This is a genomic window from Ruegeria sp. P8 (assembly GCF_056534665.1).
This window is the reverse complement of the sequence record NZ_JBQERC010000014.1, coordinates 1-93,305: the sequence shown is the minus strand read 5'-3', so window position 1 is coordinate 93,305 and position 93,305 is coordinate 1. Positions and strand designations below refer to the sequence as shown.

Annotated in this window: 93 protein-coding genes; 46 read left to right on the top strand and 47 right to left on the bottom strand. The window is 59.7% G+C overall.

What is annotated here, in order from left to right:
- The first annotated feature begins 498 nt into the window (after positions 1-498).
- Positions 499-1,050, top strand: a complete 552-nt coding sequence (locus ACR0BZ_RS15445) for a LytTR family DNA-binding domain-containing protein (RefSeq protein ID WP_480920664.1) — start codon at positions 499-501, stop codon at positions 1,048-1,050.
- Between the two features lie 2 nt (positions 1,051-1,052).
- On the opposite strand, the gene pdeM is transcribed toward ACR0BZ_RS15445, so the two are convergent.
- The 15 genes from pdeM to ACR0BZ_RS15370 form a co-directional block, all read right to left on the bottom strand.
- Positions 1,053-1,715, bottom strand: coding sequence for a ligase-associated DNA damage response endonuclease PdeM (gene pdeM, locus ACR0BZ_RS15440; protein ID WP_480920663.1), 663 nt, complete (start codon positions 1,713-1,715; stop codon positions 1,053-1,055).
- Positions 1,716-1,755: 40 nt separating this feature from the next.
- A complete protein-coding gene (locus tag ACR0BZ_RS15435) occupies positions 1,756-4,167 on the bottom strand; it encodes a ligase-associated DNA damage response DEXH box helicase (protein WP_480507734.1) in 2,412 nt (803 codons plus the stop codon).
- A 40-nt stretch (positions 4,168-4,207) separates the two neighbouring features.
- Positions 4,208-5,515 (bottom strand): ATPase, encoded by a 1,308-nt coding sequence (locus ACR0BZ_RS15430; protein ID WP_209505546.1) that lies wholly within the window; start codon positions 5,513-5,515, stop codon positions 4,208-4,210.
- A 117-nt stretch (positions 5,516-5,632) separates the two neighbouring features.
- Positions 5,633-6,178, bottom strand: a complete 546-nt coding sequence (locus tag ACR0BZ_RS15425; RefSeq protein WP_480833061.1) for a prepilin peptidase — start codon at positions 6,176-6,178, stop codon at positions 5,633-5,635.
- Positions 6,179-6,181: 3 nt separating this feature from the next.
- On the bottom strand, positions 6,182-7,033 hold the full coding sequence (locus ACR0BZ_RS15420; protein ID WP_267363020.1) for a tetratricopeptide repeat protein: 852 nt from the start codon (positions 7,031-7,033) through the stop codon (positions 6,182-6,184).
- A gap of 30 nt (positions 7,034-7,063) precedes the next feature.
- Entirely contained in the window at positions 7,064-7,648 is a 585-nt protein-coding gene (locus tag ACR0BZ_RS15415) for a tetratricopeptide repeat protein (protein ID WP_480586136.1), read from the bottom strand.
- A 9-nt stretch (positions 7,649-7,657) separates the two neighbouring features.
- The gene (locus ACR0BZ_RS15410; RefSeq protein ID WP_480604995.1) at positions 7,658-8,638 is read right to left on the bottom strand and encodes a type II secretion system F family protein; all 981 of its coding nucleotides are present in this window, start codon (positions 8,636-8,638) and stop codon (positions 7,658-7,660) included.
- A 10-nt stretch (positions 8,639-8,648) separates the two neighbouring features.
- Complete coding sequence (locus ACR0BZ_RS15405) at positions 8,649-9,617, bottom strand: type II secretion system F family protein (protein WP_267363023.1); 969 nt, start codon at positions 9,615-9,617, stop codon at positions 8,649-8,651.
- Positions 9,618-9,628: 11 nt separating this feature from the next.
- Positions 9,629-11,074: a TadA family conjugal transfer-associated ATPase gene (locus ACR0BZ_RS15400; protein WP_267363024.1), complete on the bottom strand. Its 1,446-nt coding sequence runs from the start codon at positions 11,072-11,074 to the stop codon at positions 9,629-9,631.
- 23 nt (positions 11,075-11,097) lie between these two features.
- Positions 11,098-12,333: a CpaE/TadZ family protein gene (locus ACR0BZ_RS15395; protein WP_480773932.1), complete on the bottom strand. Its 1,236-nt coding sequence runs from the start codon at positions 12,331-12,333 to the stop codon at positions 11,098-11,100.
- Positions 12,334-12,554: 221 nt separating this feature from the next.
- A complete protein-coding gene (locus tag ACR0BZ_RS15390; RefSeq protein ID WP_480484368.1) occupies positions 12,555-13,178 on the bottom strand; it encodes an OmpA family protein in 624 nt (207 codons plus the stop codon).
- A 17-nt stretch (positions 13,179-13,195) separates the two neighbouring features.
- A complete protein-coding gene (locus ACR0BZ_RS15385) occupies positions 13,196-14,569 on the bottom strand; it encodes a type II and III secretion system protein family protein (RefSeq protein ID WP_480920662.1) in 1,374 nt (457 codons plus the stop codon).
- A gap of 193 nt (positions 14,570-14,762) precedes the next feature.
- Entirely contained in the window at positions 14,763-15,641 is an 879-nt protein-coding gene (gene cpaB, locus ACR0BZ_RS15380; protein ID WP_171636861.1) for a Flp pilus assembly protein CpaB, read from the bottom strand.
- A 292-nt stretch (positions 15,642-15,933) separates the two neighbouring features.
- Entirely contained in the window at positions 15,934-16,161 is a 228-nt protein-coding gene (locus ACR0BZ_RS15375) for a hypothetical protein (protein WP_480920661.1), read from the bottom strand.
- 308 nt (positions 16,162-16,469) lie between these two features.
- Complete coding sequence (locus tag ACR0BZ_RS15370; protein WP_480920660.1) at positions 16,470-16,697, bottom strand: Flp family type IVb pilin; 228 nt, start codon at positions 16,695-16,697, stop codon at positions 16,470-16,472.
- A 353-nt stretch (positions 16,698-17,050) separates the two neighbouring features.
- Between ACR0BZ_RS15370 and ACR0BZ_RS15365 the strand changes: the two genes are divergently transcribed.
- Positions 17,051-17,917 (top strand): lytic transglycosylase domain-containing protein, encoded by an 867-nt coding sequence (locus tag ACR0BZ_RS15365; protein ID WP_480546441.1) that lies wholly within the window; start codon positions 17,051-17,053, stop codon positions 17,915-17,917.
- Positions 17,918-17,954: 37 nt separating this feature from the next.
- Here the strand turns inward: ACR0BZ_RS15365 and ACR0BZ_RS15360 are convergent, their stop codons facing one another.
- The 6 genes from ACR0BZ_RS15360 to tldD all read right to left on the bottom strand — a co-directional run bounded on the left by ACR0BZ_RS15360 (position 17,955) and on the right by tldD (position 25,646).
- Positions 17,955-18,581, bottom strand: coding sequence for a 3-oxoacid CoA-transferase subunit B (locus tag ACR0BZ_RS15360; protein ID WP_480473704.1), 627 nt, complete (start codon positions 18,579-18,581; stop codon positions 17,955-17,957).
- Positions 18,581-19,285 (bottom strand): CoA transferase subunit A, encoded by a 705-nt coding sequence (locus tag ACR0BZ_RS15355; protein ID WP_267363040.1) that lies wholly within the window; start codon positions 19,283-19,285, stop codon positions 18,581-18,583. Before ACR0BZ_RS15355 ends, ACR0BZ_RS15360 begins: the two co-directional genes overlap by 1 nt.
- Positions 19,286-19,397: 112 nt before the next feature.
- Positions 19,398-19,925: a superoxide dismutase family protein gene (locus ACR0BZ_RS15350; RefSeq protein WP_267363042.1), complete on the bottom strand. Its 528-nt coding sequence runs from the start codon at positions 19,923-19,925 to the stop codon at positions 19,398-19,400.
- 123 nt (positions 19,926-20,048) lie between these two features.
- Positions 20,049-22,676 carry a type I DNA topoisomerase gene (gene topA, locus ACR0BZ_RS15345; RefSeq protein WP_480920659.1) on the bottom strand — a complete coding sequence of 876 codons (2,628 nt, stop codon included), beginning with the start codon at positions 22,674-22,676 and terminating at the stop codon, positions 20,049-20,051.
- Between the two features lie 180 nt (positions 22,677-22,856).
- Complete coding sequence (gene dprA / locus ACR0BZ_RS15340) at positions 22,857-23,984, bottom strand: DNA-processing protein DprA (protein WP_480911738.1); 1,128 nt, start codon at positions 23,982-23,984, stop codon at positions 22,857-22,859.
- A gap of 240 nt (positions 23,985-24,224) precedes the next feature.
- A complete protein-coding gene (tldD, locus tag ACR0BZ_RS15335; protein ID WP_480920658.1) occupies positions 24,225-25,646 on the bottom strand; it encodes a metalloprotease TldD in 1,422 nt (473 codons plus the stop codon).
- A 176-nt stretch (positions 25,647-25,822) separates the two neighbouring features.
- Between tldD and coxB the strand changes: the two genes are divergently transcribed.
- The 11 genes from coxB (at position 25,823) to ACR0BZ_RS15280 (ending at position 35,779) form a co-directional block, all read left to right on the top strand.
- The gene (coxB, locus tag ACR0BZ_RS15330) at positions 25,823-26,734 is read left to right on the top strand and encodes a cytochrome c oxidase subunit II (RefSeq protein WP_209505589.1); all 912 of its coding nucleotides are present in this window, start codon (positions 25,823-25,825) and stop codon (positions 26,732-26,734) included.
- 88 nt (positions 26,735-26,822) lie between these two features.
- Positions 26,823-27,773, top strand: a complete 951-nt coding sequence (cyoE, locus tag ACR0BZ_RS15325; RefSeq protein WP_480920657.1) for a heme o synthase — start codon at positions 26,823-26,825, stop codon at positions 27,771-27,773.
- Positions 27,770-27,931, top strand: a complete 162-nt coding sequence (locus tag ACR0BZ_RS15320) for a hypothetical protein (RefSeq protein WP_267363054.1) — start codon at positions 27,770-27,772, stop codon at positions 27,929-27,931. The genes cyoE and ACR0BZ_RS15320 overlap by 4 nt, the downstream gene beginning before the upstream one ends.
- Entirely contained in the window at positions 27,931-28,506 is a 576-nt protein-coding gene (locus ACR0BZ_RS15315) for a cytochrome c oxidase assembly protein (RefSeq protein ID WP_480586161.1), read from the top strand. The genes ACR0BZ_RS15320 and ACR0BZ_RS15315 overlap by 1 nt, the downstream gene beginning before the upstream one ends.
- Positions 28,507-28,528: 22 nt before the next feature.
- Positions 28,529-29,344, top strand: a complete 816-nt coding sequence (locus ACR0BZ_RS15310) for a cytochrome c oxidase subunit 3 (protein WP_209505605.1) — start codon at positions 28,529-28,531, stop codon at positions 29,342-29,344.
- Between the two features lie 156 nt (positions 29,345-29,500).
- Positions 29,501-30,178, top strand: coding sequence for an SURF1 family protein (locus ACR0BZ_RS15305; protein WP_480920656.1), 678 nt, complete (start codon positions 29,501-29,503; stop codon positions 30,176-30,178).
- Positions 30,175-31,563 carry a threonine synthase gene (gene thrC / locus ACR0BZ_RS15300; RefSeq protein ID WP_480920655.1) on the top strand — a complete coding sequence of 463 codons (1,389 nt, stop codon included), beginning with the start codon at positions 30,175-30,177 and terminating at the stop codon, positions 31,561-31,563. Before ACR0BZ_RS15305 ends, thrC begins: the two co-directional genes overlap by 4 nt.
- Positions 31,560-32,822, top strand: a complete 1,263-nt coding sequence (locus ACR0BZ_RS15295) for a M16 family metallopeptidase (RefSeq protein WP_480473691.1) — start codon at positions 31,560-31,562, stop codon at positions 32,820-32,822. The genes thrC and ACR0BZ_RS15295 overlap by 4 nt, the downstream gene beginning before the upstream one ends.
- Positions 32,822-33,406 carry a GNAT family N-acetyltransferase gene (locus ACR0BZ_RS15290; RefSeq protein ID WP_209505614.1) on the top strand — a complete coding sequence of 195 codons (585 nt, stop codon included), beginning with the start codon at positions 32,822-32,824 and terminating at the stop codon, positions 33,404-33,406. The genes ACR0BZ_RS15295 and ACR0BZ_RS15290 overlap by 1 nt, the downstream gene beginning before the upstream one ends.
- Positions 33,407-33,506: 100 nt before the next feature.
- The gene (locus ACR0BZ_RS15285) at positions 33,507-34,325 is read left to right on the top strand and encodes an MBL fold metallo-hydrolase (RefSeq protein ID WP_480920654.1); all 819 of its coding nucleotides are present in this window, start codon (positions 33,507-33,509) and stop codon (positions 34,323-34,325) included.
- Between the two features lie 38 nt (positions 34,326-34,363).
- Positions 34,364-35,779: an FAD-binding oxidoreductase gene (locus ACR0BZ_RS15280; RefSeq protein ID WP_480920653.1), complete on the top strand. Its 1,416-nt coding sequence runs from the start codon at positions 34,364-34,366 to the stop codon at positions 35,777-35,779.
- Positions 35,780-35,821: 42 nt separating this feature from the next.
- Here the strand turns inward: ACR0BZ_RS15280 and ACR0BZ_RS15275 are convergent, their stop codons facing one another.
- Entirely contained in the window at positions 35,822-36,361 is a 540-nt protein-coding gene (locus tag ACR0BZ_RS15275; protein WP_209505620.1) for an adenine phosphoribosyltransferase, read from the bottom strand.
- A gap of 325 nt (positions 36,362-36,686) precedes the next feature.
- Between ACR0BZ_RS15275 and ACR0BZ_RS15270 the strand changes: the two genes are divergently transcribed.
- The gene (locus tag ACR0BZ_RS15270; protein WP_209505622.1) at positions 36,687-36,860 is read left to right on the top strand and encodes a hypothetical protein; all 174 of its coding nucleotides are present in this window, start codon (positions 36,687-36,689) and stop codon (positions 36,858-36,860) included.
- Positions 36,861-36,868: 8 nt separating this feature from the next.
- On the opposite strand, the gene ACR0BZ_RS15265 is transcribed toward ACR0BZ_RS15270, so the two are convergent.
- The 3 genes from ACR0BZ_RS15265 to ACR0BZ_RS15255 all read right to left on the bottom strand — a co-directional run bounded on the left by ACR0BZ_RS15265 (position 36,869) and on the right by ACR0BZ_RS15255 (position 39,312).
- Positions 36,869-37,498 carry a LysE family translocator gene (locus ACR0BZ_RS15265; protein ID WP_209598172.1) on the bottom strand — a complete coding sequence of 210 codons (630 nt, stop codon included), beginning with the start codon at positions 37,496-37,498 and terminating at the stop codon, positions 36,869-36,871.
- A gap of 314 nt (positions 37,499-37,812) precedes the next feature.
- Positions 37,813-38,685, bottom strand: a complete 873-nt coding sequence (locus ACR0BZ_RS15260; protein ID WP_480920652.1) for an S-methyl-5'-thioadenosine phosphorylase — start codon at positions 38,683-38,685, stop codon at positions 37,813-37,815.
- A 66-nt stretch (positions 38,686-38,751) separates the two neighbouring features.
- Positions 38,752-39,312: an invasion associated locus B family protein gene (locus tag ACR0BZ_RS15255; RefSeq protein ID WP_480920651.1), complete on the bottom strand. Its 561-nt coding sequence runs from the start codon at positions 39,310-39,312 to the stop codon at positions 38,752-38,754.
- A gap of 165 nt (positions 39,313-39,477) precedes the next feature.
- Between ACR0BZ_RS15255 and ACR0BZ_RS15250 the strand changes: the two genes are divergently transcribed.
- Positions 39,478-41,112, top strand: coding sequence for a SulP family inorganic anion transporter (locus tag ACR0BZ_RS15250; protein ID WP_480488476.1), 1,635 nt, complete (start codon positions 39,478-39,480; stop codon positions 41,110-41,112).
- Between the two features lie 135 nt (positions 41,113-41,247).
- Here the strand turns inward: ACR0BZ_RS15250 and ACR0BZ_RS15245 are convergent, their stop codons facing one another.
- On the bottom strand, positions 41,248-41,853 hold the full coding sequence (locus ACR0BZ_RS15245; RefSeq protein ID WP_480920650.1) for a flavin reductase family protein: 606 nt from the start codon (positions 41,851-41,853) through the stop codon (positions 41,248-41,250).
- 72 nt (positions 41,854-41,925) lie between these two features.
- On the opposite strand from ACR0BZ_RS15245, the gene ACR0BZ_RS15240 reads away from it, so the two are divergent.
- The 5 genes from ACR0BZ_RS15240 to ACR0BZ_RS15220 all read left to right on the top strand — a co-directional run bounded on the left by ACR0BZ_RS15240 (position 41,926) and on the right by ACR0BZ_RS15220 (position 44,987).
- Positions 41,926-42,420: a GNAT family N-acetyltransferase gene (locus tag ACR0BZ_RS15240; protein WP_480920649.1), complete on the top strand. Its 495-nt coding sequence runs from the start codon at positions 41,926-41,928 to the stop codon at positions 42,418-42,420.
- A 52-nt stretch (positions 42,421-42,472) separates the two neighbouring features.
- Entirely contained in the window at positions 42,473-43,216 is a 744-nt protein-coding gene (locus ACR0BZ_RS15235) for an EcsC family protein (RefSeq protein WP_480920648.1), read from the top strand.
- Between the two features lie 85 nt (positions 43,217-43,301).
- A complete protein-coding gene (locus ACR0BZ_RS15230) occupies positions 43,302-43,817 on the top strand; it encodes an NUDIX hydrolase (protein WP_480915099.1) in 516 nt (171 codons plus the stop codon).
- Positions 43,818-43,889: 72 nt separating this feature from the next.
- A complete protein-coding gene (locus ACR0BZ_RS15225) occupies positions 43,890-44,345 on the top strand; it encodes a DUF1178 family protein (protein WP_480507785.1) in 456 nt (151 codons plus the stop codon).
- 3 nt (positions 44,346-44,348) lie between these two features.
- Entirely contained in the window at positions 44,349-44,987 is a 639-nt protein-coding gene (locus ACR0BZ_RS15220; RefSeq protein ID WP_480507787.1) for an SDR family oxidoreductase, read from the top strand.
- Here the strand turns inward: ACR0BZ_RS15220 and ACR0BZ_RS15215 are convergent.
- Entirely contained in the window at positions 44,981-45,337 is a 357-nt protein-coding gene (locus tag ACR0BZ_RS15215; RefSeq protein ID WP_480484393.1) for a hypothetical protein, read from the bottom strand. The genes ACR0BZ_RS15220 and ACR0BZ_RS15215 overlap by 7 nt on opposite strands.
- A 165-nt stretch (positions 45,338-45,502) precedes the next feature.
- On the opposite strand from ACR0BZ_RS15215, the gene ACR0BZ_RS15210 reads away from it, so the two are divergent.
- From ACR0BZ_RS15210 to ACR0BZ_RS15185, 6 genes are all read left to right on the top strand, one after another.
- The gene (locus ACR0BZ_RS15210) at positions 45,503-46,741 is read left to right on the top strand and encodes an aspartate kinase (RefSeq protein WP_480920647.1); all 1,239 of its coding nucleotides are present in this window, start codon (positions 45,503-45,505) and stop codon (positions 46,739-46,741) included.
- Positions 46,742-46,787: 46 nt separating this feature from the next.
- Entirely contained in the window at positions 46,788-49,031 is a 2,244-nt protein-coding gene (ptsP, locus tag ACR0BZ_RS15205) for a phosphoenolpyruvate--protein phosphotransferase (protein WP_480920646.1), read from the top strand.
- 148 nt (positions 49,032-49,179) lie between these two features.
- Positions 49,180-50,625: a glucose-6-phosphate dehydrogenase gene (gene zwf, locus ACR0BZ_RS15200; RefSeq protein WP_480920645.1), complete on the top strand. Its 1,446-nt coding sequence runs from the start codon at positions 49,180-49,182 to the stop codon at positions 50,623-50,625.
- Between the two features lie 2 nt (positions 50,626-50,627).
- The gene (gene edd, locus ACR0BZ_RS15195) at positions 50,628-52,433 is read left to right on the top strand and encodes a phosphogluconate dehydratase (RefSeq protein ID WP_480920644.1); all 1,806 of its coding nucleotides are present in this window, start codon (positions 50,628-50,630) and stop codon (positions 52,431-52,433) included.
- A 4-nt stretch (positions 52,434-52,437) separates the two neighbouring features.
- On the top strand, positions 52,438-53,070 hold the full coding sequence (locus ACR0BZ_RS15190) for a bifunctional 4-hydroxy-2-oxoglutarate aldolase/2-dehydro-3-deoxy-phosphogluconate aldolase (RefSeq protein WP_480870663.1): 633 nt from the start codon (positions 52,438-52,440) through the stop codon (positions 53,068-53,070).
- 51 nt (positions 53,071-53,121) lie between these two features.
- Positions 53,122-54,312: a pyridoxal-phosphate-dependent aminotransferase family protein gene (locus ACR0BZ_RS15185; RefSeq protein ID WP_480920643.1), complete on the top strand. Its 1,191-nt coding sequence runs from the start codon at positions 53,122-53,124 to the stop codon at positions 54,310-54,312.
- Between the two features lie 125 nt (positions 54,313-54,437).
- On the opposite strand, the gene ACR0BZ_RS15180 is transcribed toward ACR0BZ_RS15185, so the two are convergent.
- Positions 54,438-55,553, bottom strand: coding sequence for a pyridoxal phosphate-dependent aminotransferase (locus ACR0BZ_RS15180; protein ID WP_480920642.1), 1,116 nt, complete (start codon positions 55,551-55,553; stop codon positions 54,438-54,440).
- A gap of 90 nt (positions 55,554-55,643) precedes the next feature.
- Between ACR0BZ_RS15180 and ACR0BZ_RS15175 the strand changes: the two genes are divergently transcribed.
- Both ACR0BZ_RS15175 and ACR0BZ_RS15170 read left to right on the top strand, forming a co-directional pair.
- A complete protein-coding gene (locus tag ACR0BZ_RS15175) occupies positions 55,644-56,714 on the top strand; it encodes an SMP-30/gluconolactonase/LRE family protein (RefSeq protein WP_480920641.1) in 1,071 nt (356 codons plus the stop codon).
- A gap of 66 nt (positions 56,715-56,780) precedes the next feature.
- Positions 56,781-57,563 (top strand): crotonase/enoyl-CoA hydratase family protein, encoded by a 783-nt coding sequence (locus ACR0BZ_RS15170; RefSeq protein ID WP_209505660.1) that lies wholly within the window; start codon positions 56,781-56,783, stop codon positions 57,561-57,563.
- Here the strand turns inward: ACR0BZ_RS15170 and ACR0BZ_RS15165 are convergent, their stop codons facing one another.
- From ACR0BZ_RS15165 to ACR0BZ_RS15150, 4 genes are all read right to left on the bottom strand, one after another.
- Positions 57,564-57,896, bottom strand: a complete 333-nt coding sequence (locus ACR0BZ_RS15165) for a DnaJ family domain-containing protein (RefSeq protein WP_267363466.1) — start codon at positions 57,894-57,896, stop codon at positions 57,564-57,566.
- 39 nt (positions 57,897-57,935) lie between these two features.
- Positions 57,936-59,099 (bottom strand): benzoate/H(+) symporter BenE family transporter, encoded by a 1,164-nt coding sequence (locus ACR0BZ_RS15160; RefSeq protein WP_480920640.1) that lies wholly within the window; start codon positions 59,097-59,099, stop codon positions 57,936-57,938.
- Between the two features lie 135 nt (positions 59,100-59,234).
- The gene (locus ACR0BZ_RS15155) at positions 59,235-62,429 is read right to left on the bottom strand and encodes a valine--tRNA ligase (RefSeq protein WP_480920639.1); all 3,195 of its coding nucleotides are present in this window, start codon (positions 62,427-62,429) and stop codon (positions 59,235-59,237) included.
- Positions 62,430-62,523: 94 nt separating this feature from the next.
- Positions 62,524-63,423 carry a phytanoyl-CoA dioxygenase family protein gene (locus ACR0BZ_RS15150; RefSeq protein ID WP_480920638.1) on the bottom strand — a complete coding sequence of 300 codons (900 nt, stop codon included), beginning with the start codon at positions 63,421-63,423 and terminating at the stop codon, positions 62,524-62,526.
- Positions 63,424-63,587: 164 nt separating this feature from the next.
- Between ACR0BZ_RS15150 and ACR0BZ_RS15145 the strand changes: the two genes are divergently transcribed.
- On the top strand, positions 63,588-65,879 hold the full coding sequence (locus tag ACR0BZ_RS15145) for a xanthine dehydrogenase family protein molybdopterin-binding subunit (protein ID WP_480920637.1): 2,292 nt from the start codon (positions 63,588-63,590) through the stop codon (positions 65,877-65,879).
- On the top strand, positions 65,857-66,933 hold the full coding sequence (locus tag ACR0BZ_RS15140) for a DUF2235 domain-containing protein (protein WP_480920636.1): 1,077 nt from the start codon (positions 65,857-65,859) through the stop codon (positions 66,931-66,933). Before ACR0BZ_RS15145 ends, ACR0BZ_RS15140 begins: the two co-directional genes overlap by 23 nt.
- A 74-nt stretch (positions 66,934-67,007) precedes the next feature.
- Here ACR0BZ_RS15140 and ACR0BZ_RS15135 read toward each other — a convergent pair whose 3' ends face one another.
- Both ACR0BZ_RS15135 and ACR0BZ_RS15130 read right to left on the bottom strand, forming a co-directional pair.
- Complete coding sequence (locus tag ACR0BZ_RS15135) at positions 67,008-67,406, bottom strand: RidA family protein (protein WP_480920635.1); 399 nt, start codon at positions 67,404-67,406, stop codon at positions 67,008-67,010.
- Between the two features lie 265 nt (positions 67,407-67,671).
- Positions 67,672-68,241, bottom strand: a complete 570-nt coding sequence (locus ACR0BZ_RS15130) for a GcrA family cell cycle regulator (protein WP_267363457.1) — start codon at positions 68,239-68,241, stop codon at positions 67,672-67,674.
- 126 nt (positions 68,242-68,367) lie between these two features.
- Here ACR0BZ_RS15130 and ACR0BZ_RS15125 point away from each other — a divergent pair, with 126 nt between their 5' ends.
- Positions 68,368-69,171, top strand: coding sequence for an ABC transporter permease (locus ACR0BZ_RS15125; protein ID WP_480920634.1), 804 nt, complete (start codon positions 68,368-68,370; stop codon positions 69,169-69,171).
- On the opposite strand, the gene ACR0BZ_RS15120 is transcribed toward ACR0BZ_RS15125, so the two are convergent.
- From ACR0BZ_RS15120 to ACR0BZ_RS15110, 3 genes are all read right to left on the bottom strand, one after another.
- A complete protein-coding gene (locus tag ACR0BZ_RS15120) occupies positions 69,168-70,403 on the bottom strand; it encodes an MFS transporter (protein ID WP_480920666.1) in 1,236 nt (411 codons plus the stop codon). The two genes, ACR0BZ_RS15125 and ACR0BZ_RS15120, sit on opposite strands and share 4 nt — an antisense overlap.
- A 106-nt stretch (positions 70,404-70,509) precedes the next feature.
- Positions 70,510-71,394, bottom strand: coding sequence for a DMT family transporter (locus ACR0BZ_RS15115; RefSeq protein WP_480900261.1), 885 nt, complete (start codon positions 71,392-71,394; stop codon positions 70,510-70,512).
- 52 nt (positions 71,395-71,446) lie between these two features.
- A complete protein-coding gene (locus ACR0BZ_RS15110; protein WP_209505680.1) occupies positions 71,447-71,812 on the bottom strand; it encodes a MerR family transcriptional regulator in 366 nt (121 codons plus the stop codon).
- A gap of 74 nt (positions 71,813-71,886) precedes the next feature.
- On the opposite strand from ACR0BZ_RS15110, the gene ACR0BZ_RS15105 reads away from it, so the two are divergent.
- From ACR0BZ_RS15105 to ACR0BZ_RS15090, 4 genes are all read left to right on the top strand, one after another.
- Complete coding sequence (locus tag ACR0BZ_RS15105; protein WP_209598147.1) at positions 71,887-72,147, top strand: zinc ribbon domain-containing protein; 261 nt, start codon at positions 71,887-71,889, stop codon at positions 72,145-72,147.
- Positions 72,148-72,389: 242 nt separating this feature from the next.
- Positions 72,390-73,577 (top strand): acetylornithine transaminase, encoded by a 1,188-nt coding sequence (locus ACR0BZ_RS15100; protein WP_480920633.1) that lies wholly within the window; start codon positions 72,390-72,392, stop codon positions 73,575-73,577.
- A gap of 75 nt (positions 73,578-73,652) precedes the next feature.
- Positions 73,653-74,579, top strand: a complete 927-nt coding sequence (gene argF, locus ACR0BZ_RS15095; protein ID WP_480484533.1) for an ornithine carbamoyltransferase — start codon at positions 73,653-73,655, stop codon at positions 74,577-74,579.
- 58 nt (positions 74,580-74,637) lie between these two features.
- Positions 74,638-74,982, top strand: coding sequence for a 5-carboxymethyl-2-hydroxymuconate Delta-isomerase (locus tag ACR0BZ_RS15090; protein ID WP_480773903.1), 345 nt, complete (start codon positions 74,638-74,640; stop codon positions 74,980-74,982).
- A gap of 24 nt (positions 74,983-75,006) precedes the next feature.
- Here the strand turns inward: ACR0BZ_RS15090 and ACR0BZ_RS15085 are convergent, their stop codons facing one another.
- Genes ACR0BZ_RS15085 through ACR0BZ_RS15075 form a run of 3 tightly spaced genes read right to left on the bottom strand, consistent with a single transcriptional unit; the run spans position 75,007 to position 76,192 of the window.
- Positions 75,007-75,321, bottom strand: coding sequence for a monooxygenase (locus ACR0BZ_RS15085; RefSeq protein WP_480473648.1), 315 nt, complete (start codon positions 75,319-75,321; stop codon positions 75,007-75,009).
- Positions 75,322-75,359: 38 nt separating this feature from the next.
- On the bottom strand, positions 75,360-75,737 hold the full coding sequence (locus tag ACR0BZ_RS15080) for a hypothetical protein (protein ID WP_480920632.1): 378 nt from the start codon (positions 75,735-75,737) through the stop codon (positions 75,360-75,362).
- Positions 75,734-76,192, bottom strand: coding sequence for a MarR family winged helix-turn-helix transcriptional regulator (locus ACR0BZ_RS15075; RefSeq protein WP_480920631.1), 459 nt, complete (start codon positions 76,190-76,192; stop codon positions 75,734-75,736). Before ACR0BZ_RS15075 ends, ACR0BZ_RS15080 begins: the two co-directional genes overlap by 4 nt.
- 176 nt (positions 76,193-76,368) lie before the next feature.
- Between ACR0BZ_RS15075 and ACR0BZ_RS15070 the strand changes: the two genes are divergently transcribed.
- Positions 76,369-77,361, top strand: coding sequence for a pirin family protein (locus ACR0BZ_RS15070; protein ID WP_480920665.1), 993 nt, complete (start codon positions 76,369-76,371; stop codon positions 77,359-77,361).
- 45 nt (positions 77,362-77,406) lie between these two features.
- A complete protein-coding gene (locus ACR0BZ_RS15065) occupies positions 77,407-78,381 on the top strand; it encodes a 2-dehydropantoate 2-reductase (RefSeq protein WP_480920630.1) in 975 nt (324 codons plus the stop codon).
- 9 nt (positions 78,382-78,390) lie between these two features.
- Here the strand turns inward: ACR0BZ_RS15065 and ACR0BZ_RS15060 are convergent, their stop codons facing one another.
- The 3 genes from ACR0BZ_RS15060 to hrpB all read right to left on the bottom strand — a co-directional run bounded on the left by ACR0BZ_RS15060 (position 78,391) and on the right by hrpB (position 83,062).
- Positions 78,391-79,869: an inorganic phosphate transporter gene (locus ACR0BZ_RS15060; protein ID WP_480920629.1), complete on the bottom strand. Its 1,479-nt coding sequence runs from the start codon at positions 79,867-79,869 to the stop codon at positions 78,391-78,393.
- Positions 79,870-79,958: 89 nt separating this feature from the next.
- The gene (locus ACR0BZ_RS15055) at positions 79,959-80,417 is read right to left on the bottom strand and encodes an NUDIX hydrolase (RefSeq protein WP_480488431.1); all 459 of its coding nucleotides are present in this window, start codon (positions 80,415-80,417) and stop codon (positions 79,959-79,961) included.
- Between the two features lie 191 nt (positions 80,418-80,608).
- Complete coding sequence (hrpB, locus tag ACR0BZ_RS15050) at positions 80,609-83,062, bottom strand: ATP-dependent helicase HrpB (RefSeq protein WP_480920628.1); 2,454 nt, start codon at positions 83,060-83,062, stop codon at positions 80,609-80,611.
- Between the two features lie 173 nt (positions 83,063-83,235).
- On the opposite strand from hrpB, the gene meaB reads away from it, so the two are divergent.
- The 5 genes from meaB to ACR0BZ_RS15025 all read left to right on the top strand — a co-directional run bounded on the left by meaB (position 83,236) and on the right by ACR0BZ_RS15025 (position 85,998).
- Entirely contained in the window at positions 83,236-84,207 is a 972-nt protein-coding gene (gene meaB, locus ACR0BZ_RS15045; protein ID WP_480920627.1) for a methylmalonyl Co-A mutase-associated GTPase MeaB, read from the top strand.
- A 232-nt stretch (positions 84,208-84,439) separates the two neighbouring features.
- Positions 84,440-84,727: a 50S ribosomal protein L28 gene (gene rpmB, locus ACR0BZ_RS15040; RefSeq protein WP_008756960.1), complete on the top strand. Its 288-nt coding sequence runs from the start codon at positions 84,440-84,442 to the stop codon at positions 84,725-84,727.
- A gap of 189 nt (positions 84,728-84,916) precedes the next feature.
- Positions 84,917-85,066 (top strand): hypothetical protein, encoded by a 150-nt coding sequence (locus ACR0BZ_RS15035; protein WP_209505706.1) that lies wholly within the window; start codon positions 84,917-84,919, stop codon positions 85,064-85,066.
- A 30-nt stretch (positions 85,067-85,096) separates the two neighbouring features.
- On the top strand, positions 85,097-85,486 hold the full coding sequence (locus tag ACR0BZ_RS15030; RefSeq protein WP_480920626.1) for a hypothetical protein: 390 nt from the start codon (positions 85,097-85,099) through the stop codon (positions 85,484-85,486).
- Positions 85,487-85,524: 38 nt separating this feature from the next.
- Positions 85,525-85,998 (top strand): copper chaperone PCu(A)C, encoded by a 474-nt coding sequence (locus ACR0BZ_RS15025; protein WP_209505710.1) that lies wholly within the window; start codon positions 85,525-85,527, stop codon positions 85,996-85,998.
- Positions 85,999-86,090: 92 nt separating this feature from the next.
- On the opposite strand, the gene ACR0BZ_RS15020 is transcribed toward ACR0BZ_RS15025, so the two are convergent.
- Complete coding sequence (locus ACR0BZ_RS15020; RefSeq protein ID WP_209598138.1) at positions 86,091-86,699, bottom strand: HdeD family acid-resistance protein; 609 nt, start codon at positions 86,697-86,699, stop codon at positions 86,091-86,093.
- A gap of 62 nt (positions 86,700-86,761) precedes the next feature.
- Positions 86,762-87,460 (bottom strand): NAD-dependent deacylase, encoded by a 699-nt coding sequence (locus ACR0BZ_RS15015; protein ID WP_209505714.1) that lies wholly within the window; start codon positions 87,458-87,460, stop codon positions 86,762-86,764.
- 27 nt (positions 87,461-87,487) lie between these two features.
- Between ACR0BZ_RS15015 and ACR0BZ_RS15010 the strand changes: the two genes are divergently transcribed.
- Complete coding sequence (locus tag ACR0BZ_RS15010; protein ID WP_480920625.1) at positions 87,488-87,931, top strand: low molecular weight protein-tyrosine-phosphatase; 444 nt, start codon at positions 87,488-87,490, stop codon at positions 87,929-87,931.
- Here ACR0BZ_RS15010 and ACR0BZ_RS15005 read toward each other — a convergent pair.
- Both ACR0BZ_RS15005 and ACR0BZ_RS15000 read right to left on the bottom strand, forming a co-directional pair.
- A complete protein-coding gene (locus ACR0BZ_RS15005; RefSeq protein WP_480484520.1) occupies positions 87,928-88,881 on the bottom strand; it encodes a LysR family transcriptional regulator in 954 nt (317 codons plus the stop codon). The two genes, ACR0BZ_RS15010 and ACR0BZ_RS15005, sit on opposite strands and share 4 nt — an antisense overlap.
- Positions 88,882-88,946: 65 nt before the next feature.
- The gene (locus ACR0BZ_RS15000; RefSeq protein ID WP_209598134.1) at positions 88,947-89,255 is read right to left on the bottom strand and encodes a hypothetical protein; all 309 of its coding nucleotides are present in this window, start codon (positions 89,253-89,255) and stop codon (positions 88,947-88,949) included.
- Between the two features lie 211 nt (positions 89,256-89,466).
- Here ACR0BZ_RS15000 and ACR0BZ_RS14995 point away from each other — a divergent pair, with 211 nt between their 5' ends.
- The 3 genes from ACR0BZ_RS14995 (at position 89,467) to ACR0BZ_RS14985 (ending at position 92,797) form a co-directional block, all read left to right on the top strand.
- Complete coding sequence (locus tag ACR0BZ_RS14995; protein WP_480920624.1) at positions 89,467-90,060, top strand: hypothetical protein; 594 nt, start codon at positions 89,467-89,469, stop codon at positions 90,058-90,060.
- A gap of 119 nt (positions 90,061-90,179) precedes the next feature.
- A complete protein-coding gene (gene lepA, locus ACR0BZ_RS14990; RefSeq protein WP_480920623.1) occupies positions 90,180-91,979 on the top strand; it encodes a translation elongation factor 4 in 1,800 nt (599 codons plus the stop codon).
- A gap of 170 nt (positions 91,980-92,149) precedes the next feature.
- Complete coding sequence (locus tag ACR0BZ_RS14985) at positions 92,150-92,797, top strand: AbiU2 domain-containing protein (protein WP_480920622.1); 648 nt, start codon at positions 92,150-92,152, stop codon at positions 92,795-92,797.
- Positions 92,798-93,305 lie beyond the last annotated feature (508 nt).

The following is a 93,305-nucleotide window of genomic DNA, read 5'->3' as shown; positions in this document are numbered from 1 at the left end:
TGCTGGCCAACACCCTCACCGCCTGCTGCCGCGCAAACAAACTCCCAGAACCAGAAGGCCTGACCGCCTGATAAACACGGGGGCCGGAGCGTATCCGTCGGACCGGTCCCCTTTTTTTGGCAGGCAAGGTTCCAGCCAAACCGCCCCCAGACCGCCCCATGAGAGCATGGGCAAAGCAGCCTGAATGGGTTTGACAGCTGAATAATTCATGATATCCCTGTATTCCCAATTGGTTACAGGTGAAGACACTATTGTGTCTGAGGCATTCGGGTTGAGCTATGCTAATTCATGCACAAAAGCGGTATGACGTCTAAAATAAGTACAATCCAGAAGGCATTTTCACCGCAGCGTGTGGCAGCGGGTTTGGCCTTTCTTCCTTTACTTGCATATGCGTTTCCACCCTTTCTTGACTCTGACCTTTCATTTGGATTGCGGCTTGTATTCTGGGCCGGGGTAATACTCCTTGCTCTGACGGTGACCGGGCTGGTCCGAAAGCTGATGCAGAAGAATTTTGCCCTTCTGAACCTTCTGGCGCGGGACCTGACATATGTTGTCTTGACCGTGGCTTTGTTCACGCCTTCTTTGTGGATGCTAGCCTGGGCACTTTACATCCTTGGTGGAAGTATGGTGCCAGATACCGAACGGGTTGTCGTGTACGGCGCTTTGTTCGCGACAGGCTTGATGCTTGTTCAGCGTAACGACCTGAATGCCTCGGCCAATACTGAATCCGATCCTGAAAAACCACGCCTTGTCAAACGCTTGCCGCCCAGGTTCAACGGGCAGATCTATCGCCTGACTGTTCGGGATCACAACGTAGATGTTGTCACCTCAGAAGGCACCTTCACGCTTCGGTCGCGTTTCACAGATGCAATCGCCGAGATGGAGCCTGTCCCGGGTCATTGTTCGCACCGTTCGCATTGGGTCACCGACGCATCCATTGCAAGTGTCGAAAGAGAAGGCAGCAAAACCTTTCTGAAACTGGTCAATGGAGATCTGGTTCCGGTCAGCCGGAAATACAAGCCGTTGCTGGAACAGGACGGCCTGATTTGAACCTATTGTGGCATTGGCATCATATGCGGATGCGGACCTGTGAGAATCGCTATCGCCTGCGATCCCATGAGTGCCGACAGCACATGATCCGAACTGCGCAGCCCCCCGGTAAAGGTGCCATATGCCGGAAGTATCAGGCGATGATCGTTCAGCAGAAAGGCGGGGCGTGAAATATGACGTCCCTTGACCCTGATCCGGACTTTTGGATGGTAATGGCCGGAAACTTCTCCTCGCGCGGGATCCTGCGCGATATGACGGAAAACAAGCGGGCCACGGTGCCATTCGAACAGATGGGTTCCACCCATCTCAATAGGACCGGGATCGTGGTTCCCCTCAATCCAGATCCACTGACGTCCGGACTGTAAGGTCGCGATCCTTAGCATTTCTGATTTTGGCAGCGCCCGGGCAGCCTCAAGATCATCGAAGCTGTCGCCCAGACATACAACGGTTTTGGCGTTCGTGCGCGCCAGATCATCCTTCAGGCGGTCCAGCGTTTCACGGCTGTCATAAGGCGGAAGCGAAGGCCCACCACGCCGCGCCACGCGCTCGGATTTGCCCAGATGCAGGTCCGACACGCACAGCAAGCTTTCGTCTGGCCACCAAAGCGCACCGGACGGCAAAGCACACAAGCACTGACCAGCAAACGGAAACCCAAATTCGTTCATGATACGTTCTTGGCCTGTTTCAGAGCCCGGCGCAAGCAGATCAAAGCTGTTCCAACCCCGCCGCTTGCAGCAGCCGTGCGCTTTCCTCCGCCAGAAGCCTTTCTTCGGCACTGCCTTTCACCGGCACTTTGCCAACCTCAAGAAACAGTGGTGCTGACAAGGGCGAGACACGCTCGAGCCGCACCAGATCGATTCTGTCGCCAATTCGGGCCAACATTGTTTCGATCCGACCGAAATCGACAAGCCCGCGCATGGCTTCTTCGCGGGTGATCTGCATCAATAGGTGATCGGGATCGTATTTCAGCAAGGTGTCATACAGGATATCTGACGAAAACGTAGCCTGCCGCCCGCTTTTGCGTTGCCCTGCCATGTTGCGTTCGATCAGACCCGCAATGGTGGCCGATGCACGAAACGTGCGCTTCATAACGGCGTTACCTGCCAGCCAGGTGTCCAGTCCGTCGCGCAGCGCATCGGGTTGAAGCAACGGGCGGGGATCGGTAACCGCGTCCAGACCCCAGATCAGCGTGGCATAGTCCGTGGCGACAAACCCCAGCGGGGCCAGTCCGGTTTCCTCCATCCGTTTGGTCAGCAGCAGGCCCAGTGTTTGTTGCGCGTTGCGACCAGCAAATCCGTAGACGCACAGATGTTCACGCCCATCGCTGGGAAAGCTCTCGATCAGCAGACGATCACGCTGGGGCAGGCGGGACATCTGGCGCTGCAAATCCAGCCATTCAGCCGTATGAGGGGGAAGCTGTGGCCAGTCAGTTTGGGCAAACATGCGCAGAATGCGGTCGCTGAGTTGCGTGGAGGTTGCGAATTTCGTGCCCGAAAAGGTCGCAATCTTTGGCTTTCGGTCAGCGCGCCGCGTGACTTCGACCACCATCTCGCGCAGTCCCTCATACCGCACGATTTGCCCGCCGATCAGGAAGGTGTCGCCGGGCGTCAGCGAGGCAGCGAATGCTTCTTCAACCTCACCCAGAGGTTTGCCGCCCCGGTTACGTTTCAGACGAACTTTGAGCGTATCCGTGTCCTGAATAGTGCCTAGATTCATACGAATGCGCGATGCGGCGCGTGGGTCGCGCAACTGCCATTGCCCGTCGGTACGCTGCTGCAACCTTTGCCAGCGATCATAGGCTTGCAGAGCATAGCCGCCGGTGGCGCAGAAATTCAGGCAGGCGTCAAACTCTGCCCGCTTCAGCTGAGCGTAAGGCCCGGCGGATGTCATCTCGGCATATAGATCATCTGCGTTAAATGGCCCGGCGCAGGCGGCAATCAGGATATGCTGGCACAAAACATCGCGCGGGCCGCGACCGCGGGGTTCCCCATCCAATTCATGGGCTTTGGCGGCCTCTAGCGCGGCGACGCATTCGACCACTTCGAAGCGATTGGCAGGCACCAAAAGCGCCTTGGAAGGTGCGTTATAGCGGTGGTTGGCCCGTCCTATCCTTTGCACCAGCCGTTTGACATTCTTGGGCGCGCCGATCTGGATCACCAGATCGACATCCCCCCAATCGATGCCCAGATCCAGCGAACCGGTGCAGACGATCGCGCGCAAGTCACCTCGAACCATTGCCGCCTCGACCCGCTCGCGCTGCTGCCGGTCCAGACTGCCGTGATGGATGCCGATGGGCAGACCGTCATCATTGGCCAGCCAAAGATTGTGAAAGAATATCTCGGCCTGGGCGCGCGTATTGTGAAAGATCAACGTGGTCTTGTGATGCTTGATCTGCTCCAGCACAGCTGGGATGGCATAAGCCGCGCCACCACCAGACCAGGGTGGCATCTGTGACGTTTCCAGCATTCGGATATCCGGGTCCGGGCCGGGGTCGGCCTGTACAATCTGGCAGGGATCAGGGTGGCGGGCCAGAAAGCGGGCAACCGCAGCAGGATCTTCCACCGTCGCCGACAACCCGACGCGGCGCAGATCGGGATTGAGGCGTTGCAGACGCGCCAGCGCCAGAATCAGCTGATCCCCGCGCTTGCTTTCAGCCAGTGCGTGGATTTCATCGACGATGATCCGCTGCACCCCTTCAAACATACGCGGCGCATCCTCGTACGAGGTCAGCAACGCCAGACTTTCCGGTGTGGTCAGCAGGATGTGGGGCGGATCGGCCCGTTGGCGTTTCTTCTGCGTGGCTGAGGTATCGCCGGTGCGATCCTCGATCCGAATAGGCAGACCGATCTCATCCACCGGGGTGCGCAGGTTACGCTTGATATCCGCTGCCAGCGCCTTGAGCGGCGAGACATAGATTGTGTGCAATCCATTGTGATCAGCATCCGCAAGTTCAGCCAGCGACGGCAGAAACCCGGCCATGGTCTTGCCGCCACCGGTGGGCGCAATCAGCAGTGTCGCCGGGCTGCATGCGCGGTCGAACATCTCTTGCTGATGCGGGTGGATGGACCAGCCTTTGGTGGAAAACCACGCGGCAATCCGTGCGGGAATCTGCGTCATGAACGCAGACTACCTGCCCCGGAGTGGTAATGGCACGGCGTTATTTGACGATTTTCTCGTCTTTGACGAACATGTTGGCCCAGGCCCGGTCGATCAGTTCGGGGCTCATCTGATAGGGGATGCCTTCGAACTCGCAGATCGAGATCATCTGGTCGATCAGAAAGATCGGTTGATAGTTGGCGTAGATGTTGTTGATGGTCGGGTATTTGACCTTCAGCAGATGCACCAGCGCCGCCTCATCCAGTGGCATCCCGCGTTTACGCGCAACCATGGCGAAAATCTTCAGGAAGTTCTCCTGATTCGGACCGTCGATCTTGATCTTGAAGAAAATCCGGCGCAGGGCTGCCTGGTCAAAGATCTCGTTCGGGTGGAAGTTGGTCGAGAAGATGACCAGCGTATCAAAAGGAACTTCGAATTTCTCACCCGATTGCAGGCCCAGGATATCCTTGTTTTCTTCCAGTGGAACAATCCAGCGGTTGACCAGCGCCTGCGGCGGTTCGGCCTGACGGCCAAGGTCGTCCACGATAAAGATGCCGCCGGTGGATTTCAGCTGAAGCGGTGCCTGATAGGTTCTTGCCGTGGGGTTGTAGACCAGGTCCAGCATACTAAGCGACAGTTCACCGCCGGTGACTACGGTCGGGCGTTCACACTGTACATAGCGTGAGTCGAACCGTTTGCGGCGGCGCAGGCTGTTCGGGTCGTCGGCCTCCTGCTCGATCGCGGTATGCACGATCGGGTCGTAGACTGTGATCACCTGCCCCGCATATTCGATGGCATAGGGTACATAGACATTGTCCCCCAACGCATCGCGAATGCCGTTCGAGATGGACGATTTACCGTTGCCCGGCGGGCCATACATCAGGATCGACCGGCCTGCGCTGACCGCCGGGCCCAGATGATCCAGCAGGCTGTCGGGCAGAACCAGATGGCCCATGGCATTGGTCAACTGGTCGCGCGTGACCTGAATGTTGCGGATCGACTGGCGCTTGACCTGCTCGCGATAGACATCCAGCGGCACGGGCATCGCACCGAAATACTCGGACTGGCTGAGGGCATCCAGTGCGCGGGCCTTGCCGGCATCAGTCAGCTGATATCCCATCTCGTTGCCACTGTTGGCGTTCAGCGTCCCCGTAGCCTCAAGCAATTTTTGTTCGCGCGCGATATCGATCAGTTCCTGCGTGACAGCACCGGGCAGACATATGGCTGCTGAAACTTCTGACACTGTGCTCGCATTCTTGCGAAATATGGTCTTCAGCAAAATATCCCGCATCATCACCAGCGGAAGCTTCATTTCGCCTAACCCCTTCGGGGCAGGGGGGGCCATAACAGAGGAAGTCTGCATATTCATGCGCGGTGCTCGTTCGTCAAATTGTAACGCCAACTGCCCGAATAAGGGCGACTTGAAGGAAAAGTGACCCAGCTTTGTGGCGGGACAAAGGCAGCGGCAAGGCGCGCTGATGATAGTTTACGAACCGAGAACAGTACCCAGAATCAGATACATGGCCAACGAGCCACCCAGTGCGAAACCCATGGGGAACTGTTTGCCCCGATCCCAGCTTTCCCAATGTGGCGCAATGGTGCGCAACCTTGTGATTTTCGCCAAACGGTGCGTGACCACGGCGGCCAGAATACAGGCGGTCAGAATAAGAAGCACCAGCTTTAGATCGCCAAGCCAGACAAATGGCGCGGACGCGGCAAGAAACTTCGCGTCACCCGCGCCCATTGCTCCTGACGCGTTCAGAAGAATGCCGAAAATCAACACAACAGGGATATGCAGAAGATGCCAGAAGTAGATTGGCATCGACACATTGATCAGCAACAGATGACCGCTGACCGCACCGGTGGACCAGGGCGGGATGGCAATCAGCCCGACCACGACATAAATCAGCGCCAGGGCAACAACTGCATGGTTCTTGATCCGCATCTCACGCATATCCGTGAAGGCCACGTAAAAGCAGATCGGCAGCACGAAGGGCAGGAACCATGCCGCCGCCGCAGCGGGGATTTGCATGTGTCAGGCCTCTTCAAGCGCACGAAGCGAGCGAACCGCTTCATCGAAATGCTGCGGATGAGTGGCAATAGCCTCGCGGAACAGGTTTTTCGCGGTTTCTACGTCGCCTTGTTTGACTGCGGAAATACCCATCGTATTCAGCAGTAGCGCCCGTTCAACCTGGGTCATCGGCACCACAGGAAGGCTATAGTTGCCCTGCGCTGACCGGGCCAGAACCAGATTGTTCTTGGCAGTGAACAAAGAGCTGTCCTGACGGACTGCGTCGGTAAACAGGCGTTCGGCCTCGGCATACTGGCCACGGGTTAGTTTCGAATACCCCCAATTGTTCATCACGCTGCCCGGGCGGGTGGTCAGCCCAACGGCCGTTTCATAGAAATGATCAGCCCGCTTCCACTCTTTCCGGGAATCCGCGACCACCGCCTCAAGACGGTAGCGTTTGAAGGTTTCGAACGTTGGGGGAACCGAATCCAGAACGGTTTTAGCCTGAGACCAGTCGCCATTTCGCACCAGCGCATCGGCATACTCGACCTTGTCTGCGGCGTTCGTACCCTTCATTGTCGTCACGCGCTTCCACGCTGCTGCCGCTTCGGTGGTGCGTTTTGCGCGTCCCAAGGATATTGCCAATCCGCGCTGAAGGTCGATGCGATCAGGGTTCTTGAGTGTGGCACCGTGGAAATACGTCACCGCCTCATTCGGGTCGGCGGCACTCAACAACACATCGTTCAGGTTGGTTTCGTCAATGACGTTCACTTCCTGAAACGTTCGTTCCACCTTTTCCTCTTCGGTTTCCTTTGCACAGGCCGAAAGGATCAGACCGCTGACAATAACTGCCGGAATCAAGAATTGCTGGCGCATTTTTTGCGTCCTTTACTGCTCTTGCCTCGATTACTGGATTTTGCGTAGCGCGAATTGCCCGTCGCCAAGCTGCTCCAGTGTAAATTCTTGTTGTTCTTGCGGGATATTATTAACAGGATTTTCCATTTTTGCGAGTGCTAAGCGCAGATTGTCGCGGATTGCGTCACTTTCGCCATTGTCCAGCGCGTAAGCCCGTTGAAAGACCTGCGCCGCTTCGGGGTACTCCTGTTTCTCCATCAGCAGAACGCCCAGATTATTCCATGCAACAGGCCAATCCGGATCGCCTTCCACGGCGCGGCGCAGCAATTTCTCAGCCTGCCCTAAACGCCGCAACCCAAGATTGGCCGTACCCAGAGAGGTCAGGACCTGTGTCGTCATACCTTGGTCCAGCGCGGCGCGCGTAAAGGTATCAAGCGCCAGTTCGTATTCACCGGCAGCCATCAGCCGGTTTCCGACCTCGATATTGTCTTCTGCTTGTCCCCTGGGATCAACTCCCGGCGCATCCAGGCCGTTCGGCGACAGGCCTTCTGTGCAAGAAGCCACCATGGTGCAAACCACGGTGGCCTTAAGTATTCGGCGAAACCCGGAAGGGAAGCACCAGAATTCAGCTTTCATAGGGGTTTATCATCCTGCGCGCCCGAAAGTCGAAATGACATTCGCCGACGGGCCGACCAGAATGATCAGCAGTGGCGGAACTGTCAGCATCATTGTGACAAGAGTCATCTTGGTAGGCAACTTGTTCGCAGCCTCTTCGGCGCGCATCACGCGTTTGTCACGCATCTCTGAGGCGTAAACCCGCAATGCCTCGGCAATGGATGTACCGAAAGTCGCCGACTGGATCATCACGGTGACGAATGAGTTCACGTCCTGTACGCCGCAGCGCACTCCGAAATCGCGCAAAACAGTGTCTTTGTCCTTACCGGCTTTCATCTCGTGTGCGACGGTTTCGAATTCCTGAGCAATATCTGGGTAGGAGGATTTCATTTCACCGGACACGCGCACGATGGCCTGGTCCAGTGATTGTCCGGCCTCAACACAGACCAGCATCAGGTCAAGCGTATCTGGAAAGCCTGCGGTAATCGCCTCTTTGCGTGCTTCGACCCGGCGCGTGATCCAGTATTTCGGCGCGAAATAACCGATTGCGGCTGGCACGAATACCCGGATCATCATCTGCTGGCCGGTGAACTCCTGACCGTTTGACAGGACCGTAATCAGCAGAACACCGACAACGATACCAATGATACCCAGCGAAAACTGCGCAAAGTGAAAGAACCGGACCGCATCTTTTGACCGGTATCCCGCCTGACGCAGCTTCAGCTCAACCGCCGAATACTCTTCTTCGTTTTTCGGTTCCAGGAAAGTCGCGAATTTCTCAAGCTGCTCATTGCGGCTGGAGTTACGCAGTTGCTCTTTCTTGCTTTTTTTCGTCGCCCGGGGCGCCGCATTCGACCGCTGAAGCTTTTTCAGAGGATCTTCCGGCTGGCTCATGATCAGTGAGACAGCGACAAGAACCATGATCAGGCCAAGTACACCCACTACGATCAGGGGGCCGAACTCACCCAGGTGTTGGGTCAGCAGGTCATTGATGTTGGTCAGAAATTCCATTGTGCTGCCCTCAGACCTTGATGTTGGTGATGATCTTCATGACGATCAGGTTCAGTGTCAGCAAAATGCCGACAACGAAACACGCAGGGATGAACCAGGGGTGATCCAACACTTCGTCATAATACCCCGGATCCTTGACCAGGATGAAAATCAGACACGCAATTGGGAAGCCAGACAGGAACTTACCTGACCATTGGGCTTCGGCCGTGATCGCCTTGACGCGCCGGAACAGGCGGAACCGCGCGCGGATCACCTGTGCCAATCCAGCCAGAATTTCAGCCAGGTTACCACCGGACTGCTGCTGAATACCCACAGCAACCGCGAGGAACCGAAGATCCTGCATGTCCAGACGTTCGGCCATATCTTTGAGCGCCTCGCCCACATCGCGTCCATAGGCGCATTCATCCGCGATAATACCAAACTCGGTTCCCAGCGGATCCTGAACTTCGTTGGAAACAACCTGAATTGTCGAAACGAAAGGATTACCCACACGAAGCGAACGCACCATCAGCTCAACCGCGTCAGGCAGTTGCTCTTCGATCATGCCCATACGTTTCTTGGCCTTGTGGTTTACCCACGCGTAAACACCGCCAATACCGATGGCGATTGAAATCGCGATGCGCAGCGCCGTATCCGTCGCGGTACCAATGCTCAGACCGACAAATGCCATGGCCGAGACCAGAGCCATGATCATGATCAGCTGACGGGGTGAAAACGCAATCGCGGCTTTTTGAGCCTTGTCAGCAAGCAGCGAATACAGAGGAATGCTCTGTGATTTCATGTGCTGCTGCATTTCCTTGCGCAGCTGCTCCAGAACCTGTTCGCGCCCGGCACCCTTTTCCAGCATGTCCAGACGCCGGTTGACCCGGCTGTTCAGGCTGATGGATTTGCCGAACGCAACCAGATAGATGCCCTCGACCAGGGCAAGAACCCCCACAAAGATGGCGACATAGATGATCGCCTCCATAGGCAATTGCATACCCGGTTCTCCTACATTGTGGTTGGGTCGTAGATGGATGCGGGCAGATCAAACCCCCACAGACGGAAGCGTTCCGAATAGTGGCTGCGCACACCAGTTGCCGTAAAGTGACCGATGATCTTGTTGTCAGGTGTCAGGCCAACACGTTGAAAACGAAAGATTTCTTGCATTGAAATCACGTCACCTTCCATACCGGTAATCTCGGTGATCGAGGTCATGCGGCGCGAACCGTCCTGCAATCGGCTGGCCTGAACGATCAGGTTCACAGCGCTTGCGATCTGGCTGCGGACGGCCTTAATGGGCATTTCGATGCCGGCCATCGCGATCATGTTTTCCAGACGTGAAATCCCATCCCGGGCCGAGTTCGCGTGGATCGTGGTCATCGAACCGTCGTGGCCAGTGTTCATGGCCTGCAACATATCGATCACCTCGGCGCCGCGTGTCTCGCCGACGATGATGCGGTCAGGTCGCATACGCAAGGCGTTCTTCAGACAGTCGCGCGGACTGACCTCACCTTTGCCTTCCACGTTGGGCGGTCGGCTTTCCATCCGGCCCACATGCGTCTGTTGCAGCTGAAGTTCCGCTGTATCCTCGATGGTCAGGATGCGTTCGGCATCGTCGATAAAGCTGGACAGAGCGTTGAGCGTAGTCGTTTTACCGGAACCGGTACCGCCCGACACGATAACGTTCAGTCGGGTCGACACGGCAGCTTGCAAATAGGCAGCCATTTCCTCGGTGAACGCACCAAAATTGACCAGATCATCGATACCCAGCTTGTCTTTTTTGAATTTACGAATCGAAACCAGAGACCCATCAACCGCGATAGGGGGCACCATGGCGTTGAATCGCGATCCATCGGCCAGTCGGGCGTCAACATAGGGGTTGGATTCATCGACACGACGGCCTACCGCGGACACGATCTTATCGATGATCCGCATCAGGTGCTTTTCATCCTTGAAGGTGATGTCGCTGATTTCCAGCTTACCGGCACGTTCGACGAAAATCTGATGCGGTCCGTTGACCAGAATATCGTTGACCGTATCGTCCTGCAGAAGCGTCTCAAGCGGGCCAAGGCCTGTTACTTCGTCATAAAGTTCTTTGTTCAGCTGCGATCGGTCGTCGCGATTCAGAACGATGTTCCTGGTTTCCAGAACTTCGCTGGCGATTGCGCTGATTTCGGCTCGTAGCTCCGCTTCGGCGGCAGTTTCCAAAGCTGCCAGGTTCAGGTTCTCCAGCAACTCGCGGTGAAGTTCGATCTTGATCTCACTCAGCCGCTCTTTGCGTTTTCGATCACGATCTGCCCCGGCAACCTCGGCCGTTTTTTTCTGAGGTTTGCGTACGACGGCCGTTGCAGCGGGGCTGGGGGCAGCTTGTGCGGCAGGTGCCGCCGTTTCGACCGGCTGCGCTGCCGCTTTGACGGGCTGCGCTGCTGGCTGTTTTTTATATCTTGAAAACACGGCGATCCCCCCTTGGGATGATGTTACGCAGCTTCAGCGCTGCTGCTGCCAAGGCTGTGAAGTGATTTGGCGAGCTTCGCGATTTCCCGGCGAAGCGGGTTCTTGGCGGCTGAATTGGCCAGCGGCAAACCATGGTCGCCACTTTGCATGACAGGTTTGCCCCCATCAGGCAGCAGCAGATCAATAGAGATGCCAAGGCTTTCCCCCATACGTTTCACGCGGCTTTTTCCATTCAGGTCGGTGAATTTTGGGGCCCGGTTCAGCGCAAAGCGCAGCTTGTTGAAGGGCAGTTCTTCGGCCTGCAACGCGCGCTTGAGGCGCAGGGCGTTCTGAGCCGAGCGCATATCAAGCTCGATCATTGCAAAATATACATGCGCCGCCTGCAAGACCGTTTCCGACCACAAGACCAGCGTTTTGGGCATATCCACAACCACATAGTCGAAATGCGTGCGCGCCACGTCAATCACGCGCTGGATGTCTTCGGGGGTAATCAGGTCCAATGGCACCATGTCGGATGGTGCAGTCAGGACCTGCAGTTTTTCTTCATAAGTTTGAAGAGCTTGTGAGAAAACCTCGCTGTCCATCGAATCCGTATCCGACAGCATTTCGAACACCGTCTCGCGGCGTGCCAGGTCCAGATAGGTTGAAACCGTGCCGTATTGCAGATCCAAATCGATCAGACAGACAGACGGGGCATCCTTGTCCGAGGCACAGGCCAGTTCCCAGGCCAGGTTTACCGCCAAAGTCGTGGATCCCACGCCACCAGCAAGTCCCTGAACGACGAACAACGCGCCTTCCTTTGATTCGCCACTTGCCAATGGAACAGCTGCGGCTTGCGCCATGACAACCGGATCGGGCTGCTTCATGCGTTCTACCGCTTCCTGCAATTCACCTTCCGGAAGCGGGTAGGGGACAAACTCGTCCGCACCCTTGCGCAGCAATTGGTGGAGCGAAGCAGGTGTGACGTCCTCTGCGATCAAGACGACCTTGATCTTCTTTTCCTTGGCCCGCGTGATGATTTCACCCATCAATGACAGGTTGTCTTCATCTTCCCCGTCGATTGCCAATGCAACGAATTCAAGTGCTTCGGCTTCTGGTTGGCTAAAAAAGGCCAGCGCTTCGGCAAAGCCCAGGTCGCCCCAGCGTTCGCCCAGAATGGTTTCCATGTCTTCAATCAGAAGGTCGAAATTCTGGACATCCCGGCTTATGGTGCAGGCCAGGATTGCAGAATTTTCGTCTTGCGGCGTTGCGCTGGTCATAAACACTATCCTCGTCGTGAGGGCTCAGCATGTCATATGAACGAATTCCGCCAGATTGATGTGCTGTCGCCCCAATACGGTCAAATTTGGCCGCAGGTCACCCTATTTTTCACAATGTTGCTTTGAAGTTGGGCAAGAATTGGGCGCAAAAGAACCAATTGTAGGGAAATGGGCGACGATGTCGCCCATTCTGCTTGTATTATCCACCAATGCCAGCGGCACTAGTTGGCCGTATCTGTTGTTGATACATCTTCGATCACGCTCTTCCACGTCGCACTTTCAACGTATTCGCGATAGATGATGTTGGCGTATTTGCCGTCCAGCAGCTGCGGGTGACGGTCAACAAAGCCAGAAACTTCCGTTACCGTCCGGCGGTTGCGGCGATCCCGATTCGGTGTCGCGATCAACGGCTGCGTTTTTCCAAAGGATACAACGGCTTCAAGACGTGAACGCGAGATTCCTTGCCGTTCAAGGAATGCGACTACTGCCTGTGCGCGGCGTAGACCAAGGCTCTTGTTGTAACTGGTTGATCCTACAGCATCTGTGTGTCCGTAAACCCGGAACCTGGCTTCGGGGAACTGTTTGATCCAGTCAGCCTGCTGCAACAGTATGCTTTGCGCTGATGCGTCCAGTTGCGAACTGTTGAAGGCAAAGTTCACTTGGCTGGGCACATCCGCGGCAAATCTGCGCCCAAGAATCTGAGCATAGGTCAACTCGCCGTTTTGAACCTGGATATTGTTCAATGTCGCGTTTCCAAAGGTTCCGGCATCGATCTCATATCCGACCTCGCGCGTACATGCGGCAACGGCGACCGTAAGACCCAGTGTGATGATCCACTTCTGCATTGGTCCAATCCTCCTGATCAATCTAGGACGTAGCCGTACGAGCTGCCAAAATTCTGTTTGGCAACTTCGGATGCTCCGCCGGCTCCGGGACGCTGTGTACGAGCAACCCGACCATTCGCGAACAGGTCAAATTCGCTGGGTGGTTTGACACGATCGGTGGGAAGGGCTAGCGCCTCGCCACGCGTCGGCGTCACCAGATGCGCCGTTATGATGATGACAAGTTCACTTTGTTCACGCTGATAGTCAGCGCTGCGGAACAAGGCCCCCAGAACCGGCACATCTCCCAGCCACGGTACTTGGTTGACCTGGTCTACAAAGTTGTCCTGAAGCAGCCCTGCGATGGCAAAGCTTTCCCCGTCGCGCAACTCTATAGTGGTCTTGGCTTCCCGCACGATAAAGCTGGGAACGGTGTCTCCATTGATCGTGAAGTTCGTGCTGGTGTCGATGCTCGAAACCGAGGTGCCCATTTCCAGATTGATCAGGTCGCCGTCCACAACCCGCGGGATGAAGTTCATATTCACACCGAAGGGTTTGTACTCGATTGCCACGACACCGTCGTCTTGCGGCACCGGAATCGGAACCTCACCGCCAGCCAGGAACGTTGCTTCCTGTCCGGACAGGGCCGAAAGGTTTGGTTCGGCAAGGTTGCGAACAAGGCCCTTCGACTCGAGGGCTTGCAGCAGCAAGTTGACCTGGGCTGATCCGACCCCGAAGCCAAACAACAAGACACCATTTTCCACGGTGATAGGGGGAACAAGGTTCTGCGGATTGAAGCCACCGACAAAATCAGTGCCCGCAACTGAAAGTGTTGAAGAAAGCTCTTTTGCGACTGAGCGATTCATCTCGGCAAAGCGTACTTTCAGCATCACTTGCTGCACGCCACCTACAGACATCAGGTTCGATACACGTTCGGGCGCGTAGCGTTCAGCCAATTCAAGTGCGCGGGCCAGTTTGGCGGCGCTTGAAACCGTGCCGGAGAGTACGATGCCATCATTGGCGGTGCGCACTTCAATCTGCTCGCTTGGCAGGATCTGACGCAGACGCTCTTTAAATTCGGTTACATCGGGCGAGACCCGGACACGTACGTTGGCAAGCAGATTTCCTGCGCCATCAAACAGTGTTAGCGTGGTCAGGCCAGGGGCCTTGCCCAAAACATAGATTGTGCGATCCGAAAGCGAAGAGATATCCGCAATGCCTGCGTTGGCAATGCTGAGCTCTGCAAACGGTTGTTCGCTTTCCACAACAATCGCGCGATTCATCGGAACTTCCAGCGTTTCCACTGTGCCCTTTTTCACCACGCGAAGGGTTTCAGCCCAGGCGGCATCGCCGACCGGGCTCATAACAAGCGACAACCCCAGCAGGGTTGCGCTGATCCAGGAACGTATTGTCATGTGACCTGCCTCTCCGATCACGCCTCGTTTTTCGGGTCTTATGCCCTATGTGCAAAGAGACTGCGCGAAATCCGAATTTATTGCAATAATCAATGGTTTCTGGAATTTTCCTTATGTGGAGAATTGGCAACAACAACAAGAAAAGAGCCGCATCTGAGATGCGGCTCCGATCTTGTAACACTCTGAATTGGCGTCAATTTGTACAGGGGATAGGCACGTTGACTATCTCTCCGCCGCGTCTGATGCGCGTCGTGCAGACCTGTTCAACCTCTTCCTTCGGTTCCGGAGCGGCTGCCGTTATTCCAAGCAGTTTGCGCTGATCCACCTCGATTGCCGACGCAACAGAGTCATCCTGTACCCCAACAAGGGCCAGTGACAGCCGCCCGGTGTTCTGGGCCTGCGCGAGTGCTGCGACCTGTTCCGGCGTGGCTGCGACCGTGACTGTGCGTGCAATCGTTGCGCTTGCGACGTCCGAACCAGCGGTCTGGTCGACCGCGATGAGTTGAACATTGGTTTCGATCAGTTTGGTGATGCCGCCGGTGTTGCCCTCTACTGTGCCGCTTGATCCGGTCCAGTAGATGTCGACATTGTCGCCGGGGCGCAGGAAGCCTGAAACACCAGAGGCCACGTCGACGCTGATCGCAAAGGCGCGCATACCTTTTTCAAGACGAGAGGTCAGCCCGGCCGATTCGCCTGGCCGTGTGATCTTGACCTCCATAATCGCCTCGTCTTTTTCCATGGTCCTCAGAATATAACGCTCATTGGCGCCACTTTCGGGAAACAAGGCAGTGAGATCAGAGAACGTACCTTCGGGAATCGCGTTTTCCGGCCAGTCTACAGCGCGCACGTCTTCCTGCGTCAGGCGTTCACCGTATTTCAGAGGACGATTTGAAACGTAAACAGTTACCGTCGGGATGACATCGACTTTGGCATTGGCCAGCGCTTCTTCTGCCGCTTGTTTCTGCCGCGCCAGTTCGCTTTGATAAGCCGCAATATAGTTGCGCGCCATGTAAACGGCGCCCCCAGCCAGAGCAACGCCGACAATCAGGACAAGTCCGAATACCGCTCGCATACATGCACCTCTTTCTTATTTAGTCGAATACTAAGCGGCCAAAGGGCCACTTTGAAACAGCCCAAGTGTTAAATGTAAATTGTGTCGAAATGTGGGACAAAAATGTCTGCTTGTTAGATTCTGCGTCAGCTTTCGCACAATTCCGCAAAACAACTGCTGTCATCTCCCTGCGGCAGGCCAGACGAAGAACGACGAAACAAACGCCGCGCCCAAAAAAGTCGCCGCGTTTATTTGCCCGACACGTTCACCAACAAGCTCAGGAAAGCCGGTGGATGCGAAAACTCGCTGTGGGTCAGTTGGTTCCCGCTGTTACAAGGCCACCGGGAGCGGTGTTCGAGCCAGTGCTGACAACAGAGGAACTCATGGCTTGGTTGATGTTACCGCCGATACCATCAACACTTGAGCTGATGACGAGGTAGGTCGCGCCAGACAGACCGATCAGCACTGCGGTCAAAACCACCCAGTCAACGGTCACCGCTCCTGCTTCGTCCGATTTGAACCGATTAAGGAACTTTAGCATCTACTTATCTCCAATACGACAATTCAGTGTTTCCCGTAACGTCGCCTAACAGTGGTTCGTTCGGATGGCGGAATTCAGGCCAAAAGTTGATTTCGGTGGAAATATCTAAGATTCCGCACTTTTTCACGTGTTCCTTGTTGCGGTGAGACCTGAAAAAAAGGGCGTGACTAATTCGGGAGCGCTCTTGGTGTGGCGCGCGGGGTCATGTCTATTAGCCTGAATCTTTGCCTTAGAAGGTACCGGAGCTGCTGAAACAAAAAAGACCGCGCCTGAAAGGCGCGGTCTCAAAATCTTGCTAAACCAGAGGCTTAGTTGGTGCCTGGATTTGTGATACCACCGGTTGCGGTGTTGCTGCCGGTGCTGATTGTCGATGTGGTCAGCGCAGCGTTCACGTCGCCCGCCAGGCCGGTCGCGCCAGCCGAGATCTGCTGGTATGCAACGGCTGCCAGGCCGATGACTGCTGCGGTCAGAACAACCCAGTCAACTGTTACTGCGCCGTCTTCGTCTTTGCGGAAGTTCTTGATGAACTTGATCATGTTACGTCCCTCCTAAAGGATCAAAAAGAGTTTAACAAACCTCGGCGTTCTTCAGAGCTTTCTCTCTCAGTCCGCTCATGTCCGTCTCGGTATGGATTAATGTTTGCCTGTTGTGCGTGGCAGGAATTGGGCCAAACACAGATTTTTTTTCGTGCGGCTTAACTTTTTGGTCACTAGATGCGTAAGCTATTGCAAATAAACGAGAAAAAAATTCTTCGCTCCGCGCCAAGAGCTCCGCAGCGGTGCAAATTTACGCCAAATGGGGCGAAATTGCCCCAATTCGCTTTGTTTTTCTGGCTTTGGGCGAAGATTCGCGGTTCAAATCGCGTAAAAAGAATACATGAGGCAGGCACATGACTCTCCGGAACGCACTTCAATGCGCCGGTGTACTGGCGTTTCTACTATCTGGTGTCGCACCCGGGTATGCGACCGAGGTTGAGCCGCGTGGAGTTTACAAGCGGATCAAAGCCCCCAAGCCGGGTGAGCGTCCTCGCGTGACCATTCAGATCACACCCGAGGAACACGCGGCCAAGCCCTCAGCCCCCAGCACAGGGGTGGAGCTGGTGGTTCCAGAAATCATAGCAAGAACCAAAGTGGTTCAGCCAACAGTGCCCGGAATCGGTGCCGCGCCTGACCCTAAAGGGTCGTACAAGGCATTCTGGGACCGCATTTCACCACACATTGATGAAAGCGGGGCCGGGCGGCTTGATGCTGCGATAAACGCGCTGGCGGCGACGAATGTAAGATCGCCCCGGCTGCAAGCTCTGCAAAACATAGCAAAAGAACGCGGGATCGAGATTTTGCGGTCAACCGTGGGAACCAATGTGTCGCCAGCGCTGGTGCTGGCTGTCATTTCGGTTGAATCGGCCGGTCGCGCGGATGCCGTCAGTTCGGCCGGCGCGCAGGGGCTTATGCAGTTGATGCCCGCCACAGCTGCCCGCTTTGGCGTTAAGGACAGTCTGCAACCCTCGCAGAACATCGCCGGGGGCGTGAAATACCTCAACTGGCTGATGGAAGAGTTCGGGAATGATCCGATTCTGGTTCTGGCCGGTTACAACGCGGGTGAGGGGGCTGTACGCAAACACAGCGGCGTGCCGCCTTATGCCGAAACCCGAGACTATGTCCCCAAGGTTCTGGCCGCTTTCCAGATCGCGCGGGCTTTGTGCGCGACGCCGCCGGATCTGATTTCAGATGGATGCGTGTTCCAGACCTCAAACTGAAAAGGCCCGCCTCGATCCGGCGGGCCTTTTCTTTTGTTCAGCCGACGATTGTAGCTTCGGTCGCGGCGCGCATTTCGTCTTCACTGACACCCTCTGCCAGTTCAACGATCCTCAATCCGCCCTCGACCACGTCCAGAACGCCGAGATTGGTGATGATGCGATCCACGACGCCCTTGCCGGTCAGTGGCAGAGTGCATTCCTTCAGGACTTTGCTTTCACCGTGCTTGTTAGTGTGGTCCATAACCACGATCACGCGCCCAACGCCTGCAACCAGGTCCATGGCGCCACCCATGCCTTTCACCAGCTTGCCGGGAATCATCCAGTTTGCCAGGTCGCCTTTCTCATCCACTTCCATAGCACCCAGAATCGCAGCAGCAATCTTGCCGCCCCGGATCATCGCAAAGGATGTGGCGCTGTCGAAATAGGCAGTGCGGGACAGTTCGGTGATCGTTTGTTTGCCCGCGTTGATCAGGTCCGGGTCTTCTTCGCCCTCATACGGGAAAGGGCCCATACCCAGCATTCCGTTTTCGGATTGCAGAGTGATGTCCTTGTCGCCCACATAGTTCGCCACCAGCGTCGGAATCCCGATGCCGAGGTTCACATACATGCCGTCGTCCAGTTCCTCTGCCGCGCGTGCGGCCATCTGATTGCGGTCCCAGGGCATTATGCGTCCTCCTTCTTTCGGGTGGTGCGCTGTTCGATGCGCTTTTCGTGATCGCCCTGAATGATGCGATGCACATAGATGCCGGGCAGGTGGATCTTGTCCGGATCCAGTGAGCCGCGCGGAACAATCTCTTCCACTTCGGCCACGCAGATCTTGCCGCAGGTTGCAGCGGGCACATTAAAGTTGCGGGCGGTCTTGCGGAATACCAGATTGCCGGTGTCGTCAGCCTTCCAGGCCTTGACGATGGCCAGATCGGCGAAGATTCCTTCCTCAAGGATATAGGTCTCGCCGTTGAAATCCTTGTGCTCCTTGCCTTCCGCAATCACGGTGCCGACGCCCGTCTTGGTGTAGAACCCGGGAATACCGGCACCACCGGCGCGCATCCGTTCGGCCAGTGTTCCTTGCGGGTTGAATTCCAGTTCCAGCTCACCGCTCAGGTACTGGCGCATGAATTCGGCGTTTTCGCCGACATACGAGCTGATCATCTTTCTGACCTGCCTGGTCTGCAACAGGATGCCGATGCCGAAATCGTCCACTCCGGCGTTGTTCGACGCAAAGCTCAGGTCCTTGACGCCCGAATCCCTGATGGCAGCAAGCAACAATTCGGGAATGCCGCACAGGCCAAACCCGCCCGCGGCAATCAGCATGCCATCCGTCAGCACCCCATCGAGTGCCTCGGCGGCATTGGCATAGACTTTCTTCATGGAAAACTCCCCCAATGACATGGTGATGGGCAGGTTGTGCCGCCACGTCATGGGGAAGTCAATAAAACCAGAAGGTTCAGGTATTTCTACGGTAGTTCAGCTGACAATAGTGTCAGTCGGCGATCAGGATCCCACAGGCGATGCGCCCGCCAGCACCGCCAATGGGCTGGCTAATGTGATCGTCGCCAGCTTCGTGGATGATGAAAGTTGACCCGTCCGCATCCAGCAATGCATTCCCGTCACCCTCAAGCGAAACCAGGTTTGTAAAGGCCTCCATCTCGCCCACACCATCCTGTCCCACATATAGATTGGGCAGATCGCCGGGCTCGGGGCCTTCTGAGTTCAGCAGACCATGTGCGCCTTCAACTTTGCCAACATGGCCTTGGGCCGTCTTGAACCCTTCGCCAGCCTCGCAGACACCATGGCTGTGCAGGTGCAACCCGTGTTTTCCCGGCGGCAGGTCTGTGACGCGCACGTGCAGCAGAACACCATTGGGCCCTTGCGTCGCCTTCGCCTGACCAATGACGTCGCCTTGCGCGTTGATGATTTCGGCTGTGGCGGATTTGACGTGATGCGCGGCCTGGCCCTGCGTGGCAGCCGCAACGCTTATCGCCGCAACAAGAATGGCGGTTCTGAACATGTCTCAACTCCTTTACTGAACAACGCAATCCTGTATCGCGTCAGACTGTAAACACGCAGGCCGGTTCCTTTATTCAGAAACCGGCCCGCGCGCTTAGTGACATGTCCCGGTCAAACGTCCGGTTTATTCAGCCGCCTTCTTTGCTGTTTTCTTGGCGGCAGCCTTCTTTTTGGGCGCAGCCTTTTTCTTGGTGCCCTTCTTGGATGCGCGCTCATTGACCAGTTCGATGGCCATTTCCTGCGTCACGTCTTCGGGCTTGATGTCTTTCGGGATGGTCGCGTTGACCTTTTCCCATTTTACATATGGCCCGTACCGTCCGTCCAGAACCTGCATCGCGCCGCCGTCTGGATGCTCGCCCAGGTCTTTCAAGGGTTTTGCCGCTGCGCGCCCGCGCCCACCGGGATTGGCTCGTTTTTCCGCCAAAAGCTCTACGGCGCGGTTCATACCGATCTCGAACACATCATTAGGGTCTTTGAGATTAGCATAGACCGGCTTGGCTTCATCGGCCAGCTGATGCATCAGATAGGGGCCAAAACGCCCGAAGTTCGAGGTGATCATGCCGCCTTCGGGGTGTTCACCGATCTGACGGGGCAGGGACAGAAGCGTCAGCGCCTTGTCCAGATCCATGTCATCCTTGCTCCAGCCGCGTGGAAGCGAGGCGCGCGGCGGCTTCTTGTTCTCGGGCGTGGGTTCACCCCGCTGGACATACGGTCCAAAGCGGCCGGACTTCAGCCAGATCTCATCCCCGGCGTCTTCGCCCAGCAATTGTTCGTCACCTTCCGCGCCTTCACCGGCGATGGGCCGTGTATAGTTGCACTCCGGATAGTTGCCGCAGCCCACGAAGCCGCCAGTGCGCGAGGTTTTCAGGTGCAATTGCCCCAGACCGCATTTCGGGCAGATGCGCGGGTCGGACCCGTCCTCACGCGGGTGGTAAAGCTGTGGCGCCAACGCCTCGTCCAGCTTGTCCAGCACTTCCGAGATGCGCAGTTCGGATGTTTCGCCAATCGCTGCCGAGAAATCGCGCCAGAACTTGCCCAGCAGATCCTTGTAGTCACGATCACCGGCGCTGACGTCATCCAGTTGCTCTTCCAGATTCGCGGTGAACTCGTATCCAACGTATTGACGGAAAAAGTTCAGCAGAAAGATGGTGACGATCCGGCCCTTTTCCTCGGGGATCAGCCGGTTCTTGTCTTTGCGCACATATTCGCGGTCCTGAATCGTGGTCACGATTGAGGCATAGGTCGAAGGACGTCCGATCCCCAACTCCTCCATCCGCTTGACCAAAGTGGCCTCGGTATAGCGCGGGGGCGGTTGCGTGTGATGCTGCAACGCCAGAACGGCTTCGTTATCAGCCATGATTGCGGCTTTGTCCGACTCGCTGGTGGCCTTGGCAAACTGGTCACGCAACGTAGTTTTGGAAAAGCGCGCAGGGTCGCCCTGCATGATCTGTGGCAGGCGCTTTTCGTCATCATCGGCGACATCATCGCGGCCTTCCTCATAGACGCGCATGAACCCGTCGAACAATACCACCTGACCGGTGGCACGCAGACCGACCTGACCGTCATCACTGCCAATCTCGACCGTAGTGCGCTCCAATCGTGCTGCCGCCATCTGGCAGGCAATGGTCCGTTTCCAGATCAGATCATAAAGCTTGCGCTGATCTTCATCCGTGACCTTCAGCGCCTTGGCATCGCGCGTCATATCCGTGGGGCGGATACATTCGTGTGCTTCCTGCGCGTTCTTGGCCTTGTTCTTGTACATACGCGGGCTGTCCGGCACATATTCTGCACCGTACCGATCCGCGATGGTGTCGCGCGTTGCCGTCACGGCCTCGGGCGCCATGTCGATCCCGTCGGTTCGCATATAGGTAATGTAGCCGGCCTCATAGAGGCGCTGCGCAACCTGCATTGCATGGCGCGCGCCCATGCCGAATTTGCGGCTGGCCTCCTGTTGCAGAGTCGAGGTCATGAACGGCGCGCTTGGGTTGCGCGCGGCGGGCTTGGCTTCGACCGAAGTCACACGCAGCGCGCGGCTGGTGACGGCCTGAACCGCCAGTTCGGCTTGTGTTGCGTTGGCCAGATCGTGCTTGTCCAGTTTCTTGCCCGCCAACGTGACCAGCCGCGCCTCATAGGTCTGACCACGCGGTGTCTCGAACAGGGCCCGAACCGACCAGTACTCGACCGGCTTGAACGCTTCGATCTCCATCTCGCGCTCGACGATCAGGCGCAGACAGACCGATTGCACCCGACCTGCGGATTTTGCACCGGGCAGTTTGCGCCACAGAACCGGTGACAGGTTGAAGCCAACAAGGTAATCCAAGGCGCGGCGTGCCAGATACGCTTCGACCAGGGGCATATCGACGTCGCGCGGGTTCTTCATCGCCTCGGTCACCGCCTCTTTGGTGATGGCGTTGAAGGTCACCCGGCTGACCGGTGTATCTTTCTTGATCGAGCGGCGCTTGGTCAGGGCTTCCTGCAAATGCCAGCTGATCGCCTCGCCCTCACGATCAGGGTCAGTGGCGAGGATCAGCGCGTTGTCTTCTTTCAGCGCGTCGGCGATGGCCTTTACATGTTTGCGGCTGTCATTGCCCACTTCCCATGTCATGGAAAATCCATGGTCCGGATCGACCGATCCGTCCTTTGGTGGCAGGTCCCGCACATGGCCGTAAGAGGCCAGAACGGTGTAGTCAGGGCCGAGATATTTATTGATTGTTTTTGCTTTGGCCGGAGATTCTACAACAACTACAGGCATTTAAGGGGAAACCTCGCTCGACGAATTTGGCGCCTTTTATGGTGGTGCAAAATGTGTGGGGCAAGCGGGGATTGTCAATGCGTTCCTTTGGCAGGCGGAAAAGCGACGTGATTTCAGCGTGATACCCGCGCCGGATTGCAGGCAGAGCATTCGACTATGCAATCTTGCCTTCCATCCTAATCAGCTTGCCAGAGACAACAACCCGCCCGGCTGGCGCTGGATTCGTCCGTCCAGTTCAAGGTCGACAAGCGCTGGCCCCAGATCCCCGGCCGAGGCCGCAATGTCGCGCAGCAACTGGTCTTCGGCGATGGGGGAAGGTCCCAACCGCTCAAGGATTTGCGCCTGCAAATCCAGTGCGGCGGGCCGTGGTTGCTTGGCGGGCGGCTCCTCGGGTTTTGCAAAGATCAGATCGCCTTGTTGTGGCAGCGCCTCGACAACGTCGTCTGCCGAACGGACCAGCGTCGCACCATCCCGAATCAAAAGGTTGCACCCGGCAGCGCGGGCGTCAAACGGGTGGCCAGGCACGGCCAGAACCTCGCGCCCCTGATCCAGGGCGTCACGCGCCGTGATCAGGCTGCCGGATTTTGCTGCGGCCTCGACCACCACAACAGCTTGGGCCAGGCCCGAGATGATCCGGTTGCGGCGCGGAAAATGCCTGGCCTGAGGCGTCACGCCCATCGGTTGTTCCGACAGCCGCAGTCCCTTGGTCGCGATTTTATGCGCCAGTTCCGTGTTCTCGGCCGGGTAAATGACATCGACACCGCCCGCCATGACGGCAACAGTGCCGGTGTCCAACGACGCCATATGCGCTGCCGTATCAATGCCGCGCGCCAGACCCGAGACAATCACATGTCCCTTTTCACCCAAGGCGCGCGCCAGACCACGCGCCATCCGTGCGCCCAGCGAGGAACAGTTGCGCGCGCCCACCATCGCAATCGCCGGTTTCTGCAACAGCGACACATCCCCGATGGCCCAAAGCAAGGGCGGGGCATCGGATAGGTCGTTCAATGCGTCGGGGAAATCTGCGGACCCAAGGCACAAAAGCCGCGCTTTGGCGGCTTCTGCGGCCCTGAGTTCCGCCTCGATCACGCCGGGGGGACAGGTTTCATACCCATCTATTCCGGCGGCGCGTGCCATTTCAGGCAGCGCGGCCAGCGCGTTCTGCGCCGAGCCATGTTCGCGCAGCAGCCGACGAAACGTCGCCGGGCCGACCTTGCGCGAGCGCAACAGGCGAAGCCACGAAAACCGGTCCTCTTCCGTGGTGGGTGGGAGTGGGGGGTGATTGGAAGAAAGCTGCTCTTCGGTCATCCGTTGCTCCGCCTGATTGCAGAACTGGTTTACGGGACAGGGGGTTAACAGCCTCTGAATCGCAGATAATTATTAGAGACTTATCTGTACTTCTTGTGGAATTTTACGGTTAAGTATCTGAAAATAAATAAAGTATTATTTTTTCAGCCGGCGCTCAAATTAATGGCGCTGGTTGGAATGCTGTCGAATCAAAGTGGCGCATGGTTAACCCTGCGCCTGCCTTTGCGCTTCTCTTCCGACTCAGGCTGCAGACCCGCCGACAGTCAACCCGTCCATCAGCACTGTCGGTTGACCCACACCCACGGGCACCCATTGACCGTCCTTGCCGCAGGTGCCCATACCCGGATCCAAAGCCATATCATTGCCAAGGCCGCGGATGCGCTTCAACGCCGAAGGCCCGTCGCCGATCAGCGTGGCCCCTTTGACAGGCGCTCCGATCTTGCCGTTTTCGACCCGATACGCCTCGGTGCACGAGAAAACAAATTTGCCGTTGGTGATGTCGACCTGGCCGCCTCCGAATCCAACCGCCCAGATGCCGTCTTTAATATCTGCCACCAATGCTGCCGGATCAGCGTCGCCTCCCAACATGATCGTATTTGTCATGCGTGGCATTGGCTTGTGCGCATAGCTTTGCCGCCGCCCGTTGCCCGTGGGCGCAACGCCCATCAGCCGGGCGTTTTGCCGGTCCTGCATGTAGCCGGTCAATATGCCGTCTTCGATCAACACCGTGCGCGAGCTGGGCGTGCCTTCATCATCCACAGTGATCGAGCCGCGACGGTCAGCAATCGTGCCGTCATCCACCACGGTCACGCCCTTGGATGCAATCTGTTGTCCCATCAGCCCGGCAAAGGCCGAGCTTCCCTTGCGGTTGAAATCGCCCTCAAGCCCGTGACCGATGGCTTCGTGCAGCAAAATACCGGGCCAGCCGGGGCCAAGTGCAACCTCCATCACGCCGGCAGGGGCGGGAACCGCGTCCAGATTGACCAATGCGATGCGCAGGGCTTCGCGCGCCTTGGCCTGCCAGTCGGCAGGGTCGATCAGCCCGCTCAGGCCAACCCGCCCGCCGCCGCCGGCCGATCCGCTTTCACGCCGCCCGTCCTGTTCAACAATGACCGAGACATTCACGCGCGTCATGGGGCGCACGTCACGCACAATCACACCATCGGGTCGCAGAATTTCCACCTCCTGAACGGCGGCGGCGATCATTGCGCTGACCTGAACCACCCGCGAATCCAAATCACGGGCAAAGGCGTCAATCTCCCGCAGGGTTTCGATTTTCACCGGGAAGGCAGCAGATTCGATTGGGTCTTCGTCCGTGTACAGGCGCGTATTCGTGGGGCGGGGGGCTTCGGCGAGCGTTCCGCCTCCATCGCCAACCGCCAGTCGCGCGGTCTCGGCAGCACGTTTCAGCGCGGCAATCGATACGTCAGTGGAATGCGCGTACCCGGCCACTTCGCCCTGAACGGCACGCAGGCCAAACCCTTCGGATGCGTCATAAGACGCGGTACGAAGCCGCCCGTCGTCAAACACCAGAGATTCGGATTTCCGACGCTCGACAAACAGCTCTCCATCCTCGGCCCCGTCCGTTGCCGAGCGCAATATGGCCAGTGCTTCATCTTGCGGCAGGGCGCTCTCAAAGGGGCGAAACGGGGCTTCAGGCATGGGTTGCGACCTTTCGGGTTTGATCCAGATCAAAAATAGCGTCTGTTTGACGCAAGCATTTTGCTTTATCTACCCGCTGGAATATGGTTTTTAACGCGGCCAAAGACAACGGGAGAGGTGCGACCGATTCACACCTTTCCGTCAGGGACGCAAAGATCAAACGATCAGGACAGAACATGAAGAATGCTTTGATGCTTTCAGGGTTTATGACAGCCCTCTCCAGCCTACCCGCCATGGCTCAGGAGCTTGAGATTATCGGCAAGCCGGTAGACGGCGGCATGGGCTTCCAGCCCGCGGCCACCAGCCTTGCCACAGGAATCCAGAAGCTGGACGGCATGATTCTCGTGATCATCACCGCAGTCTGTCTGCTGGTTGCAGCTCTGCTGGTCTATTGCATCGTGCGCTACAATCAGCGCGCAAACCCGACCCCGGCACGTTTCTCGCACTATACCCCTGTTGAAATCGCCTGGACCCTGGGTCCGATCTTGATTCTGGTGTTTATTGGCGCGTTCTCGTTGCCAGTTCTTTTCAAACAGCAGGAAATCCCGGAAGGTGACATCACCATCAAAGTCGTCGGCAACCAGTGGTACTGGACCTACGAGTATGTTGATCACGATTTCGCATTCGACAGCTATCTGCTGGGCCACCCGGCGACCCTGGACGAGGGCGCACGCCCTGCGGACGCGGACGTGACGCCGTTTGTTCTGGATGACGCAATGCGCGCCAAGCTGATCGATGCAGGCTACAGCGATGATGAATGGCTGTTGGCCACCGACACCGCTGTTGTCGTTCCGGTCGGCAAGGTCATCGTGATGCAGGTGACTGCATCCGACGTGATTCACTCGTGGACAATCCCGGCCTTTGGCGTAAAGCAGGACGGTGTGCCCGGACGTCTGGCCGAACTGTGGTTCCAGGCCGACAAGGAAGGCATCTATTTTGGCCAGTGTTCGGAACTGTGTGGCAAGGACCACGCCTATATGCCGATTACCGTCAAGGTCGTAAGCCAGGAAGTCTATGACGAATGGCTGCAAGGTGCGATCGAAGAATATGCGGGCCTGCCGCAAAGCTATCAGGTCGCCTCGAACTGAGTACGATAGGGGCGGGTTCAACCCCGCCTGACACAAATTTCGGGCTGCGCGGGCGATCCGCGCAGTTTTCGCCCCAAAAGGACCGGAAATGACTGACGCAAGCATCAATGCCAGCACTGCGACCGCCCGGGCGGACGAGGCCGGCTTTGGCGATTACTTCGCCCTGCTGAAGCCGCGCGTGATGTCGTTGGTCGTGTTCACGGCATTGGTCGGCCTGTTGGCGGCCCCTGTTCCCGTCCATCCCTTCGTCGGATTCTGCGCCATCCTGTTCATCGCCATCGGAGGCGGAGCATCAGGTGCGCTGAACATGTGGTGGGACGCGGATATCGACCGTGTCATGAAACGCACCAAATCCCGCCCGATCCCTTCGGGCAAGGTCGAGGAAGGCGAGGCGCTGGCAGTTGGTCTGGCTCTGTCGGGCCTGTCGGTGATCATGCTGGGCCTTGCGACCAACTGGTTTGCAGGCGCGTTTCTGGCCTTCACCATTTTCTTCTACGTTGTCGTCTACACGATGTGGCTGAAGCGTTCGACGCCGCAGAACATCGTGATCGGTGGCGCAGCGGGCGCGTTCCCTCCCGTGATCGGCTGGGTGGCCGCCACAGGATCGATGTCGGTCGAGCCCTGGCTGATGTTTGCACTGACCTTCATGTGGACGCCACCGCATTTCTGGGCGCTGGCCCTGTTCATGCGCTCGGACTATGACGACGCGGGCGTGCCGATGCTGACCGTCACCCATGGTCGCCGCGCGACACGTGTCCATATTCTTGTCTATACAGCTCTGCTGGCCCTGCTGGCCATCGGAACTGCATTTTCGGGCATTGGCGGCCCGATCTATCTGACCGTTGCACTGGTACTGAACATCCTGTTCCTGCGGGGCGCGTGGAAAATCTCGCGCCGGACCGAAGACGATTCCGAGGCAGATAACTTCAAGGTCGAGCGCGGTTTCTTCAAGCTGTCGCTGCTGTATCTGTTCCTGCATTTCGGTGCCGTTCTGGCCGAAGCCCTGCTGAAACCCTATGGTCTGGGGGGATGGTCATGAGCCTTCGCAAAGACCACGAGCTGCATCAGCGCCGGTTCAGCCGCAATCTGGGTGTCGGCCTGACGCTGGCCGCCTTTATCGTGATCATCTTTGGCCTGACCATCGTCAAGGTCTCGGGCACTGATTTCAACAGGGCGACGCAAGAGGTTCAGAACTGATGGCGTTGTCCGGTCCTCAGAAAACGGTTGTCCAGACCGTTGGCGTGGTTGTCCTGATGGGCAGTCTGGCCTGGGCGTCGGTGCCGTTCTACAACTGGTTCTGCCGGGTGACCGGATTTGGCGGCACCACCGGTGTTGCCGAAACCGCCCCCGATACCATTCTGGATCGCACCGTTACCATCCGCTTTGACGCGTCCAAGGCCAAGGATATGGAATGGGAATTCAAGCCGGTCGTGCGCGAGATGGATGTGCGCATCGGCGAAACCGGTCTCGCGTTTTACGAGGCCTTTAATCCGACCGACCGCCCCATTGCCGGGCAGGCGTCTTACAACGTGGCGCCCTATTCTGCGGGTGGGTATTTCCAGAAGATTGCCTGTTTCTGCTTTGAAGAGCAGGTGCTGCAACCCGGCGAGCGCGTTGAGATGCCGGTGACTTTCTTCGTCGACCCGGAAATGGTCGAGGATCTTGAAGCCAAGTATGTTCATACGATCACGCTGTCGTATACATTCTACGAAATTGACCTGCCCGAGGGCTATGCCGCCCTCGATGCGCAGGCAGATACAAACACGAACTAACGCCTGTAGGTGAGGGACGCTGATGGCACACGCTAAAAACCACGATTACCACATTCTGGCCCCGTCGATCTGGCCTCTGATCGGCGCCGTCGGCGGCTTTGTCATGCTGTTCGGAGCCGTTCTCTGGATGCAAGGCATCACGCCCTTCATGTTCTGGGCCGGTCTGGCAGCTGTGCTTTACACGATGTTCGCCTGGTGGTCGGATGTGGTTGCGGAAAGCCGTCAGGGTGATCACACGCCTGTTGTCCGCATCGGTCTGCGTTACGGCTTCATCCTGTTTGTCATGTCCGAGGTGATGTTCTTCTTCGCCTGGTTCTGGTCGTTCTTCAAACATCGCATGTACCCGATGTACGACTATGCTGGCACCGAATACATTCAGCCGGATATTCATGCGGTTGACCCGTTCCACCTGCCGCTGATCAACACTCTGGTCCTGTTACTGTCAGGCTGTGCGATCACCTGGGCGCACCATGCGCTGGTGCATGACAACGACCGCAAGGCGCTGATCAATGGTCTGGCCATTGGTATCGTTCTGGGCATCGCCTTTACCTTCCTGCAGGGCTATGAATACGCTGAACTTCTCAAGCATGAAGGCTGGGAATTTGGCGGCGACCAGTTCTATTCCAACTTCTTCATGGCGACCGGGTTCCACGGTGCGCACGTGATCATTGGGACGATCTTCCTGACCGTCTGCCTGATCCGCGCGCTTAAGGGTGACTTCACCCCCGAAAAACACGTCGGTTTTGAGGCTGCCGCTTGGTACTGGCACTTCGTCGACGTGGTCTGGCTGTTCTTGTTCTTTGCCGTCTACATCTGGGGCCAGGCTCCGCTGATGTAACGCCGGTCAGGCTGATCAGTTGCAAAAGCCGCCCCAAGGGGCGGCTTTTTCTCTATGTGGGGCGCAAGATTGCGCCCCATACAATTGCGTGGTTGCAATTCAGCCCGCGCGCCCCTTAACAAGACGCCGGTTCCTGCAAAGAAGATTGGTCCTGACATGCGCCGTATCCTGTTCCTGCTAATCTTCGGCCTCGCCGGTTTGGGCGTGCTGCTGTCGCTGGGCATCTGGCAGGTGCAGCGTCTGGCGTGGAAGCAGGACGTGCTGGCCGAGATCGAAGATCGGATCTCGGCTGCGCCGGTTTCCCTCCCGCTGCAGGTTTCGGTGGATCAGGACAAATACCTGCCGGTAACGGTGTCGGGCGAGACGGAGCCTGCGGAAGTTCACGTTCTTGTTTCGCTCAAACAGGTCGGTGCGGGGTATCGCATCATTCAGCCGTTCATTACCGGGGGCCGGACCATTCTGATTGACCGGGGGTTCATCCCGACCACGGCCAAACAGGCCGGGCGACGCAACGGTCCGATGGAGATTACCGGCAATCTGCACTGGCCAGATGAAATCGACAGTTACACGCCCGCACCTGATCTCGACGCCAACATCTGGTTCGCCCGCGATGTGCCCGCGCTTGCGGGTGCACTGGGCGCGGAACCGGTTCTGCTGATCGCCCGTTCGCAAACCGATCCGAATGTGACGCCGCTGCCGGTGGACACGGCGGGCATACCAAACGATCACCTGCAATATGCAATAACCTGGTTTGGTCTGGCTCTGGTCTGGGCCGCGATGACCGGATACTTCCTGTGGCGCAGCCGTGCCAATTCTGAAAGTGACGCGACATGAAATATATCTCGACCCGCGGGCAGGCGCCCGAATTGACGTTTGAAGAGGCGATGTTGACCGGACTTGCCCGCGATGGTGGCCTGTATCTGCCCGCCGAAATCCCGGTGATGTCGCAGGACGAGATCGCGGCGCTGGCCGGATTGCCCTACGAAGAAATCGCATTCCGTGTGATGTGGCCCTATGTCAGCGGCTCATTCGCCGAGGATGAGTTCAAGGCGATCATCGCCCGCGCTTACGAAGGTTTCGGCCACGATGCCCGCGCGCCATTGAAGCAGCTGAACGAGAACCACTTCCTGCTGGAACTGTTCCACGGCCCCACACTGGCCTTCAAGGACTTTGCCATGCAGCTGATCGGCCAGTTGTTCCAGGTAGCGCTGAAACGCCGTGGTGACCGTGTGACCATCGTCGGCGCGACCAGCGGGGATACCGGTTCAGCCGCGATCGAGGCGTTCCGCGGGCTGGACGCGGTGGATGTGTTCATCCTGTTCCCGCATGGCCGCGTGTCCGAAGTACAGCGTCGACAGATGACCACGCCTGCGGACAGCAACGTGCATGCTTTGGCCGTTGATGGTGATTTCGACGATTGTCAGGCCGCGCTGAAAGACATGTTCAACGATTTCGACTTCCGCGACGGCGTGAAACTGGCGGGTGTGAACTCGATCAACTTTGCCCGCGTTTTGGCGCAGATCGTCTATTACTTCTCGGCTGCCGTCAGCCTTGGTGCGCCGCATCGCAAGGTCAGCTTCACGGTGCCAACCGGCAACTTTGGCGACATCTTCGCTGGCTATCTGGCCAAGCGTATGGGGCTGCCGATTGACCGCCTTGTGGTGGCGACCAACCAGAACGACATTCTGCATCGCTGCCTCTCGGGCGAGGGGTATTTCAAGGGCGAGACTATCCCCTCGATCAGTCCGTCGATGGACATTCAGGTCAGCTCGAATTTCGAACGCGCGCTCTATTATGCCTATGGCGAAGATGGCGGGGCCGTCGCACAATTGATGGATGAGCTGAAAAAGGGTGGTTTCAATATCAGCCAGGGTGCGATGGAAGCGCTGCGTGAGAATTTCGATTCGGGCCGTGTGTCCGAAGAGGAAACGTTGGCCACGATCAAATCCACGCTGGCGCACAGTGCCGAACTGGTCTGCCCGCACACCGCCGTGGGCATCAAGGTTGCCGAAGAGCACCGCGCGGCAGACGTTCCGATGATCACGCTGGCCACCGCGCACCCGGCGAAATTCCCGGCCGCGGTCGAGAAGGCGAGTGGCGAACATCCGCCTCTTCCCTCCCGCATGTCTGATCTGTATGAACGTCCGGAACGGGTGACCCGCATCGCCAATGATCTGGTTGCCCTTGAGGATCATATAAAAAGGCACATCGCTGAGTGACTGTCAGACAAGACCAACTGAAGAACGGGTTTCGTATCGTCAGTGAGCACATGCCGGGGCTGCAATCAGCGGCCATCGGCATCTGGGTAACCGCCGGTGGGCGGCATGAGCGGATCGAGCAGAACGGCATCGCGCATTTCCTTGAGCATATGGCGTTCAAGGGAACCGAGCGCCGTTCGGCCTTGCAGATTGCCGAGGCGATCGAGGATGTGGGCGGCTATATCAACGCCTATACCTCGCGCGAGGTGACGGCGTATTATGCACGCGTTCTGAAGGACGACGTAGCGCTGGCGATGGATGTCATCGGCGACATCGTTCTGAACCCGGTTTTCGATCCGCGCGAGATCGAGGTCGAGCGGGGCGTGATCCTTCAGGAAATCGGTCAGGCCCATGACACGCCCGACGATGTGATCTTTGACTGGCTGCAGGAGCAGAGCTATCACGACCAGCCCCTGGGCCGGACGATCCTGGGCCCAACGGAGCGGGTGAGTGCCTTCTCGCGTGAGGATCTGTCGGGCTTTGTGACGGAACATTATGGCCCCGAACAGATGATCCTGTCTGCAGCAGGTGCTGTGGATCACGATATGCTGATGAAACTGGCCGAAGAGATGTTTGGCCATCTGCAATCCCGTAAGGGTCTGATCCCCGAGGTTGCACGCTTTACCGGTGGCGAAGCCCGGCAGGTAAAAGAGCTGGAACAGGCGCATTTCGCTCTGGCGCTGGAAAGCCCCGGCTATCGCGACGATGCGATCTATACGGCGCAGATCTATTCGACCGCATTGGGCGGTGGCATGTCTTCGCGCCTGTTTCAGGAAGTGCGTGAAACACGTGGGCTGTGCTACACGATCTTTGCGCAGACCGGTGCCTATGCCGATACCGGAACAACCACGATCTATGCCGGAACTTCGGCCAATCAGGTGGCCGAGCTGGCGACGATCACGATCGATGAGATGAAGCGCGCCGCCGAGGACATGAGCCCCGAAGAGGTCGCCCGTGCCCGCGCCCAGATGAAGGCCGGGATGCTGATGGGGCTGGAAAGCCCGTCGAATCGGGCTGAGCGTCTGGCGCGGCTGGTGCAGATCTGGGGACGGGTACCTTCGCTGGAAGACACGGTCGCCAAGATCGATGCGGTCAGCACCGAAGACGTGCGCGCCTTTGCCGAAACCATGGCTGTTCAGGCCCCGGCGGCGCTGGCGCTTTACGGACCGGTCGCAGACGCACCGACATTGGCGGACTTGCAGGAGAGGCGTGCAGCGTGATGCTGTTGGGCAGACGCAAGCTGAAACTCGAGACCGCGCGGCTCAGCTTGCGCCCGCCTGTACATTCCGATTTCAATGATTGGGCAGCGTTGCGGCGCGCCTCAAAAGGTTACCTGACCCCGTGGGAGCCGATCTGGGCCAAGGATCACCTGAGCCGCAAATCCTTTACCAATCGGGTCTACTGGGCTCAGCGCTCGGTCGCGAGTGGCACAGCAATCCCGCTTTTCCTGTTTCGCCGTGAAGACAATGTGTTGGTCGGGGCGATCACGCTGGACAATATTCGGCGCGGCCCTGCGCAGGCCGGAACCCTGGGTTACTGGACCGGTGAATCCTTTGCCCGTCAGGGATACATGCGCGAAGCGATCGGCGCGATGGTGCATCACGCCTTTACCCGTCTGGATCTGAGCCGGATCGAAGCCGCGTGCCTGCCGGAAAACCGCGCGTCGCGCGGTTTGCTGGAAAGCTCAGGCTTCAAATATGAAGGCGTGGCGCAGTCATATCTACAGATCAACGGGCGATGGCGGACGCATGTTCTCTATGCCAGCCTGCGGTCCGACCGGCGCGGCAAGACAGACGCGGGCTAGGGCTCTGCGCCCGCCGCAGCAAGCCGCGCCTCCCCCGGGATATTTTTGGCCAGATGAACAAGGGGCATGACTTGGTGGCGATCTGCGCTACACTTCGGGTATGCGCTGGTTGGTTGCAGCATTGATGGTGATTTCGGGCGGGGCCGTGGCGCAGGAGCGACGGCCGAGCCATTGTATCGCCATCGCCGAGGCGGCGCCGGGGATCGAATACTTGCACAAAGCTGCGTGGCAGGACCCGGTACCGGAGTTTTCGGTGCGCATCATCTATGTCGCGCATGCCGCCTTTATGATCCAGACCCGTGGCGGGTTGAATGTGGTGACCGATTTTACCGGGTTCATCGGGGGTGCAGATCTGATTCCCGATGTGGTGACAATGAATCATGCTCACGACACCCATTGGACGGCGCATCCCGACCCGGCGATCCCGCATGTCCTGCCGGGATGGGGAGAGTTCGGGCAGGGGATCGAACACCACCTGGATCTGGGCGAGATGCTGATACGCAATGTCCCGACCGATATCCGCTCGGCCTATGGCGGGGTAGAGGAACGCGGCAACTCGATCTTCGTGTTCGAGGTCGAAGGTCTGTGCATCGGTCATCTGGGACATTTGCATCATGTACCTTCAGACGAACAGTTTGCTGCGCTGGGTCGGTTGGATGTGGTCATGGCCGCCGTCGATGGCGGAACAACCATGCCCTTGCCTGACATGATCTCGGTTCTGAAGCGGCTGAAAAGCTCGGTGATCATTCCGATGCACTGGTTCTCGGAGTTTTCGCTGGATCGCTTCCTCGTGGATATCCGGGATGAGTTCCCGGTTGAACGTGACGGCGTGTCCGAGATCACCGTCTCTCTGCGTGACTTGCCGGACCGTCCAACGGTTGTCGTGCTGGAGCCGCGTTATCTGATTGATCTGGAATAAGGCTTGCCGTGGCGGGATCGGTTGGGCATTGAAAGCGTATGAGTCTGAACCCCGCTGATGACCGCATTGCCACGCTGATCCGCTCGAAACTGGGCAATCACGTGCTGCGCCCGGTGACCGACCGGTATCTGGAAGAGCCGCGCGGGCGATATGCCGGACAGGCTGGCCTGCTGGCCTTGCCCCGCACAACCGAGGAGGTCTCGGTACTGGTGCAGGTGGCGTCCGAAATGCGTGTTCCGGTGGTGCCCTATGGCGGCGGAACCGGTCTGGTCGGGGGGCAGGTGATGCCGCATGGGCCAGCGCCCCTTGTGATTTCGCTGGAGCGGATGACGGCCATCCGGTCCGTCTATCCCACCGAAAACGTGCTGATTGCCGAGGCCGGCGCCATCTTGCAGGACGTCCAAGCCGCGGCCGAGGCGCAAGACCGCCTGTTTCCCTTGACGCTGGCGGCGCAGGGATCCTGTCGGATCGGGGGCAACCTGTCCACGAATGCCGGGGGCGTCAATGTCTTGCGCTATGGCAATGCGCGCGACCTGTGCCTTGGGCTCGAGGCCGTTCTGCCCAATGGTCAAATCTGGCAGGGTCTCAGCCGGTTGCGAAAGGACAACACAGGCTATGACCTGCGCAATCTGCTGATCGGGGCCGAGGGCACGCTGGGGATCATCACCGCAGCCGCGCTCAAGCTGTTTCCCCGGCCTGCCGCGATCGGGACGGCGATGTTTCAGGTAGCGTCACCCGAGGCTGCCATTTCCCTGCTGGCCCAGGCGCGTGATCGCGTGGGCGAGGCTGTCAGCACTTTCGAACTGATCCACCGGCAGGGGCTGAAGTTCTTGTCCGAGGTTCTGCCGGATGTCCGGCAACCGTTTGAAACACCGCCAGAGTGGAGCGTTCTGATCGAATTGGGGCTGGCCACGGGGCAGTCTCCGTCCGACGTGCTGGAGGATATCTTTGTCCGCGCGCAAGCGCTTGGGTTGGTGCAGGATGGCGTGATTGCACAAAGCGAGGCGCAGCGTGATGAGTTGTGGGCCGTGCGCGAGCGTATCCCCGAGGCCAACCGCCTGATCGGCTCGGTGTCGAGCCATGATATCTCGATCCCGATCTCAGAAATTCCGGAATTTGTGCGCCAAGGGGAAAAGGTGGTTTCCGGTCTCGGGCCGTTCCGGATCAATTGCTTTGGCCATCTCGGGGATGGCAATCTGCATTACAACGTCTTTCCCCCCAAGGGGCAGCGCCGCGCGGAATTTGAGGATCAGAGCGCCGTGGTCAAGCGGGCCGTGCATGATTTGGTCCATGCCTTTGACGGTTCGGTCAGCGCGGAACACGGCGTGGGCCGCATGAAAACGGACGATCTGGACCGCTATGGCGATCCGGTAAAGCTGGATGCGATGCGGGCCATCAAGGCGGCGCTGGACCCCTTGGGCATCATGAATCCCGGCGCGGTGCTGAAGGCGTGAACCCGGCTCTGGCTCTTGTTAAGAAATCCGAAGGTTGCCGCGTTAAAGCCCTTCGAATTCGCACAGGACATGCACGTCCATGCCCATATCTTCCAGTACTTTGCGCCCGCCGAGGTCAGGCAAGTCGATAATGAACGCGCATGAGACGATCTCACCGCCCAAGCGCTCGATCAGTTTGATGCCCGCCGCCGCAGTGCCGCCTGTGGCCAGAAGGTCGTCAACGACAAGGATTTTTTCGCCTGGCTGGATGGCGTCATCGTGGATCTCGACGATCGCTTCACCATATTCCAGCTTGTAGTCCTGGCTGATCGTTGTGCCGGGCAGCTTGCCTTTCTTGCGGATCGGTACGAAGCCCAGGCTCAGCTGATGCGCAATCGCCCCCCCAAGGATAAAGCCCCGCGCTTCGAGGCCGACAACCTTGTCGATGCGTTCCCCGGCATAGGGGTGCAGCATCTGGTCAATGGCCATCCGAAATCCGCGCGGATCGGCAAACAGCGTCGTCACATCGCGAAACAGAATTCCTTCATGCGGAAAGTCGACAATCGTCCGGATGTAGTCTTTGACAGTCTTGTTCCTTGACATGAACCAACCCTTTTCCGCTTCAAATACCAAAACGTGTTTGGCCCAAGAGGGTTAGCCATGCAAGGAACAATTCATTCACGCGATCACCAGCGGCACGAAACCACAGCCTTGGGCAATCCGTAATACCGGTAAAGCGTGGCAGGCAAACATGACAGGTGCGGCTTGCGCATTTGCGTTGATCTCGCAAAAGAAAGGCCCCAGACGGTTTGAAGGTTCATTGCCATTTCCGTTCCGGTGCTGTTAAGTGCCCGATAACGACAATCACTATGCTATGTATACACAATGCATCGCCTGAATTAACGAGCATTTGCTAGGAGAAACGCGCGTGCCAAAGAAAGACGGCAAGGGATCAACGAAGAAAAACAGCCAGCTGGTTCTGCGTCTGGACAAGGATGAACGCGACGCGTTTGTCGAGTTGTGCAGGGAGCTGGATACATCAGCTGCCCGCGAAATCCGCCGGTTTATCCGCGGGTTCATGAAGGAAAACGCCGAAAACTGAAAAAGGGGTCAGGCCGGGCGGCGCAGAACTGCCGTGGCGAAACCCATCCCGATCAAGGTCAGCCCGCCAAACCGCGTCATGCCGGTGATCACGCTGGCGCGGCCAATCAGCCGCCGCAACCGGTCGGCCAGCAACGCATAAGCCAGCGCATTCAGCCAGGCCAGCCCGACAAAAGTGGCGATCAGGATGGCAAATTGCGGCCCCAGTGGTTCAGCCGGGCGCAGGAACTGCGGCACAAAGGCGATGAAAAAGGCGATGGATTTCGGGTTCAGTGCCGTGACTGCGGCCGCATGTCCAAACACGCTGCGGGGGGTGACATCCCGCCCGGTCGCGACCGTTCCCAAACCACTTGCCGGGGCGCTGCGCAGCAGTTTAACCCCAAGCCAGACCAGATAGGCCGCTCCGACCCATTTGAGGACGGAAAACAAGGTGGCCGAGGCCAGAACAAGCGCGCCCAGTCCCAACAAAGACGCGGTCATTGCCACAAGATCCCCCACAGCGACCCCTGTGGCCGAGGCCACGGCAACGCTGCGCCCCTTGGACAGCGCATAGCTCAGCACCAACAGCACGGTTGGGCCAGGGATCAGCAGCAAGGCGGTGGATGCGGCAACAAAGGCCAGCCAGAGTTCCAGAGACATAAGGGTCTGCTCGCAATACGTTCCTTTGGTACCGCTATAGCCAAACTACCAGTACTTGACAATTTTCATGGCGACCAGCTTTCGGGCCCTTCAAATCGGTCGGATCAGGCCGAGACTTGCACGAAAACTGATACGAGTGCGATCCGTCACAACCGTCGCATTCTTGCGGCGAGTATCCCGGCAGAAAGTACCCGCATCCCCTGTGCCCGGACAGTTTCGAGCGCAAGGGTCGATGCCATGCTTGGACGCTTGAACAACGTGATCCGGAAAACCGATCTGCTGTCGGCTGCAATGCCCGACGCGTCGCGCAGAACCTACAGAATCCGACCCGCAACCGCGTCCAACTTGGCCAACAGCGCCGGGTCGCGTTTTTCAGGGGCAGTCAGGATTGCGTATTCCAAGGCCCGGTCACAGCCATGCGGGCAGGGCGCGCGGTCGGACCCCAACAGGGCGGGTAGGCCCTTGACCAGTGCACGGCCCTTATCGGCATTGCCGGTCAGGGTCGCAATGATGGTGGTCACATCCACTTCACCATGATCCGGGTGCCAGCTGTCAAAATCGGTGACCATCGCGATCGAGGCATAACAAAGCTCGGCTTCGCGGGCGAGCTTGGCTTCGGGCATGTTGGTCATGCCGATCACGTCGCAGCCCCATTGCTCGCGATACATCTTCGATTCCGCCAGAGACGAAAACTGCGGCCCTTCCATCGCCAGATAGGTGCCGCCGCGATGGATCGTGATACCGGCAGCCTTGCCTGCGGTTTCACAAGCGTCCGACAGGCGCGGGCAGGTCGGATGCGCAACGCTGACATGGGCCACGCAGCCTGTTCCGAAAAAGCTCTTGTCGCGCGCAAATGTCCGGTCGATGAACTGATCGACGATGACAAAGTCACCCGGTGCCATGTGTTCGCGAAACGACCCGCAGGCCGAGACCGAGATCACATCCGTCACACCAAGCCGTTTCAGCGCGTCGATATTGGCGCGATAGGGTACATCGGTCGGCGAATGCACATGCCCGCGCCCATGGCGCGGCAGAAAGGCCATTGCGACACCGTCCAGCGACCCGGTCAGAATCTGATCCGAGGGCGTCCCCCAAGGGGTATCGACACTGACCCATTCCGCATTTTCCAGCCCATCGATGTCATAGATGCCTGATCCGCCGATAACGGCAATCCTGGTTTGGGTCACTGTCCTGCTCCGCCTGAAATACTGATATTGAATTTGTGCGGGTTCGGCCCGAAATTGACAAGAGGTCTATTCCTGTTTCGCCAGCAGGTTACGCTGTTGAGATTGCGTATCGAAATCCGCCCACGCGGCTCCAAACTCATCCAGCGGCCACGTCAGGTCCTGCGATTGACCATGCCTGTCACGAAACTCAAAACGATACGCATCCCCGTTCAGCATGGCATCCAGCAGGCCGTCGGCGCGATGATCCTCGAACGTACAGCGTAACCCTGTAAGGCAACCGGGACGGCGCGTGCGCCAGATCACATCCTGTTCTTTCTCTATGCGGAATCCTGAAGGGCTGAAGAAGGTGCCGGGCTCAATCCCGAACTCGATTTTGAAACCATCTGGTTCAGGTGTGATGAACATGAATTGCGCCGCAAATTTCGGACGCAAGGAAAACACCTCGGCGCGCCTTATGTAGCAGCGCTGCACCAAAGTACCGGCTTCTTCACGCTCGTCACAAATCGAATTCCAGATGCCGAAAATTTCATGGTGCGTGACACGCCAGTTTCCGGCGGTGTCATTCCCTTCCAAGTCCTGTGCAAAGGCGGGCAGGGCTGATAGAAATATGAGGGCAATCCAGCGCATGAACTCACATTTGGGTGCTTGATCCGGGTGCCGCAAATCACGTTGCCGAGAGGCAAGTTATGCGCTGTGCGCATGGCTGCATCCCACCTCCCGCGGTGGCTTAACAGCGGCGCGCCCGCTACAACGATCCCTTCGCGCGAACATAAAATCCTATAGGACTGTCCAATGCCCCGAGCCTTGCTGGCAAGTTTTGCCAACCGTATCGCCATACCCGATCTGCGCTGGGTGCCGGATGAGGGGCTGACCTTCTCTCGCCTGCGGATCGAGCTGCTGTCCGGCCTGACCGTGGCCCTCGCACTGGTGCCCGAGGCCGTGGCCTTTGCCTTTGTGGCAGGCGTGCACCCGCTGGTGGGCCTTTATGCCGCTTTCCTTGTGGGGCTCATCACCGCGCTGATCGGCGGGCGACCTGGCATGATCTCGGGAGCGACGGGCGCGCTGGCGGTCGTCATGGTGGCTTTGGTGGCCGAACATGGTGTCGAATACCTGTTCGCGACGGTGGTGCTGATGGGGATCCTCCAGGTTATCGCCGGGGCGATGCACTGGGGCCGCTTCATCCGACTGGTGCCGCACCCGGTGATGCTGGGTTTTGTGAATGGCCTGGCCATCGTGATCTTTCTGGCCCAGATGGGCCAGTTCAAGGTGCCGGGTACCATGGAAAACACCGGTCACGGCATGGGCGGAGGAGAATGGCTCTCGGGTGCGCAGCTATACACCATGCTGGGCCTTGTGGCACTGACCATGGCGGTGATCTGGGTGGTGCCGCGCATCACGCGCATCATTCCTGCGCCTCTGGCCGGTATTCTGGTTGTCGCTGCGCTGGTGATCGGTCTGGGGTTGGATGTTCCGCGCGTCGGTGATCTGGCCTCGATCGAAGGTGGTCTGCCTGCCTTCCACATCCCGATGGTTCCGCTGAACTGGGGCACGCTTGAGGTCATCCTGCCCTACGCTGTCATTCTGGCCGCGATTGGCCTGATTGAATCCCTTCTGACCCTGAACCTAGTGGGTGAGATTACCGGCAAGCGCGGCGGGGCGTCTCAGGAATGTATCGCCCAGGGTGCGTCGAATATCGTGACCGGCTTTTTCGGAGGCATGGGTGGCTGCGCGATGATCGGTCAGTCGATGATCAACGTGAAATCCGGTGGCCGGACCCGTATCGCCGGGATCGCTGCGGCGCTGTTTTTGCTGACCTTCATCCTGTTTGCCTCACCGCTGATCGAGCAGATCCCGCTGGCCGCGCTGGTTGGGGTGATGTTCATGGTGGTCATCGGCACCTTTGCTTGGAACTCGTTCAAGATCCTGCGCAAGGTTCCACTGACTGACGCTTTTGTCATCGTTCTGGTCACCGTCGTGACAGTGATGGAAGACCTCGCGGTTGCTGTTGTGGTCGGTGTCATCGTGTCGGCTCTGGCCTACGCTTGGAACAACGCCAAGCGCATCCACGCCGTCACCCGTGAGTCCGCGACCGAAAAAGGGGCGAAGGTCTATGAAATCCAGGGGCCGCTGTTCTTTGGGTCATCGGATGGCTTTATCGAACTCTTCGATGTGCCGAATGACCCGGAAACCGTCATCGTCGATTTCGCTGAAAGCCGTGTGGTTGACCAGTCGGCGTTGCAAGCCATCGAAAACATCGCGGCCAAATACGAGGCCGCGGGTAAACGCGTCATGCTGCGCCACCTGAGCCGGGATTGCCACAAGCTGTTGAACAAGGCAGGCCACCTGATGGTCGACAGTGACGATGACCCGGATTACGAACTTGCCGTCGATTACTCGGTCCGTACCGGCATTCTGGGCGGCCACTGATCCTTTTGCGAGGCTCTGCCTCGCGCTCCGGGATATTTGAAGCCAGATGAATGAAGGATCCCTGCTTCATCTGGCCAAAAAATATCCCGGGGGAGCCGCCCGGAACGGGTGGTGGGGGCAGAGCCCCCGACACCCTCAATCATCCGGGCGATTGAGCGAGAACAACTCGGACACGACCGAATAGTCCCGGTACCCAAGCCGCGCCAGAGGTTTGAATGAGGTTACGTCGAACTTGCCCTCTCGGATGTGGTCGTCGAGCAGATGTACGCCTGTTACTTCGCCGAACACGACGCGGTTGGCCGCGCCCGGCAGAGTGACGATCTGGGTCAACTTGCATTCCAGTGCTGCCGGGGCGCCTTGTACGCGAGCGCAGGGGATGGTTTCACATTCGACCGGGGTTAATCCGGCATGGACAAACTCGTCCACCTCCTTCGGAAGACTGGACGAGCTGGCGTTCATCGCATCCTGATGCGCATGGGCCACGACATTCACACAGAACACGCCAGTCGCCTCGATATTGGCGATACTGTCCTTGCCGCCGACCTGATCGTGTTTCGTGCCGGTTGTGGCAAACATCACCTGCGGTGGTGTGTAAGCCACCCCGTTGAAAAAGGAATAGGGTGCCAAATTGTTGATCCCATCCGCATCACGGGTCGAGATCCAGCCGATCGGGCGTGGCGTGATAATGGCATTGAATGGGTTGTGCGGCAGGCCGTGGCCGTCTTCGGGGCGGTAGAACATCATATCTCCAAGCGTTTGCCCAAGGCGTAACGAAGTGCTAGGGCGATTTCCAGCAAGGAAAAGAGGGCAAACGTGCAGCAATTCGGGATCAGGCCGGAAGAGCCGGACGATTGGTGGGAGGTCGAGGCCCTATACGATCTGTGCTTTGCGCCGGGCCGTGAGGCGTTGTCGTCCTACCGGTTGCGCGATGATGTGCCGCCGGTTGCGGGCTTGTCTTTGGTCGCGCGCGACGGTCAGAGTATCTTGGCTGGGGCGATCCGCTTTTGGCCGGTCCATGTCGGCGAACACGATGCATTGCTGCTAGGCCCGGTTGCCGTGCACCCTACCCACCAGGGCGAGGGTCTGGGCGGGTATCTGATCCATGCCGGTGTTGAAGCCGGGCGCAAACTCGGATGGCAGCGGGTCATGCTGGTCGGTGACGAACCCTATTACAGGCGATTTGGTTTTGCGCGGCTGCAAGGTGTCGAGATGCCGCCGCCCACCAACCCGGACCGGGTGCTGGGGCTGGAACTGACGCCCGGGGTCTGGTCCGGAGTTCATGGGGCCGTCACCCGCTGGACCCGCTGACCTATTGAATCGACACGATTCAACGCCAATGTTGATAGGCAGGAGGACGCACATGCAGAACGTGGTTCTTGTCGAAAACGTGGATGCCGAGGCTGAACTGGATCGTTTGGCGGGTTATTACCGATCTGCCGGAGGGGCTGGTGTCAAACTGCTGAACAAGCTGGGCGGATCAGCCGAGTCACTGCTCGAGCAATTGCCCGATCCGGTTCGGAACGGCCTGACAGGGGCTACCGAGCAGGCGCTGTGGCTTGCGATGCACGCGGCTCAGGGGTCCCGGCGTGCGATCCCTGATCAGCAGCCCTGGGTCAATACCGCGCTTGCCACGGCCATGGGCGCGGCCGGCGGGCTGGGCGGTGTTTCAACAGCCCTGATGGAGCTGCCTGCAACAACCGCCATGCTGTTGCGCGCCATTCAGGGGGCCGCCGCGCGCGAAGGTTTCGATCCGTCTGCCGAGAACGTAAAGTTCGACTGTGTGCGGGTTTTGTCCGCATCGGGCCCGCTGTCGCATGATGACGGTGCGGATCTTGGCTTTTTCTCGGTGCGCCTGACACTGACCGGACCGGCCATGCAGCGTCTGATTGCTGCCGTGGCACCACGCTTTTCAATCGTGCTGGGGCAAAAACTGGCGGCACAGTCCGTCCCGGTGCTCGGCGCGTTGGCCGGTGGTGGCACGAACTATGTCTATTCGCGCTATTACCAGCAAATTGCGCGCGTGCATTTCGGCCTGCGAAGATTGGCGGTTGATGCCGATATCCCGCATGACGAGCTGGTGAAACAGCTGTCGACCCGCATGTAGCCAACAGATGCACGGAAGCACCAGACTTGGCGGGTGCCACTTCATGTGGTAGTTTGTAAAGCAACTGCCGCTAAATAGGAGCGTCATGCTGCCTATATGGCGGGCAAACCCGTTACGTGAACAAAAGGTGCGTCACGCGATGAATGCAAGGCCGGTGCTGCGTGAATTACCTGAGACTTCGGAACACCCTGTTTTGCGGCAATCCTCTGCCCTGTGTTACCGGATACTGCATGGCCAGCCAGATGTTTTGCTGATTACAACGCGTCAGGCCCAGCGCTGGATTATCCCCAAAGGGTGGCTTATCCCCGGGCTGACCCCATCAGAAACCGCAATGCAGGAAGCCTGGGAAGAAGCAGGTGTGACAGGGCGATGCAGCAAAGCGGGGCTGGGGCAGTTTCTGCACGTCAAGCACCGCCCAAATCAGCCTCCGACCTTGATTCTGGTTGATGTTTTTGCGCTGCATGTACAGACAATGTCGCAGGACTTCCCCGAAAAGCATGAGCGCAGGCGCAAGTGGTTTGCGCCTGAAAACGCGGCCCAAAAGGTCAGATCACCCGAGCTTGCCGAATTGTTACGCGACTTTAAGACCCATACACATTAAGATAGCACCAGAGAGGCTTGATATTGTCAGTCTGGTCGGTATCTATTCGCCAATCGCAATTTTGGACTGAACATGATTCAATACGCGTTGAAATGCAGTGAAGGCCACACATTCGACAGCTGGTTTCAATCTGCCGAAGCCTTTGACAAGCTGGCTTCTGCAAGGATGGTGACCTGCGCGATCTGCGGATGTGCGCAGGTTGCCAAGGCGATCATGACACCGCGTGTCCGTCCGGCCCGGAACGCAAAGGGAAAAACCGATAGCGCGCCTGTTTCCAACGAACGGATCAACGTTGCCACCCCTTCGCCCGAGATAGAGAAGGTTCTGGCCGAGATGCGCCGCCATGTAGAAAAGAACTCGGACTACGTCGGCAAGGATTTTGCCAGCGAAGCGCGCAAGATGCATCTGGGAGAGGCGCCAGAGCGCTCGATTTACGGTGAAGCCAGACCGGATGAGGCGAAATCGCTGATCGAAGATGGCGTGCCGGTGGCGCCACTGCCGTTTCTGCCCAGCAGAAAGACCAACTGATCCATGCATGTCGTAATCACCGGTGCCAATCGCGGTATCGGTCGCGCCCTTGCCATGCGCTACGGCACCCGCGGTGACGTGGTCACCGGAACTGCACGCGATGGCAGTGCACAGGTGCGTCTGGACGTGTCGGACCCGGCCCAACAGGCGGCAATGGCCGAACAGCTGCAAGACCAGCCCGTTGATCTGCTGATCTGCAATGCCGGGGTCTATCTGGACAAGGGGCACACGCTCAACGACTACCCCGCCGATATGTGGGCGCAAAGCTTTGCCACCAACGTGACCGGCGTTTTCCTGACCGTGCAGGCGTTGTTGCCCAATCTGCGCGCTGCAGGCGGCAAGGTCGCGATCATCTCGTCTCAGATGGCATCCCATACGCGGGCGCCGGGGGGCAGCTATATCTACCGCGCTTCCAAGGCGGCGGCGCTGAATCTGGGGCGAAACCTGGCGACGGATCTGAAAGCCGACGGGATCGCCGTGGGCATCTATCATCCGGGCTGGGTACAAACCGACATGGGCGGTGGCGCTGCTGATATTGATGTCGATCAGGCCGCCTCCGGCCTGATGGAACGCTTTGAGGCCCTGTCGATCAGCTCAACCGGCTGTTTCGAAACCTATGACGGTCAGGCGCACGTTTACTGACGGGTCAGCGCCGCTTTGGGAATCTCATAGACCTCACCGGGTTCAATATAGACCACAAGCAGGTCACCCAGCGTTTCATATGTCATCTTCGAGGTCGAGCTGCTGGACTCAGGCGCACCATCCTTGAAATAGATGTTGCGCACCTTGCCATCACCCAAAGCCACGGCCAGCGTCGTGGTGCCGTCGTCATGGTGGCGCAGCTCTGCATTGCAGCTTTGCATCGGGTCACCGGCATTTGCGGCGCAGGGCACCTTGCCCAGTGCATTCTTTCCGTCCGTGCCTGCCACACTGGCAACCTGCGCCAATGCAGGCGACGACAACAAAGTAACGGCAAGGGCTAGGCGAAACATGGGGAACCTCTTGATTTGGTTGTTACTCGCAGGCTGACACTGCACCTGCGCAATGTAAAGCGGCCCTGTGCCACAGGCGGGTCCTGTTTGCGCTCTTGCTCTTGGGGTGCCCCTCGCTTATGAGGCTCGGGACCTCTAATCCAAGGCGCGGAGACTTTTGCCCCCATGCCCGTACTCGTTATGAAATTCGGCGGCACTTCGGTTGCCAACCTGGACCGCATCCGCCGCGCAGCCAAGCGTGTTGGCGTCGAAGTTGCCAAGGGCTATGACGTGATTGTCATCGTTTCGGCCATGTCGGGCAAGACCAACGAGCTGGTGGGCTGGGTGAACGAGACCTCGCCGCTGTTTGATGCACGCGAATACGATGCTGTTGTATCTTCGGGTGAAAACGTCACCGCTGGCCTGATGGCGCTGACATTGCAGGAAATGGATGTTCCTGCGCGCAGCTGGCAGGGCTGGCAAGTGCCGTTGCTGACAACCAGTGCGCACAGCCAGGCGCGGATCGAAGACATCCCGACCACGAACATCACCCAGAAATTTGACGAAGGCATGAAAGTGGCCGTTGTAGCCGGGTTTCAGGGGCTCAGCCCCGAAGGCCGCATCACCACGCTGGGCCGGGGTGGCTCGGACACCACTGCCGTGGCTTTTGCCGCCGCGTTTGGTGCGGAACGCTGCGATATCTATACCGACGTGGATGGCGTCTATACCACCGATCCGCGCATCTGCGAAAAGGCGCGCAAGCTGCATAGGATCTCGTTCGAGGAAATGCTCGAACTGGCGTCGCTGGGCGCCAAGGTGCTACAGACCCGCTCGGTCGAACTGGCAATGCGCTACAAGGTGAAACTGCGCGTTCTTTCAAGTTTCGAAGAACAATCCGACGAGGCCGGTACGCTGGTCGTTGACGAGGAGGATATCATGGAATCCAATGTTGTGGCCGGTGTGGCCTATTCCCGTGACGAGGCCAAGATGACCGTCGTTTCGGTGGCGGACCGTCCCGGTATCGCCTCGACCATCTTCACCGCGCTCAGCGATGAGGGCGTCAATGTCGACATGATCGTGCAGAACATCTCGGACGAGGGGCGCACGGACATGACCTTCTCGTGCCCCACCGATCAGGTGGTCCGTGCCGAAAAAGCGCTGCTGGCGATCAAGGACAAGGGCGAGCTCAATTATGCCGAACTGGTCGCCGATACCGGTGTCTGCAAGGTCTCGGTGGTGGGAATCGGTATGCGCTCGCAATCGGGTGTCGCGGCCAAAATGTTCAAGATACTCTCGGATGAGGGGATCAACATCAAGGTCATCACAACCTCCGAGATCAAAATTTCCGTTCTTATCGACAGGAAATACATGGAACTTGCCGTTCAGGCACTGCATGATGCCTTTGAACTGGACAAGGCGGCCTGAGCTGATCGGCCAAGGGTTTCGCCTGACACACTGAATTGGTTGGGCCATGGCGGACGGCACGGAAACAGAATCCCGCAAGCTGCTGGGGCGGTTGCGCGAGGCGATGGCCAGCGAAGCCGCTGGACAGGAGCGTCTTGATCAGATCACTCATCTGATCGCCGACAGCATGCGCAGCGAAGTGTGCTCAATCTATCTGTTCCGCGATGATGAGACCCTGGAACTCTGCGCGACCCAGGGACTTGCGCCTGAATCGGTACACCAGACCCGGATGCGCATGGGCGAGGGGCTGGTGGGCAGGGTCGCCAAGACCGGCAAGGTGGTCAACACCCCGGATGCGCCGTCTGAAAAAGGGTTCCGGTATATGCCGGAAACCGGGGAAGAGCGGTTTTCGTCCTTTCTCGGTGTGCCGGTGCAGCGCCTTGGGGAAAAGCTGGGTGTTCTGGTTGTCCAGTCCCGCAAAGCGCGCGAATTTTCCGCCGACGAAATCTATGCGCTGGAAGTGGTGGCCATGGTGCTGGCCGAAATGACCGAACTGGGCGCCTTTGTCGGCGAAGGCGCGGCACTGTCGCCACGGCACCAGCAATCGGTCCTGCTGCGCGGCGGCCCGGCGCAGGAAGGCTCCGCCGAAGGCCATGTCTGGCTGCATGAACCCCGTGTGGTTGTCACCAATCCGATCGCCGAAGACCCGCACCGGGAACGCGAACGTCTGAATGAGGCGGTGGAAGAGCTGCGCGTCGGCGTCGACAAGATGCTCGAGATTTCCCGGGATGGTGACACCGAACAGCTCAAGGTGCTGGAAGCCTACCGGATGTTTGCCAATTCCAAAGGCTGGATGCGCCGGATGGAAGAGGACATTGCTCTGGGGCTCAGTGCCGAGGCCGCGGTCGAGAAAGAACAATCTCAGGCGCGCGCCCGGATGGGGCAGGTGTCCGATCCCTATCTGCGCGAACGGCTGGCGGATCTTGACGACCTCAGCAACCGTTTGCTGCGCATTCTGACCGGGCAGGGAAAAACCGACAGCGCCGATCTGCCGCCCGATCCGATTCTGGTCGCGCGCAATATCGGCCCCGGTGACCTGCTGGAATACGGGCGGGCGTTGAAGGGGATCATCCTCGAAGAGGGTTCAGTCGGCAGTCACGCCACCATTGTGGCCCGTGCGCTGGCAATCCCTTTGGTGGTCCATGTGGGCCGGATCACGACCGAAGCGCTGAATGGCGACCATGTGCTGGTGGACGGCGATCAGGGCGTTGTTCACCTGCGCCCCGAAGACAGCGTGGTCAGCGCCTTCCGCGACAAGATCGCGATGCAGGCCAAAGCGCAGGAACGCTATGCCTCGATCCGCGAAACCCCCTGTATCACACGCGACGGGACGCGCATCAATCTGGTGATGAACGCAGGCCTTATGGCCGACCTGCCGTCGCTGGGAACATCAGGTGCCGAAGGTGTTGGCCTGTTCCGAACCGAGCTGCAATTCCTGATCCGCAATCAGATGCCCAAACGGTCCGAGCTGGTCACTCAGTATCAGCGGGTTCTGGATGCGGCAGGCGACAAAAGGGTGGTGTTCCGCACACTGGATATCGGGTCGGACAAGGTGCTGCCCTATATGAAACACGTGGCCGAACCCAACCCGGCCCTGGGTTGGCGCGCCATTCGTGTCGGTCTGGACAAACGCGGCGTGATGCGGATGCAGTTGCAGGCCCTTCTGCGCGCCGCCAATGGCCGCCCACTGACCATCATGTTCCCCTTTGTCGCGCAGGCCGAGGAATATCGCGAAGCCCGCTGGGAGGTGAACAAAACCATCGAACGCGAAAAGCGACTGGGCCATGTTCTGCCCGAAACGCTTGAAGTCGGCGCGATGCTGGAAACTCCATCGCTGGCCTTTGCGCCGCAAAAGTTCTTTGACGAGGTCGATTTCATCTCGATCGGCGGGAATGACCTCAAGCAGTTCTTTTTTGCGGCTGACCGCGAAAATGAACTGGTCCGCCGCCGCTATGACACGTTGAATGTCAGTTTCCTGAGCCTGATGGAACGCATTGTCGAACGCTGCGGGCTTTCGGACACCCCGCTCAGTTTCTGTGGCGAGGATGCGGGCCGCCCGGTCGAGGCGCTGTGCCTTGCGGCCATGGGTATTCGCACCCTGTCGATGCGCCCGGCGTCGATTGGTCCGGTCAAAAGCCTGTTGCTGCGGTGTGACCTGATGGAGGTACGCAAAATCATCGCGGACGCACGCCATCGTGGCGAACAATCCGTGCGCCCGGCCGTGATGGAATGGCTGCGCAGTCAGGTATAGCCCGCAAAACCTCGCTTTTTGGGAAACTATGCTTGATTTTTTCGCGCGGGCTTTTTATCACGCAGGCAATGTTAGCGGTAACAGTGTGCCGCAGAGCCGTTTCATGCCGTGCTGAACTGATATCGGCAAACTCGAGAAGGAGCCTGTGATGGTTTCACGCGTAATTCCGGTAGAGCCGTTCGATCTTGTGTTGTTCGGCGCGACCGGGGATCTGGCGCAACGTAAGATCCTGCCGGGCCTGTACCATCGGTTTGAGGTCGGCCAGATGCCCGATGGGGCGCGGATCATCGGCACGGCGCGCTCGGATATCGACAGCGACGGGTTTCGCGATCAGGTCCGTGCATCGATGCAGGAATTCGCACCGAAGTTCAAAAAAGACACATTGGACCGGTTTCTGTCCCATGTTGAATACGTGCCGGTGGATGCGCTGGGCGATGCCGGATGGTCCGATCTATCCAAGATGCTGCGCCCCGACGTGGTGCGGGCCTTTTACCTGTCAGTGGGTCCCAGCCTGTTTTCGGGCATTGCGCAGCGCCTGCATGACGCCGGTCTGGCCACGCCGGACAGCCGCATCGTTGTTGAAAAGCCTTTCGGCCATGACCTGGCCTCGGCCAGGGCGCTGAACGAAGGCTTGCGGGCCTGTTTCAAGGAACACCAGATTTACCGGATCGACCATTATCTGGGCAAGGAAACCGTGCAGAACCTGATGGCGCTGCGCTTTGCGAATTCCCTGTTCGAACCGCTTTGGAACTCGACCCATGTCGATCATGTGCAGATCACAGTGGCGGAAACCGTCGGGGTCGAAGGGCGCGGGGCCTATTACGATCAATCCGGCGCGATGCGGGACATGATCCAGAACCATCTGGTGCAATTGCTGTGCCTGACCGCGATGGAACCTCCGTCAAAGTTCTCTCCCAACGCAGTGCGTGACGAGAAGGTCAAGGTGATTGAGGCGCTGGAACCGGTCGAACCCAGGGACATCGCCCGTGGTCAGTATCGCACGGGCAAGGGCGGTGACGGATACCTTGACCACGTCGGCAACCTGGCCAGCCGCACCGAAAGCTTCATTGCGCTCAAGGTCCATATCGGCAACTGGCGCTGGGCCGGGGTGCCGTTCTACTTGCGCACAGGCAAACGCCTGCGCGCCCGTGCCTCTGAAATCGCGGTGTTCTTCCGCGACCCGCCACACACGATCTTTCCCAATGTCGGCCCGTTGCATGGCAACGTGCTGGTGATCCGCCTGCAACCTGACGAAGGCATCACCCTGCGCACAACGATAAAGGAACCGGGGCAGGGCGGGTTCCGCCTGTCAGATGTCGCTCTGGACATGAGCTTTGCCGACGCGCTGGGTGATGACTCGCAATCCCCGGACGCATATGAACGCCTGATCATGGATGTCATCCGGGGCGATCAGACCCTGTTCATGCGTGGGGACGAGGCCGAGGCCGCCTGGGCCTGGGTCGATCCCATCATTCACGGCTGGGAACAGCGCGGGGACAAACCCGCCAAGTACGATCAGGGCAGTTCAGGCCCCGAAGAAGCACTGATGCTGATGCATCGCGATGGGCGTCGCTGGCGTCAGATCGGAGGGTAATCATGGTTCACTCTGTCATTTCCGACGTCACCAAACGGATCATCGACCGCAGCGCCGGTCTGCGCGGCCCCCATATCGACCGGATGGAACAGGCCAGATCCAAGGGCCCCGCCCGTGCGCACCTGTCTTGCAGCGGTCAGGCCCATGCCTATGCGGGTGCGGGTGAAGACCAGCAATCCATGGCCACCGGCACGGCGGGCAATCTGGGCATCGTCACCGCCTATAACGACATGCTGTCTGCCCATCAGCCCTTTGAACGGTACCCCGCCCTGATCCGCGACGCGATCCGCGCCGCCGGAGGCACCGCACAGGTCGCGGGTGGCGTGCCAGCCATGTGCGACGGTGTCACCCAGGGCGAAGCAGGGATGGAATTGTCGCTGTTTTCACGCGACGTGATCGCTCTGGCAACTGGCGTAGCACTCAGCCACAACACCTATGACGCGGCAGTCTTCCTCGGCGTCTGTGACAAGATTGTCCCCGGTCTTATCATCGGCGCGCAGGCGTTTGGGCATCTGCCTGCCGTGTTCCTGCCCGCAGGGCCAATGACCAGCGGTCTGCCCAATGACGAAAAGGCCAAGGTCCGCCAGAAATTCGCTGCCGGAGAGGTCGGGCGCGACGAACTGATGGCCGCCGAAATGGCGGCCTATCACGGTCCCGGCACCTGCACTTTCTACGGCACCGCCAACACCAACCAGATGCTGATGGAATTCATGGGCCTGCACCTGCCGGGCTCCAGCTTCGTCAATCCCAACACGCCCTTGCGCGACGCGCTGACACAAGAGGGCGCGCGCCGCGCCCTGTCGCTCAGTGCGCTGGGAAACAGCTATACCCCTGTTTATCAGGTGCTCGACGAACGGGCCTTTGTGAACGGTATCGTCGGCCTTATGGCGACCGGAGGTTCGACCAATCTGCTGATCCACCTGATTGCCATGGCGCGCGCTGGTGGTATCGTTCTGGACTGGCAGGATTTTTCCGATATCTCCGCCGTGGTCCCGCTGGTCGCGCGGGTCTATCCCAACGGTCTGGCCGACGTGAATCACTTCCACGCCGCAGGCGGACTTGGGTTCACCATTGGCACGTTGCTCGAAGAAGGTTTGCTGCACCCCGATACGTTGACCGTTGCCGGGCAGGGCCTGCGCAATTACACGCGCGAGCCCAAGCTGATCGATGGTGAGCTGACCTGGCAAGACGGCGCGGGCCACAGCCTGAATGACAAGATTGTCCGCCCCGCCCGCGACCCGTTCCAGCCCACCGGCGGCCTGTCGCGCCTGACCGGCAATCTGGGCACCGGGGTCATGAAAGTATCAGCCGTCGCGCCAGAACATCAGGTGGTCGAGGCTCCTGTCCGCGTTTTCCACGACCAGGACGCGGTCAAGGCAGCCTTCAAGGCTGGCGAGTTCACCGGTGACGTCATCGTCGTCGTGCGCTTCCAGGGCCCCAAGGCCAACGGGATGCCGGAACTGCACTCGCTGACGCCCATGCTGTCGATCCTGCAGGGCCGGGGGCAGAAAGTGGCGCTGGTCACCGATGGCCGCATGTCTGGCGCGTCCGGCAAGGTACCCGCCGCCATCCATGTTGTCCCCGAGGCGCTCGACCGCGGCCCCATTGCATACCTTCAGGACGGTGACATCCTGCGCGTTGACGCGGTCAGGGGTGATCTGGAAATCCTCACCGCAGGCGTTCTGGACCGCGCGCCCGTCACCACCGACCTGTCCGCCAATCAACACGGTGCAGGGCGCGATCTTTTTGGTGCGTTCCGCCAGAATGTCGGCTCGGCCGACACCGGTGCCAGCATTTTCGGAGTTTAACCTCATGTCCAAATCCCAACGCACCCGTGAAATCTGCGCACTGGCCCCGATCGTTCCGGTTCTGGTCGTCGATGACGTTGCGCAGGCCCGCCCGCTGGCCGAGGCATTGGTCGCCGGCGGTCTGCCAGCGCTCGAGGTCACCTTGCGCACGCCCGCCGCGCTCGACGCGATCCGCGCGATGGCCAAGGTGCCCGGCGGCGTGGTCGGCGCAGGTACGCTGGTCACACCCGAAGATGTCCGCGCCGCCAAAGAGGCGGGCGCGCAGTTCGGCGTCTCTCCGGGCGCAACCGACGCGCTCATCGCGGCGTGTGAGGCCGAGGGCCTGCCGCTGTTGCCCGGCGCGGCCACGGCCAGCGAAGCGATGGCATTGCTGGAAAAAGGCTATGACATGCTGAAATTCTTCCCGGCCGAGGCCTCGGGCGGCGCGCCCGCACTCAAAGCCATCGGCGCACCCCTGCCGCAGATCAGCTTTTGCCCGACAGGCGGGGTGTCGCCGTCCAACGCCCGTGACTACCTGTCCCTGTCCAATGTGATCTGCGCCGGTGGCAGCTGGGTCGCGCCCAAGCAGATGGTCGAAAGCGGTGACTGGGCCGGGATCGAAACACTTGCGCGCGAGGCATCCAAGCTGGCGGATTGACGTCGCGAAGCCCCTCGGTAATGTGGGCGTCAACTCAGACAGGTTGACCCCATGACACAGACATCTGCCCTCTCCCAGGGGCGAACTTATTTGGCGATCCCGGGCCCTTCGGTGATGCCGGACGCAGTCCTGCAGGCGATGCATCGCCCGTCGCCCAATATCTACGATGGCGCGCTCATCGACATGATGCCCGACCTGACCCGCGATCTGCGCCGGGTTGCTCGCACAGGCCATGACGTTGCCATCTACATTGCCAATGGTCACGGCACGTGGGAGGCCGCTCTGTCCAACGTGATCGCCCCCGGCGAAACCGTTCTGGCTCCTGCCTCGGGCCGGTTCACCCATGGCTGGGGCGAGATGGCCGAAGGCATCGGGGCAAAGGTGCAGCTGATCGATTTCGGCACCTCATCCGCCTGGGATCTCGACCGAATTGCCGACGCATTGCGCGCGGATAAAAGCCGTCAGATCAAGGCCGTTCTCGCGGTTCATGTGGACACATCAAGCTCGATCCGCAACGATATCCCGGCACTGCGCAAACTGCTCGACGATCTGGACCATCCGGCGCTGTTGATGGCCGATTGCATTGCCTCGCTGGGATGCGACCGGTTCGAGATGGATGAATGGGGCGTCGATGTCACGGTCACCGCCTGCCAGAAAGGCCTGATGACCCCCGCAGGCACAGGCTTTGTCTTTTTCAACGACAAAGCACAGGCCAAGCGGGCCGCCATGCCGCGTGTGTCGCGATACTGGGACTGGCAGCCGCGCGCCAATCCCGACCTGTTCTACCAGTATTTCGACGGTACCGCGCCGACGCATCACCTCTATGGTCTGCGCGCCGCGCTCGACCTGATCCATGCGGAAGGGATCGAACAGGTCTGGGCCCGCCATGAGCGTCTGGCTACTGCCATCTGGGCGGCCTGCGAAACATGGGCCGAAGGCGGCGCGCTGCATCTGAACGTTGCCGACCGCGACCACCGCAGCCATGCCGTTACAGCCCTGCGCCTGACCGGAGGGCGCGGCACGGCCCTACGCGCGTTCACCGAACATCAACTGGGCCTGACATTGGGCATTGGTCTTGGGATGGAGGACTACGACAGCTGTTTCCGCCTCGGGCATATGGGTCATGTCAACGGGCAGATGGTGATGGCGATGCTGGGCGGTATGGAAACGGCCATGACCGCGCTTGATATCCCCCGTGGCAAAGGCGCGCTCGAGGCCGCCGCTGCCGTTCTGGCCGCCTGACACGCCTCAGACGAACAGCACCGATCCACCTCTTCATCTGGCTAAAAATATCCTCGGGGGGATCGCGCTTTGCGCGATGGGGGGCAGACAGCCCCCCTTTGACCCGATGGCAAGACAGACCAGCGCTAGGCAGTATTTGACCGCACCTCTGCTAGCACCTTGGGCAAGGCGACCGCAAAAGCATCCAGATCTGCTGTGTCACCACAGCTTACCCGGATGCACCTGTTCTGGGGCGCTGCAAACGGCATCCGGACAAACAGACCCCGCGCAACCAAAGCCTCCAGTACCGCTCTTGCGAATTCGCCTTCCCGCCCGCAATCAATCGCCACGAAATTGGTGGCCGAGGGAAGGGGCTCCAATCCGTTCTCGCGGGCAATCATTCCAATCCGCGCACGCGCCTCTGCGATCTGTGTCTGAATGTGCTCCAGCCAGGCGCCATCCTGCAACGCGGCCAGCGCCCCGGCCTGCGCCGCGCGGTTCATGCCGAAATGGTTGCGCACCTTGTTAAAGGCTGCGATCAGGTCGGGCGCTCCCATGGCATAGCCAACCCGTGCGCCCGCCATGCCATAGACCTTGGAAAATGTCCGCATCCGGATCACGCGAGGGTCGTCTGCGCTGACGGGTGCCGCTGTCCCATCTGGCGCGCATTCCACATAAGCCTCATCCAGAATCAGCAGGCAACCGTCGGGCAGGGCATCCATCGCCGCCACGATATCCGCGCCGGAATGCCAGCTGCCCATCGGATTGTCCGGATTGGCCAGATAGACCAGTTTTGCCCCCACCTCGGCCGCCTTCGCAAACAGGGCCGCCGGGTCCTCGTGATCCCCGGCATAGGGAACCTTGTGCAGAACGCCACCGAACCCGGCCACATGATAATTGAACGTCGGATACGCCCCGTCCGAGGTTACAACCGCATCCCCGGGCCCTACAATCAGACGCACAAGATAACCCAGAAGCCCGTCAATCCCTTCGCCTACGACGATATTTTCGGGGGTTACCCCATGATACTCGGCCAAAGCATGGCGCAGATCGTGATTCTCGGGATCGCCATACATCCAGATATCAGACGCGGCCTGCTCCATGGCCCGGATCGCGCGGGGCGAGGGGCCAAACACGCTCTCATTGGCCCCAAGACGGGCAATGAACGCCGCGCCGCGCTGACGCTCTTGCGTTTCGGGGCCCACAAAGGGCACGGTGGCGGGCAGGGATTGGGCAAGCGGGGTGTATCGAGGTCCTGTCATGCCTGCAGATAACCCCAAGCCCGAGCTTCGGGCAAGCGCGCACCTCATCCCGCGCGTCAGAACGTATTGAAACAAAAGTAAGGAGCGCAGATGCGCATACTGTCTGCCATTGTTCTTCTGGGCCTTGCCTATCTTCTGTTCTGGCCCGTTCCCGTTATCCCCGTCGCCGTTGAGATACCGGAAGATGCCGGTTTCACAGGAGATTTCGCAGAAAACACCGCGCTGGACGCCGCGCAGCTGATCCGCCTGCCGGATGGGGAAACCGGCCCCGAAGATATCGCCATCCTGCCCGACGGCGCGGTCTATACGACCAGCCGGTCTGGCACGCTCTATCGGATTGACGGGGCCGACCCTGTTGTGGTCGACCAGCTTGGCGGGCGTCCTCTGGGCCTCAGGGCCGGGCCGGATGGCGCGCTATATATTGCCGACAGCTTTCGCGGGGTGATGCGCTGGACCGGGTCGGGCACGCTTGAATCCGTGGTGGCAGATATCGACGGTGCACCCGTGGTCTATGCAAACCAACTGGACGTGGCACAGGACGGCACGATCTATTTTTCGAACTCCTCTGACCGGTTCGACCCCGAAACCATGGGCGGAACCAAGCCGACCTCGGTCCTGACCATCTGGGAACAATCCGATACAGGCTATGTCGCGCGTCACAACCCCGATGGCCGCACCGAAAAGATTGCCACTGGGTTCGTCTATACCAATGGCATTGCGCTCTCACCTGACGCAGATTTCCTGTTGATCGCCGAAACCGGCCGCGCACGGGTACACAAGCTGTGGCTTAGCGGGCCGAAAGCCGGTCAGCAAGAGGTCTTGCTGGACAACCTGCCCGGCTATCCCGACAATCTCGAAGCACAGGGTGATGGCACCTACTGGATGGCCTTCGCCAGCCCGCGTGTCCCGTCCGAGGCACTGATGCCGTACCCCTTCCTGCGCAAGGTGGTCTGGCGGCTGGGTCCGGCTGTACGCCCGGCACCGATCCATCGGGGTATGCTGGTGCAGTTTGATGGTGAAGGCACGATCCTGCGCACGCTTCAAGACCCTCAAGGCCGTATTGGCATCACGACAGGGGGCCGGATCGTGGGCGATCAGTTCTATGTCATGACGCTCGATTCCCCCTGGTTCGGGCGGATGCCTGTCAGCGATCTGCCCTGACGTCGCAGTGGAATTCGGCGTCCCGTCCGGGCATGGTCGCCGCAACTGAATTTCGGGAGGTCCCCCATGTCACGTGTATCCGTCACCTATCAAGACCATGTTGCCCATGTCACCCTGACCAGAGGTGACAAGATGAATGCGCTGGATGACGCGATGGTCAAGGCATTGCTCTCTGCCGGGCAAGAGGTCGCCGCCTCGGACGCCCGCGCCGTGGTTTTGTCGGGCGAGGGGAAAAGCTTCTGCGCTGGGCTCGACATGGCGAGCTTTGCCAAGATGGCCCATATGGACCCCACCGAATGGCTGATGACCCGCAGCCACGAAGATGCCAACGAAATGCAGGAGCTGGCGCTGATCTGGCGTCGCGTACCGGTGCCGGTGATCTGCGCCATTCAGGGTGTCGCCTATGGCGGTGGCCTGCAAATCGCTCTGGGCGCGGATATCCGTATCGCGCACCCCGAGGCGAAACTGGCGGTGATGGAGATGAAGTGGGGTATCATCCCCGATATGGGCGGCATGGTTCTGCTGCCCCGGCTTGTGCGTTCGGACGTGCTGCGCCTGCTGACCTACACGGCCCGGCCCATCGGCGCGCAGCAGGCGATGGATTGGGGACTGGTCACGCAGCTTTCAGATGACCCGCTGACCGAAGCTCTGGCCATTGCCGAGAATATCGCCGGTCAAAGCCCCTCGGCTATCCGTGCGGCCAAGCGGCTGATCGAAGTGGCCGAAACCCAGCCCCGCGCAGACGTTCTCAAGGCGGAATCCGCCGAGCAGGTGGAGCTGATCGGCAAGCCTCATCAGATGGAGGTCGTGATGGCGCAGATGCAGGGCCGCAAGCCCGAGTTCAAGTGATCAGCGCATGAAAGCCCGCCGCGCATCGCGGGCCATGTTGTAACGCATTTCCAGATCAGCGATCTCCGACATCGCGGCCCGGCGTTCCGCGGGGTCGGTCAGGGCCGGATACGCTTTGCGGGCCGCATCCAGTTTCTTTTTGATGTCGAACTCTTCGGGAAGAACCCCGGCTTGCGCCATGATCCGGTGCCCGGCGGCGATGGCCGGATCGCCCTGCGCCTCGCCGGACCGGTCGGGCAGGGGGAGACCTTCGCCGACAAGGCCCTGCAACTGCCCCTCGGCCTGTGCCTTTTTGATCTGGCGCTCCACCAGTTTTCCAAGTGAACCGAACATGGCGCAACTATACCCGGTAAGGGCGGGATACGAAAGCGGCTACCGAATTCTGTTGCTCACCAGATAGGCCAGCCCGCCGACCAGAAGGCCCCAGACCGCCGCGCCCAGCCCAAAGACCGAGATACCCGATGCGGTGATCGCAAAGGTCAGCATCGCGGCCTCACGCTCGGTCGGAACCTCAAGTGCTGCGAAAATCGAATTGGCCAGAACGCCGATCAGGGCGACACCGGTCAGTGTCCCCATCAACAGAGGATCGGCATGGGAGGCAAAGCCGGTAATCGCTACAGCAAAGATGCCGAATACGCCATAGAAAACGCCACCCATAATGGCTGACCAGTACCGTTGCGCAGGGTCTGGGTGGCTGTCTTCATTGGAACACATCGCAGCCGTGATCGCCGCAAGGCAGGTGGCAGGTGCACCAAATGGTGCCGATAACAGGCTCGCCCCACCCACGGATGAAAACAGCCTGCCCGGAGCCGGGGTATAGCCAAAGCTGCGCATCACCGCGATGCCGGGAATATTCTGGGTCGCCATCGTGACGATGAACAGCGGGATGGCGATCCCGATGGTCGAGGCCAGCGAAAAACTGGGCGTGGTCCAGACCGGTGCCGCCAGCCATCGCGCCGGGGTCACCGATGCGTCGCCTGCGTTCAGCACGACAACCAGCGCGGCGGCGAAAACGGCCGCCGGAACAGCGAACAGCCGGTTGATCCGGCCTGCGATGAACCATGTCAGGATCACCGGCAGGGCTTGCGCGGGCAATTCGACTGCGGCCTGAAAGGGCAGAATGCAAAGCGGCAGCAGAACGCCCCCCAGCATGGCCTGTGCCAGAGTCGTCGGAATGGCGGCCGCCAGCCGCCCCAATGGCCGCCAGAGCCCGGCCAGAACCGTCAGCGCCCCTGCACACAGGAACGCGCCCGTTGCCTCGGAAAACCCCAGCGCCGGTGTTGCGGACACCGCCAGCAGCGCCGCCCCCGGCGTCGACCAGGCGACGCTGATCGGTTGCCGGTACCACAGGCTCAGAACAATGGCGGTCAGTCCCATTGCGATGGCCGCCATCATCAGGCCCGAGGCCGCCTGCGCCGGAGACGCCCCCATCGCGGCCAGCCCCTGCAACACGATAGGAAATGAACTGAAGAATCCGACAATGGCGACTACAAGCCCGGTCGAGACTGTCTGGAGCGGTGGGGCAAACTGGGTCATGACTGCCTCGGGCGGTTGGGGTTGGTGATTGCTAACAAGCGGCGGCAGGGACGGGCAAGGTCTGAACGCGCAAAAGAAAACCCCGCCGGATCAGCGGCGGGGTTCGGGGTATGAGTATTTTTGAAAAGATGAAGATCAGGCGATCTCGGCCAGACGGGCCAGCGCCTCGTTCAGCTTGGCTTCTTCTTCCTCGCGTGCGGCGAGGTTGGCTTTGGCTTCCTCGACCACCTCATCCGGGGCCGAGGCCACGAATTTGGGGTTGTTCAGACGCCCACGCAGGCCACCCAGTTCCTTGGCCAGCTTGCCCTTTGCTTTCTCCAACCGCTCCTTTTCCGCGCCAATGTCGATGATATCCGCCAGCGGCAGGCCGAAGGAGGCTCCGGGGGCGGCAATCGAGATGGTGCCCTTGGGCAGCGCGTCCGCGCTGGTCAGGCTGTCGATGCGGGCCAGACGTTTGATCAGCGCCTCGTTGCGGTCCCACGCAGCTTGTCCGTTTGCGTCGATCTCGGTCACCAGCATCGGCACGTAAAGACCCGCAGGCACCCGCATCTGCGCACGGGCCGAGCGGGTGTTCTCGATCACCGAGATCACCCAGTTCATTTCACGATCCGCGTCGGCGTCGACCAGTTCGGTACCATAAGTCGGCCAGTCAGCGTGGACGACCATTTTCGCGCGGTTGCCGGTCAGGCCCCACAGCTCTTCGGTGATGAAGGGCATGATCGGGTGCAGAAGGACCATGCACTGATCCAGAACCCAGCGCATGGTGGCGCGAGTCTCGGTCTGCGCCGCGGCGTCGTCGCCTTGCAGCAGCGGTTTGGACAGTTCCACGTACCAGTCGCAGACCTTGCCCCAGACAAAGGCATAAAGCCCGTTGGCGGCATCGTTGAAGCGATAGCTTTCCAGCGCCGCGTCGACCTCCGCCCGCACGCGGGCGGTTTCGCCGATGATCCAGCGGTTGACGGCGGCCTTGGGTTTCAGGTCTGCCACATCCAGCTGCGGTACGGCGTCGGTAAAGACCTCATTCATCTCGGCAAAGCGGACGGCGTTCCACAGCTTGGTGCCGAAGTTGCGATAGCCGGTGATGCGCTCGCGCGACAGTTTCAGAACGCCGCCAATGGCCGCCATCGAAGCGTTGGTAAAGCGCAGCGCGTCGGCGCCGAATTCGTCGACGATTTCAAGCGGGTCGATGACGTTGCCGGTGGTCTTGGACATCTTCTTGCCCTTCTCGTCGCGGACGAGCGAATGCAGATAGACGGTGTGGAACGGAACCTCGTTCACCACGGCCAGCTGCATCATCATCATCCGGGCGACCCAGAAGAACAGAATATCCGCGCCGGTGATCAGAACGTCTGTCGGGAAATAGCGGCGCATCTCCTCGGTCTGCTCGGGCCAGCCCAGCGTGCCGATGGGCCAGAGGCCGGACGAGAACCATGTGTCGAGGACGTCGGGGTCGCGCCAGATGACAACTGTTTTTGCGCGCTCAGAAATCCGTAGCGGGCCGCCTCCAGAGATAAAATCTTCGCGCCCCGTTCTATGAGACACCTTTCTTTCATAGCTTTGGGAAGCGATTTCAAAATCTTCCGAATACACCTTGCGAGCAGCATTCTTTGCATCTTCCTCTGAAGAGGCGCAGAACTCAATTTTCCTATTTTGCGCGACGATACGAAAGTCTTCCTTTAGTTCGTCAGGAATTGGCAATGTTCCACCGACGGGGATGCTTCTAGTGAACTCCAATACACGTTCATGGCTTTCTACGTCATCTGGGTGTGGCCCATACCAAACCGGAATCTGATGCCCCCACCAAAGCTGGCGCGAGATGCACCAGGGCTCGATGTTTTCCAGCCAATGGTAATAGGTTTTCTCGCCCGACTCGGGGATGATCTTGACCGTGCCGTCCCTGACCGCATCCAGCGCAGGGCCGACGACCTTTTCGGCGTCGACGAACCACTGGTCGGTGAACATCGGCTCGATGACGACTTTCGAGCGGTCGCCAAACGGCTGCATGATCGGTTTGCTTTCGACCAGCGGGACGAGTGCCGGGCTGAAGCCCGGCCCACCGTCATCGTCCTCTGTAGGCCGGGCTTCAGTCCGGCTCGATCCCAGACGCGGATCGTCCGCTGGACACATGACAGCCAGACCTTCGCGGGTGATCTCTTCGACCACCTTGGCGCGCGCCTCGAACCGGTCCAATCCGCGCAGGTGATCGGGGATCAGGTTGATCGCGTCGATCTCATTCTCGGTGAACGCTTTGCCACGCGCGTATTCCTGCGCCTTGCCCGCCTCTTCGGCGTAAGGCGCGCCATCAGCCCGCATCGCGCCCTTGGTGTCCATCAGGCGGTACATCGGAATACCGCCGCGCCTGGCGACCATATTGTCGTTGAAGTCATGCGCGCCGGTGATTTTCACCGCGCCCGAGCCGAAATCGGGATCGGGATACTCATCGGTGATGATCGGGATCTGGCGGCGATGCTCTTTCGGTCCAACCGGGATTTCGCACAGTTTGCCGACGATCGGCGCGTAGCGCTCATCCGACGGATGCACTGCCACGGCGCCGTCGCCCAGCATGGTTTCGGGCCGCGTGGTTGCAATGGAAATATAATCCCGCTCTTCGCGAAAGATCACATTCCCATCTTCATCTTTTTCCAAATACTCATATGTCTCGCCGCCCGCCAAGGGGTACTTGAAGTGCCACATGTGGCCCGGCGTTTCAATATTCTCGACCTCAAGGTCCGAAATCGCCGTTTCGAAATGTGGGTCCCAGTTGACCAGTCGCTTGCCGCGATAGATCAGGCCCTTTTCGTACATGTCGACGAAGACCTTGATAACGGCATCATGGAAGTTGGGTGAGTTTTCGTGCCCGGTGCGTGGGTCACCTGGTGCGCCCGCCATGGTAAAGGCATTGCGCGACCAGTCGCAGGAATTCCCCAACCGCGTCATCTGTTCGATAATCTTGCGGCCGTATTGCCCCTTCCAATCCCAGACCTTGGCCAGAAACTCCTCGCGCGCGTAGTCGGTGCGCTTCTTGCCCTCTTCGGCCATCAGTTTCTTTTCAACCTGCATCTGCGTGGCGATGCCGGCGTGGTCCTGACCAGGTTGCCATAGAGTGTCGAACCCGCGCATCCGGTGCCAGCGGATCAGAATATCCATCAGTGTATGGTTAAAGGCATGTCCCACATGCAGCGCGCCGGTCACGTTGGGCGGTGGCAGCATGATGCAAAAGCTCTCATCACGCGAACGGTTCGCGCCTGCCTTGAAGGCTCCGGCCTGTTCCCAGGCCTCATAGATACGGGCCTCGGCCTCGGCCGCGTTGAATGTCTTTTCCATCGCCATGGGATGCGTCCTGCGTCAACAAATTCGGGTCAGCGCCTGCAATAGCGAATGGAGACGGGAAGGGGAAGGCCCTGTGCGGCGACGATTGCTGAAGTCACCCCGTGCCGGTCGCCTCGCTTCCGTACAGGTGCGTGCTTTGCGCCGCGCCTTGTGTCATCGCCTTGGCCTGATCCTCCCGGATGCGGGCGTGAAGCGCCAAGGCTGGTGCCGAAAACAACTCGGTCGGCGGTTCGATGAGGATGAAATTGCCCACCCGGTCTTCGCCCCGCGCCAAGACCGCGTAATCGCGGTCCGCCACTTTTTGCTGTGCGTTCGGGTTCAGATACCGGATCGCCAGCCCGATCCGCCGATCGTCCGACATATTGGGCCCCGAGCCATGGATTGTAAGGCCATGGTGCAGCGACATCTGACCCGGCTGCAGTTCAATATGTGTTTTGTCCTCGTCTGCCACATCGACAGCCACCTCCTGCCCGCGCGACAGCAGGTTGTTGTCTGAAAACGTATCGTTATGGGGCAGGATCGGGTTTTTGTGGCTGCCTCTGACAAAGTCCATGCAGCCGCTTGCTACCGTGGCAGGCGACAATGCGATCCACGCGGTCATCTGATCCGGTGTTTCGCCCATCCCCCAATAGGTCAGGTCCTGATGCATTCCAACAACCTGGGTCGTGCGTGGCTCTTTGATGAACAGTTCCGCAGACCACAGCAGCAAATCCGGTCCCAGTATTCCTTCGACGACGTCCAGAACCCTTGGATCCAATGCGATACGGGCGACCAGCGGCATCACCACATGGGCGTTCAGGCGCTTGTACATGTTCAGCGGCAGCGGAAGGTCAGCCACGCGCCAGGTCTCCTCGATCTGCTCCAGCTCGGCCCGGAACTGTGCGGTCTCATCCGGCGAGAAGACAGTGATGGGAAAGGCAAACCCGTCTTGCCAATACGCGTCGACCGATGGGGCGTCCAGACGGCCCTGTGACAGGGAAATGGGTTCGGGCATGGGGGACCTCCGGCAGGCTGTATCTTAAAACAGCCTACGAATCCCTCTGCGGCTCCCGCAATCCTGTTTACGACATCGGTGTCGCCACACGCTTTCATGCAAGGCGCTGGACATAAGCAAGCACAGGGCTAGTGTCGCCATCAAGGCAGCGACAGGAGCATCCCATGGAAAAATTCGGCAAAAGCCAGCCCGTCAAACGGACCGAAGATCAGCGGTTCCTGACCGGGCAGGGGCGCTATATGGACGATGCCGTGCCCGGCAATGCGCTGTTTGCCGCTTTCTTCCGCAGCCCAGTGGCCCATGGCGATATCACTGCGCTGGATCTTGAGGCCGCGCGGGATGCTGACGGGGTGCGGCTGGTCATGACACTGGACGATCTTGCCGCCTCGGGCATCGACACGGTGATGAATGCCGCAACCTTGACCAACCGCGACGGGAGCGGCTCTGCCGCGCCGGATCGGCATATGCTGGCCAAGGACCGTGTGCGCTTTGTGGGCGAACCCGTGGCCGTTGTCATCGCGGATACGCTGGCGCAGGCGCAGGATGCGGTCGAGCTGATCTGGATGGACATCCGGGAACGCCCCGCCAAGCTGGACGTGAACGCGGGGGGTGAGGCTCTGCACCCTCAAGCGCCCGACAATCGCGCGTTTGATTGGGGTCTGGGGGATGAGGCCGCGACCAAGGCCGCCTTTCAGGCCGCCGCCCACACCGTGTCGCTGAACGTGCAAGACAACCGCGTCATCATCAGCTCGCTCGAGCCGCGGGGCTGTCAGGCCGATTGGTCTGGCGGGCGTCTGCACTTTTCCTATGGCGGGCAGGGTGTCTGGGCGATGAAGGCACAGCTGGCGCAAAAGCTGAAACTCGATGCGGATGCGATCCGTGTCACCACCCCGGATGTGGGGGGCGGGTTCGGCATGAAGGTGATGCCATATCCCGAATATTTCTGCGTGGCCGTGGCCGCGATGAAACTAGGCCAGCCCGTGCACTGGATGTCCGACCGGTCCGAGGCAATGCTCTCCGATCACCACGGCCGCGACCTGACCTCTCTGGCCGAGCTGGCCTTTGATGCAGATCACCGGATCACCGCCTACCGCGTCCACAGCAAAGTCAACCTTGGTGCCTATAACAGCCATTTCGCGCAGGCGATCCAGACAAGCCTGTTCAGCAAGGTGCTGATGGGGGTCTATGACGTTCAGACCACCTACCTCCGGGTCGAGGGGTTCTATACCACGACAACACAGGTCGACGCCTATCGCGGTGCCGGACGCCCCGAGGCGATCTATGTGCTGGAACGCGTGATGGACCGCGCGGCACGCGAACTGGGCGTTGACCCGTGGGAGTTGCGGCGCAAAAACTTCATCAGGCCCGGCGATTTCCCCTACACCTCTGCCACGGGTGAAACCTATGATGTCGGCGATTTCGACATGGTCCTGCGCCGTGCGGCCAGCCAGACCAGCGGGTTCGAGGCCCGCAAGGCCGCCGATGCCGAACGCGGTCTGATCCGGGGGCAGGGTCTTTGTTACTATATCGAAAGTATTTTGGGCGACCCTTCCGAGAACTCGAAGGTCGAGTTTTGCGAGGATAGCACTGTGAACCTTTATGTCGGTACACAATCGAACGGGCAGGGGCACGAGACGGTTTATGCCCAGTTCCTGTCCGATCAGACCGGCGTTCCGATGGACAGGATCACCGTCATTCAGGGGGATACCGACCTGCTTGGCCATGGCGGCGGAACGGGCGGCTCGCGCTCGGTGACGGTGCAAAGTACCGCGACCCTCGCCACCATTGACAAAATGATCGCCGCATTCACGCCTTATCTGGCCGATAAGATGGGGGTCGAGGACAGTGATGTGCGATTTGACCATGAAACATTCCGCGCGCCGGGCTCGAACCTGACGCCGACCCTGACCGAAGCCGCGGCCATGGCCCGCGCCGACGGGCGATTGGACTTGCTGACGCATGAGTCCCGCGCGCAACTGGATGCCCGCAGCTATCCTAACGGCGCACATGTTGCCGAGGTTGTGATCGATTCCTTCACCGGCGAAACCCGTGTGGACCGCTACACCGTGGTTGATGATTTCGGAAATCTTATCAACCCGATGCTGGCCGAAGGGCAGGTGCATGGCGGGGTGGTTCAGGGCATCGGGCAGGCGCTGTCGGAACATGTGGTGCATGATGATCACGGACAGCTGCTCACGGCATCGTTTATGGATTACGCCTTGCCCCGCGCGGTGGACGTACCCATGATAAAGTTTACCTCGGCGCCGGTGCCGTCAACTTCCAACCCGATGGGGATGAAAGGATGCGGCGAGGCCGGCACGGTGGGCGCTCTGGCCGCTGTGGCGAACGCGGTTCAGGATGCGCTCTGGGATCACGGGGTGCGGCAGGCGGATATGCCTTTCACACCTCATAAAGTTTGGGAATTGCTGACGCATGAAACTGTCGCGGCTGAGTAGGAAGGTTCTGGGATGGCTCGGGCGGCCCTTACGGTCCGAGCACTCCGCCGAAACGCGGCACCGCGAGCCGATCAGCCACGTCATTATTCTAGATGGCACCATGTCCACCCTCGAACCGGGGTTCGAAACCCATGCCGGTCAGACCTATCGCCTGTGCTGCGAAATGGGCAGCAAAGTGTCGGTGTTCTACGAGTCGGGCGTGCAGTGGGAAAGCTGGAAATCCACCATGGACGTGATGATGGGCCGGGGCATCAACCGCCAGATTCGCCGCGCCTATGGCTATCTGGCGTCACGCTACAAGCCCGGTGACCGGATTTATTTCATCGGTTATTCCCGTGGAGCCTACGGCGTGCGCAGCCTGGCCGGAGTGATCGACATGATCGGCCTGCTCAAGGCCGAACACGCGACCGAGCGGAATATCCTGCAAGCCTACCGCCACTATGAATGTAATGTCAGCGGCACCGCCGCCCGCGATTTCCGCCGCAAGTTCTGCCATGACAACGTCAAGATCGAGATGGTCGGTGTCTGGGACACGGTCAAGGCGCTGGGCCTGCGCCTGCCGCTTCTGTGGCGCTGGGCCGAGGATCGTCATGCCTTTCACAACCACCAGCTGGGCCCTGCCACTCTGCATGGCTATCACGCGCTGGCCCTCGACGAAACGCGCGAGGTGTTCGAGCCGGTTCTGTGGCGATGCAAGCCCGAGTTCAATGGCCATGTGGAACAGGTCTGGTTCCGTGGCACCCATGGCGATATCGGCGGCCAGCTGAACGGCTATGAAGAGGCCCGGCCGCTCAGCAATATCTCGTTGATCTGGATGCTGGACAAGGCCGAGATGCACGGGCTGCCGATGCCCGAAGGCTGGCGCACCCGTTTCCCCACGGATGCCCATGCGCAATCGGTTGGAACCTGGCGCGGCTGGGGCAAGATCTTTCTGCTGCGCAAACACCGCAAGGTCGGGCGGGACCAGTCAGAACGCCTGCATGTCTCGGTCGCGCCGGATGAATTGCCGGGCTGGGTGGCGATGCCGAACCTGCCGACACATCCCGCGCAGTGAAAGGCTACCATGTGCCAGTGGCACCAAGATCACCTGCACTTCAATGTCAGGTTCGAGCCCAAAGCGGAAATGATCTACGCGTTGGCCACAAACGCATCCACTTCGATTTCAACCAGCCATTCAGGATTGATGAACCTGTCGATCGCCATAATCGTGTCCACAGGTTTGACATCCCGGCAATAGGCCTTTCTGGCCTCAATCGCCTCTTTCCAGTAGTTGATATCGGTGAGGATCACGCGAGTACGCACCATATCATCAAGACCAGAGCCAGCTTCCTCCAGCGCGGCTTTGATGATTTCAAAGCAATGCGTTGTTTGGGCGAAAACATCGCCCACGCCCACCGTGTTGCCATCTGTATCAACGGGTGCAGTGCCCCCAACCGAGATGAATGGTCCTACCCGGACAGCTCTACTGAAGCCCACGATGTCTTCCATGGGATTCCCGTTCGATATCAGCTTGCGCTCGTATGTCATCTCTCTCCTCCACCTGATAATGGTGAGGTTGGTGTAGCATATTTTTTGTGGGGCCGAGGCCGAAAACCAGACGGCGGCTTTGTCCGCAAAGTTGACGCTCCGAACTAAAACACCCTAGCAGCATTCAGCGAGGGTGTTTTCTTTGTAAGAGCTCGTTACGTCTTGCGTCGTTCTTGACTATGCAACGCCTCCGGTAAGAGGCGTGGCGAAACGCCTGCGCCCTTTTCACGTTCCATAGACAAGATTTAGGTTCTTGTGTTCGCAATTACCGCCGCCGGTCGCGGCGCGAGCTCATGGGTTGGAAGGCCACGCCCACATGCGCCTCGCAATAGGGTTTGCCTGCCTCAACCGGCAGTCCGCAGAACCAGAAATCCTCGGTCGCGGGGTCGCCCACGGGCCACTTGCAGGTTTTCTCGGTCAGTTCCATCAGCGTCAGCTTCTTGGCTTTCTTCTCGATCTCGTTGACCTTGGCCAGCGCCTCGGGGCTGATTTCGTTGGCCGAGGGCTGCGGCGGCAGCGGCTGACCGGCCGGGATGATCTGGCGGCGCGCCGGAACGGCGGGTTTCGCCTCGGCAGCAGCAGCCGGGCGCGCCGGTTCTGTCTTTGGCATGGGTCTGGGCTTGGCTTCGGCCTTGGGCGCGGGTGCCGGTTTCTCTTTCGGTTCGGACTTGGCCGGGGCTGCGCCTGCTGTCCGGTTGGACAGGCCCAGGCGGTGGACCTTGCCAATCACCGCGTTGCGGGTCACGCCACCCAGTTCCTTGGCGATCTGGCTGGCCGACTGGCCTTCGCCCCACATCTTCTTCAGCAGTTCTACGCGCTCGTCTGTCCAGGACATCGTCAGCCTTTCAAAAGCGGAAAGCGGCCCCGGATTCGGGCCGCCTTGGGAATTCGTCTCAGCCCCCTATTCTAAACACTGCGGCCCGAGTTACAAGCTGTCTTCGAATCAGGTTGAGGGCAAAGCATGCAGAATCCCGCAGAACAGACCGAACGCAGCTTTGGGGCGGTCAACTGGATGGGGCTTAACACGCTGGCGCAGCGCGAAATCCGGCGCTTTCTTTCGGTCTGGACCCAGACCGTTCTGGCGCCTCTGGTCACGGCTGGCCTGTTCCTGCTGATCTTCACAATCGCCATTGGGCCCAGCCGCCCTGACGTCATGGGCGTGCCGTTTGTGGTGTTTCTGGCACCGGGGATCCTGATGATGACGGTGATCCAGAACGCCTTTGCCAATACCTCCTCTTCGATGGTGATTGCCAAGGTGCAGGGCAATATCGTCGACACGCTGATGCCGCCGCTGTCCCCACTCGAGATCCTGCTGGGGTATCTTGCCGGTGGCATCGCCCGTGGCCTGATGATCGCGCTGGTGATTTCGATTGCGTTGCTGGTTTTGCTGTCCATCGCGCCCCAGCACCCGTTGATTGCGCTGATCTTTGTTGTTCTGGGTGGCGCATTCATGGGCGCGCTGGGCCTCTTTGCCGGGATATTTGCGAACAAGTTCGACCAGATGGCCGCGATCACCAACTTCATCGTCACGCCATTGGCCTTCCTGTCGGGCACCTTCTATTCGGTCGAGGCGCTGCCTTCTGTCCTGAACCGCCTGACCCATCTGAACCCGGTCTTCTACCTGATCGATGGGCTGCGTTACGGCATGATCGGCGTGTCCGACAGCTCACCGTGGTTGGGCATGGCGGTTTGTGGTTTTGCCACGCTGGCCATCGGGCTGATCACCTGGCAGATGCTGCGTACCGGTTATCGGCTTAAGGCTTAACCGGGCTCTGCCAGCCTATCGGGCGACAGGGCAGGCTTGGGTTCGCCCAGCCGCGGATGCAAGCGGGCCGAGACAGCCCATGCCCCAAACAAAGCAATCCCGCCTGCCGCGAACACACCGGCCACCGGTGCCGCCAGCAAGACCAGAGCTGCAATACCGGGCGTCAGAATGCCCGAGACATCGCGGTAACTGGAATAAATCGCCGACATCTCGGTTCGCTCAGACGGTTTCACGGCCATAAGGAAGGGCAATCCGGCGCAGATATCCAGAACGATCAGCCAGACAGACCCCAGAACCAGCGCAGCGACCGAGGCGACAGGCCATCCCGCGACCAATCCGGCTGCGAAAAAGCAGCCCCCGGCAGCAGCAAACCCGATGCGAACAGCCGACCTGAGCGACCGCGTCTGGACCCAGCGCAGGATCAAAGGGGCGGCCAGCAGCATGGCGTTTGTGCACGACAGAAGGATGCCGCCCAGTTGTTCTCCCAGCCCGTTTTGGATGGCGAAAATGGGCAGGTAGACCACATATATCCACCACCCGCAGGACCGGATCATTGCAAACAGATATCCGGCAACCAATCTGGGTTGAACAAAGAACCGGGGAAGAAAGGCCAACGGGTTGTTGGCCGGACCACGGGCCTTGGTGATCAGCTTGCCATTGCCCAGACGCATGCGCCAGAACTGCGCCAGCATGACCAGCGCTGCACCGGCACTGATGACAAACGGGGCAGGGTGCCACAGCTCCATCAGCAGGACACCGGCCATTGGGCCGCCCGTCCATCCCAAAGCGCTGTAGAACATGCGGCTGGTCTCGCACCGGCCAAGTTCGATCTTGCTGATGTAATCCAGCACATAGGTGTTGAAGCAGATGAAAGTGACAACCGCGGCCATGGTATTCAGGGCCAATGCGCCGACCACGGCCTCGGGGCTGCCCACGATCGCCAGCGATGCACCACAGATGAACATGACGCAACCGGTGGAATAGGCCCATCTGCGCGGTACAAAACGGATCAGGAACGGCACCATCAACCCGACCAGCAGGGACAGGATGCCAATCAGGAAATACAGGAATGACACGGACGAGGCATCGCCCAGCGCCCGGTACATCGCCAGCGGAAAGACCGAAATCAGAATACCGCGCACCACGGCTTCGATTCCGGCCAGAATCCCGAAATCGCGCACCGATGGGGCAGGCGCGTGGCGTACCCATTCAGGTATTCGGCGTTCATGCATAACAAACTCGCAAATCAACTCAGCCCAGAATGCGTCGGTCACGTTGCCGTTCATGGGGATTTGCGACACAAAGGTCGCCCCTGAACCGCCGGGGCGGATTTTTCAGTCAGGTCCGGCGGTTTACCGCCTCGCGCCAGACCAGGATCAGCCCTCCGGTCAGAATCGTGACTGCACCAATCAGGCTGATCCGGTCGGGGATCACATCAAACACCGCAAAATCGTACAGCGCGGCAAAAATCAGTGTGGCATAGCTGATCGGGGCCACGAATGACGCGTCCGCACGTGCCATGCCGTTGATGAAACAAACCTGCGCGCAGGCCATCAGCAGGCCGATCCCCACCAGCGCAACCCATTGCTGTGGCGTAGGCATGTGAAACACAAAGCTGACCGCGACCGTGGCGATCACCAGCCCCATCGTGTTGTTGATCAGCAGAATCTGGATCGGGGCCTCGCGCCCCGACAGTTTCTTAATAAAGATCAGCTCCATCCCGATAAACGCAGCCGCCGCCAGCGCCAGAAGGGCGGCGGGCTGAAAACTTGCAGGTGTCGGGCGCAGCAGGATCACTGCACCCACAAGGGCCACGGCCGCCGCCAGCCAACGCCACGGGCCGACACGTTCCCCCAATAGCGGAATGGCCAGGACCATGCCAAAGACCGGGTTCAGAAAGGAGATCGCCGTCGCATCCGCCATCGGAATGAACGCAACAGACGCGAACATCAACGTCACCCCGGCCCAGCCAAAGCTGGTTCGCCCGACATGCAGCCCCCAATGGGGCCGTCCCAGCCGGGGACGAAGCACTGCGACCGCCGACAGGATGGCAAGCAGAGCAAACAGAAACCGCCCGTGACTGATCTGCATCGCGTGCAAGGGTGGCCCGAGTGTATCCGTCCCCAAGGCCTTGGCCAACAGCGTCGTCGCCGCGATAAAGGCGGTCGCGACAAAGATCAGCCCTGCGGCCAAAGCAGGATTTTGCGCCTTCGGGGTGAACATGGGCGAAAGCGGTGCGCCAAAAAAGGGGCCTTGGCAAGACGCAATTCTGCGCTCAGCGCAAAACCGGTGGGGCCGCCAGCGCCGCCTTGGCTTGTTTGAGGCTGTCCAGAAACCGCTCCGCCCGCACAATCCGCGCTTCGACCTCGTCAATCCGGTCCTGCAAAAACGCCTCGCCATCAAAGCTGTCGGGATCGGCGGCTTCCAACTGCCCCAGCAACATGACCAGTTCTGCAATGCTGATGCCTGCCGCCTGTGCATCGGCAACTTGCTCCAGCGTGATCAGCGCGTCTTCGGGATAGTCGCGATAGCTGTTCGTGTTGTCCGGCCCCGGGCCTGACCGGATCAACCCCTGCCGTTCATAAAACCTCAGCGTGTCGCGGCTCAGCCCGCTGCGCCGCGCAAGTTCCCCGATCCGCATGTTTCAAAACCGTTGACTCAACTCCATGGTTTTGATCCTATGTCAGACAGTCATTCTCTGCAAGGACAAGCATCATGGGTCCCAAATGCCAAAGTTGCGGCATGCCGCTGTCAAAAGATCCCCAGGGCGGCGGGTCCGAAGCTGACGGCGGGCGCAGCACGCGTTACTGCTCGCTGTGTTACGAAAACGGTGCGTTCCGCCACCCCGACGCTTCGCTGGAAGAGTTTCAGTCTCATTGCGTCGATGCCCTCGTCGCCAAAGGCATGCCCCGCATCCTTGCCTGGGCTTTCACCCGCGGTATGGGCAAGCTCGACCGCTGGCGCTCGGCGGGATGATCCGGCGGCAATTTTGACCCTGCGGCAATAATAGGGTTTTCAGGCTGTCTTTTCACGTCTATAGAGCGGCCATGATCAAACGCGCACATATCCAGTTGCTCCGACGCCGACGCCTCTCTGCGTAATCGGCCTGTTTGATCCCATGTGCCTGCCAAATTGGCACAAATCTCACCAAATCTGTTGACGAACCGGGCCTTCGTGTATCACTCACGAGGCTCAAACGACCCGAAAAGGATGATCCCATGATCCCGTCCGTTCTGCCGACCTATAACCGCGCGCCCCTGTCATTTGTAAAGGGCGAAGGCGCCTGGCTGACCGAGGCGGATGGCCGACGTTTTCTGGACCTCGGTGCAGGGATCGCGGTGAACGCGCTGGGCCACGCCCATCCGGCGCTGGTGGCCGCCCTGACGGAACAGGCCCATGCGCTGTGGCATGTCTCGAACCTCTACAACATCCCGCAACAGCAGGCACTGGCAGACAAGCTGGTCGAACACACCTTTGCGGATACGGTATTCTTTACGAATTCCGGTACCGAAGCCTGTGAACTGGCCGTGAAAATGGCCCGCAAGTATTTCTATGACAAAGACCAGCCCGAACGGGTTGAGATCATCACCTTCGATGGTTCCTTCCATGGCCGGTCGTCGGCGGGCATCGCAGCGGCCGGGTCCGAGAAGATGACCAAAGGCTTTGGCCCGCTTTTGCCGGGCTTTGTCCACGTCACCTTTGGCGATCTCGACGGTGTCACCGACGCCATCACGGAAAATACCGCAGCCATCCTGATCGAACCGATTCAGGGCGAGGGTGGCATCCGCCCCGTACCCGATGCCGAACTCAAGGCCCTGCGCGCCATTTGCGACGAACACGGTCTGCTGCTGATCCTGGACGAGGTGCAATGCGGCGTCGGTCGGACCGGCAGGCTCTTCGCCCATGAATGGGCGGGGATCTCCCCGGATATCATGATGGTCGCCAAAGGCATCGGCGGTGGTTTCCCCCTCGGCGCTGTGCTGGCAACCGAAGATGCGGCATCCGGTATGACCGCAGGCACGCATGGCTCCACCTATGGCGGCAACCCGCTGGGCTGCGCCGTGGGCTGTGCGGTGATCAACCAGGTCGCCACACCCGCCTTTCTCGAAGGTGTCAACCGCAAGGCTGGCCTGTTGCGCCAGAAACTCGAAGGCCTGGTCGCCGATCACCCCGAGGTCTTCGAAGAGGTGCGCGGATCGGGCCTGATGCTCGGCCTGAAATGCAAGGCGCCAAATATAGATGTGGTCAATGCGGGCTATGACAATCTGGTCATCACCGTCCCCGCCGCCGACAACGTCATCCGCCTGCTGCCCCCCCTGACCCTGACCGAGGATGACATCGCCCAGGCCATGATCCGCCTCGAAAAGGCCGCCAATCAGATCGAAACCCAGCTCGCAACTGCCTGAGCTTCATCTTTTCCCAAATACTCCGGGGGTGTGGGGGCTGGCCCCCACCGCCCGACCAGCCAAAAGCGAAGCGATATGAACCATTTTCTCGATATCCACAAAACCGATGCCACCGCGCTGCGGTCCATGATCGATCAGGCGGGCGCGATGAAACTGGCGCGTCTGGGCCGTCCCAAGGCCGCCCCTGACGACGAACAGCCGCTGAAAGACCGTATGGTCGCGCTGATCTTCGAAAAGCCCTCGACCCGGACGCGCGTGTCCTTTGACGTGGGTGTGCGCCAGATGGGTGGCCAGACCATGGTGCTGTCGGGCAAGGACATGCAGCTCGGTCACGGCGAAACCATTGCCGATACCGCCCGTGTGCTGTCGCGCTATGTCGACATGATCATGATCCGCACCTTCGATGAAACCATCCTGACCGAGATGGCCGAATATTCCGACGTGCCCGTCATCAACGGCCTGACCGACCGCACCCATCCCTGCCAGATCATGGCCGATGTTTTGACGTTCGAGGAGCACCGCGGCCCCATTGCGGGCAAGAAAGTGGTCTGGACCGGCGACGGCAACAATGTCTGCGCCTCCTTCCTGCACGCCGCCGGTCAGTTCGGCTTCGATCTGACCTTCTCCGGCCCGGCCCAGCTTGATCCGGAAGAAGAGTTCATGGGGTTTGCCCGCCAGAAGGGGTCCCGAGTCGTCATCGAACGGGACCCGCACAAAGCGGTCGAGGGCGCTGATCTGGTGGTGGCCGACACCTGGGTTTCGATGCATGACAGCCAATCCGCCAAAGAACGCCGCCACAACATGCTGCGCCCCTATCAGGTCAACGCGGAACTCATGTCACATGCCAAACCCGACGCGCTGTTCATGCACTGCCTGCCCGCGCATCGTGAGGAAGAAGCAACCTCCGAGGTCATGGACGGACCGAACTCGGTCATCTTCGACGAGGCCGAAAACCGCCTGCACGCACAAAAGGCCGTCATGCGCTGGTGTCTTGGCGTTTAGGATCACCTTGCAGTTTCGAGAGGGCCATCAGGCTCTCTCATGACCTTCGGAGCATTCAATGCCTCACGTCACACTGGAATTTTCCAAATCTCTGGACGACACTCATGATTTCCAGATGATTTGCGAGCGGCTGCATGCTGTTCTCGCAAAACATGATGAAATCGACGCCTCAGCGCTCAAGATCCGCGCCGCACCGATTGCCTATTCCTACATCGGAACGCAACCACAGACCTTCGTGCATGCCACGCTGCTGTTGATGCGTGGCCGGGATGAGGCCACACGGGCCGAGCTTAACGCCATCATTCTGGACGTTCTGGCCCAGACCTTGCCCGAGGTCGGCAGCATCACCGTGCAGGATGTCGAGATGACCCGCGCCACCTATGCAAAGCGCCTGGCAGGTTGATGGCGCGGGTACTCTCCGGGTCCGTCAGCCGTGTATCGGCGCGTTGTTGATCGCGCTGAGGTCTTCCATGATATCAAAGACATGATCCGAGGTCACTGCGACCCCGATGGCCTCAAGGCGTTTCAGGTGCATCGCCTTGTAGGTCTCCAGACTGGCGCGATCGCGAAACAGATAGGTCGATCCGAAATGGTTCGTGCCTTCTTCGACGGTCCAGATTTTCCAGACGACACCGGGTTCCTGGGCGATGCTTTCAGCCAGTTCCTTTGTTCCGGCCAGAAACTCTGCGGTTACGGGTCCGTCATAGGCCAGATGCAGATCCCAGATTTTCATCGTACTCATGGTCAAATGCTCCACGTTCAGGGGGGGAGGGGGTGTGATCAGCGGTTCTTGCCAAGCTGCACAAAGCTCAGAATGGCAAGCAGCGCAAAGAAGATGGGGTCGGACCAGCCAAAGCCGGTGAACACCCCGGTCAGACAGGCATAAAGCGTGATGACAACGCCCAATATGTTGGTCCCCATCAGACCTTTCAGGATGTTCTGTGCCGTCTCGGTACCGGATTCAGTGTTTCGAAACAGGAAGCTGATTAGGCCGATGCCACCCAGAAAAATCGCATTATGCTGCGACAGAAACACGGCATACCGATCGTTCAGTTGCAGTCCATAATTGGGCCAAAGGATGGTTGGCGCAAATAAAAGCGCCAATGCGAAAAACATGTAGATCACACCATGCGCGGTCAGGAAGGTTTTGTTGGTCATGTCTCGCCTTTCTGTGGTTGGGGCAGCTTTTTGCGAAGCTGGTTGAGCGTTCTGATCGTTTCGCGTCTGGTTTCGGTGCTCAGGCGTCCGAATATCTGCTCCAGCGCCTGATTGTGGACGGGCATGAACGCGGCCACTTTCTGTTTTCCGGCTTCTGACAGGCGTAAAACGCGGGCACGCTTGTCGGTTTCATCAACGGTCTTTTCCACCAGACCGGCCTGAATCAGGTTTTTGACGACAACATCCAGATTGCCGGATGTGGACAGCGTCAGGCGCAACAGGTCATTGATCGACAGCGCGCCTTTGGTGTTCAGGGTCTCCAGCGCATCCCACTGAGGTGCCGTCAGACCCCCGGCGCGAAACACCGGTCCCATGGCACGCATGAACAACTGCTGGCTGCGCAACAGGGCCAATACCAGGGCCTGGTTTTCTCGGTTTTGAGTCTCGTGTGTCATGGCAGTCATTTATCTCTAGTTAGGGGTAGTATCAAGATGCACCACCACGCGCGAATGCCGCAAATATGCACGTCTCCCGTGCAGGGCTGCACTGACGCCGGGCCCGGGCCTGCATATATTTTGACTTAGCGAATGCAGACCTGCTTTGGATGATCAAAAAGGCCGAGGATACGAATGTGAGCTGGAACCCGTCCCACACCACCGACGCAGCTGAAAACGGCGCGCTGGAAACACTCATCATTCCCCGCGCCCGCGATCTGGGCGGGTTCGAGGTGCGCCGCGCGCTGCCCTCGGTCAAACGCCAACTGGTTGGCCCATTCATCTTCTTCGATCAGGTCGGCCCGGCAGAATTCGTCACCGAAGGTGGCATTGACGTGCGACCGCACCCGCATATCGGGCTGGGAACCGTCACTTACCTCTATCAGGGCGAATTCGAACATCGCGACAGCCTCGGCACTCACCAGATGATTTATCCCGGCGAGGTCAACTGGATGGTTGCAGGCCGTGGCGTGACCCATTCCGAGCGCACCAGCGAAGAAACGCGCGGCAAAGGCCACAAGCTGTTCGGCATTCAGACCTGGCTTGCCCTGCCCGAAGCGCAGGAGGATATGGCCCCCGAGTTCGAACACCACAAGCAAGGCGCGCTGCCCCATATCCAAGACAAGGGCGTCAGCGCACGGCTGATCCTCGGCAACGCTTATGGCGAAACCAGCCCCGTGACGATGCTGTCCGAGACCTTCTATCTGGATGTTCAGCTTGCCCCCGGCGCGTCCTTCCCGCTGCCCGACGACCACGAGGATCGCGGTGTCTATGTCACGCAAGGATCGATCGAGATTGCAGGCGACATGTTCGACGAAGGCCGCATGATGGTGTTCCGCCCCGGTGACAGGCTATCGGCCCGGGCAGGCCCGCAGGGCGCGCGACTGATGCTGCTGGGCGGCGCGACCCTGAATAATGATCGCTATATCTGGTGGAACTTCGTCTCATCCTCGAAAGAAAAGATCGAGACGGCGATTCATGAGTGGAAAAGCGCCGATTGGGTCAATGGCGCCTTCCGCCTTCCGACAGGGGATGACCGCGAATTTATCGCCATTTCAGAACAGTTTGAGCGGACAAAGCCCCGGCTGGCCCGCCCGCGCGCGGCGTCAGGGGCGGGTGGGCTTGTGTAACCGTCCGTTTGCGGTGATCCTTTCTGGTATACCAGAGGGGGTATCATGAAACTTGTCATCGCAGGCGCGGGCAGCATCGGCTGCTACTGCGGCGGTTTACTGGCCCGCTCAGGGCATGCGGTGACCTTGCTGGGTCGTGCCCGTGTACTGGACCCCATTCGCGAACATGGGCTGACGGTCACGGATTACGATGACCTCAATGCCCATGTTGCGGCGGAAGCCCTGACACTCAGCACCGATCCCGCTTGCCTGGATCAGGCCGAACTGGTCATCGTCACCGTCAAATCCGGGGCGACGGCGGATATGGCCGGTCATATCGCGGACGCCGCCTGTCGGGACGCGCCCGTCCTGTCCTGGCAAAACGGGATCGAGAATGCGGCAACCCTGCGCAAGGCGCTGCCCGGTCGGGATGTGCGCGCGGGTATGGTCCCCTTCAACGTGGTCCCGAACGGCCCCGCTACCTATCACCGCGCCACGTCGGGCGAAATTGTCATCCAGAACGGCCCTGGCGATCTGGCCACCGCCCTCAGCAGCCCGGACCTGCCCGTTATCGCAACTGACCGGATCGAGGCGGTGCAATGGGGCAAGCTGGTGATCAACCTCAACAACGCGCTGAACGCACTGTCGGGCCTGCCGCTTGTGGATCAGCTGCTCAGCCGTGACTGGCGCAACCTTATGGCCGATCAGATGGCCGAGGCGCTGTCCGTTCTCAAGGCGGCCGGGCATCCGGTGGCCTCGACAACGCCGCTTCCGGCGTGGATGACGCCGCATATCCTGCGGCTGCCGACACCTTTGTTCAGCCGGATCGCGGCGCGGATGCTCACCATCGACCCCACCGCCCGGACCTCGATGGCCTATGACCTGATGGCCGAGCGGCAAACGGAAATCGACAGCCTTCAGGGCCATATCATTCGGCTGGGGCACGAAACCGGGGTGCCCACCCCCCTTTGCACGAAAGTGTCTGACCTGATCAAACACGCGCCCGATCATCCGCTGTCCCCGGAACAGATCAGGCTCTGATCGCAGTCGTCAGACGAGTCTGGTCAATGTCCAGAAAATCACGGCCGACATGGCGGCTGCGGCAGGCACGGTCACGACCCAGGCCGCAATGATCGTCATGAAATGCGACCGCCGCACCAGCTTGCGCCGCCGGTATTCTTCCGGGGCCAGCTTCTGCGCTGTCGCGTTTCGCCCATTGTTCTGTTTCCGCCTGCGATCCGACTGCCACTCACGATAGAACCCGACGCCAAAGATTGCGCCAACGGCGATGTGCGTGGAACTGACCGGCAGGCCCAGCCAGCTGGCGACAATGACCGTGATCGCCGCTGACAGCGCCACGCAAAACGCCCGCATCGGGTTCAGCTTGGTGATCTGGCTGCCGACCATCCGGATCAGCTTGGGCCCGAACAGGAACAGACCGAACGATATCCCGAACGCGCCGATGATCATCACCCATAACGGGATCGAAACCTTTTGGGCGAAATCGCCGAACTCTGCCGCGTGGACAATCGCCGCCAGGGGGCCGACCGCGTTGGCCACATCATTTGCGCCATGGGCAAAACTCAGAAACGCGGCCGATATCACCAATGGCAGGCCAAACAGGGTTTTCAGCGACCGGGTCCGGTTCTCCAGCCCCTCGGACTTGCGACGCACCCAGGGAACCGTCAGCGCCCAGACCAGCACACCGCTGCCCAGACCGATCAGCAGCGCCATCTGCAGATCAATCTTGACGATCCGCTTCAGACCCTTGACCGACAGGTAGGTGGCGAACGCTGCCGCCATCACCGCCACAAGGATCGGCACCCAACGCCGCGCGGCGGCGATCTTGTCGTCCTGATACTGGATCTTGGTCTTGATCAGCGCCAGGAATGCCGCCGCAATCACGCCGCCTAGAACCGGAGATATCACCCAGCTGGCCGCAATCGCGCCCATCGTGCCCCAGCTCACCGCGCTCAGCCCGGCAGCGGCAATCCCCGCGCCCATGACCCCGCCCACAACCGAATGTGTTGTCGACACCGGCGCACCGATCCAGGTCGCCAGATTGACCCACATGGCTGACGAGATCAGCGCCGCCATCATGGCCCAGATGAACACGTTGCTGTTCTGCACCGAGGCCGGGTCGATGATCCCCTTCGAGATGGTCGAGACCACATCGCCCCCCGCAAGCAAAGCGCCCGCGCTTTCGGCAACGGCGGCGATCACGATGGCACCGCCCATGGTCAGCGCGTTCGCACCCACCGCGGGACCCATGTTGTTGGCCACGTCATTGGCGCCGATATTGATTGCCATATAGGCCCCGAACGCGGCCGCAGCCACGACGATATAGGTGCCGTCGGCCCGTCCGAACAGCACCGCCGCCATCAATCCGGCAAGCACCATGAACGCCAGTGCGATTCCCGGCGCCAGCAGCGGGCGGGCGACATGAAGATTGGCAATTTCGACGCGCGAGATACGTTGCAGGTCGGTGTCAAGCGCCTGCCAGCGCGGTTTTGAGTTTGTGTCAGACATGGGCTTGGTCAAAGATTGGCAGATCGCCCGCAGCTAACGGTTTCCCGGTTCAGGGGCAAGCGCGCAGCCATCAAATTGTTGCGAAACGGCTACATCTGTCGCAGCAGCGCCTGCAACTCGGGCTCCTGAACCCGTTTGGCGGCTTCTGCCGGTGAAAACCACTGACGTTTGCGCTTGTCCACTTCGGGAAAATCATCCGCCAGCTCGTGCACGGAAACCCGGTAGACACGGGTCAGGACCGACTGTGCCGACCCGCCCTTGAAGATCTTGTCATAGGTGAATTGGCCGACGGGCTCCTTGTCGACCGCTTCTGCGCGCACGCCAGCCTCTTCCCATGCCTCCAGCAGGGCCGTCTCCAACCCGTCCAGACCATTGACAGGCCAGCCCTTCGGGATGATCCAGCGCCCGGTTTCGCGGCTGGTGATCAGCAGAACCTCGTCCTGATCCTCATGCCTGCGTGTACACAGGGCCGCAAACTGCACCCTTTGGGGACGCAGGAACAAGGGGCGTCCGACCTCTTCCCAGATATTTCGCAGCCAAGCACTCATGAGATGTCTTCAAATCCTGTTTCTGTCTTCGAAACCTGTGTGACGTAACAACAATAATGCCAGACTTCAATGAAATGTCCGCTTATTTCTGATTATGACCGGTTCTTCGGTCAATTTACTGTGATTTGTGAGATTTCGTGCAACAGCCCCGAAAGCCCAAGCCGCTTGCCGGAAGCAACACGGCAATGGGTCTATTCCTGCCTGCGTTTGGCCCTCAGCGTCGGGTCGGCCTGTGTCGGGTCTTCGGGCCATGGATGTTTGGGGTATTGCGCCCGCATATCCTTGCGCACATCCGCATAAGACCCGGCCCAGAACCCCGGCAGATCGCGGGTAATCTGGATCGGGCGCTGCGCCGGGGACAGCAGCGTAATCTTCAGGGGCTGTCCGCCAACCACCGGATGCCGGGTCACTCCGAACAGCTCCTGCAACCGAACCGAGATTTCGGGGACCGCCGCGCCATAATCGATTGGTACCTTGCGCCCCAGGGGTGTTTCAAACGATCCCGGGGCGCGCCGGTCCAGTTCCTGGGTCTGGGCCCAGTCCAGCCGCGCGCGCAAGGCGGGCAGCAGGTCGAACCGTTTCCAGTCCTCTGCGCTTTTGACACCGGACAGCATCGGCAACAGCCAGTCGTCCAGCTCAGCCATCAGACCCTCGACCGAAAAGTCGGGCAGGTCCACCCCGTCGGCACGCACCAGTTCCACTCGCGCGGCCAGCCGTGCGGCGGCCCCGTCCAGCCGCAACCCCAGATCGCGCACCCCGTCCAGCATCGCAAGCGCCACGGCGTCGTCCGGGACGTCCTTCCAGATGCGGTCGTCCAGCGTGATCGCCCCGAACCGCTCCTGCTGCCGGGAAACGACCCGCCGTTCGCGTTTCGACCAGGCGCAAACCTCGACCCAATCGATCTGGTCGGTGAACAGTTCGCGGATCTCGCGTTCCGAAATCTGGGTGGCCATCCGCACCTTTGCCTCGCGCGGGTTGCCATCGGTGTCGGTGACAACCAGAAAAGGCGCGGCCGCCAGTGAATCGCCACTGTCCAGCACGACGCCTTTACCCCCCGACAGCACATAACGCGGCGCATCGCCTTTGCGGCGCTGCCCGATGCGGTCGGGATAGGCGAGGGCGGCCATGGCGGCAGCGCTCAGATCATCCGTCTTGCTTCCGGCCTGTTTCGTCAACCGCTTGGCCTCTGCATTGATCCGATCCACGGCCCCCTTATTCACCTGCCAGACCCGGTTGCGCTGAAAGGTGCGCACATCCCGCAGTGCCTCTTGCCGCAAGGCGATATCCACCGGCGCGCCGCGCAGGGGGTCGCGCTCGGCCATCAAGGCGGCCAAAGGCGCGGCATTCGGTCCGGCCCGCACCAGCATATGCCCCAGCCGGGGATGCAACGGCAGCGCCGCCAGCGCCCGCCCGTGTTCGGTGATCCGCCCCTTGCCGTCCAGCGCGCCCAGCATCGCCAGAAGGGCACGCGCCTCGGCCATCGCGCCTTCGGGTGGCGGGGTCAGAAAGGCCAGATCGGCGGCATCCGCGCCCCACAGGGCCAGCTCCAGCGCCAGCCCGGTCAGATCGGCGGCTTCGATCTCGGCGGGTGGGTAAGCGGCCAGCGCGCCATCCTCCCCCTTTGACCAAAGCCGGTAACACAGCCCTTCAGCCACACGGCCTGCACGACCCGCGCGTTGCGTGGCCTCTGCCCGTGTCACCCGCTCGGTCACCAGCCGGGACATGCCCGAGCCCGGATCAAACCGCGCCCGCCGTGCTTGCCCCATATCCACCACCACCCGGATATCGGGGATCGTCAGCGAGGTTTCTGCAATCGACGTCGCCAGAACCACCTTGCGCCCGGTCTCAACCGGGGCAATCGCTTCGCGCTGGGCCGCAAAGGGCATGGCCCCGAACAGCGGGCGCAGCGTGCAACTGGCGGGCAGGCGTCCGGTCAAAGCTGCCTCAGCCCGCCGGATTTCACCCTCACCAGGCAGAAACACCAAGATCCCGCCGCCGGTGGCGCGGGTCTCGCGCTCGGCTTCAACAACCAGATCGACCAATGCATCCAGCCGCCGCGCCTGTGGCCCCAATGGCCGATCCAGCCAGCGCATCTCGACAGGAAAACTCCGCCCTTCCGACGTAACCAGCGGCGCGGCCATCAGGCGCCCCACCGGGTCTGCATCCAGCGTGGCCGACATGGCCAGCAGAATCAGATCGTCCCGCAGCGCGCCCGTGACCTCAAGGCACAGCGCCAACCCCAGATCCGCGTTTAATGAGCGTTCGTGGAATTCATCAAAGATCACCGCCCCGATGCCCGGCAGGTCAGGGTCCGATTGCAGCATCCGGGTCAGAATACCCTCGGTCACCACCTCGATCCTTGTGTCTTTTGACACTTTCGCATCGCCCCGCACGCGATAGCCAACACTCTGGCCTGCGCGCTCTCCCAGTGTTTCTGCCATCTGCTCTGCCGCGGCCCGTGCCGCCAGCCGCCGGGGCTCCAGCATCACGATCCTGCCGCCGCACAGACCCGCCTCCAGCATCGCCAGCGGAACCCGCGTGGTCTTGCCCGCACCGGGCGGCGCTTGCAGCACGGCCCGCCCCTGCGCGCGCAGGGTGTCCAGCAGGCCGGGTATGGCGTCGTCTATGGGCAGGCGTAGGGTCATCCGGCCCTTATCCGCGATCCCGCAGGTGGCGTCCAGTTTCCGCGCTCACATCAGCAAATCGCCCCGCACGAAATGACGCAGGCTGCGCGATCTTCGCAATTCCTGCCGCCTCCGGTCTGGACAAACACCCCCCAAGCACGGCAACTGTTCCTGCCTCTAGGATCGGGACAAGAATGCAGACAGACAGCCTGAGCGACAGAATTCTGAAGGGCGAGCGTCGGGCGCTGGCGCGTGCGATCACCCTTGTTGAAAGCAACCGCGCCGATCACCGGGCACAGGCCAGCTACCTTCTGGCACAGCTTGCCGGTTCGGGCCGTCAGGCGTTGCGTATCGGTCTGTCCGGCACGCCCGGCGTGGGCAAGTCCACCTTCATCGAAAGCTTTGGCATGATGCTGACCGGGCAGGGGCTGCGCGTTGCGGTTCTGGCGGTCGATCCCAGCTCGGCCCGCTCGGGCGGCTCGATCCTGGGCGACAAGACCCGGATGGAGCGCCTGAGCCGCGAGCAGAACGCCTTCATCCGGCCCTCTCCCAGCCAAAGCCACCTTGGCGGCGTCGCCCGCCGCACCCGCGAGGCTATCGCCCTGTGCGAGGCCGCAGGCTATGACGTAGTGCTGATCGAAACCGTGGGCGTGGGACAGTCGGAAACGGTGGTGTCCGAACTGTCTGACCTGTTTCTGCTGCTGCTGGCCCCGGCGGGCGGGGACGAGTTGCAGGGTGTCAAACGCGGCATCATGGAAATGGCCGACATCATTTTGGTCAACAAGGCCGATGGCGACCTGAAAGCGACCGCCACCCGCACCTGCGCGGATTATGCCGGTGCCCTGCGGCTGTTGCGCAAACGCCCACAGGACCCCGAAGGCTTCCCCAAGGCGATGACCGTATCCGCCGTCGAAGAACACGGGCTGGAACAGGCATGGGACGAAATGCAAACCCTGACCCAATGGCGCCGCGACACCGGTATCTGGGAGGCAAACCGCGCTGCCCAGGCCCGCTACTGGTTCGATCAGGAGGTCCGCCACGCCCTTCTCGCCCGCCTCGACACACCGCAGGCCCGCGCCGAGATGGAGCGCCTGAACGACGAAGTCTCGCAAGGGCGACTCAGCCCGGCGGTCGCTGCCGGTCAGCTTCTGGACACGCTCGGCTAAAGGGCCGTCATAGACGTTTCACCTTTTGCCAAATACTCTTGCCAACGGCATGGCCCGTCCGGGCCATTCCTGCATGGCAGGCAAAATGAAAGATTTCGCGTAGCCCGTCTTGACCCCCCGCGCGATTCCCACTACACGCATCCAACCAGTTTTCGGGCGCGACTTCGGGTTGCGCCCCTTGTGATTTGGCCGCGGGTATCCAGCCCGGCCTCCAGAAACAAAGGAAGAAACCATGTCGCGCCGTTGCGAACTGACCGGAAAAGGCCCGATGACTGGCAACAATGTCAGCCACGCCAAAAACAGAACTCGTCGTCGTTTTCTGCCGAACCTGAATGACGTTACCCTGCAGTCCGAAACTCTGGGCCGTGGCGTCAAGCTGCGCATCTCGGCGGCTGCGCTGCGTTCGGTTGACCACCGCGGTGGTCTGGACGCGTTCCTGGCCAAAGCCAAGGATGATGAGCTGTCGGCAAACGCTCTGAAAGTGAAGAAAGAAATCGCCAAGGCGCAAGCTTCGGCCTAAGGTCTTTCAACCAACAGAATTTCAGGCCCTGCACCCTCTCGGTGCGGGGCCTTTTCTGTTGGGCCAGCCCCTTTCGGCCCCCATTGTTCTCAATCTGGAACTAATTTTTCGCCATTGGTGAACTTCTTCACATACAAGTTTCCGAATCTGACCTAACGTCACTGTCATTCATCAGGCGGGGGCCACATTATGACGTTAAAAAGTTTTTATCTTTTCCTGTTTCTGGCCGCGGTATTCCGCAAGGCGATTGCAACCTGTACGCGGATGCAGCGCTGGGTGAACCGGTCCCATACCAGCTTCACCGCAGACACGGTAAAAAGACCCGGACTGGATTACTGAAAAACAGCTTCAAGCGCGACCCTTTGGCGCTTGAAGCTTTTCCCGCTGCTGACCTATAGCTGGGTCAGGATGAGACCTGCTGTTACCAGATTTCTGCCTTATGCGCTGTCCCTGCTGCTGGTTCTGACCGGGCAGGGGCTGGCCATGTCGCGCGGCATGGACAAAGCCGTGGGTCAGATGGTGCTGTGTACGGGCACCGGACCGGTCGTCGTCTATATGGACGAAAACGGGCAACCGACCGCCCCGCCGCATTATTGCCCGGACTACGCGATATCCCTGCTGGGGGCCGTTGCAGTTGCCGAACCGGCACTGCCAGCCGCACCGGAACAGGCGCAGCCGTCACCGCTGCGGCATCTGGGCAACCAGATCGCCCTGCCGGTTCCCGCAACCCCGGCCCGCGCGCCTCCTGTCAGCGTTTGAAACCCACCCTTTTCAAACCTTTATACAGGAGAGGCACGATGTCCCTCAAAACCACTCTGCTTGCAACTCTGGCCGCCGTGTCGCTGGCCATCCCCGCCTTTGCCGAAGGCCCCATCAAGGTTGACGACGCCTATGCCCGCTCCTCGGGCAAGACCGCCATCGCCGGAGCCGCGTTCATGATGATCCACAATCAGGGCGACGCGGATGACCGGCTGATCGGTGCAACCTCGGACGCGGCAGCGCGTGTGGAATTGCACACCCACAAGGTCGATGAAAACGGCGTGGCCAAGATGGTGCATGTCGAAGAAGGCTTTGCAATTCCGGCCGGTGAAACCCACATGCTGAAACGCGGCGGCGACCATGTGATGTTCATGGGTCTGACGGCCCCGTTCGAACAGGACGCCATGGTGCCGGTCACGCTGATCTTTGAAAAGGCAGGCGAGGTCGAGATCGAGATCCCCGTCGATCTGGAGCGTCAGGACAAAGGCGGCCACGGATCACATTCGAACTAGGGCAGCGCCTGTCTTCAGGCCGCGCTGCGGCCCTCATCCATGCGTCAGGCCGGGCTCTGCCCGGCCTGTTTTCCACGCGGCTGCGGACAGTGCTATTTGTTGATGGTTTTCATACCGACGCGGTCGCCCGCCTGCCGGAATCGCGAAGCCAGCCAGAACATCACAGCGGCCATGGCCAGCGCCGAGAATGCGATACCCCATCCCAGCGCAACCAGCGCCACCGCCGGCCAGATCATCAGGACAAGCCCGACGACAAGCGCGACAAATCCCGAGACCCGCATGGAACCGCGCTGCGGGTCATTTGGATGCATCTGCCCGGCAGCTGCCAGGGATCCGATCCCGATGATCAGCGCCCATGCACCCAACAGGAAAAACGCCAGTTTCACCGTGCCTTCCGGCCAGATCAGCAATATAAGCCCGATCAGAAGCGCGCCGATCGCGGCACCACCCAGCACCCCGCGACGGCCAACACCCAAAAGCGTCAGCCCACCGTCGAGGATCAGCAAAACACCGACCAGCCGCAGCAGCAGCGCGATGCTGCCCGATGGCCAGAACAGCGCCGCGATGCCCACAAGTCCGGCCAGCACCCCGCGCAGCAGAAAAGTCCACCACAGGCTGGAAAGCTGTTCCCCCAGCATGTCGCGCCCGGCCATGCTGCCGTCATCCAGGATTTCACCGGTGCGGGGGTCTTGATCAGTCATGGCGCATCCTCCAGTCGCTATCGCAGATAGTGTACACAAATTAAGCCAGCGTTGTCTGTAGCTTAAGAATTTTCCGCAAGAAGCTGACCGACCCATCGCGGAACCGTTTCGGATGCCCTGCCGACAATGCGCTCATCAAAGCCCGAGGGCCCGGTCGTCGGTTCCAGATTGATCTCGACCGTCCGCGCACCCGCCGCCTGCGCCTCGTGGACAAAGGCCGCCGCCGGATAGACCTGACCCGAGGTGCCGATGGCGGCAAAGATCGATGCGCTGGCAAGGTGGTCGTAGATGTCGTCCATGTAATAAGGCATCTCACCGAACCAGACCACATCGGGCCGGGCGGTGGGCTGGCCGCAGGCGGGGCAGGGCTCGGCAACGGCCATCTCGGGCGGTGCCGGCCAGCGATGATCACACCCGGAACACAAGGCACCCGCCAATGTGCCATGCATGTGGATGACACCCGTCGCACCGCCCGCTTCATGCAGGCTGTCGACGTTCTGGGTCACGATCACGACCTCTGCGGGCCAGCCCTGCTGCAATCGGGCCAGCGCCATGTGGGCCGCGTTGGGCTGCACAGCGGCGGCCTGAACGCGGCGCGCATTGTAAAACCCCTGCACCAAGGCGGGATCGCGGGCAAAGCCCTCGGGCGTGGCCACATCCTCGATCCGGTGCTGCGCCCACAGCCCGCCTTCGTCGCGGAAGGTGCTCAGCCCGCTTTCAGCCGAAATCCCGGCCCCGGTCAGAATGACGATCTTTCCCATATCCCCTCCGCGCGTTACACCTTGGCCATGACACACCGTATCCTCTTTGTCTGCCTGGGCAATATCTGCCGCTCTCCCGCGGCCGAGGGCGTCTTTCGCGCCCGCGCACCGCATCATGCAACCGACAGTGCCGGAACCATGGGCTGGCACACGGGCAATCCACACTATGGCCCGATGCAGAAGGCCGCAAACCGCAAAGGCATCGACCTCGGCGACCTGCGCGCGCGCCAGTTCACCGTCGCGGATTTCAACCGGTTCGACCTGATCATCGGCATGGATGCCCAAAACATCGCTGATATCGAAGACCTGCGCCCACCGGGCAACGGCACACCGGTTCGCCTGCTGACGGATTTCGCCCCTCAGACCGGTGCCGATCATGTGCCCGATCCGTATTACACGCGGGATTTCGACGGCGCGCTGGACCTGATCGAGGCCGCAGTTGACGGGCTCGCCGCCTATCTGGACACCTAGCCGCCGGTCACCCGCAACTGGCCGCTCAGCCAGGGCAGCTTGGCAACCGCCGGGTCCACGATCTGGTTCTGCATCAGACGCCGGGTCATGCCCGCAACCTCCTGCGGGACCTGATCGGACCACTCGGTGCGCGCCAGCAGCGATATGTTGCGCGAGAACTCCCCGAACGGGGCAGGGTGCGCCTCCAGCCCCTCATGGAACCGCGCCGCGCGCATGAAGCCCAGCGGCGTCGTGATGGCCCAGCCCAGACCCCGCGCCACCATGGCCATCAGCGCCATGTGCGAGCCGATCTCGAACCGTTCCTCGAACACCTGCGACCGGCGCGCCAGATGCGCCTCGATCTGGCGGCTGATCAGCTGCTCGCGGGCATAGCGCAGAAACGGCAGCCGCTCCTGCACGGCCTCGACGCCCCCCGATCCCTGCGGGGCCACCAGAATGAACGGATCGTGGACCAGCGGGTATTCGACCACCCCCTCCAGCACTTCGCCGCTATGGGCGGTGACCGCCATATGCAGGCGCTGCTCGGCCAGCGCCTCGAACAGATCAAGGCTCGACAGGGTGATCAGCTTGAATTTCGACCGGGTCAGGCTGTCGGCCAGCAAGGTGGCCAGCCGCGGCGTCAGATCATTGTCGAAATCGTCGATCAGCCCGATCGACAGCGTGGTCAGATGCCCCAGATCCATGACCGACAGCTCGCTCTGGGCCATGTGCAACTCGGACAGAACCGCCTCGGCCCGCGCAAGGAAACTGCGCCCCGCCTGCGTCAGCCGCATCGGCCGCCGTCCGTGATCGACCAATTCGGTCCCCAGCGCGTTTTCCAGATTGCGCAATTGCTGCGAAACGGATGGCTGGCTGAGCCCCGTGATCTCGGCAGCCTGCGCCACCGATCCCGTCCGCGCCAATGCCTCGAACACTTCAAGGCCCCGCAGGGTCAGCCCTTTCATTACCATGCAATACACCTTTCGCTGCGCCTTTCTGGGGCGCAGCGTGGATCAGGTCAAGCATTCTGAACGGGTTAGCTGCAGATCGCCTGCGCCATCTGGCCAAAGTTCTGGTACCGATCCCACAGCGCATCATCGCGCGCGGTTTTCGACATCTTCAGCACCTGCGCCTGATGGGGGTCCTTGAACCATTTCGCCACGGTTTTCTGATCGCTGCGCGTCAACGCCTGATCCGCCACGCGCTGAATGCAGCTGCACCGGTCCCGCGTCGCGGCCGAGCGATCCGACGCCATGCACGCCTGCCTGATCTGCGCCGCATCCGCGACCTGAGCCACCGCCGTCAGCGATGCCGCACAAAATGCGATAATGAGGAACTGTTTCATACTCGAGCCTCGTTTTTGCCTGCCCGGACGGGTCTGGCGCCCCTCTCGGTCTGCGGCGGAGTATGAATCAAACGGGCGCGCGGATCAATCATACGTTGCGAAAAAGTGATTGCACGATCCGGAAACGATACATCCCCACCACCCCCGTAGGCCGGGCTTCAGCCCGGCTTTTGCCAACGGCAATCGAATTCGTTGCGCTCTGCGATCCAACTTGATCACCAGTTTCACGCATTTAGGGTGCTTCGGTGAATATCCTAAGAACGCGGAAAGATATAAGAAACTGCGGATACCTGCCTACCTGCTTGTTGCGACGCTGATGTCTGTGATCGGAACGGTAGAGCACACCTTCGCTCAAGATCGGTCAGATGAACTAAATAGGCCCGTCAGAGTTCTTGTGGTGGGAATTACTAATCAGCTTCTTCAGGAAGTGAAGGTCTTAGATGCGGACAAGAAAATTGATTTCAGCTTTCCGTCGAGCAATCTGTCAGATTTTGACATGCTTCTTGCACTCGTGGATGAGTTTGAGGAAGCAAGCGAGTTGAAAATAGCCACCGAATTGGGCGTGGAGGAATCGTTTGTTGTGAATGAGGGTGAGGCACCCTTCTCAATTGAAGTAAGTGTGCGTTTTGTTGAAAGAGTTCGACCATTCGACCTGATCGCAGTTGATCGCCGCCAGTTCTACGCAAGAGATATTTCTTGCCATAGCGTTTTTCTCAAAGATCTCATCTTGTCTCCGGATTTTTCTCAAACAGCACAAAGAGAAAGTCACTACAAGCTGACTGAGGATTGTGCGCCGGCCTCATAGTTGTCCGGTTGGTGCAAGTGGACGGATACTCGGAACATCTATCATTGATCAATTGTGGGATCGAACACACTGTTATCCCACCTTGACCAACCCACGATTCCTCTACATATCCCCACTCCATGACAGACCTCGCTCATATCCGCAATTTCTCCATCGTCGCGCATATCGACCATGGCAAATCCACCCTTGCTGACCGGCTCATCCAAGAGACCGGGACAGTGCAGGATCGTGACATGAAGGAACAGCTGCTCGACAGCATGGATATCGAGCGCGAGCGTGGCATTACCATCAAGGCCAACACCGTTCGCATCGACTACACCGCCGAGAATGGCGAGACATATGTGCTGAACCTGATCGACACCCCCGGCCACGTGGATTTCGCCTATGAGGTCAGCCGGTCGATGCGCGCGGTCGAGGGCTCTCTGCTGGTTGTGGATTCGACCCAGGGGGTCGAGGCGCAGACGCTGGCCAACGTCTATCAGGCCATCGACGCCGATCATGAGATCGTGCCGGTCCTCAACAAGATCGACCTGCCCGCGTCCGACTGTGACCGCGTGGCCGAACAGATCGAGGACGTGATCGGCATCGACGCAAGCGACGCCATTCAGGTCAGCGCCAAGACCGGGCAGGGCATCCACGAAACGCTGGAGGCGATCGTGCACAAACTGCCCGCGCCGCAGGGCACTCTGGACGCGCCGCTCAAGGCGATGCTGGTGGATTCGTGGTACGACGCCTATCTGGGCGTCATCGTTCTGGTCCGCATCATGGACGGCACGCTGAAAAAGGGGATGCGGGTCAAGTTCATGTCGAACGGCACCCTGCACCATGTCGACCGCGTCGGAGTCTTCCGCCCGGAAATGCAGATGATCGACAGCCTCGGCCCGGGTGAGATCGGGTTTCTGACCGCCTCGATCAAGCAGGTCCGCGACACCCGCGTCGGCGACACCATCACCAATGACCGCAATGGCACCGAAGTCGCCCTGCCGGGCTTCAAACCCGCGCAGCCGGTGGTGTTCTGTGGTCTCTTCCCGGTAGACAGCGCCGAATTCGAAGACCTGCGCGACGCGATCGAAAAGCTGGCCCTGAACGACGCCTCATTCTCGTATGAGATGGAAACTTCGGCCGCGCTTGGCTTTGGCTTCCGCTGCGGCTTCCTTGGCCTGCTGCACCTCGAGGTCATCCGCGACCGGATCGAGCGTGAATATGATATCGACCTCATCACCACCGCGCCCAGCGTGATCTATCACGTCTACATGAAAGACGGCGCGATGATCGAGCTGCACAACCCCGCCGACATGCCCGACCTGTCCAAGGTCGACCACCTTGAGGAACCGCGCATCAAGGCGACCATTCTGGTGCCCGACGAATATCTCGGCGACGTGCTGAAACTCTGCCAGGACCGCCGCGGCATCCAGATGGACCTGACCTATGCGGGCCAGCGCGCCATGGTCGTCTATGACCTGCCCCTGAACGAGGTTGTCTTTGACTTCTACGACCGCCTGAAATCGGTGACCAAGGGCTATGCCAGCTTTGACTACCAGATGACCGGCTACCGTCAGGACGCGCTGGTCAAGATGTCGATCCTTGTGAATGACGAACCGGTCGATGCGCTGTCGACCATGGTTCACCGCGACCGGGCCGAGATGCGGGGCCGCGCGATGTGCGAAAAGCTCAAGGACCTGATCCCGCGCCACATGTTCAAAATCCCGATCCAGGCCGCCATCGGAGGCAAGGTCATCGCGCGCGAGACCCTGTCCGCCCTGCGCAAGGACGTGACCGCCAAATGCTACGGCGGCGACGCCACCCGGAAACGCAAACTGCTGGACAAGCAGAAGGCGGGTAAAAAGAAGATGCGCCAGTTCGGGAAAGTTGATATCCCTCAGGAGGCGTTTATTTCAGCACTAAAAATGGACAGCTAAGGCTGTCCATTTTTAGTGACGGTGGGCGAAAGCGGTTGGCGCAGCCAACTGCGTGCCCACAGGGTTGGGTTGTTGGTGGCTCAACCGCCTCTGCAACAGTCTTGACGTGCCGACTTGCGTGCATCCAATTCAAATATGAAATCAGTCTATGGGTTTGTACTGTGGAGCAGTTGGACAGAATACTTGAACGCCTGAATGCACAGCGCGGTCCTGGCATTCAATTCGCAACATTCCTTAGAGACATTGCCGATAACGAAAGCCGATGGGAGAAGTACGGCGGCAGTTATGCAGGAAACGTAGTGAATATGCAGATTGTGGCAGTAGAAAACTCACTGATCCTGCTGTGTAGTAGGCTTTGGGACCAGAGCAGAGACGCTGAGTCAGTACCAAATGCGATGCAACTGATCTTGGAGCTATGTCCGGCGATACTACGGCGAAGGAAGGCCGACTTAGATTCAGTTATAGTCAGTTCTTGGGAAGAGAAGCAGCATCAGATGCTGAGCAAGATTTTGTCAGAATATCAAAGGCTGCTCAACTGCAGAACAAAGAACGTTTTGAGGGTAATGAGGTCTGAGAACTTGGCGCATCTGGTTGCCGAAAGCCGAGATCGAGCAAGGCTGTTTCCTGATGGTTTCGAAAATCACAAAGTCACTCGCTACGACCTATACGAGTTCTCAGAGGATTCATTGAAGCTGATCGAGAGGATGCGCCATTTGGTTCTAGGCGACGTATCCGACTACAATAGTTCTCGTGATCAATTTCTTAGTTACTGTAAGTCTTACTGGGAAAATATGCCTTGCTTCAAAGATTGCGAATAGTTGCCCATTTCGTCTCCCAACCCAAAAACTGTTGTTTTTCTGACTAACAACGAATTCTACCCACCCGCCCGGCGGCACCGCCGGGCCGCGCCGACCCGCCCCCGTCAAACCATAGGTTTGCCTCCGGCATAACGGGCGGCGCGTTTGCGCCTCCCCTCGGGCCGGCGCTGCCCTCGGTTCCGGCGCCCAACCGGGTTTAATGTGCCGTAGGGCGGGCTTCAGCCCGCCAATCCTCCACTCCCCCATATCCCCGACCCCAAACCAATGCGCATGGATCGGCTGTGTCCGGTGGCGGGCTGAAGCCCGCCCTACGGGGCGGGGTTGGTTGGGCGGTTGTATCTGCGCTTGCGCCGTTGGGGCTCTGGCCGTTTGCGGCCCTCGGGTCTGCGGGTCAACCGCCGAAACCACGCCTCACCCTGAGCAGCCTCATCTGACTGGTCCAAGTTGATTGTTAGTGCATCATCGGCCTGTGATCCATCGGGATGATGGTTTCAGGTGCCGGCGGGCG

Excerpts from the sequence above, each read along its gene's own strand:
- ACR0BZ_RS15285 (WP_480920654.1), top strand. The coding sequence starts at position 33,507 with ATGCGCTGGTTGGTTGCAGCATTGATGGTGATTTCGGGCGGGGCCGTG.
- ACR0BZ_RS15185 (WP_480920643.1), top strand. The coding sequence starts at position 53,122 with ATGACACAGACATCTGCCCTCTCCCAGGGGCGAACTTATTTGGCGATC.
- ACR0BZ_RS15085 (WP_480473648.1), bottom strand. The coding sequence starts at position 75,321 with ATGAGTACGATGAAAATCTGGGATCTGCATCTGGCCTATGACGGACCC.
- dprA (WP_480911738.1), bottom strand. The coding sequence starts at position 23,984 with ATGACCGAAGAGCAGCTTTCTTCCAATCACCCCCCACTCCCACCCACC.
- ACR0BZ_RS15430 (WP_209505546.1), bottom strand. The coding sequence starts at position 5,515 with ATGAATATGCAGACTTCCTCTGTTATGGCCCCCCCTGCCCCGAAGGGG.
- ACR0BZ_RS15235 (WP_480920648.1), top strand. The coding sequence starts at position 42,473 with ATGCAGAACGTGGTTCTTGTCGAAAACGTGGATGCCGAGGCTGAACTG.
- ACR0BZ_RS15415 (WP_480586136.1), bottom strand. The coding sequence starts at position 7,648 with ATGAAAGCTGAATTCTGGTGCTTCCCTTCCGGGTTTCGCCGAATACTT.
- ACR0BZ_RS15275 (WP_209505620.1), bottom strand. The coding sequence starts at position 36,361 with ATGTCAAGGAACAAGACTGTCAAAGACTACATCCGGACGATTGTCGAC.
- ACR0BZ_RS15135 (WP_480920635.1), bottom strand. The coding sequence starts at position 67,406 with ATGACATACGAGCGCAAGCTGATATCGAACGGGAATCCCATGGAAGAC.
- ACR0BZ_RS15365 (WP_480546441.1), top strand. The coding sequence starts at position 17,051 with ATGACTCTCCGGAACGCACTTCAATGCGCCGGTGTACTGGCGTTTCTA.
- ACR0BZ_RS15250 (WP_480488476.1), top strand. The coding sequence starts at position 39,478 with ATGCCCCGAGCCTTGCTGGCAAGTTTTGCCAACCGTATCGCCATACCC.
- ACR0BZ_RS15230 (WP_480915099.1), top strand. The coding sequence starts at position 43,302 with ATGCTGCCTATATGGCGGGCAAACCCGTTACGTGAACAAAAGGTGCGT.
- ACR0BZ_RS15315 (WP_480586161.1), top strand. The coding sequence starts at position 27,931 with ATGGCGTTGTCCGGTCCTCAGAAAACGGTTGTCCAGACCGTTGGCGTG.
- ACR0BZ_RS15055 (WP_480488431.1), bottom strand. The coding sequence starts at position 80,417 with ATGAGTGCTTGGCTGCGAAATATCTGGGAAGAGGTCGGACGCCCCTTG.
- ACR0BZ_RS15165 (WP_267363466.1), bottom strand. The coding sequence starts at position 57,896 with ATGTTCGGTTCACTTGGAAAACTGGTGGAGCGCCAGATCAAAAAGGCA.
- ACR0BZ_RS15225 (WP_480507785.1), top strand. The coding sequence starts at position 43,890 with ATGATTCAATACGCGTTGAAATGCAGTGAAGGCCACACATTCGACAGC.
- ACR0BZ_RS15360 (WP_480473704.1), bottom strand. The coding sequence starts at position 18,581 with ATGCCCTGGGACCGCAATCAGATGGCCGCACGCGCGGCAGAGGAACTG.
- ACR0BZ_RS15425 (WP_480833061.1), bottom strand. The coding sequence starts at position 6,178 with ATGCAAATCCCCGCTGCGGCGGCGGCATGGTTCCTGCCCTTCGTGCTG.
- ACR0BZ_RS15210 (WP_480920647.1), top strand. The coding sequence starts at position 45,503 with ATGCCCGTACTCGTTATGAAATTCGGCGGCACTTCGGTTGCCAACCTG.
- ACR0BZ_RS15140 (WP_480920636.1), top strand. The coding sequence starts at position 65,857 with ATGAAACTGTCGCGGCTGAGTAGGAAGGTTCTGGGATGGCTCGGGCGG.
- ACR0BZ_RS15075 (WP_480920631.1), bottom strand. The coding sequence starts at position 76,192 with ATGACACACGAGACTCAAAACCGAGAAAACCAGGCCCTGGTATTGGCC.
- lepA (WP_480920623.1), top strand. The coding sequence starts at position 90,180 with ATGACAGACCTCGCTCATATCCGCAATTTCTCCATCGTCGCGCATATC.
- ACR0BZ_RS15110 (WP_209505680.1), bottom strand. The coding sequence starts at position 71,812 with ATGCGGATCGGGGAACTTGCGCGGCGCAGCGGGCTGAGCCGCGACACG.
- ACR0BZ_RS15000 (WP_209598134.1), bottom strand. The coding sequence starts at position 89,255 with ATGAAACAGTTCCTCATTATCGCATTTTGTGCGGCATCGCTGACGGCG.
- ptsP (WP_480920646.1), top strand. The coding sequence starts at position 46,788 with ATGGCGGACGGCACGGAAACAGAATCCCGCAAGCTGCTGGGGCGGTTG.
- ACR0BZ_RS15025 (WP_209505710.1), top strand. The coding sequence starts at position 85,525 with ATGTCCCTCAAAACCACTCTGCTTGCAACTCTGGCCGCCGTGTCGCTG.
- ACR0BZ_RS15115 (WP_480900261.1), bottom strand. The coding sequence starts at position 71,394 with ATGTTCACCCCGAAGGCGCAAAATCCTGCTTTGGCCGCAGGGCTGATC.
- ACR0BZ_RS15105 (WP_209598147.1), top strand. The coding sequence starts at position 71,887 with ATGGGTCCCAAATGCCAAAGTTGCGGCATGCCGCTGTCAAAAGATCCC.
- ACR0BZ_RS15290 (WP_209505614.1), top strand. The coding sequence starts at position 32,822 with ATGCTGTTGGGCAGACGCAAGCTGAAACTCGAGACCGCGCGGCTCAGC.
- ACR0BZ_RS15280 (WP_480920653.1), top strand. The coding sequence starts at position 34,364 with ATGAGTCTGAACCCCGCTGATGACCGCATTGCCACGCTGATCCGCTCG.
- hrpB (WP_480920628.1), bottom strand. The coding sequence starts at position 83,062 with ATGACCCTACGCCTGCCCATAGACGACGCCATACCCGGCCTGCTGGAC.
- ACR0BZ_RS15385 (WP_480920662.1), bottom strand. The coding sequence starts at position 14,569 with ATGACAATACGTTCCTGGATCAGCGCAACCCTGCTGGGGTTGTCGCTT.
- pdeM (WP_480920663.1), bottom strand. The coding sequence starts at position 1,715 with ATGAACGAATTTGGGTTTCCGTTTGCTGGTCAGTGCTTGTGTGCTTTG.
- cyoE (WP_480920657.1), top strand. The coding sequence starts at position 26,823 with ATGACTGACGCAAGCATCAATGCCAGCACTGCGACCGCCCGGGCGGAC.
- ACR0BZ_RS15035 (WP_209505706.1), top strand. The coding sequence starts at position 84,917 with ATGACGTTAAAAAGTTTTTATCTTTTCCTGTTTCTGGCCGCGGTATTC.
- edd (WP_480920644.1), top strand. The coding sequence starts at position 50,628 with ATGGTTCACTCTGTCATTTCCGACGTCACCAAACGGATCATCGACCGC.
- cpaB (WP_171636861.1), bottom strand. The coding sequence starts at position 15,641 with ATGCGAGCGGTATTCGGACTTGTCCTGATTGTCGGCGTTGCTCTGGCT.
- ACR0BZ_RS15410 (WP_480604995.1), bottom strand. The coding sequence starts at position 8,638 with ATGGAATTTCTGACCAACATCAATGACCTGCTGACCCAACACCTGGGT.
- ACR0BZ_RS15155 (WP_480920639.1), bottom strand. The coding sequence starts at position 62,429 with ATGGCGATGGAAAAGACATTCAACGCGGCCGAGGCCGAGGCCCGTATC.
- tldD (WP_480920658.1), bottom strand. The coding sequence starts at position 25,646 with ATGCCTGAAGCCCCGTTTCGCCCCTTTGAGAGCGCCCTGCCGCAAGAT.
- ACR0BZ_RS15420 (WP_267363020.1), bottom strand. The coding sequence starts at position 7,033 with ATGCGCCAGCAATTCTTGATTCCGGCAGTTATTGTCAGCGGTCTGATC.
- ACR0BZ_RS15005 (WP_480484520.1), bottom strand. The coding sequence starts at position 88,881 with ATGGTAATGAAAGGGCTGACCCTGCGGGGCCTTGAAGTGTTCGAGGCA.
- ACR0BZ_RS15080 (WP_480920632.1), bottom strand. The coding sequence starts at position 75,737 with ATGACCAACAAAACCTTCCTGACCGCGCATGGTGTGATCTACATGTTT.
- ACR0BZ_RS15145 (WP_480920637.1), top strand. The coding sequence starts at position 63,588 with ATGGAAAAATTCGGCAAAAGCCAGCCCGTCAAACGGACCGAAGATCAG.
- ACR0BZ_RS15310 (WP_209505605.1), top strand. The coding sequence starts at position 28,529 with ATGGCACACGCTAAAAACCACGATTACCACATTCTGGCCCCGTCGATC.
- ACR0BZ_RS15405 (WP_267363023.1), bottom strand. The coding sequence starts at position 9,617 with ATGCAATTGCCTATGGAGGCGATCATCTATGTCGCCATCTTTGTGGGG.
- ACR0BZ_RS15160 (WP_480920640.1), bottom strand. The coding sequence starts at position 59,099 with ATGACCCAGTTTGCCCCACCGCTCCAGACAGTCTCGACCGGGCTTGTA.
- ACR0BZ_RS15305 (WP_480920656.1), top strand. The coding sequence starts at position 29,501 with ATGCGCCGTATCCTGTTCCTGCTAATCTTCGGCCTCGCCGGTTTGGGC.
- ACR0BZ_RS15120 (WP_480920666.1), bottom strand. The coding sequence starts at position 70,403 with ATGCATGAACGCCGAATACCTGAATGGGTACGCCACGCGCCTGCCCCA.
- thrC (WP_480920655.1), top strand. The coding sequence starts at position 30,175 with ATGAAATATATCTCGACCCGCGGGCAGGCGCCCGAATTGACGTTTGAA.
- ACR0BZ_RS15170 (WP_209505660.1), top strand. The coding sequence starts at position 56,781 with ATGTCACGTGTATCCGTCACCTATCAAGACCATGTTGCCCATGTCACC.
- ACR0BZ_RS15090 (WP_480773903.1), top strand. The coding sequence starts at position 74,638 with ATGCCTCACGTCACACTGGAATTTTCCAAATCTCTGGACGACACTCAT.
- ACR0BZ_RS15445 (WP_480920664.1), top strand. The coding sequence starts at position 499 with ATGCAGAAGAATTTTGCCCTTCTGAACCTTCTGGCGCGGGACCTGACA.
- ACR0BZ_RS15065 (WP_480920630.1), top strand. The coding sequence starts at position 77,407 with ATGAAACTTGTCATCGCAGGCGCGGGCAGCATCGGCTGCTACTGCGGC.
- ACR0BZ_RS15245 (WP_480920650.1), bottom strand. The coding sequence starts at position 41,853 with ATGTTCTACCGCCCCGAAGACGGCCACGGCCTGCCGCACAACCCATTC.
- ACR0BZ_RS15175 (WP_480920641.1), top strand. The coding sequence starts at position 55,644 with ATGCGCATACTGTCTGCCATTGTTCTTCTGGGCCTTGCCTATCTTCTG.
- ACR0BZ_RS15350 (WP_267363042.1), bottom strand. The coding sequence starts at position 19,925 with ATGTTCAGAACCGCCATTCTTGTTGCGGCGATAAGCGTTGCGGCTGCC.
- ACR0BZ_RS15130 (WP_267363457.1), bottom strand. The coding sequence starts at position 68,241 with ATGTCCTGGACAGACGAGCGCGTAGAACTGCTGAAGAAGATGTGGGGC.
- ACR0BZ_RS15125 (WP_480920634.1), top strand. The coding sequence starts at position 68,368 with ATGCAGAATCCCGCAGAACAGACCGAACGCAGCTTTGGGGCGGTCAAC.
- zwf (WP_480920645.1), top strand. The coding sequence starts at position 49,180 with ATGGTTTCACGCGTAATTCCGGTAGAGCCGTTCGATCTTGTGTTGTTC.
- ACR0BZ_RS15375 (WP_480920661.1), bottom strand. The coding sequence starts at position 16,161 with ATGCTAAAGTTCCTTAATCGGTTCAAATCGGACGAAGCAGGAGCGGTG.
- ACR0BZ_RS15390 (WP_480484368.1), bottom strand. The coding sequence starts at position 13,178 with ATGCAGAAGTGGATCATCACACTGGGTCTTACGGTCGCCGTTGCCGCA.
- coxB (WP_209505589.1), top strand. The coding sequence starts at position 25,823 with ATGAAGAATGCTTTGATGCTTTCAGGGTTTATGACAGCCCTCTCCAGC.
- meaB (WP_480920627.1), top strand. The coding sequence starts at position 83,236 with ATGCAGACAGACAGCCTGAGCGACAGAATTCTGAAGGGCGAGCGTCGG.
- ACR0BZ_RS15395 (WP_480773932.1), bottom strand. The coding sequence starts at position 12,333 with ATGACCAGCGCAACGCCGCAAGACGAAAATTCTGCAATCCTGGCCTGC.
- ACR0BZ_RS15020 (WP_209598138.1), bottom strand. The coding sequence starts at position 86,699 with ATGACTGATCAAGACCCCCGCACCGGTGAAATCCTGGATGACGGCAGC.
- ACR0BZ_RS15150 (WP_480920638.1), bottom strand. The coding sequence starts at position 63,423 with ATGCCCGAACCCATTTCCCTGTCACAGGGCCGTCTGGACGCCCCATCG.
- ACR0BZ_RS15180 (WP_480920642.1), bottom strand. The coding sequence starts at position 55,553 with ATGACAGGACCTCGATACACCCCGCTTGCCCAATCCCTGCCCGCCACC.
- ACR0BZ_RS15320 (WP_267363054.1), top strand. The coding sequence starts at position 27,770 with ATGAGCCTTCGCAAAGACCACGAGCTGCATCAGCGCCGGTTCAGCCGC.
- ACR0BZ_RS15435 (WP_480507734.1), bottom strand. The coding sequence starts at position 4,167 with ATGACGCAGATTCCCGCACGGATTGCCGCGTGGTTTTCCACCAAAGGC.
- ACR0BZ_RS15060 (WP_480920629.1), bottom strand. The coding sequence starts at position 79,869 with ATGTCTGACACAAACTCAAAACCGCGCTGGCAGGCGCTTGACACCGAC.
- topA (WP_480920659.1), bottom strand. The coding sequence starts at position 22,676 with ATGCCTGTAGTTGTTGTAGAATCTCCGGCCAAAGCAAAAACAATCAAT.
- ACR0BZ_RS15010 (WP_480920625.1), top strand. The coding sequence starts at position 87,488 with ATGACACACCGTATCCTCTTTGTCTGCCTGGGCAATATCTGCCGCTCT.
- ACR0BZ_RS15370 (WP_480920660.1), bottom strand. The coding sequence starts at position 16,697 with ATGATCAAGTTCATCAAGAACTTCCGCAAAGACGAAGACGGCGCAGTA.
- ACR0BZ_RS15215 (WP_480484393.1), bottom strand. The coding sequence starts at position 45,337 with ATGTTTCGCCTAGCCCTTGCCGTTACTTTGTTGTCGTCGCCTGCATTG.
- ACR0BZ_RS15100 (WP_480920633.1), top strand. The coding sequence starts at position 72,390 with ATGATCCCGTCCGTTCTGCCGACCTATAACCGCGCGCCCCTGTCATTT.
- ACR0BZ_RS15190 (WP_480870663.1), top strand. The coding sequence starts at position 52,438 with ATGTCCAAATCCCAACGCACCCGTGAAATCTGCGCACTGGCCCCGATC.
- ACR0BZ_RS15265 (WP_209598172.1), bottom strand. The coding sequence starts at position 37,498 with ATGTCTCTGGAACTCTGGCTGGCCTTTGTTGCCGCATCCACCGCCTTG.
- ACR0BZ_RS15355 (WP_267363040.1), bottom strand. The coding sequence starts at position 19,285 with ATGAAGAAAGTCTATGCCAATGCCGCCGAGGCACTCGATGGGGTGCTG.
- ACR0BZ_RS15015 (WP_209505714.1), bottom strand. The coding sequence starts at position 87,460 with ATGGGAAAGATCGTCATTCTGACCGGGGCCGGGATTTCGGCTGAAAGC.
- rpmB (WP_008756960.1), top strand. The coding sequence starts at position 84,440 with ATGTCGCGCCGTTGCGAACTGACCGGAAAAGGCCCGATGACTGGCAAC.
- argF (WP_480484533.1), top strand. The coding sequence starts at position 73,653 with ATGAACCATTTTCTCGATATCCACAAAACCGATGCCACCGCGCTGCGG.
- ACR0BZ_RS15255 (WP_480920651.1), bottom strand. The coding sequence starts at position 39,312 with ATGCGCTGGATTGCCCTCATATTTCTATCAGCCCTGCCCGCCTTTGCA.
- ACR0BZ_RS15220 (WP_480507787.1), top strand. The coding sequence starts at position 44,349 with ATGCATGTCGTAATCACCGGTGCCAATCGCGGTATCGGTCGCGCCCTT.